The following is a 107,342-nucleotide window of genomic DNA, read 5'->3' on the forward strand; positions in this document are numbered from 1 at the left end:
ACCGGCCACTTCTATGTGACCAAGAAAAATGCACGCACCATGACCGAGAAAATGGTTGTGCGTAAGTATGACCCGGTTGTGCGCAAGCACGTCGAGTACAAAGAAGGCAAAATCAAGTAAGCCTTCCTTTCGAGATGATTTCCGGAAACGGGTCGCGCTGCGCGGCCCGTTTTCTTTTGGGGCATGTGGTCCGTATGCCTGCTGCCTTCAATTGTCGGAAAAAGCTGCGCGCATTGTCCTGCGCCCCGGCACCTTCTCGCCCCATTTCACGCCTAGCCTGATGCCCTGGGTGAACAAATGAACGGGTGGATGTGCAGTGCGGGTTTTCTTCTTGGCAGCGGTAATGTCAGTGGCCGGGGCACCGGTTTCCAGTTTCTTTGAGACCAAGGCGGCGGTGCCGCTGCCCCCGGCGGTCAGCGTTGAGCCTTTGCCCGCAGCTGGAACTGCCGGGGAGGGCGGGACAGCCCGTCAGGTGGTTGCCGAGCATAGCGTCGGCATCAACGGACGCAGGCTGGCCCTCAGTGTGATGCGCGAGGGCAGCGCCGGTATTGCGGTGCTGAGCGCAGCCGGAACCAGTGCGGTGCCTGTATTGCCTGAGATTGCCGAGGTGCAATTGCTGAACTTGATCCGCAGCGTCTCAGGCTGCCGCGTGTACGGCGGCCTCAGTGAGCTTGCGGGCCGCCAGGGCATTGTTGCCATCTCCGCCGGCCTCGACTGTTCCGGGGGCTGACTTCAGGCGCGCCACTCTGCCACGGTCAGCACAGGTTCCATCCCCATGCCCTGCATCAGCGCGGCGGAGGCGCTGTTGAACGGCGCATAGGTGGCCGCAACCACGGTCGCGCCTTCCGCCAGCGCCCGCGTCCTCATGACCTCCACCAGCGCCTTGCCAACACCCATCCGGCGCCAGGCTTCGGTGACGGAGATATGGTGCAGCATGGCGCGCTTCTCGGCCGCCCGGACCGGCAGGGCGGGGCGGTCCTGCAGTTCATAAATCAGGTAGCCCAGCAGCGCCCCCTGCGGGCTTTCAGCAGCCAGTGCGCAGACGTTGTCCTGCTTCAGCCAGTCCTGCAGCCAGGCGGTCAGATCGCCGCTGCCAGGGGCCGGTACATGCCTCTCCGGCTGATGTTTCGCGTGCAGTGCGTGCAGGTCCTGCAACAGCGGCAGCAAACGGCCTGCCTCGGACGCCGGGATCTCAATGATTTTCATGGGTGTTCCCCTTGTTATTGTTGTTCAAATGAAAAGGGGCGGATCGTTGAGATCCGCCCCTCGCTGTTTGGAATGTGGCCTGCGGTTATTCGCGGTTGCCAAGCAGCTGGAGCAGCATCATGAACATGTTGATGAAGTCCAGATAGAGGCTGAGGGCGCCCATGATCGCTGACTTTGCCAGCCACTCCTGGTCGCCGGCGTGGGCCATCTGCAGGTAGTCGTTCTTGATGCGCTGGGTGTCATATGCAGTCAGGCCCGCAAAGATCAGCACGCCGATCACCGAGATCGCAAATGCCATGGCGGAGGACGCCAGGAAAATGTTAACGATCGAGGCCACGATCAGGCCGATCAGGCCCATGATCAGGAAGGAACCCATGCCGCTGAGGTCCTTCTTGGTGGTGTAACCCACCAGCGACAGGCCCGCAAAGGCGATGGAGGTGATCAGGAACACCTGCACGATGCTTTCGCCGGTGAAGACCAGGAAGATCGAGCTGATCGACAGGCCCATCACGGTGGCAAAGACATAAAACAGCAGCTGCACGCCGGCCGCGGACATACGGTTGGCGGCGGCACCGATGCCGAAGATGAAGGCCAGCGGGGCAAACATGATCACCCACTTCAGCGGCGAGGCATAAAGCGCATAGCCGATGTTGGTCAGGTATTTGTCAGCGCTCAGCTGGGCCACGGCGTTGGCCGGGTCCGAGGTGACTGCCAGCCCGGCAATCGCCCAGGCGGCCAGGAAGGTGATGAACGTGCCTGCCGACATGGTGGCATAGACTTTGTTCATATGGGCGCGGAGGCCCTCATCAATCTGCTGGGCGCGGGCGCCGGCGGCAGAGCGGATGCTGTCGAATTGTGCCATTTGGAATGGTCTCCGTAATCTACTCCCTCGCTGCCGGCACACGAGTGGGACCGCGGGCCGCAGCTTTCCTGCCAAATATCGGGTGAAGCGGAGTTCGGTTCAAGTATTTCGGGCAAAGAAATACATGAAAAACAACCAAACGGGCCGCACTGCGGCGGCCCGTCCGTCAGGCTGGCGTCTGTGAGGGGGCCGCTTCCTCAGAAACTCCAATGATCCGGCGCTCTCCAGAACCCGCCGCGGGCCTCCGCGTCCGCCTGGGCGCGGGTCACGCCGATGTCCTCCAGCGCGCGGTCATCCAGCCGGGACAGCTGGCGGCGCTGGCGCCAGGCAGCCAGATGCAGCCGCAGGCGTGCGGTCAGGGAAAGCTGCGGTTTCACGCGGTGGCAAGAGGTGGTGCAGGCAGAGGTTGCGAGGGTCATGGGCTTGGTCCTTCAGTTGAGATTGTGATGCATCCCTTCTGGGTGATCAATTGTGTTGATGAATATGGGCCTCTGTGGCATATTTTTAAAACGAATGTTTTTGATCCAATGAATCAGGTTCTGTGATGGTAAGAAATCTCGATATCACCACGCTCCGCTCCTTTGTGGCGGTGGCGGAATACGGTGGGGTGACCCGCGCCGCCGGTTTCCTGCATCTGACCCAGTCCGCGGTCTCCATGCAGATGAAGCGGCTGGAGGAGCTCCTTGGGCTGGAACTGCTGGACCGGTCCGGGCGCACCATTGCGCTGACGGCCGAGGGCGAGCAGATGCTGGGTTATGCCCGCAAGATGGTGGCGCTGAACGATGAAGTGATCAGCCGGCTGACCGATCAGGCTTTTGAGGGCGAGGTGCTTTTGGGGGTGCCGCATGATGTGGTGCACCCGGTCATCCCGCAGGTGCTGAAGCGGTTCAGCCTCAGCTACCCGCGGGTCAATGTGAACCTCTGCACTTCCAACACCCGTGATCTGAAGACCGAGTTTTCACGCGGTGCCTTCGATCTGATCCTGACCACCGAAACCGGCGCGGGTGAGGGGGCAGAGACGATCCACAGCATGCCGCTGCGCTGGGCTGGCGCGCCGGACGGATCGGTCTGGCGGCAGCGGCCCCTGCGGCTTGGCTTCTGCCGCAACTGCAGCTTCCGCCCGGTCGCCACGGCGGCGCTGGATGAGGCAGGCATCGAATGGGAAATGGCGCTGGACAGCGATTCCGACCGCACGGTTGAGGCGACAATCAGCGCCGACCTGGCGGTTGGGGTACTGATGGAAGGCACCCAGCCGTCTTATCAGGAACTGATCGGCCCGGGCTGCGGCCTGCCGGAGCTGCCAATGCAGCATATCAATCTTTATGGGGCAGAACGCGTGCATGCGCCCTATGTCGAGGAACTGGCGGAGTTCATCCGGCAGGGGTTCCAGGGACTATGGTCCACGCCGCTGCGCGCCGCCAGCTGAGCCGCAAGCAAGGGAGAGCTCCCGCGCCCGCAGGCTGCCCTGGCTTCGCCAGTGCATCCTTGGCGGCCTTGGGCCAGGCTCAGCGCCGCAGGCGCTGAGCCTGGCCCAACCGCTGCGGTGCATTTTGCAGAAATGCTCTGTCTGCGGGCGGGAGCCCTGACTGCTGCCGCTGGGCCTGTCAGCTGCCGTCCATGGTGATCACCACCTTGCCGGTGGATTTGCGGCTGCGCAGCAGTTCCAGCCCTTCGGCGGCCTGCGCCAGCGGCAGCGTGTGGCTGATATGCGGCTTGATGCGGCCTTCGCCATGCCAGGCGAACAGTGTCTCAAACGACTTGCGCACCGCATCGGGCCGGAACTTCATGTAGCCGCCCAGATAGAAGCCGATCACCGTCAGGTTCTTCACCAGCAGGTGATTGGCCGGGATCTGCGGCACCTCTCCGCCGGCAAAGCCCACCGGCAGCAGCCGCGCACCGGGGTTGGCGGACCGGAAGGCGGCTTTCCACACATCGCCGCCCACCGCATCATAAACCACATCGGCGCCCCCAAGCGCCTTGACCGCATTGCGCAGGTCCTCACCGGCGTCGATCAAATGATCGGCGCCGGCAGCAGCGGCCACATCCAGCTTGTCCCGGCCGCGGGCCTGGGCAATCACCGTTGCCCCCATCAGCTTGCCGATTTCCACCGCCGTCAGCCCGACTCCGCCCGCGGCACCGGTTACCAGCAGGGTCTCGCCGGGTTGCAGGCGGGCACAGTGATCCAGCGCCATATGGCTGGTGCCATAGGCAATCTGCATCGCCGCGGCATGTTCGAAACTCATCGCATCCGGAATCCGGATCAGCCGGGCGGTATCAAAGACACCTGCCTCCGCCAGCCCGCCGGCGCCGCTGAACACTGCGACCCGGTCGCCAATTTCAAAGCCTTCCGTGCCATCACCAAGCGCCGTCACCACCCCGGCCGATTCCAGCCCCAGGGTAAAGGGAGGCGCAGGGGTGTCCTGATAGGTGCCCTTCATCATCAGAAGATCGGCAAAGTTCAGCCCGCAGGCACGCAGCGCAACAGCGGCCTCGCCTGGACCGGGTGCCGGGCATTGCGTTTCCGTCAGGGTTGCTGGTCTGTCAAAAGCGGAGACTTGGAAAGCCTGCATGTGTTCTCCTCACCTTTTGCGGGAATCGGCTTGATTCGCCGGGGCACACTGCCGGTGTGCCGCTGCAGCTTACACCTCGCTATTTCTGGGGAGGTACGCGATCCGCAGCCGCTTGGCAATAAAACGTTTGGAAAAATGCTGCGTGAAATCATGATCTTGGGTTGCAAGTCCCCGTCAAGGGCGACGGCAGCCTTGCAATCAACCGCAAGGGTTGTACACTTTTGCTCAGAGGTTGAAGACTGATCGTGCTGATGGGGATCGTGCTTCCGGCAGGCATACGAAGCTGCCAGAGCACTTTATTGGTAGAGCGGTCCGGAATTTGGCCAAATTGACAGTTAGGAGAAACGCATGGCTCATCCCGTAGACGTGCACGTGGGAAAGCGCATTCGCCACCGCCGGTGGCTGATCGGTATGACACAGCAGCAGCTTGCCGAGCAGGTCGGCATCAAGTTCCAGCAGATCCAGAAATATGAAACCGGTGCCAACCGGGTCAGCGCCTCCCGTCTTTGGGATATTTCCGATGCGCTGGAAGTTCCGGTGAGCTTCTTCTTCGAAGGCTTGCAGGAAGAGGGCAAGGCCCCGGCTGAGAAAGCCTCCGTGCCTGAGGACCTGATGGGGGACAAGGAAGCGCTGGACCTGGTGCGTTCCTATTATTCAATCCCGGAAAACCAGCGCCGCCGCCTGTTTGAACTGGCCCGCGTGCTGAGCGACGTTGCCTGAGACGGGGCAGGGCCCGGATCACAACCCGGGCCTGACAGGAATTTGCAGCGCAAAACCGGTGAGTGGCAGGGTTTGCGCTTGCAATGATAGCGTCTGGGTGGCACCCGTTCGGGTATGACACAGGCATCACTCACGGACCTAGACGTAGCGAACAGGATGGCAGACGCGGCTCGCGCTGCCATCCTGCCGCATTTCAGAGCCCCCTCCTTGAATGCCGAGAACAAGCTCGTCGGCGGATTTGATCCGGTGACCGTAGCCGACCGGGCCGCCGAGCAGGCGATGCGGGCGGTCTTGGCAGATCTGCGTCCCGAGGACGGTATCCTGGGTGAGGAGTTCGGTGCCGCGGCCGGCAGTTCAGGCCGCACCTGGGTGCTGGACCCGATCGACGGCACCCGCGGCTTCATTAGTGGCACGCCGACCTGGGGCGTGCTGATTGCGCTGTCGGATGACAACGGCCCCTTCCTCGGCGTGATCGACCAGCCCTACACCGGCGAGCGTTTCTGTGGCGGGGCGGAGATTGCCTCGATGACCGGTCCGCTGGGTGAAATGCCTTTGCGGACCCGCGGCACAGCGGCGCTGTCGGATGCAATCCTGTTCACCACTTTCCCTGAGGTCGGAACCGCGGAAGAGCGTGCAGGCTTTGAACGCGTGGCGGCGCAAGCCAAGCTGACCCGCTATGGCATGGATTGCTACGCCTATGCGCTGGTGGCGGCAGGGCAGGCGGATCTGGTGATCGAGGCGGGCCTCAACGCTTATGACATTCAGGCGCCGATTGCGGTGATCCAGGCGGCGGGCGGCGTTGTCACCGACTGGCAGGGCAACCCGGCGCACAATGGCGGCCGCGCCCTGGCAGCGGCCAATGCGGAAATCCACGCCGCCGCGCTGGAACTGCTGCGCCAGACGCAGACGGGTTGAAACCGGCGGCCCCGGTCTATAGTCTCCCGGCAGGCCGGTTCTTCGCCCGTTTTCCATCGGCCGATCACACATTCCCATGAAGCGGGCTGTCTATTGGAGTGTGTGGATATGACAGAGATCCTGATTCAAAACGCTGATACCGTCCTGACCATGGACGATTCCCGTCGTGTTCTGCACGGTGCTGATGTGCTGATCCGTGGCGGAGTGATTGCCGCAGTGGGGCAGGGGCTTCAGACCCGCGGAGAGGTGGTCTCCGGCCGCGGCTGCGTGGTCACCCCCGGGCTGGTGAACACCCACCACCACCTGTACCAGAACCTGACCCGCGCGGTGCCGGGCGGACAGGACGCGCTGCTGTTCGGCTGGCTGCAAACGCTGTACCCGATCTGGTCGCGCTTTGGCCCGGACGAAATGTTCATCTCCGCTCAGTTGGGCCTTGCCGAACTGGCGCTGTCTGGCTGCACCCTCAGCTCCGACCACCTGTACCTCTATCCCAATGGCGCCCGGCTGGAGGACACCATCCATGCCGCCCGCGACATCGGTGTGCGGTTCCATCCGACTCGCGGCGCCATGAGCATCGGTGAAAGCGACGGCGGACTGCCTCCGGACAGCCTGGTCGAGGAAGAGCGCGCCATCCTCGACGACATGATCCGGGTGGTGGATGCTTTTAATGATCCGTCCGAAGGCGCCATGTGCCGCGTCGGTCTGGCGCCGTGCTCGCCGTTTTCAGTTAGCCGCGAGCTGATGCGCGACGCCGCGCTGCTGGCCCGTGACAAGGGCGTTATGCTGCACACACATCTGGCCGAAAATGACGAGGACATCGCCTATTCCGAGGAGAAATTCGGCTGCCGCCCCGGCCAGTACGCAGAGGAGCTGGGCTGGACCGGCGATGATGTTTGGCATGCCCATTGCGTGAAACTTGACGTGCAAGAGATTGATCTCTTTGCCAGAACCCGCACCGGCGTGGCCCATTGCCCCTGTTCCAATTGCCGCCTTGGCAGCGGCATAGCGCCGGTGCGCGCGATGCGGGATGCAGGCGTGCCGGTAGGGCTGGGCGTGGACGGCTCCGCCAGCAACGACATGGCCAGCCTCTCAGCGGAGGCGCGCCAGGCCATGCTCTTGCAGCGGGTTGCAAACGGGGCTGACGCGATGAGCGCTTATGAAGCGCTGGAGATCGCCACCCGCGGCGGCGCTGACGTGCTGGGCCGCCCTGATTGCGGCCGCTTGGAGCCGGGCAAGCGCGCCGACATCGCTATTTGGGACACCAGGGGTGTGGCCTCCAGCGGAAGCTGGGACGCGGCGGCGCTGCTGCTGGCCGGCCCAGCTCAGGTCAAGCATCTGTTTGTCGAGGGCAAGCAGATTATCCGCAGCGGCGAGCTGACCACCCTGGACCTGCCGCAGTTGATCGAACGCCACGGCCAGCTGGCGCAACGGCTAATGCAGTGAGAGATCCGGCCTTCATCTGGCTGAAAATATCCCCGCAGCAGGCAGAGGCGCATCAGCGCCTCTCCTAAACCTGCCGGCCGCCGATCCAGACCTCGGCAATCGCCCGGTCATCGCCCATCATTATGGTCGGGAACACCGCTTCCCAAATGTCTTCGGCCCGCGCTGACCGCTGGGCGATGGCCGGAGTGGAGGCGAGGTCCAGCACCACCAAATCCGCTTCCATGCCTGCCGCGATGTTGCCGGTCTTGCCTTCCATCCGCAGCGCTGTGGCCGAGCCTTGCGTCGCCAGCCACAACAGCTGCGCTGCGTGCAGCGGGGTGCCGCGCAACTGGCCAATCTCATAGGCCGCTGCCATCGTGCGCAGCATCGAGAAACTCGACCCGCCGCCGGTGTCGGTGGCAAGGCCGATCCGCTGGCCTTCGGCCATCAGCCCGGCCATGTCAAAAAGGCCGGAGCCGATGAAGGTGTTCGACGTCGGGCAATGGATCAGCGCCGCGCCGTAGTCCCGCAGCCGGTGCCGCTCGCGTTCCTCCAGGTGGATGGCGTGGCCGTAAAGCCCCTTGGCGCCCAAGAGGCCGAACTCCTCATAGGTGTCCAGATAATCGCGGGCCTGCGGGAACAGCGATTTCACCCACTCGATCTCATCGGTCTGCTCGCTCAGATGCGTCTGCATCAGGCATTCCGGGTGCTTGGCCCAGAGCGCGCCCATTGCCTCCAGCTGTTCCGGGGTCGAGGTTGGGGAGAACCGTGGTGTGATGGCGTATTCCAGCCGGTCCACCCCGTGCCAGTGCCCGATCAGCGCGTCACTATCGTCATAGGCCGATTGCGCCGTGTCCCGCAGCCCTTCCGGCGCATTGCGGTCCATGCAGGTCTTGCCCGCAACCACTCGCTGCCCGCGCGCCTGCGCCGCAGCAAAGAATGCATCCACGCTCTCCGGGTGAATGGTGCAGTAGCTGCAGACCGTAGTGGTGCCGTGCGCCGCGGTCAGATTCAAATAGCGGTTTGCGATTTCATCCGCATAGGCGCGGTCGCCGAACCTCATTTCCTCCGGGAAGGTGTAGCTGTTCAGCCAGTCGATCAGCCGCTTGCCCCAGCTGGCGATGATTGCGGTCTGCGGGTAATGCACATGGGCATCGACGAACCCCGCCATGATCAGCTTGCCGGAATGATCCACGGTCTCCGCCTCCGGCAGCAGCGCCTGCATCTCTGCCAGCGTCCCGACCCCTGCAATCCGCCCGTCCTGCACTGCCACCGCGTCCAGCAGCCGGGCCGCGTCCTCTGGGCGCTCGCCTGCAAAGGGAGACGCGGAAAAGGCAAGAACCTGCCCCTTCAGGATGTAACCGTTGCCCATGCGCTGAACCCTTTCCTTGCAAAATGGCTCCGCGCAGGATACCCGCCGGAAGGGCGCGGGTAAATTGCAGCATTGCCATTGTTTTCCGGTGGCGGCCTCTTCTATTTTGCACGCAAAGACCAATAAATTCGGGGGGCATCAGATGAGCAGCGGCGACAACATCACCGGCGACCAGTCTCAGGAAGATGCCTATGACCTCGACCGCAAGATGGTCTCGCAGGTTCTGGAGGCGGTAGAGCAGGGCGATCAGAAGGCTCTGACGGAACTTCTGGAAGACCTTCACGCAGCCGACATCGCCGACCTTCTGGAACAGATCGATTCCGATGACCGGATCAGCCTGATCCGGCTTTATGACCGGGAATTCGACGGCGAGATCCTGTCGGAGCTGGACGAGAGCATCCGCGAAGAGGTGATCTCGATCCTGAACCCGATGGTTCTGGCGGATGCGGTGCGGGAACTGGACAGCGATGACGTTGTCGACCTGCTGGAAGACCTGGAGGTGCCGCAGCAGGAAGCCATCCTGGATGCGCTGGAAGACGCCGACCGGGTCGCCGTCGAACAGTCGATGAGCTTTCCGGAAAACTCCGCCGGCCGCCTGATGCAGCGCGAAGTGGTAATGGCGCCCGAGCACTGGAACGTCGGGCAGGCCATTGATTTCATGCGCAACTCCGACGATTTGCCAGAGCAATTCTACCATGTTGTTTTGGTCGATCCGCGCCTGCATCCGGTTGGCAACGTGACCCTGGGCCGGATCATGGGCGCCAAGCGCCATGTGACGCTGACCGACCTGGTCGAGGACACCTTTCAGGTCATTCCCGCCGATCAGGACGAGGAGGACGTGGCCTATGCCTTCAACCAGTACCACCTGATCTCGGCCCCTGTGGTCGATGACGAAGGGCGGCTGGTTGGCGTCATCACCATCGACGATGCGATGATCGTGCTGGACGAGGAACACGAGGAGGACATCCTGCGCCTCGCCGGTGTGGGCGAGGAAAGCTCGCTTGCCGACCGGGTGATCGAGACCACCAAGCGCCGCTTCCCCTGGCTGGCGGTGAACCTGGTGACAGCGGTGCTGGCCTCGCTGGTGATTGCCCAGTTTGAGGCGGCAATTGCCCAGATCGTGGCGCTGGCGGTGCTGATGCCGATTGTTGCCTCGATGGGCGGCAATGCGGGCACCCAGTCGCTGACGGTTGCCGTGCGCGCCATCGCCACCCGCGACCTCACCGGTTCCAACGTCTGGCGGGTGATCCGGCGGGAGGTGCTGGTGGGGCTGGTCAACGGGGTGATCTTTGCCATCGTCATGGGGCTGGTGGGCCTGGCCTGGTTCGGCTCGCCGATGCTGGGCGTGGTGATTGCCGTCGCTATGGTGGTCAATCTGGTCGTGGCGGGGCTGGCAGGAACGGTGATCCCGGTTCTATTGGAGAAAACCGGAATTGACCCGGCGCTGGCCTCTGGCGCTTTTGTGACCACGGTGACCGACGTGGTGGGCTTTTTCGCCTTCCTGGGCCTTGCGGCCGTTCTATTGCTCTAGGAGACCGCCATGACGGATCTGACTGAAATCAAGGCCGCCGCCCGCAAAGCCGCCTTTGCCCGCCGCAAGGAGGCGCACGCCCGCAATATCCCTGGCGCCGCAGGCCACCTGTCGGAGGTGCTGGCGGGCTACCGCGGCGTGCCGTTGTCGGGCTACATGCCGATCCGGACTGAGATCGACCCCGTACCCGCCATGTCTGAAGCCGCAGCCCATGGGCCAGTTGGCGTGCCGGTGATCCTGGGGCAGGGGCAGCCTTTGAAATTCAGCCGCTGGCAGCCCGAAGGTGCGCTGCGCGAGGGACCTTTCGGTGCCATGGTTCCTGAGGTGGATGACTTCTTTGAGCCGGAAATCCTGGTGGTGCCGCTGGTTGCCTTCGGTTCCAAGGGCGGGCGGCTCGGCTATGGCGGCGGTTTCTACGACCGCACGCTGGAACTGCTGCGCGGCAAGCGGGGCACCTTGGCGATCGGCTTTGCCTTCGATGCGCAGGAGGCCGAAGATCTGCCGCTGGAGCCCACCGACCAGCCGCTCGACATGATCGTAACCGAAAGCCGCATTCTGCAGTTCTAATCCGCTAGCCGGGCGCAGGTTCTGCGGATCGCGGCTTCGAAGAAGGCGAGGCGCGCCGGCGGCGCCTCCTGCTTCTGCCGGACCAGCCACAGGTCATCCTCCAGCGGCGCCTTCAGTGCCGCGGTGCGGAAGGTTCCTTGGCCCTGCTGCGCCAGAACAGCGCTTTGCGGCAGGATGGTGTAACCGGCCCCGGCAGATACCGGGCTCAGGATTTGGCCGATCTGGTTGAGGAAGGCGCGCCTGCGCAACCCGGCGGAGCCGCGATAGTCAGGATAGTTTGCCGCCAGCAGCCGGTCTGCCAGGGCGGCGGCGTCAGGGTGGTCCACCAGCCCCAGTTTCTGAAGCGTTTCAAACTCCGGCCTGTCTGCCGCACCTGACGGCAGGATCAGGTTCAGCCGGTCGCGCCCCAGCCGCTCCGCCATCAGCCGCGGCGCGTCCAGCTTACGGTGCAGGATGCCCAGATCCAGCTCCCCGGACAGCAGCTGTGCTTCGATAGACGCTTGCGGTGCCGCCTGCAGCGACAGCGTCAGTTCCGGCCAGCGCGCCAGATGCACCTCCACCTCGGCGTAGATCAGAACCGCCAGCCCGCCAGGGCAGGCGATGCGCACATGACCGCGGCCGGGATCATCCTGTCCCAGATCCTGGCGCAGCGCGTCTTCTTCAGCCTGACGCCTGCGGCCGAGCGCGGCCAGCGCAACGCCTGCGTCCGTCAGGCTGAAGCTTTTGCCGTGGCGGACCAGCAGCGGCCTGCCCACCTGCTGCTCCAGCTTCTTGACGTGCTGGGTGACCCCGGGCTGGGTCATGTTCAGCCGCGCTGCGGTGCGTGTGAAACTGTCCAGTCTGCTCAGCACAGTGAAGGTTTCCAGCCAGGTGGCATTCAGCATCTTTGGCTCACTTCGTTATGGATTGCATAATGAATGATAATTTTTCCTTCTTCTCCTGCAACCCTATCTCCGGGTGGCAACAAGCGAAACACCACCCAAGGAGACTATGATGCTGACCGCCCCGCGCAGTTTTTCCCACATCGGCCTGTCTGTTCCGGACCTGGACGCCGCAATGAAATTCTATGCAGAAGTCATGGGCTTCTACGTCATTATGAACCCAACCGAAGTGGTGGAGGACGACAGTGACATTGGCCGTATGTGCACGGATGTGTTTGGGGCCGGCTGGTCGCGGCTGCGCATCGCCCACCTGTCCACCGCCGACCGCGTCGGCATCGAATTGTTCGAATTCGATGGAAATTACGCGCCGTCCGACAATCTGGACTACCGCCGTCACGGCCTCTTCCATTTCTGTGTACAGGACCCCGACGTCGAGGGCCTGGCGCAAAAGATCGTCGCGGCCGGGGGCAAGCAGCGGATGCCGGTGCGGGAGTATTATCCGGGCGAAAAGCCCTATCGCATGGTCTATGTCGAAGACCCGTTCGGCAACGTGTTCGAAATTTATTCGCACGGCTACGAACTGACGTATTCGGCGGGCGCCTACAGCTGAGCCGGGCGCCACACCGATGCGAAAACGCACCGCGGGGCCTTGCTCTTTGGCGCCGCGTTGCCTACCAGCCGGGCATGCGTATTCTTTTCCTTGGCGATGTGATGGGCCGCGCCGGGCGCCGTGCCATCACCGAAACCCTGCCGCGGCTGCGTGACGAGTGGCGGCTCGATTTTGTTGTGGTGAACGGCGAAAACGCCTCCAACGGCATGGGGCTGAGCGGCGAGCACGCCAAGCTGCTGCTGGATGCGGGCGTCGACTGCCTGACGCTGGGAGATCATGCCTTCGACCAGAAAGACATGCTGCAGTTCATCGAGAAAGAGCAGCGCATCATCCGGCCTCTGAACTTTGCCAAAGGCGCGCCGGGCCGCGGCTACAGACTCTTCAACGCGCCGGGCGGACGCAAGGTGCTGGTGGTGCAGGCGCTAGGGCAGGTGTTCATGAAACGCGCCTTCGACGACCCCTTCGGCGCAGTAGAGGCGGTGCTGAAGTCGCACCCGCGCGGCGGGCTGGCGCAGGCGGTCATCGTCGACATGCACTGCGAGGCAACCTCGGAGAAGATGGCGATGGGCCACTTCTGCAACGGCCGCGCCTCGCTGGTGGTGGGCACCCATACCCATGTGCCGACAGCGGATGCGCAGATCCTTTCGGAAGGCACTGGCTATCTGACCGATGCAGGTATGTGCGGCGACTACAACTCGGTCATCGGCATGGACAAGGCCGAACCGATGCGCCGCTTCCTGACCGGCATGCCCAAGGCCCGCTTTACCCCGGCAAATGGCGAGGCGACGCTGTCCGGCGTGTTTGTCGAGACCGACGACCGCACCGGGGCCGCCAACAAGATTCGCATGGTTCGCAACGGCGGGCTGCTCGAGCCAGCGGCCCCCTGAACGGGACCCGCCGCCGCTGCAAGCACCAGCAGACGGGAGAATTGACGCTAAAGCCGCGGATTTCCGGGCAAAATGCCCTTTCCGCGCCGCTGGGCATCTGCTTTTCCGGAAATTCTTGCTCAGCCCTCTGGTTTCGGGGAAACTGCGCGATGGCGGCGCGTAAATCCCGCCTTTAACAACATGGGCAAAGTCACGGTTTATGCAGTACTTCCAACTTGGTGACACCGGCAGCGCATTTCTGGCGCTTGCAATTGTCCTGGCGATGTTCGTGGCGTTTCTGCGGGAAACCTATCCAACCGAAGTGGTGGCGCTGACCGGTGTTGCTGCGATGCTGGCCACTGGCGTTTTGCCCTATGGCGAGGCGCTGCCGGTTCTGTCCAACCCGGCGCCCTGGACCATCGCGGCGATGTTCATCATCATGGGTGCTCTGGTGCGCACTGGTGCACTCGACGCCTTCACCCAGATCGCCAAGAAGCAGGCAGAAGTAAACCCGAAACTGGCCGTCGCTCTGCTGATGGCGTTTGTCGTCACCGCCTCCGCCGTTGTGTCCAACACGCCGGTGGTGGTGGTGATGATCCCGGTCTTCATCCAGATCGCCCGCACCCTCAACGTCTCCGCTTCCAAGATGCTGATCCCGCTCAGCTATGCGGCGATCCTGGGCGGCACCCTGACGCTGATCGGCACCTCGACCAACCTGCTGGTGGACGGTGTGGCGCGGGCGCAGGGGCTGAAGCCCTTCACCATTTTTGAGGTCACCCCGCTGGGCCTGATCCTCGTCGCCTACGGCATGGTCTACCTGCGCTTCATCGCGCCGCGCCTGCTTCCTGCGCGCGACAGCATGGCAGAGCTGCTCAGCGACAAATCGAAGATGAAATTCTTCACCGAGGCGGTGATCCCGCCCGAAAGCAACCTCATTGGCCGCGAAGTCACCGGCGTGCAGCTGTTCAAGCGCCCCGGCGTGCGCCTCATCGACGTGATCCGCGGCGACGCCTCTCTGCGCCGCAATCTTCAGGGGGTGGAGCTGCAGGTCGGCGACCGGGTAGTGCTGCGGACCCGGATGACAGAGCTGCTGAGCCTGCAATCAAACAAGGAACTGAAACGGGTCGATCAGGTGTCCGCCATCGAGACCCAGACCGTCGAAGTGCTGATTACCCCGGGCTGCCGGATGGTGGGCCGCAGCCTGGGCGCCCTGCGCCTGCGCCGGCGCTATGGCGTCTATACGCTGGCGGTGCACCGGCGGAACCAGAACATCGGCGTGCAGCTGGACGATCTGGTCGTGCGGATCGGCGATACCCTTCTGCTGGAGGGCGCGCCTGCCGATATCCAGCGCCTGGCGGCTGACATGGACCTGGCCGATGTCTCGCAGCCGACCCAGCGGGCCTACCGCCGCAGCCACGCACCAATCGCTGTTGTTGCGCTCCTGGGCATCGTGCTGCTGGCCGCCTTTGGCGTCGCACCGATCCTGATGCTGTCGCTGCTGATGGTCTCGCTGGTCTTTATCACCCGCTGCATCGACGCGGATGAGGCATTTTCTTTTGTCGACGGGCGTCTGCTAGCACTGATCTTCTCGATGCTGGCCATCGGTGCCGCGCTGGAAAGCTCTGGCGCGGTGGCCCTGATTGTCAACGCCATTGCGCCAGCCTTGTCGATGCTGCCGCCGTTCCTGCTGGTTTGGGCCGTCTATCTCCTGACCTCAGTGCTGACGGAGCTGGTGTCCAACAATGCAGTTGCCGTGGTCGTCACCCCGATTGCAATTGGGCTGGCACAGGCCATGGGCGTCGATCCGCGCCCTCTGGTGGTGGCGGTGATGGTGGCGGCCTCGGCCTCTTTCGCAACCCCGATCGGCTATCAGACCAACACGCTGGTCTACGGCCCGGGCGGATACAAGTTCACCGATTTCCTGCGCGTCGGTATCCCGCTGAACCTGACCGTCGGTATGGTGGCCTCGCTGCTCATCCCGTTCTTCTGGCCGCTCTGAGCCCTTCTAAAACAGAAAAAGGCGGCGAAAAGCCGCCTTCTGTGACCCCGGTTACATGAAACTGTTAAACTATTGCCCATATGGAGAGGAGCAGTGTCTTCATAAGGTCCAAGACCATGAGTTTCAGAAAAGTGTTTTTGTTTGTCGTCCTCGCCGGCTCCACCGCAATTGCGCTGGTGTCACAAGCCCAGACCAGCGGCGCCGCCCGCGCGCATCCGGTTCAGCAAGAGCAACTGCAATAAGCGGCAGCCGGTGCGTGGTCCTCAAAGGGGCCAAAACACCAGAATGGCGGGAATGGACACGGCGATGACCAGCGCCTCCAGCGGCAGTCCCATCCGCCAGTAATCCCCGAAATGGTAGCCGCCAGGCCCCAGCACCAGCGTATTGTTCTTGTGCCCGATCGGGGTCAGGAAGGCGGCAGACGCGGCAACTGCCACAGCCATCAGAAACGGATCGGGCGAAACACCCAGCGTTTCCGCCATCTGGATGCCAACAGGCGCTGCCACAATCGCCGTGGCAGTGTTGTTCAGCACATCCGACAGGGTCATGGTGACCACCATCAGCACCGTCAGCACTGCCCAGGCGGGCAGGCCCGCGGTCAGCCCGGTCAGCGCATTGGCAATCAGCGCCGTGCCGCCGGATGTGTCCAGCGCCGCTCCCAGCGGGATCATCGACCCCAGCAGCACCACCACCGGCCATTCCACATGGTCATAAATCTCTGCCACCGGCAGGATCTTCAGCAGAACATAGCCGATGGCCACCAGCCCCAGCGCCACAGGCAGGTACAACAGCCCGACAGAGGCTGCGAGCACCGCTGCGGCAAACAGCCCGATGGCGGCCCAGGTCTTGTCGTTCGCTGTGACCGACAGGCCGCGCGCCGCCAATGGCAGGCAGCCCAGCCAGTCGGCCACATCGGCGCTGCGCCCCCGCGGGGACAGCAGCAGCAGAATATCGCCGGCCTGAACCTCTGTCTGACGGATATGGCGGGTGATCCGCGTGCCCTGGCGGGAAATCCCCAGCAGCACTGCGCTCTGCCGCCAGGCCAGCCCGACGGACTGCGCCGTTCGCCCCCGGATGCGGGCGGTCTCCGGCACCACCAGTTCCGTCAGCTCCAGCCCTTCACCCGCCGCCGTCAGCTTTTCGGACCGTGCGGCATCGGCAAACTCCAGCTTGAGCGCGCTGCGGAACTCATCCAGCGCCTCAGGCTCCGCCTCGATCACCAGCGTGTCGCCTTCGCGCAGCGTCGCCGCGGCGGAGCGCCCATAGCGCCGCTTGCCGTCCCGGATCAGGCCCAGGATCGCTACATCGGCCTTCTCGGCCTCTTCGTCCAGTTCCCCCAGCCGCTTGCCAATCAGCTCAGATCCGCCGCCCACCGTCAGCTCGGCGATATAGGGCGCCAGCTGCGCTTCGGACGCGCCGGCCGCATTCTCCCGCGCTGGGATCAGCCGCCAGCCGATCAGCGCGACAAAGGCAAGCCCCGCCAGCGCGGCAATGCCGCCGACCGGGGCGAAATCGAACATCTTGAACGGCTCCCCCAGCGTCTCGCCGCGGATCGCGGCAATGATGATGTTGGGGGGCGTGCCGATCAGCGTGACCATGCCGCCCAGGATGGTGGCAAAGGACAGTGGCATCAGGCTCAGTCCCGGCGCACGGCCTGCCTTGCGTGCGGTCTGAATGTCCACCGGCATCAGCAGCGCCAGCGCCGCCACATTGTTCATGAAGGCCGACAGCACGGCGCCAACCCCGCCCATCAGCGCGATGTGTCCGCCCAGGCCCCGCGCACTGTCTACCAGCGTCCGGGTGATCAGGAACACTGCGCCCGACCGCACCAGCCCGGCAGAGACGATCAGCACCAGCGCCACTACCAGCGTCGCAGGGTGCCCGAAGCCGGCAAAGGCGTCTTTGGCTGGCACAACCCCCAGCACCACGCCCGCCATCAGCGCGGCAAAGGCCACCAGATCGTAGCGGAAACGCCCCCACAACAGGAGGGCAAAGACAGCAGCAAATAACGCAAACAAAACGGCTTGATCATATGTCATGGCGCCAGCTTATCCCCGAAACCCCGCGGAACAAGGGCAAAGCGGGGCAGGGGCGCTTGAAAGCCGGCGCATCCCAAGGCTATATGAGCGCCAATTCAGATATACAGCAGCAAGGATGCACCATGGCAGGCCATTCAAAATGGGCTAACATTCAGCACCGCAAGGGCCGTCAGGACGCGGCGCGGTCGAAACTGTTTTCCAAGCTGGCCAAGGAGATCACCGTGGCCGCCAAGATGGGCGACCCCGATCCCGACAAGAATCCGCGCCTGCGCCTGGCCGTCAAGGAAGCCAAGTCGCAATCCGTCCCCAAGGACGTGATCGAACGTGCGATCAAGAAGGCCATCGGCGGTGACGCCGAGAACTATGACGAAATCCGCTACGAGGGCTATGGCCCCAATGGTGTTGCGGTGATCGTCGAGGCGATGACCGACAACAAAAACCGCACCGCCTCCAACGTGCGCTCCACCTTCTCCAAGAACGGCGGCAACCTGGGCGAAACCGGCTCTGTCGGCTTCATGTTCGAACGCAAGGGTGAAGTCACGTACCCGGCCTCCGTTGGCGACGCCGACACCGTGATGATGGCCGCGATCGAAGCCGGTGCAGAAGACGTCGAAAGCGCCGAGGACGGCCACATCATCTATTGCGCCGACAGCGACCTCAACGACGTCTCCAACGCGCTTGAGACCGAACTGGGCGAATCCGAGTCGACCAAGCTGGTCTGGAAGCCGACCACCACCACCGAGCTGGACCTGGAAGGCATGCAGAAGCTGATGAAGCTGGTCGATGCGCTGGAAGACGACGACGACGTTCAGCGCGTCACCACCAATTTTGAGGCCACCGACGAGGTCATGGCGCAGCTCTGAGCCAGCGCCTGGTACGAATTCAAAGGCCCGCCAATCCGGCGGGCCTTTTGCTTTTTCTGATGCAAAGCCCATGCGGGGCCCTCAAAAACTGCCGCGCTTCTTTCTGGGTGCAAGTACCCCGGGGGGAGGTCCAAGGGGCCGAGGGGGCAGCGCCCCCCCCCCCTCACTGCTGGTCTGGCCCAATCAACCCGGCACTGGTCAGCTCTGCCCTGCTGGGCCGCCACAGCTCCGTGCCCGGCACCGCAAAAATCCTGCCTGCAAATTCTGCGCTCACCCCCTGTTCCAGCAGAAAGGCGCGGTCTTTCTCCTGTTCCCTCTGCAAATCAATCTGCGGCAGCCCGCTTTCAAACAGCAGGGTATAGCTGTGAAAGCCAAGCTGCCCCTCCGGCCCAAGGGCGCGCCCGCGGCCCGCAGCAAACACAAGGGTGCAGGCAGAGGCGCACAGCCCGTCCGCACGGGTGTCCCATCCTTGCTGCCGGATCAGCCGGGCAACGCCGCGCGCCTCCGCAATCAGCCCGCCTGGCCCCGCCAGCGACACCTGAGCCACGCCGGGGTTTTCCCCAGCCATTTGCCGCATTCGTTTGGTCAGGCCAAAGGTGATCTCCCCGTCAAACACCAGCGTTGTCCCGTCACCGGAAACCGACAGGCTATAGAGCGCTTCACGCTCCAGCCGCCGCTGTTCGGCATAGGCAGGTTCCTCCACCGCCCGGGCAATCAGCAGCGCATCCCACCACTGGGTCAGCGCCGCAAACCCCGCAAACAGCAGCAGCAGATAACCGCCCCAGACCGGAGCCATTGCGCTGGTGCTTCGGACATGGGCATCGGCGCTGCGTAAAAACGCGCGCGCCTGCCAAAGCAAGAATACCCCGTCCGCCGCGATCAGCGCAAAGGCCAGCGGCACCGGCAGCCGGATCACATGGTTGAGCACCAGCCACACCAGCAGCACCACCCCCCGCGGCAGAACCACTTGCAGCAACAGGCTGCGGGGCAGGGAGGCCGGGCTGCCTGTCATCCGGCAGGCGGTTTCATTCAAACACCTGGCAGATTTGCTCCAGAGGTTTTTTCATCTTGGCAACCGACGGCACCATCGCATCGTCTGCCGGGTGGCCCACGGCGATGATCATCGTCGGTTTCTCTGACGCAGGGCGGCCCAAGGCGCCGTTCAGGAATTTCATCGGGTTCGGAGTATGGGTTAGCGTGCACAGACCCGCGGTATGCAGGGCCGTCAGCAGCACGCCGGTGGCGATGTTCACGCTTTCCGGCACGTAGTAGTTCTTGTACCGGGTGCCGTCCGCGAACTCGCCCCAGCGCTGGGCAAAGACCACGATCAGCCAGGGCGCGGTGGTCAGATGCGGTTTGTCTGCATTGGTGCCGATCGGCTCCAGTGCCTTGATCCATTCATCACCCGCGCCGCCTGCATAGAACCGGCGCTCTTCCTCTTCGGCCTCTTCGCGGATCTGCGCTTTCAGTGCGGGGGTTGAGATTGCGGCAAAGAACCAGGGCTGGTGATTGGCGCCCGAGGGCGCGGTGCCAGCAGCGCGGATGCAATCCTCAATAACCGCGCGCGGCACCGGCTGATCCGTAAAGTCCCGCACCGTATGCCGGCGCTGCATATGCGCAAGGAACGCGGCTGCCTTTTCCTGCATCTCCGCCTCGGAATACTCCGCCCGGTCGGGCAGGGGCAGCGGTTCATAGCTGAGCGTGTCTTTGGAGAACATGGGCGGTCTTTCCGGATTAGTTTTGCATCAAATACCGTTTCGCCGATTTCTGCACGGCGCGGGTCACCTCGGCAAGGGCCGGGGCCATCACCCGCGCCACTTGCCAGGTCAGGGGAACCGGCAGCGTGGTGTCCGGGATCAGCGGCACCAGGCGTTCGGACCGGATGTCTTGCTCAACCATTGCCAGCGGGTTCATGCCCCAGCCCAGGCCCGCAGCCGCCGCATCAATGAAGGCCTGGGTCGAGGGCAGGTAATGCGCGGGCGGCGCCAGCCCGGAGGCCACATTGCGTTCCAGCCACAGCCGCTGCAGGTTGTCCTTGGCGTTGAAGATCAGGCAGGGCGCCTTTGCGGCAGCCTCCGGCGTCACCCCGCCGGGAAACCAGCGTTCCATAAAACCCGGGCTTGTGGTTGCCACATACTCCGGCGCGCCCAGCGGGTAGGCGTCAAACCCGGTTACCGGCTTGGAACTGGCAGTGACCGCCGCGGAAACTTCGCCGCGTCTCAGCCACTCCGCGCTGTGGTCCTGATCATCGACCAGCAGGTCGAACAGCACGCCGTCCACCTCCGCCATCGCATCGATGAACCAGCTCGCCAGACTGTCGGCATTGACCGCAATCCGCAGCCGTACCGGGCCGTGATCCGCCTCCAGTGCCAGTTCCCGCGCCAGCTGCGCCTCCAGCAGGCCGATGTCCTCGGCGTGTTTGGCAATCCGAAGGCCCGCTGCCGTACCGGTGCAGGGCGACCCGCGCAGCACCAAAGCCGCGCCAATGCGGTCCTCCAGCGCCTTGATCCGCTGTGAAACGGCTGAGGGCGTCACGTTCAACGCATGTGCCGCCGCCTCGAATGTGCCGAGACGCAGCACAGCGCTCAGTGCCGCCAGCTGGCTGGGATCCATCTGCATTAGCAACTCTAATCTGACTTAAATCTCTTTAACTGGATTAATGGGTGGGCGAGCAGTAGTCAAATCCCAGCACAACGATGGAGACACACATGCCCCCCAGCCTGATTGCCGGATTTGCCCTAGGCCTCAGCCTGATCATGGCGATTGGCGCCCAAAACGCCTTTGTCCTGCGCCAGGGGCTGCGGCGCCAGCATGTGTTCTGGATCTGCCTCACCTGCGCGGGGTCCGACGCTCTGCTGATCACCGCGGGTGTTCTTGGCTTCGGCACCCTGGCAGTGGCCGTGCCCTGGTTCGAGCAGGCGATGCGCTGGGGCGGTGCGGCCTTCTTGATCTGGTACGGCGCCCGTGCCTTGCGCGCCGCCTTGCGGGGCGGCGAAACGCTGGAGGCAGCGCAGGAGGGTGCTGGCGCAGCCTTGTTGCCGGTGCTGGCCACCGTGCTGGCACTCACCTGGCTGAATCCGCATGTCTACCTGGACACGGTGGTTCTGCTCGGCTCAATCTCCGCCCAATATCCCGATCCGCTGATCTTTGCCGCTGGGGCCGCCATCGCCAGCTTCACCTTCTTCTTCACGCTGGGTTACGGCGCCAGCTTGCTGGCCCCGGTCTTTGCCCGCCCGCGGGCCTGGCAGGTGCTGGATGCCATTGTCGGCCTCACCATGTGGGCAATTGCAGCCAAGCTCCTTTTGATGTGACGAACAGCACTTGTGCGCAGGCGGGCCTAACGCCTGCGCAGAAATGTCCTACCTTTCCCCCATGACAGCAGACAGGAGGGAAGGATGAGCTGGAATCCGGCACTGGAACCGCAATGCCCCGACGCGGGCAGCCTTGATGCGATTGAGACGGTGATCATTCCGCGCGCCCGCGACATCGGCGGCTTTGAGGTCCGCCGCGCGCTGCCCGCGCCGCGCCGCCAGATGGTCGGGCCGTTCATCTTCTTCGATCAGGCCGGGCCGGCCGAATTCCTGACCGGCCAGGGCATCGACGTACGCCCGCACCCCCATATCGGCCTCGGGACCGTCACCTACCTCTATCAGGGCGAGTTCGAGCACCGGGACTCGCTGGGCACCCACCAGATGATCTATCCGGGCGAGGTGAACTGGATGGTGGCAGGCCAGGGCGTCACCCACTCCGAGCGCACCTCTGCCGCCACCCGTCAGGGAAAAAGCAGCCTGTTTGGCATCCAAACCTGGATTGCGCTGCCCGAAAGCCACGAGGATGTGCCTGCTGCTTTTGAACACCACGGCAAGGAGGCGCTGCCGGTGCTGGAGGGCGAGGGCAAGTCCGTGCGCCTGATCCTTGGCAATGCCTGGGGCGAGAAAGCCCCGGCAACCCTCTATTCCGAAACCTTTTATGCCGATGTGGTGCTGCACCCGGGCGCCAAGCTGCCGCTGCCCACCGACCACGAGGACCGCGGGCTTTATGTCACGCAAGGCTCGGTGGAAATTGCGGGTGACACCTTTGAGGCGGGCCGCATGATGGTGTTCCGCCCCGGCGATGAGATCACCGTGACCGCCGGTGCTGAGGGCGCCCGGCTGATGGCGCTGGGCGGTGCGACGCTGAACGGTCCGCGCTATATCTGGTGGAATTTCGTCGCCTCCTCCCGCGACCGGATCGAAGCGGCCAAAGTGTCCTGGGCCGCTGGCGACTGGCAGCATGGCCGCTTTAAGCTGCCGCCCGGAGACGATCAGGAGTTCATTCCGCTGCCCGAGAACCGGAAATAATTCACATGTGAAGTCTTGCGCCGCCGCCCGAACGGGTGTTCTGTCAGCCCATGAGCCAATCCGCCGCCCCTGTTCAGCACACACAGAACCCTCTCAGGGGCGTGTTCTGGATGGTTGTGACCGGTCTCTGCTTTGTGGCGGTGACAGCGCTGGTCAAATCGCTTGGCACCCGCATCCCGCCCGCCGAAAGCGCCTTCTTGCGGTATCTTCTGGGGCTGGTGTTTCTGATCCCGATGGCTGGCGCGCTGCGCAGGGCGCATCTGACACCGCGGCTCTGGGCGTTGTTTGCCGGCCGCGGCGTGGTGCATACGGCGGGGGTGATCCTGTGGTTCTACGCTATGACCCAGATCCCGCTGGCAGAGGTCACGGCAATGAACTACCTGTCGCCGGTCTATGTCACCCTTGGTGCGGCGCTGTTCCTGGGCGAGAAGCTGGCCTTCCGCCGCATCACCGCCATCGCCGTCGCCTTGATCGGCGCGATGATCATCCTGCGCCCCGGCTTCCGAGAGGTTTCCCCTGGCCATATCGCCATGCTGTTCACCGCGGTCTCCTTCGGTGCCTCCTACCTGATTGCCAAGTTCACCGTTGGCAGCAACAGTCCGGCGGTGGTGGTGGGGATGCTTTCGGTGTTCGTCACCCTTGGCCTTGCCCCCTTTGCTCTCGCGGTCTGGGTGACGCCGACACTGGCAGAGGTTGCAATCCTGTTTGGTGTCGCTTGCTTTGCCACCGCGGGCCACTACACCATGACGATGGCCTTTGCCGCGGCGCCAGTGGCGGTTACCCAGCCGGTCACCTTCCTGCAGCTGGTCTGGGCCACCCTGCTGGGCGCGCTGGCCTTCGGTGAGCCCGCTGATGTCTGGGTGCTCTCCGGCGGCGGCTTGATCCTGGGCGCGGTCAGCTTCATCTCCTGGCGTGAAGCCAGGATAAAAAAGAAGAGCCTTTCATCCTCCGGTAATGTTGCTGGCGTTTGATCGTCTTATGGATGTTACATGGCTGGGATAACATCCTGCATTTATGAACATTCGCCGGGGTCCGTGGACGATGAAATGCCTATGGCTGCCAGCCTTGCTGCTGGCAGCACTCCTTGATCTGACGGCCGCTCAGGCCGGGACCCGTTTCTGCAACGATACGGATGCCCTGCATCACCTGGCAGTGGTTTTGCGCGACGGCGGCAGCTGGGTGGCCCAGGGCTGGCAGCACCTGCAGCCGGGCGATTGCGCGGATCCGGTGCCGCGGGGGTATCCGGGCAAGTTTCTCTACTACCGCGCCGAAAGCCCCGGCCACCGCTTCCATGATGACAGCGTGCAGTTCTGTACCGCACCCGGCCAGTTCCGCATCCCGCGCGGGGGCGATTGCACCGGACAGGGGCAGGCATGGCGGCGGTTTGCCAAGGCGTCCCTGAACCAGCCCGTGCTCCTCAGCACCCGTTCACACAGCGGCGAAGGTGCCGCGGACAGCCTGCAGGATCAGCATCACATAGCAGAAGACGGGCTGCACTATACGGCTGAGGTGGTCTTTCAGGGCTGCAGGCTGAACACCGCGGAGGAAACCGTCACCTGCAAATTTGTCGGCCACGGCATGGAAATCGGGTCCGAAGGCCGCCTGCAGGTCGAAGACCCGGTCTTTACTTACTTGCTTGGGCTGCTGCGCGGAGCCCCCCTGGAAATCGACGGGGAGATGATCTCCAGCTTCGGCTCTTTCGGTGAGCTGGACCTGCACAGTGTGACACCGCGGGTGCCGGACCGCTACGATGGGCTGCTGCAGAAGATGCAAGGCGTGTGGCTGTCAGAGCGCAGCCCGCTGGACAGGTTTTCCATTTCAGGCGCGATGCGCCGGGTAAGCTACGGCGGACGCCGGATGACGCCGGAATTCCTCTCAGTGCAAGACAGCTGCCAGGGGGGCAAGGGGGCGGATTTCCTGCTGGCCTGGGACAGCCTGCGCGGCAGCAGCCTGTGCTACCGGATCGACGCGCTGACACAAGACCGGATGACGCTGACCTATATGCCGCGCGGCATCCGGCTGGACTACCGGCGGGTGCGCTAGGGCCGGCGATCACGAGGCCCGGTGCCCGGGTCAGGGGATCACCAGGTCCACCACCCGGTGCGCGGCGGCGCGGGCCTCATCCGGGTCCAGCGCCTCTTCCGATTGCGCTGCCTGCAGCCAGACCCCATCCATGTAGCACTGCAGCGCTTGACGGGCGGTCTCCACCCGGTCCGCAGGCAGCAGCGCCCGCAACTCGGCCAGGAAATGGCTCCGCACCCGGGCACGGTTGATTCGGTGCAACCGGCTCAGGCGCGGCGAATAGGGGGCATTTGCCCAGAACTGCATCCAGATGCTGCACTGGGGAACGGTGAACAGACCGTCGGCAAAGTTCGCATCCATCACTGCATAGAGCCGCTCGCGCGGGGTGCGCGCAGTTGCATACCCCTCGCTCATCGCACGGCGCAGCTTGCCCAGAAGATGCAGCATGGTGGCTTCCATCAGCCCTTCCTTGGAGCCGAAATAGTAGTTGATCGAGGCCGCCGATGCTCCGGCCTCGCGCGCGATTTCCGCCATCGTTACAACACCGTAGCCGCGCTTGTGCACGGCAACGATGGTGGCTTCGATCAGCTCTTCGTTGCGGATGTCCCGAATGCGTTTCCTGCTCATGATTAAGTTGTGCGGTAATTGGGCCAGCGTTTCAACTGTTGTTCGCGCGAATTCGAAACTTGAATGGTCATTTAAAAAACTGTTTGGCGCTTCAGCCGGCTGTGATATGTACCCGTTCCATGTCTGAGGGCGGAAACCGCCCGGAAATGGGAGGGACATATGACTTCAATCATCTCGTTCGGGATTCTGCTGGCCTTTGCGCTGGTGGCGTTCTGCGTGATCAAGTGGTGGAACGTCCGCAACGTCGGCGTGACCCCCGTTCACCTTTTCACCTTCATCGCCATCCTGTTCACCTCCGGTCTGGACGTGGGCCTGATCATGTTCCCGCTGGCCTGGGACTTCCCGCTTTACGCGGACACCGCGGCGGAACCGGCCTATGGCTTCACCAACCCGCTGGCGCTGGAGTTCGGCTTCTGGGGCTTCCTGATCTGGGGCTTTTACTTCCTGACGACCTTCTATTTCTGCGTGATCGAACCGCGGGTGAAGTTCTTTGAGATCCCGCTGGTGAAATGGATCAACAACATCGTGATCATCGGCACCTGCGCCTTCACCGGCGCGCTGTTCCTGATCTACCTGCCGTATTACGCCACCTTCATGGGCGACGGCGAAACCGTGATCCCGGCCTTCTATGTCATCACCTTCCTGGTGATCCTGTTTGCCGCCTTCTCCTCCACCGACATCAAATACGTGCGTATTCTGTCGGTCGGCTCCACCGCGCTGTTCTTGGCGCTGATCCTGGGCATGTGGGCCTATGCGGGCATGGGCCTGGGCGCCTTTGCCGACACCGCTTCGAACATCGGCGGCTACTTTGCCAACATCCACAAGTTTGTGCTGCCGCTGACCGACTATCATGAGTTCTACCTGTTCTGGTGGTTCGCATGGTCCATCATGATCGGCCAGTTCACTTCCCGCTTTGTCGGCGGCCTGCGCACCTGGCAGGTTCTGGCAGCGCTGCTGATCTTCCCGTCGATCCCGCTGGGGATCTGGTTCTCGGTGCTCTACTACTACCACCTGAACAGCATCGAAACGACGCTGCTGATCAACGTCTCCATGGTCGCCGTTGGCATCATCTTCGTGGTCAACTCGTTTGACTCGCTGATCCGCCTCTACACCGACAACCTGAACCTGTCGGCCAAGCGTTTCGGCACCATTCCTTATGTTGTCGGCAACGCTGTTGTGCTCTTCGGCCTGACCCTGGCCTTCCAGAGCCAGTGGCTGCAGATCCAGTGGATCGGCACCGTGGTCATCGGCATCTATGTGGCCTGCCTGGCTTACATCGTGCTGTTCAAGCGCAGCGAAGTGATGAGCATCGACGCCTCGCCTGAGGAAAACACGCTCGACTTCGAGAAGATCAAGACAGCCCACTAAGGGCGGTCTCCCGGCTGGCCCCCAAGTTTCCCCGAATGAGGGGACCAGCCTTTAACTGCCTGGCAGCGCTTTCGGGCCTGCCAGGCGCCTTTGCAAAGCATCGCCAAAACTTGGGAGGTCCGCGATGAGTGCCCCGAATATCCTGATCCTGATGGTTGACCAGTTGAATGGGACGCTTTTCCCGGACGGCCCCGCCGAATGGCTGCATGCGCCGAACCTGAAGAAACTGGCGGAACGCTCCACCCGCTTCAAAAACGCCTATACCGCGTCGCCGCTCTGCGCGCCGGGCCGCGCCTCCTTCATGTCCGGCCAGCTGCCCTCGCGCACTGGCGTCTATGACAACGCGGCGGAATTCCGCAGCGACATCCCGACCTACGCCCACCACCTGCGCCGCGCCGGGTATTACACCTGCCTCTCTGGCAAGATGCACTTTGTTGGCCCCGACCAGCTGCACGGGTTCGAGGACCGCCTGACCACCGACATCTACCCGGCCGACTTCGGCTGGACCCCGGACTACCGCAAACCGGGCGAGCGGATCGACTGGTGGTACCACAACATGGGCTCCGTCACCGGGGCAGGGGTGGCAGAGACCTCCAACCAGATGGAATACGACGACGAGGTCGCCTACAACGCCACCGCCAAGCTCTATGAGCTGTCGCGCGGGCTGGACGACCGCCCCTGGTGCGTGACCGTCTCCTTCACCCACCCGCACGACCCCTATGTGGCACGCCGCAAGTACTGGGATCTTTACGAGGACTGCGAGCACCTGCTGCCCGAAGTCCCCGCCATGGACTATGAGGACCACGACCCCCACGCCAAGCGGATCTTTGACGCCAACGACTGGCGCAGATTCGACATCACCGAGGAGAACATCAAACGCTCCCGCCGCGCGTACTTCGCCAATATCTCCTACCTGGACGACAAGATCGGCGAGATCCTGAACGTGCTGGAAACCACAAGGCAGGAGGCGATCATTCTGTTCGTCTCCGACCACGGCGACATGCTGGGCGAACGCGGCCTGTGGTTCAAGATGAGCTTCTACGAGGGCTCCTCCCGCGTGCCGCTGATGATCTCGGCGCCGGACCTGCCCGCGGGCCTCATTGAAACCCCGGTCTCAACACTGGACGTGACCCCGACGCTGGGCGCGCTGGCCGGTGTCGATATGGCGGAAATCGAACCCTGGACCGACGGCCAGAACCTGGTGCCGCTGGCCAATGGAACGGAACGCACTGAACCGGTCGCCGTGGAATACGCCGCGGAAGCGTCATATGCGCCGCTGGTGTCGCTCCGTTATGGCAAGTGGAAATACAACCGCTGCAGCCTCGACCCTGATCAGCTGTTTGATCTGGAATCCGACCCGCACGAGCTCAACAACCTTGCGGACGATCCGGCCCATGCTGGCACTCTGGAAACCCTGCGTGCCAAGTCGGAGGCGCGCTGGAACCTGGAAGCCTTCGACGCAGAGGTACGCGCCAGCCAGGCCCGCCGCTGGGTCGTCTACGAGGCCTTGCGCCAGGGCGGCTACTACCCCTGGGATTACCAGCCGCTGCAAAAGGCCTCCGAGCGCTACATGCGCAATCACATGAACCTCGACAACCTCGAGGAAAGCAAACGCTTTCCCCGCGGCGAATAACCATAGCAACCACTCAGCATCTCCCCTGCTGAAGACCCCCGCTGGAGACACACAAGATGACACATCCCGCACAGCCCAAGGCCAGCCACTTCATCAACGGCGAATACGTCGAAGACACCGCAGGCACCCCGATCCCGGTGATCTACGCCGCGACCGGCGAACAGATCGCCACCGTCTACGCCGCCACCCCGGCCATCGTGGAGCAGGCGCTGTCCACCGCCAAGGAAGCGCAAAAGGCATGGGCCAAGATGACCGGCACCGAACGCGGCCGCATCCTGCGCCGCGCCGCCGACATCATGCGCGAGCGCAACCACGAACTGTCGGTTCTGGAAACCTACGACACCGGCAAGCCGCTGCAGGAAACCCTGGTGGCCGACGCCACCTCCGGTGCCGACGCGCTGGAATACTTCGGCGGCCTGGCAGGCTCCCTGACCGGCGAGCACATCCCGATGGGCGAGGACTGGGTCTACACCGTGCGCGAAGCGCTGGGCTTGTGTGTGGGCATCGGCGCCTGGAACTACCCGACCCAGATCGCCTGCTGGAAAGGCGCACCGGCGCTGGCCTGCGGCAACTCTATGGTGTTCAAACCGTCCGAGACCACGCCGCTCTGCGCCCTGAAAGTGGCCGAGATCCTGCACGAAGCGGGCGCCCCCGCTGGTATCTACAACGTCATCCAGGGCATGGGCGAGGTCGGCGGCGCGCTGGTCACCGACCCGCGCGTGGACAAGGTCTCGCTGACCGGCTCGGTGCCGACCGGCAAGAAAGTCTATGCCGCCGCCGCCGAAGGCATGAAGCACGTCACCATGGAGCTGGGCGGCAAGTCGCCGCTGATCATCTTTGATGACGCCGACATCGACAACGCCGTCGGCGGCGCCATCAATGGCAACTTCTACTCCTCCGGCCAGGTCTGCTCCAACGGCACCCGCGTGTTCGTGCAGAAGGGCATCAAAGAGAAATTCCTGGCCCGCCTCGCGGAGCGCACCGGCAACGCCATCCTGGGCGACCCGATGGATGAGGCCACCAGCTTCGGCCCGATGGTCACTGAAAACCAGATGAACATCGTGCTGGGCTACATCGAAAAGGGCAAAGAAGAGGGCGCCCGCGTTGTCTGCGGCGGCGCGCGTGCGGACATGCCCGGCTATTACATCCAGCCCACCGTCTTTGCCGACGTCACCGACGACATGACCATCGCCCGCGAGGAAATCTTCGGCCCGGTGATGTCGGTCCTCGACTTCGAGACTGAGGAAGAAGTTGTGGCCCGCGCCAATGACACCGAGTTCGGCCTGTCCGCCGGCGTCTTCACCAACGACTTCAGCCGCGCCCACCGGGTGATCGGCCAGCTGGAGGCGGGCAGCTGCTTCATCAACTCCTACAACGACGCGCCGGTCGAGGCACCGTTCGGCGGCGTGAAGGCATCGGGTGTGGGCCGCGAAAACTCGAAAGAGGCGATCAAGCACTTCAGCCAGGTGAAGTCGGTCTACGTCCGCATGGGCGACGTCGAAGCGGCGTTCTGATCGGCGCTGCCTGAAAGCAACGGCCGGGCAGGGCGCCCCGCGCGCCCGCCCAATCTGAAGAAAACGGCAGCAGACCAGAACGTCCGGCTGCCGGATGGAGAATGGAAATGAACGCGGATTATGTGATTGTCGGGGCCGGCTCTGCCGGCTGTGCCATGGCCTACCGGCTCAGCGAGGCCGGCAAGAAGGTTCTGGTGATCGAACACGGCGGCACCGATGCCGGGCCGTTTATCCAGATGCCGGGCGCGCTCAGCTACCCGATGAACATGCCGCTGTATGACTGGGGCTATAAATCCCAGCCCGAACCGCATTTGGGCGGCCGCGAACTGGTCTGCCCGCGCGGCAAGGTGATTGGCGGCTCCTCCTCGATCAACGGCATGGTGTACGTGCGCGGCCACGCGGGCGACTACAACCACTGGGCCGAAAGCGGAGCGGCGGGCTGGTCCTATGCTGACGTGCTCCCGTACTTCAAACGCATGGAAACCTGGAACGACCGCGGCCACGGCGGCGACCCGGACTGGCGCGGCAAGGACGGCCCGCTGCATGTGACCCGCGGCCCCCGCGACAACCCGCTGCATGACGCCTTTGTCAAGGCGGGCGAGCAGGCGGGCTATCCGGTCACCTCCGACTACAACGGCGAGCAGCAGGAGGGCTTCGGCCCGATGGAAATGACGGTCTACAAAGGCCGCCGCTGGTCCGCCGCCAACGCCTACCTGAAGCCCGCGCTCAAGCGTGAAAACTGCGACCTTATCCGTGCCTTCGCCCGCAAGGTGGTGATCGAGGACGGCCGCGCCGTGGGTGTCGAGATCGAACGCGGCGGCAAGGTTGAGGTGATCCGAGCCAACGCCGAGGTGATCCTGGCCGCGTCCTCGCTGAACTCCCCCAAGATGCTGATGCTGTCCGGCATCGGCCCGGCCAAGCACCTGGCCGAACACGGCATCGACGTGGTTGCCGACCGCCCCGGCGTCGGCCAGAACCTGCAGGACCACCTGGAATTCTACTTCCAGTTCGCCTGCAAGCAACCGATCACCCTGTTCAAATACTGGAACCTGCTGGGCAAGGGCCTGGTCGGGGCCCAGTGGATGTTCACCAAGACCGGCCTGGGGGCCTCGAACCAGTTCGAAAGCGCCGCCTTCATCCGCTCCGACAAGGGCGTGGATTACCCGGACATCCAGTACCACTTCCTGCCGATCGCGGTCCGCTACGACGGCCAGGCGGCGGCAGAGGGGCACGGCTTCCAGGCCCACGTCGGCCCGATGCGCTCCCCCTCGCGCGGCGAGGTCACGCTGGCGTCGAGCGATCCCAAGGACGCGCCGAACATCCTGTTCAACTACATGTCGACCGAGCAGGACTGGATCGACTTCCGCAAATGCGTGCGCCTGACGCGGGAAATCTTTGCCCAGGACGCGATGAAACCGTTCCTCAAGCACGAGATCCAGCCGGGTGCCGACCTGCAGACCGACGACGAGATCGACGGCTTCCTGCGCGAGCACGTGGAAAGCGCCTACCACCCCTGCGGTACCTGCAAGATGGGCGCGGCGGATGATCCGATGTCGGTGGTCGACCCGGAATGCCGTGTCATCGGTGTCGATGGCCTGCGCGTTGCCGACAGCTCGATCTTCCCGCGGATCACCAACGGCAACCTCAACGGCCCCTCGATCATGACCGGTGAGAAGGCCTCTGACCACATCCTGGGCCGCCGCCTGCCGTCCTCGAACGCAGAGCCGTGGTTCAACCCGAACTGGCGCGAAGCGCAACGCTGATCCTGTTGCACTGCCAGCAAGCCGCCCGCCACCTCCCCTTTGTGCGGGCGGCTTTTTATTACCGGAATTTTCCCGAAAATCCGCGTGCCGCAGGCATCTTTTGATCCGCGTCAAAGTGAAGGGGCAGGGGAGGAAATAATCTGCAAGCGACCCTAGGAAGAAGGAGCGAGCAGGTGTCCAATACTCCCCATGAACTGGCCGAAGAATTCCCGGAAAAAGCGGCCCTGATGAGCCAGCTGAAACAGTCGGATGCGCATTTCGCCAAATTGTCCGATGAATACCACGAAGTGAACCGCGCCGTGCACCGGGCGGAAACCAACGTGGAGCCGGTCAGCGACCAGGCCGAAACCGATCTGCGCAAACAGCGCGCCGCGCTGAAGGACGAGATCTGGGGGATCTTGTCGAAGGCGCAAGCCGTCTGAATATTTACTGAAGGAAGGGGCGTCTGCAGCGCCCCTTTTTGCATCCCGGACCTGCCCGTCGGCCTTGTGCTATGCTTCCCCCGAAATAATGCGGAGGTGCGACTGATGGCTGATTTCTATTCCGCAGAGCAGCGCCAGCTGCAGGATGCCTTCGGCACGCGCGGGCTGGCGGACGCTCTGCACGGCAACGTCCTGCGGCGGGCGCTGGCCCCGATGGACCGGAAATTCATCGCCGCAAGCGATTTCTTTTTCCTCTCCACCGTGGATCACCGCGGCTATCCGACGGTGTCCTACAAGGGCGGCTTCCCGGGGTTCGTGCAAATGCCCGACGATCGCACCCTCTGCTTTCCGGTCTATGACGGCAACGGCATGTTCCTGTCGGCGGGCAATATCGCCGGCACCAGCAAGGTTGGTCTGCTGTTCATCGACTTCACTCAGCCCCGCCGCCTGCGGCTGCAGGGCACCGCCAGCCTTGTGACAGACGAGGCGCAGCTGGCAGACGTCCCGGAGGCCCTGATGCTGGTCCAGGTGGAGCTTGAGGCCATCTTCACCAACTGCCCCCGCTATATCCACGGCTACCAGCGCACCGGCAGCTCTGAATATGTGCCCGCTGACGGTGCCAACATGCCGGTGCCGGAGTGGAAGCGGGTGGATTACCTTCAGGAACAGCTGCCGCCCAAGGACCGCGAGGCCGCGCGGAAGGCAGGAGAGGTGATCACCGAGGCAGAGTACCGCAAGCACTTCTGGAAAGGGCTGGAGTAAGGCGTCGGCCCGTGCCGTTATTGCCAGAAGATTCGCAGCGGCTGGATTGATCCCTTACCGGAAACAGTGCCGCGCTGCCCGTGTTAGTGTTGAGTGTTTCTCTCCCGGTAAAGGTCAATTTAGATGAATTTAAGGCAAATTCGTCAAAATTGTGACCGGCTGCACTATCTTCAGACTGCAGCCGGAATGGGTCCGCGGGCCTGAGGCTGCAGTGTAGTGTGCAAGGGAGTAACCCAATGGGACAGGTCTATCAGCCGGGGGGCTGGCAGGAGATCGAGGGCGTGCCGGAAGAGGCGTCCGATGCGGAGATTCTCGCCAGGGTTCGCAATCTGGTCCAGGCGGAAACCGCGGTCCGTACGCAGCCGCAGGAGCCTGCGCCAAACCGCGTGAGCCAGTGGCAGCCAGCAGAAGCCGTTCAGCCCAAGCAACCGCCGCAAGCATCCGCCAGGGCAGAACGCGCACTGATGGCCCGCCTGCTGGACCGCCTGCGCGGCTGACCACACCGCGCTGCAAGCTGCCGTGCACCCAAGGATTTTCAAAATCCTTGGCAATTTTCTTCGAAGAAAATTGCCGCCGCACGCACCCTCTCAACTTACCTCATAAGGCAGAACACCGCGCTGGTCGGTGTTGATGGTCAGCCGCCGCTCCAGCGGTGGAACGGACCGCTGATGGCAGTCCTTCCTCTCGCAGATCCGGCAGGAGATGCCGATCGGCTCATAGGCGCTGTCCTGGCTCACATCCAGCCCGTCGGCATAGACCAGCGCATCTGCATGGCGCACCTCGCACCCCAGCGCGATTGCATAGCGGCGCACCGGCGCGCCGAACGAGCCGCCCGGCTTGGATACATCCCGCGCCAGCGAGATATAGCGCACCCCATCCGGCGTCTCCGCCAGCTGACGCAGGAACCGGCCCGGGGTTTCAAACGCCCGGTGCACGTTCCACAGGGGGCAAGCGCCGCCAAAGCGGGCAAATTGCAGCCGCGTGGCCGAGTGCCGCTTGGTGATGGTGCCCGCCTGATCCACCCGCACAAAGAAGAACGGCACGCCCTTGGCGCCGGGCCGCTGCATGGTCGAGAGCCGGTGCGCAATCTGCTCAATCGAAGCACCAAAGCGGATCGCCAGCAGCTCCAGGTCATGCCGGCAGGCCTGTGCAGCTTCCAGAAAGCGGCCATAGGGCATCAGCGCCGCGCCGGCGAAATAGTTGGCGAGGCCTATCTTGGCGATGGCGCGGGCCTCCTCGCTTTGAAACTTTGCAAAATCGAGGGTCGCCTCCAGCAGGGTGTTCTGCCGCAGGAGCGCCACCTGCAGCAGCATCTGGAACAGCTGCGTCTGCGGCGCGGAGCGGTTCGACAGATGCAGTACCTGCGCTTCGGCGTCGTAATGGCGCAAGCCCTCCATCTCGGTTTGGCGCACCTTGATGCCGCCGCGTTCCAGCTCGGCAATGGCCGCCGCGCGGATGTCGCTGGTGGCGGCAAACCGCTCCGCCGCGTGGTCCACCGCGTCGATGTAGTTGTCGCAATAGTGGAAGAAATCGCGCACCTCCTCCCAGGGGGACGCCTGAATGCGGGCGTCCTCCCGCCCCAGCGCCTCATCCAATGAGGCAAGCCGTTCATGGGTCTGCCGGTAAGCCCGGTGCAGCGCCAGAAAGGCCCGTGTCAGGGCAGGGGCGTTTGAGGCGGTCAGCCGCAGGTCCGCCAGCGGTGGCGCGTCATCGGCAAACACCGGATCCGCCATCGCCTCGCGCATGTCGCTGACCAGCCGCTCGCTGTCCCCAGCTGACAATTCGGTCACATCCATGCCGAATTCCTGCGCCAGTGCCAGCACCACCGTGGTCGACACCGGGCGGTTGTTGTTCTCCATCTGGTTCAGATAGGGCAGGGAGACGCCCAGTTTGGCGGCGAAATCCTTCTGCGTCAGCTCCAGCCGCTGCCGCATCTCGCGCAGCTTGGCGCCTGCGTAAAGTTTCTGGGTGGCCATGAGAGGAGCCTTTGCAAATTCAATTCTTGCGAATGGTATAATTGCAAACTCACCCCTGCAAGCCCGTGGCGGCTCTTATGCGCCGATCTGCCGCTCCCGCAGAACCACCAGCAGGATCGCAACCAGCCCGCACATGGCGGTGCCGAACATGATCGCCAGCAGCGGCACGGCGCTTGACCCCGGCACCAGAAGCATCCCTGCAAAGGCGCTGAGCGCCGCGCCCGCACCGATCATGATGGCGCCGCTGAGGCCCGAGGCGGTGCCCGCCAGATGCGGCCGCACAGAGATTGCACCGGCGGTGGCATTGGGGATCGACATGCCGTTGCCCAGCCCGACAAAGCACATGAGGCCAAAAAAGGTCCAAACAGTATCTGTGCCTGCCATTGCAATCAGTAGCGACAGCAGCACCCCGCCGCTGTTAACCACGCAGCCCCACAGCACCATCCGGTTCATCCCCAACCGGATTGAAAACCTCCCGGAAAGGTAGTTACCGGCGAAATACCCCACAGCAGGTGCAGCTGAATAGACCCCCAGTTCAGCCGTGCTGAGGCCGTAGATTTCGATCCCAACAAATGAAGCGCCGCCAAGGTAGGCAAAGAAAGCCCCCGACGCGAGACCGGACGACAGGGAATACCCCCAGAACCGCGGTGAGAGCAGCAACTCCGGATATTCGCGGAACTGCGCCGTTAGTGTCTTGCCGCTCTTGCTGGCAGTTTCGCCGAAATCGCTGAAGGTGATAGCCCACGTTGCGGCGCCCACCAAAAAGAGCAGCCAGAAATTGGCTTTCCAGCCCATCCATTGATCCAGAAAACCGCCGATCGCCGGGCCGATCATCGGCACCACCGCCATGCCCATGGTGACATAGCCGATCATGCTGGCGGCCTCGTTGGTGTCATACATGTCGCGCACCGCGGCGCGGCTCAGCACCATGGTGGCCGCCACCACTGTCTGCGCCACCCGGAACAACAGGAACAGCTCCGCCGTCGGCGCATAGATGCAGCCCAGTGTGGCCAGCAGGAACAGAACGATGCTGATCAGAATGACCGGACGCCGCCCCATCTGGTCGGAAATCGGCCCGACAAAGATCTGCACCACCGCATTGCCTGCCAGATACAGCGCCACCGACAGCTGCATTACCCGGTAATCCACCGCATAATACTCTGCCATTCCCGCCAGCGACGGCAGATGCAGGTTCATGCCAAGCGCCGACAGGCCTGCCAGCAGGATCAGGGTGAAAATGCGCGGGGGCGTCCGCTGGCCAGAGGCCCTGGTATCATATGTGGACATACCATCTGCCTTATAGCGGCCCGCGGCCCTTGTCTATCGCGCATTCCGGGAGACCTTTATGTGCACTGCGGGGCTGCGGTTGCGGCTGGTTGAGTTTGCTGATTTTCAACTTTGCGGCTCGCGTATGCAAACGGTTTGCAAATTTGCGATAATGTCCTTTGGCTTCGCCGCAGCGCAATATATGGTCGCGCTGAAACTGACAGGGGACATGAGCCATGAAAGACATTCTTTCCGAGCTGGAAGACCGCCGCCAGGACGCGCGGCTGGGCGGCGGCCAGCGCCGCATCGACGCACAGCACGGGCGCGGCAAGCTGACGGCCCGCGAACGGATCGAGCTGCTGCTGGACGAGGACAGCTTCGAAGAGTTCGACATGTTCATCGCCCACCGCTGCACCGATTTCGGCATGGAAAACAACAAGCCGGCCGGTGACGGCGTGGTCACGGGCTGGGGCACCATCAACGGCCGCCAGGTCTATGTGTTCTCCCAGGACTTCACCGTGCTGGGCGGCTCTGTCTCTGCCACCCACGCGCAGAAGATCTGCAAGATCATGGATATGGCGGTGCAGAACGGCGCGCCGGTCATTGGCATCAACGACTCAGGCGGTGCCCGCATCCAGGAAGGCGTCGACGCACTGGCCGGCTACGCCGAAATTTTCCAGCGCAACATCATGGCCTCCGGCGTGATCCCGCAGATCTCCGTCATCATGGGCCCCTGCGCCGGCGGTGCGGTCTACAGCCCCGCGATGACCGACTTCATCTTCATGGTCAAGGACACCTCCTACATGTTCGTGACCGGCCCCGACGTGGTGAAAACCGTGACCAACGAGGTGGTCACGGCTGAGGAACTGGGCGGCGCATCGACTCACACCAGGAAGTCCTCGGTCGCCGACGGCGCCTTTGAAAACGACGTCGAGGCGCTGGCCGAGGTCCGCCGCCTGGTCGACTTCCTGCCGCTGAACAACCGCGAAAAGCCCCCCGTCCGCCCATTCTTCGACCAGCCCGGCCGGATTGAGGAAAGCCTGGACACCCTGATCCCGGAAAACCCCAACAGCCCCTACGACATGAAGGAGCTGATCACCAAGGTCGCGGATGAGGGCGACTTCTACGAGATCCAGGAGGATTTCGCCAAGAACATCATCACCGGCTTCATCCGCCTTGAGGGCCAGACCGTGGGCGTCGTCGCCAACCAGCCGATGGTGCTGGCGGGCTGCCTCGACATCGACTCCTCCCGCAAGGCCGCCCGTTTCGTGCGCTTCTGCGACTGTTTCGAGATCCCGATCCTGACCTTTGTCGACGTGCCGGGCTTCCTGCCGGGCACCAGCCAGGAATACGGCGGCGTCATCAAGCACGGCGCCAAGCTGCTGTTTGCCTATGGCGAAGCCACCGTGCCGAAGGTCACCGTGATCACCCGCAAGGCCTATGGCGGCGCCTATGACGTGATGGCCTCCAAGCATCTGCGCGGCGACTTCAACTATGCCTGGCCGACGGCTGAGATCGCGGTGATGGGCGCCAAGGGCGCAACCGAGATCATCCACCGCGCCGACCTTGGCGATGCGGACAAGATCGCGGCCCACACGGCAGACTACGAAGACCGCTTTGCCAACCCCTTCGTGGCGGCGGAACGCGGCTTCATCGACGAAGTGATCATGCCCCAGTCCACCCGCAAACGGGTCAGCCGCGCCTTTGCCTCGCTGCGGGGCAAGCAGCTGAAAAACCCGTGGAAAAAGCACGACAACATTCCGCTGTAAGGACACGGCGGGAGTTTTTCAGCAAGGCCTCTCGCTGAGCCTGTTTGCTCTGCGAGAGGTCCGCGAAATCAAGGAGTCAGAATTGTTCGCAATTAAAAAAACACTTTTTGCCTCAGTTGTGGCTGCTGCCTCCATTTTGGGGTGGGTGTCTGAGGCGGATGCAGGGAAAGACGTCAAGATTTCCAAAAAAGACGTCTACCTAATGATGCTGTATAGCCGTCGTCAGGATGCCCCTTTTACCGGAGCCATATTTTGTCCGGTCAAGGAAGGTTCGGTTCAGGACTGCCGTAAGAAAACTGGAGGTTACCTTTTCGGAAATTATCGTTGGGACCTGAAATCCACCTGGTTTCCATTGAACCGGGAAGAGGGACTTCCCTACGCCCTGTTTGACAATGTGAAGCACAAGGCTGGCGGGCAATATGTTCTCACGTCCGGAACTTTTGGAATTGATGCACTGGACCACAATCCAGTTGTCCCTGAAGGCGTCACTTACGCATTAAATTCTGAACCCGGAACAGTTTTTGTGATCCCGGAAAAAGGGCAGTCTCAAAAACAAGCGATACAGACCGCAAGGACGCTCCTAAGGAGCAAATACGGGGACGCTGTAAACCAGCTCCAAATCAAGCTCATCAGTGCGGTCAAATACACCTGCACGGGATTGGGGAGTAGCAGAACGTGTACTCCTGGAAAGGCCGTAAATCCTTCTTCCATCGTTAAAGATTGGGATAGATGACCCGCACCCCCTGGCATATCACCCGCACGGACGGCGCCCTGACGCTGTCGCGCCGCGTGCCTGCGCGGTTCGACGTGGCGGCGGAAACGGTGCTGCCTGCCGCTGATCCCCTGCGGCTGGCGCACCAGATCCGCCAAGACATGTGGCGTAAGCTGCAGTCCCTGCGCGGTTTCTCCCCGGTGGTGAAAATCACCGTAGCAGGGCAGGGGCTGCGGGTGCGAGCAGGCGGCCAGGTGGCGGGCCGGGTGCCTGCCAATACTGCCGCGCAAATCACTGAAGTTCTGGAGAATCCGGCCCGCCGTGCCCGCTGGGTCCGGCATGCCAGACGGGGGCAGGGCACCTCGCTGCCCGATTCCCGTGCAGATGCGAAGGATTCGCATAGATTCGCGGCAAAAATTGACATGGAGGCCGAATCAGCGTCATGATCCGCCCCAGCCGATATCAGACAGCGCGCGCCACTTGCGCAGCGCCTGCAGCTCCGGCCGGAGGAGCCCGGGCAACCGGGGGCCGGGGCTGCGGATATCTGGCGGCAATCCCCTTTGCCTTCTGTGCCCTGACCGCCGCGGCGGCAGATGCCGTCTCCGTGCCCTCGGGCCAGCCTGTGACGCTGGCAGAAGTGCTCCTGGACGAGGCCCCTGGCCAGTCCGGCGAAACCTGGGCGCGGTTCCGCTTCCTCGCACCGCAGATCGCCCGTGAAAGCGGAACAGTCAGCTATGAGGCCGCCGCCCCCGACATGGACCACCTTTGCGGCAGCATCGCGCTGCCCTATCTGGCCGAACATGGCCTGACCGCGGCGCGGGTGGTGATTTCGCTCTCCGACCGGATGGTGCCCTTTGGCGCCCAGGACCCGGACGCGACCCAGTTCTTCGAGGCCTACCGCCCCGACGGCGCCGCCTGCATGTGGGAGGCTTTCTGATGGTTCCACAATATCTTGCGGGTCTTGGGCAGGATCGGCGGAATCTTGCGGCATTGCAGCCACAGCCCCGTCAATTGCCGCGATTTGCATGTGACTTGGCCGCAAACCCGGTTATCCTCGCCGCGGGCAGTCATAAGGCTGCCTTCGCATTGAGGTTGAGGCACGCGGACGGCACAGCCGCCGCAGGTTTCACACATTTTATCAGGAGACAGAAATGTCCAAGAGCATCAAGCTTTTCGCCCTGGCAGGCCTGCTGGCCGCCGTCACCGCCTGCGCCCAGCAGGAAGAAGAATTCGTCGTTGTTGAGCCGGTCACCGAAGAACCGGTTTTCACCGGCAAGTACAACTAAACACTACAGGGGTCCGGCCCTGCGGCCGGCCCCCGCCGCCCCGTGGGGTGCCGGACCGGAGGCACCCAAATGCTGAAACACCGCGGGTTCCCGGGCCGTATGCCCGGCACAGATTTCCAATTCACCATCCGCCGCCCCAACCCCAAAGGGGTCACGCCGCTGACCCGGCGCGAGCGCTTCCGCGACCGCAAGAACGTCGACAAACGCGTCGACCTGATGTTCATGCAGTCCCTGTGGGAGCATTTCGGCGACCAGCCGTTTGAGCGCGGCAACCTCGATGCAGGCCGTCTCAGCTGGCTGTTCGGCCGCGAGGTGATCCCGGCCGAAGATCCCTTTGATCCCGCAAGCTATGAGGCTCTGCTGGTTATCAATGAGGCGGTTGCGCGCGCGTCCTTCCCGGAGGCATTCGACTGATGGCGCGCACTCGGACGCATATCTCGGGCTTGGCGGCGCGGTCCCTTGCGCGCAGCCTGTCCCGGCGTCCGGGGCGCCGCAATTTCGGCGTGAATTTGCACACGGCCCTTCCAGTTCAGCAGGAATCTGCCAAATTCGGGGGTGTTGAATTTCAGGGGCTTACAGCTGCTGCCGCCCGGTGCATCGTGGGTCAAGCAGCGCAGCCACGCTGCTGTGCCGAGCATCTGTTCCGGCCCCTTCGCCTGAACGGGCAGGTACGCGCCCCCATCCGCGGCCTGCCCGTCTTTTATCCCCTTCAGGCATTGGCGGAAGCTTGCCGCATCTCCCCCCCGGTGCGGCAAGCCTCCGCCCATCAGACACCCCGGATCCGAGCAGCGTTGCGCCCGGCTTGCCAGCCTGCAAATTCCGCAGGGACACTGACGTCCCCGGAAGAAGGAACATGGACATGCGGGCAAAATCTCTCATCGCGGCGCTGTCGCTCTGCGGCCTTGTGGCGGCCTGTGGCGACACCACCGGCGAACGGATCATCTACGGCGGCGGCGCCGGCGCGCTTGGCGCTGCAGTGCTGGATGCCAACCTGGTCACCGGCGCAGCCGTCGGCGTGGCCGCAAACCTCGTTTACTGCGAGCAAAACCCCCGCAAATGCTGAGGGTGCTGCCGCAGCACTGAACAGCCGCCCCTCGCGGGCTGCTTTTGACATCGCGCAAACGCCGCGTCCGGGCTCTCCCCGGGCGCGGCGTTTTGCATTCCGGAATACCAAGGAACAAGGGACTGCCTATGTTTGATAAGATCCTGATCGCCAACCGGGGCGAGATCGCCTGCCGTGTGATCAAAACCGCGCGCAAGATGGGTATCAAGACCGTTGCCATCTACTCTGACGCCGACAAGCAGGCCCTGCATGTGCAAATGGCCGACGAGGCCGTCCACATCGGCCCGCCGCCGGCCAACCAGTCCTATATCGTCATCGACAAGGTGATGGAGGCAATCCGCGCAACCGGCGCGCAGGCGGTGCATCCGGGCTATGGCTTCCTCTCCGAGAACTCCAAGTTCGCCGAGGCGCTCGAGGCCGAAGGCGTTGCCTTTGTCGGCCCCCCGAAAGGCGCGATCGAGGCGATGGGCGACAAGATCACCTCCAAGAAAATCGCCCAGGAGGCCGGCGTGTCCACCGTGCCCGGCTACATGGGCCTGATTGCCGATGCCGACGAGGCGGTGAAGATCTCGAATGAGATCGGCTACCCGGTGATGATCAAGGCCTCCGCCGGCGGCGGCGGCAAGGGCATGCGGATCGCCTGGAACGACGAGGAAGCCCGCGAAGGCTTCCAGTCCTCCAAGAACGAGGCCGCGAACTCCTTCGGCGATGACCGGATCTTCATCGAAAAATTCGTCACCCAGCCGCGCCACATCGAAATCCAGGTGCTCTGCGACAAGCACGGCAACGGCATCTACCTGGGGGAGCGCGAATGCTCGATCCAGCGCCGCAACCAGAAAGTGGTGGAAGAAGCCCCGTCGCCCTTCCTTGATGAGGAAACCCGCAAGGCGATGGGCGAGCAGGCCGTGGCACTGGCCAAAGCCGTTGGTTACTCCTCTGCCGGCACCGTGGAATTCATCGTCGACGGCGACAAGAACTTCTACTTCCTGGAAATGAACACCCGCCTGCAGGTGGAACATCCGGTGACTGAGCTGATCACCGGCGTCGACCTGGTGGAGCAGATGATCCGCGTCGCCGACGGGGCCGAACTGCCGATGCGCCAGGAGGATGTGAAACTCACCGGCTGGGCGATTGAAAACCGTCTTTATGCCGAGGATCCCTACCGCGGCTTCCTGCCCTCCATCGGCCGCTTGACCCGCTACCGCCCGCCGGCGGAAACCGCGGCTGGCCCGATGCTGGTCAACGGCAAATGGCAGGGTGATGCGCCTGCTGGCGAGACCGCCGTGCGCAACGACACCGGCGTCTATGAGGGCGGCGAGATCTCGATGTACTACGACCCGATGATCGCCAAGCTCTGCACCTGGGCGCCGACCCGCGAGGAGGCCATCGGCGCGATGCGCACCGCGCTCGACAGCTTCGAGGTGGAGGGCATCGGCCACAACCTGCCGTTCCTCAGCGCGGTGATGGACCACCCGATCTTCATCGACGGCTCCATGACCACCGCTTTCATCGAGGAACAGTATCCCGATGGCTTTGAGGGCGTGGAGCTGCACAGCGACGACCTGCGCAAGATCGCTGCCGCCTGCGCCGCCATGCACCGGGTTGCCGAAATCCGCCGCACCCGCGTGTCGGGCCGGATGGACAACCACGAGCGCAAGGTCGGCACCGACTGGGTCGTCAGCCTGCAGGGCCAGTCCTTCAACGTGGTGATCGACGCCGACCGCGACGGTGCCACCGTCAATTTTGAGGGCGGCGGCAGCTACCGTGTGACCTCTGACTGGACCCCGGGCGACCAGCTGGCCACCCTGCAGGTGAACGGCGAAACCCTGGTTCTGAAAACCGGCAAGGTAACCCAAGGCTTCCGCGTCCGTTCCCGCGGCGCTGACCTGGCCGTCAAGGTGCGCACGCCCCGTCAGGCCGAATTGGCAGAACTGATGCCGGAAAAGGTCGCGCCCGATACCTCCAAGATGCTGCTCTGCCCGATGCCCGGCCTTATCGTGAAGGTCGACGTCGAAGTGGGGCAGGAGGTCCAGGAGGGCCAGGCGCTCTGCACTGTCGAAGCCATGAAGATGGAAAACATCCTGCGCGCCGAGCGTAAGGGGGTGGTGTCCAAGATCAACGCATCCGCTGGCGACAGCCTGGCGGTTGATGATGTGATCATGGAATTCGAATAATGCACCTTGGGGCAGGCACATATGCACGCGGGCAGGCGGGTTTTCCCGCCCCCGCAGGTGTGCCTGCCCCGCAAAATACGGTGCCATGCACCAAATCTTCAGTTTTTTCTGCGACACTGCGGGCGTTTGACCACTCCAAGGTGCCGCATGACCCGTCTCCTGACCTGTCTTTTGACCGTTCTGGCCGTCCTGTCCGCCTGCGCGCTGGACAAGGAGGAGGCGCTGCGCGCCCAGCTGTCGACCTGGGTGGAGCTGGGGGAGACGTTCTTTTTCCAAAGCTCGATGAGCTGCACCGCAGCGGTGTTTCACACTGCGGAAAACCCGCGCATCACCTCGCTGGTGGACCGCGCCCGCTCCCTCAACACCGGCATGAAGATGCTGGAGGCCGGCAAGCCGGTGATGTTTGCGGTCTCGGGCAAATCCCCCAACGCGGTGACCGAGGACATCATGTCCCGCGACCTGCCGCAGGGGCTGGGGGTGCTGAACTCCGGGCTGGCCGGGGTCAGCTGCATGACCGATCTGGTCAAATCCGTCTACTATCAGGCGATCCGCAATCCGGGCTCCAGCCTGGTCTTCGTGCCGGAAACCGGCGCGATGGTGGTCCTGGACAAACAGGCGATGGCGCTGATCTACGTCCGCGGCAACGGCTGACCGGAACCGCCCGGCGGGCTCACCCGCCGCGCCGCTCTTCCACTTCGCGCAGGCGTTCCGGGAACTTGTCGATGGTGCGGGACAGCTCGCGCACCGTCCAGGGATGCGGCTTCCTCAGCTTGACGCCGCCGTCCTTGCCCACCAGCACCAGCATGAACCCGCGCGGCCGCAGCTTCTTGCGCAGGGCCGACTTGGCAGCCGGATCGGTATCGGTCAGCACCACCACATCGCGCGTCTTCAGCGCCTCGATGCCCTCCATCAGCCGCTCCATCTGCTCATGGAACCGCGGGTCCTCGGGGCTGTCGGCAAACACCACCACCGGGCGGTGCGTCCACTGGAATTCCTCCAGCTCCACATCATACCCGGGCTGTATCAATTCAGGCGCACTGCCATCCGCCGCCGCAGCCGCCAGCGGCAGGAACCCTGCCAAAACAACGCTAAGGATTGCTCTCATAATCTCTCCTGTTGTGTTGAATATATGTGTGCCGGCGGCAAATGCGACTGTGAAATCCGCAGCTTGGCGAAAAAACATAAACGTTAACGGGATAATGAGGGGTTGCCGGCCATGATCGTGCCATTCCCCTTGACCGGGCTGCGGCCTGCGGCCCTCCATCAGAGGCCCCGTAACGCTATGAAAGTGATCCTGCACACCGGCGCGCACCGCTGCGCAACCACCTCGTTCCAGGAATACATGCGCCACAATGCGCAAGCCCTCGAAAAACAGGGTATCGGTTTCTGGGGGCCGTACCGCACCCGCAACGGGCTGTTCCACGGCATCCAGCCGGGGCCCGCGCCGGTGTCCGGCCGCAACCTGGTGCAGCGCGCCCAGGGCCGTCTGAAAATCCAGATGGCAGACAGCAGCGGCAAGGGCACCCGCCAGCTGCTGGTGAGCGAGGAAAACATGATCGGCTCGGTGCGCCAGAACCTGCGGCTCGGCGATCTCTACGGCGGTGTGGGCGAACGTATGGCACGCTTCTCCCAGGCATTCGGCGGCGCAGTCACCGATGTGGCGCTCTCGATCCGCAGCCTCGACAGCTACTGGACTTCGGCGCTGGCCTACGCAGTGGCCCGCGGCCACAAGCTGCCCTCCGCGGCCACGCTGGAGCGGCTGGCGCAGTCGCCGCGCAGCTGGCGCGACGTGATCACAGACATTGCTGCCGCGATGCCGGATGTAAACCTGCATGTGCTGCCGTTTGAAACCTTCGGCACCCGGCCTGAGGCCGCACTGCAAGCGCTCACCGGCATCGACGCGCCGCGCACCCACGCGCGGGTGCGCCTCAATGCCTCGCTCTGCCTGCAGGACCTGCGCGCCAGCCTGCCGTCCCGGGTGGCGGCCGGCCTGCCTGATGGCGCAGGCCGCTGGCGCCCCTTCGACGACGCGCAGGCCGCATATCTGCGCGAGGCTTACGCCGACGACATCATGTGGCTGGCGGGCGGGGCGGACGGCCTCGCATCACTGGCACAGGACCCGGAAAAACAGGCGGCGGGCACGAACCCGCCCCGTATCGCACTGACAAGAGGAAGACCTGATGACAAACAAAGACGAATGGCGGGCTCTGGCTGAGAAAGAGCTGCGCGGACGGGCGGTCGACGACCTCAACTGGCAGACGCTGGAAGGCATCGAGGTCAAGCCGCTCTATACCGAAGACGATACCAGGGATCTGCCCCACATGGGCACGCTTCCCGGTTTCGGCCCCTTCACCCGCGGGGTGAAGGCCACCATGTATGCAGGCCGCCCCTGGACCATCCGCCAGTACGCGGGCTTCTCCACCGCCGAAGAATCCAACGCCTTCTACCGCCGCAACCTGGCCGCGGGCCAGCAGGGCGTCTCGGTCGCCTTCGACCTCGCCACCCACCGAGGCTATGACAGCGACCACCCCCGCGTGGTCGGCGATGTCGGCAAGGCCGGCGTGGCCATCGATTCAGTCGAGGACATGAAAATCCTGTTCGACGGCATCCCGCTCGACAAGGTCTCGGTCTCGATGACCATGAACGGCGCGGTGATCCCGGTGCTGGCGTCCTTCATCGTCGCGGGTGAGGAGCAGGGCCACGACAGATCCCTGCTGGCGGGCACCATCCAGAACGACATCCTCAAGGAGTTCATGGTCCGTAACACCTATATCTATCCGCCGAAACCCTCGATGCGGATCATCTCGGACATCATCGAATACACCTCCAACGAGATGCCCAAGTTCAACTCCATCTCGATCTCCGGCTACCACATGCAGGAGGCCGGCGCGAACCTGGTGCAGGAGCTGGCCTATACCATCGCCGACGGCCGCGAATACGTGCGCGCCGCACTGGATGCCGGCATGGACGTGGACAAATTCGCAGGCCGCCTGTCGTTCTTCTTTGCGATCGGCATGAACTTCTTCATGGAAATCGCCAAGCTGCGCGCCGCCCGCACCCTGTGGCACAGGGTGATGACCGAGTTCGGCGCCAAGTCCGAACGCTCCAAGATGCTGCGCACCCACTGCCAGACCTCGGGCGTGTCGCTGCAGGAGCAGGACCCCTACAACAACGTGATCCGCACCGCCTATGAGGCGATGTCGGCGGTTCTCGGCGGCACCCAGTCGCTGCACACCAACGCGCTGGACGAAGCCATCGCGCTGCCCACCGATTTCTCCGCCCGCATCGCCCGCAACACCCAGCTGGTGCTGCAGGAGGAAACCGGCGTCACAAATGTGGTCGATCCGCTGGCCGGCTCCTACTACATCGAGAGCCTCACGGCGGAACTGGTGGAGAAGGCCTGGGCGCTGATGGAAGAGGTCGAGGAGATGGGCGGCATGACCAAGGCCGTCGAGAGCGGCATGCCCAAGCTGCGCATCGAAGAGTCGGCGGCCCGCCGCCAGGCGATGATCGACCGCGGTGACGAGGTTGTGGTTGGCGTCAACAAGTACCGCAAGGACAAGGAAGACCCGATCGACATTCTGGATGTCGACAACCACGCGGTGCGCGACGCCCAGATCGCCCGCCTGCAAAAGATGCGCGACACCCGTGACGAGGCCGCCTGCCAGGCTGCCCTCGATGAACTGACCCGCCGCGCCGCATCAGGCGAGGGCAACCTGCTGGAAGCCGCAGTCGAAGCCGCCCGCGCGCGGGCCTCAGTCGGAGAGATCTCCATGGCAATGGAAAAGGAATTCGGCCGCCACCGCGCGGAAGTCAAAACCCTGGCCGGCGTCTATGGCGCCGCTTACGAGGGCGACGAGGGCTTTGCCGCGATTCAGAAGTCGATCGAGGAGTTCGCCGAGGAAGAAGGCCGCCGTCCGCGCCTTCTGGTGGTGAAGATGGGCCAGGACGGCCACGACCGCGGCGCCAAGGTGATCGCCACCGCCTTTGCCGATATCGGCTTTGACGTCGACGTGGGCCCGCTGTTCCAGACCCCGGAGGAAGCCGCCCAGGACGCCATCGACAACGACGTCCACGTGATCGGCATCTCCTCCCAGGCGGCAGGCCACAAGACGCTGGCACCGCAGCTGGTCGAGGCGCTGAAAGCCGAAGGCGCAGGCGACATCATCGTGATCTGCGGCGGCGTCATTCCGCAGCAGGATTACGAGTTCCTGTACTCCAAAGGCGTCAAGGCGATCTTCGGCCCCGGCACCAACATCCCCGAGGCCGCCCAGGACATCCTGCGCCTGATCCGCGAGGCCCGCGCGTAAGCAAACACTGCATCTGCGGGGCAGGGGAGGTCCGCCCGCACCCGCAGGTGCCCGCCCTTCGGGCCGCCCCCTTGGCGGCTTTGGGTCCGGCAGCCCGCCCCGATGGGGCGGGCTGTCTGCATCGCGCACAGGCGCGATGCCGCGCCCAACCGGCGCGGATGGGCCTTTGGCTCAGTCAAGCGCCGGGCGGGAGTGCCCGTTGCTTTAGAAACATGGTGCCGCTTGCCGCAGCTTTCCGCCGGGTCTGATACGCCATGCCTTGGCAAACCGTAGCGGCGGTGATTGAGTGGCGCCATGCAGCGCTCCAAACGTCCTCAGATCCTCACCGGCATGGCCATCGGCGCCCTTTGGGGCCTGCTGGTTGTTGGATTGCCGCGATGGCTGGGCCTGCCCTATATCCCGGCCCCCATCGCATTGCCCGGCGCCTTCCTCGCGCCGGGGCTGGTGCTGGTGCTGATCATCGGCCGCCTGGCGCAGCGGCGGTTCTTCGATGACGCCATCATCGACGGAGAGCCCTTCGCCCCCGGCTCCCCGGCCGAGATCGACCAGCGCGTGCTGACCAACAGCATCGAGCAGCTGGTGCTGGCACTGGCCATCTGGCCCTTTGCCGCTGTCACCCTGGGCGGGGCGGTGGCCATCGCCCTTGGCCTGTCCTTTGCATTGATGCGTGTGCTGTTCTGGGCGGGCTACCACCTGTCGCCGCCAATGCGGGGGCTGGGCTTTGCCGGGACGTTCTACCCGACGGTGATTGCCGGGATCTGGGCGCTGGCGGTCTGGATGTGAAGGGCGGGCCGGAACAGTCCGCAGGGCGTTAGCCGGTACCAGCCTGCCCAAGCATCGCCGCCACAATGGCCTCCGGGCAGTCTTCTTGAAGCAGGTGCCCGGCGCGAGGAACCGCCTGGCACGGCGTGCCGGCGATCAAACCGGCCAGTTCATGCCCCTTGGCAATCGGGATCCATTGATCCTCCTCCCCCCACAGCACCTTGACCGGGCAGTCCAGCAACCGGTACTGCGGCTCGATCTCGTCAGTAAACGCCTGATCCATCTGCGCAATCTGCCGGTAAAAGGCCGCCTGACCGGTCTCTCCCGTCCAGGGCGACGCATAGATGTCCAGCGCCTCTTCGCTGAGCGTCTGATGGGCCGCTGTTTGCAGATAGGCGCGCAGAAGGGCCTGATGCATATAGTCCGGCATCCCGGCAAAGGCAGCCTCGTGTTTCTTCACATGCTGCACAAGGGGAGAGCCCCAGGGCTGCAGCGCCACCGCGTCGAAAATCGTCAGCGAGGCATAGCGCAGCCCGTTCAGGAAATACCCCCGCAGCGCAGTTGCTCCGCCGAAATCATGGGCCAGCACATGCGGCCGCTCCAGCCCCCACTCCTTGAACAGCGCCGCGAGTATCCGGTTTTGCACGCCTAGCGATACATCCTGTCCCCCCCGCATTTCAGATTGCCCGTAACCGGCCATGTCAAAGAAATAGACCGTCCAGCAGTGTTTCAGATGCGGCACGATCCTGCGCCAGACCTGCGAGGAAAACGGGGTGCCATGCAGGGCAACAAGCGCCGGCCCGGTGCCTTCCTTGCCCCAGCGGATGGTGTTCCCCTCAATTTCGCTCGTTTGATTCAATTGCAGCATGGCGATTCTCACATTGTAAATTAGCTAAATGACGATATGAATGGATGCATGGACAGGTCAACACAAATCAAGGCGCTGGCAAGCAGCACCAGAATGGAGGTTCTGCGCCTGCTTGCGGAGCCGGGCAAGCACTTCGGCAGCCAATGGTCCGCTGACCCGGTGGAGTTCGGGGTTTGCATGACGCTGATTGCTGAGGCCTTGGAAGTGTCGCAGCCCACGGCAAGCCGGCATTTGGATATTCTGCGGCAGGCGGGGTTCATCACCGTTCGCAAACACCAGAAATGGTCATACTGCCAGCGGGATGAGGCTGTGATCCGCGACTATCTTCAATGGCTGGGGCAGGAACTGGCAGTGGCCGGATAGCATACCAAACCGCGGCATTCCCCCAGGTCCCGCCTTGCACCCCGCCGCAACCCGGCTAGTCTCACGCGCAAAAGGGGAGGGCAGACATGATACTCGATCACCTGGCAGTGGCCGGCGCAACGCTGGAAGAGGCCGTTGCCCATACCGAAGAGGCGCTCGGCATCGCCCTCGGCCCCGGTGGCTCTCATGCCCGCTATGGCACCCATAACCGGCTGACCGGGCTGGAGGACGGGCTCTATCTGGAGGCCATCGCCATCGACCCGGATACCCAGCCGCTGGAGCAGCCGCGCTGGTTCAACCTGGACCGCTTCGCAGGCCCCGCGCGGCTCAATAACTGGATCCTGCGCAGCGAAGACCTGGAAGCGGAGAAACCCCTGCTGCCGCCCCATGCGCAGCGGCATGTACAGATGCAGCGCGGGGACTTGCGCTGGCTGATGACGGTGCCCGCGGACGGGCTGCTGCCCTATGACAACCTGTTCCCGGCGGTCCTGCAATGGCAGGCGGAACCGCCTGCAGCAAAATTGCCGCAATCGAACTGCCGCCTGACCCGCCTGATCCTCAGCCACCCGGAGGCCTCTGATTTACAGACCGCGCTTGACCGCATCCTCAACGACCCGCGCCTGAAGGTCGAACAGGGCGCGCCGGCAATGATGGCGGAATTTGACACGCCGCATGGGCCGAGGGTGCTGCGATGATCATCCGCTCCGCAACCGCAGCTGATGCCGAAGCCGTCTGCGCCATCGCCAACTGGGTGATCCGCGACACGCTGGCGACGTTCAACTCCATTGAAAAGACCCCGGAACAGGTGCGCCAGCAGATCACGGCGAGCAACGGCGCCTATCTGGTGGCGGAACAGGACGGGGAAATCCTCGGCCACGCGCATTTCTTCCCATTCCGGCCTGGTCCAGGCTACCGCTTCACGGCTGAGCACACCATCCACCTGCTGCCCGCGGCGCAAGGCAGGGGTGCCGGTCGCCGCCTCATGCAAGCGCTGGAGAATAAGGCCAAGGAAGCGCAGATCCACGTCCTGATCGCCAGCGTCAGCAGCGCCAACCCTGCTGCCATCGCCTTTCACGCCGCATTGGGCTACGTGGAAACCGCCCGGATGCCGGAGCTTGGCTGCAAGAACAACCTCTGGCTCGACACTGTTTTCATGCAGAAAATCCTGACACCGGGTATTCCCGCCCCTGACAGTGCCGCCAATCCCGGATAGGCTCGCCCCATGTCACTCTGGACCCGCATATCCGACGCGCTGGCTGCGCTTGCCGCAGGTGAAAGCCTCACCGACGTCTTTGACAAGCTGCGCGCGCCGCCTGAACGCACGGTCGCCTTTGCCATTGCCGTCATCGCGCTTGGCGCCAAGATGGCCAAGGCCGACGGCCAAGTCACCCGCGATGAGGTCACCGCCTTCCGCGAGGTGTTCCAGATCGCACGGGATGACGAGGCCGGCGCGGCCCGTGTCTTCAACATGGCGCGCACCGATGTGGCCGGTTACCAGGAATACGCCCGCCGCATCCAGCGGATGTTCGGAAACGACCCCACCACGCTGTGTGATCTGATGGAGGGGCTGTTTCACATCGCCATGGCGGATGGTTTCTACCACCCCGGCGAAAACGAGTTCCTGGAGGAGGTGAGCCGCATCTTCGGCCAAAGCCCGCAGCAGTTCCAGGCCCTGCGCGCGCGCTTTGTGCCGGATGCCCCCAAGGACCCCTACACTGTGCTGGGCGTCTCCCCCGACATGACCCGCGAAGAGATCCGCAAGCACTGGCGCCAGCTGGTGCGCGACACCCACCCGGATGCGATGATCGCCCGCGGCGTGCCGGAGGAGGCGGTGCGGCTGGCGGAAAAGCGGATGATCGACATCAACCGCGCCTGGGATGAAATCAGCGGATGCGGCGGCAATGCGGCTGGCCACGTATAACATCGAATGGTTCGCCTATCTGTTCGATAAGGACGACAAGCTGATGCTGGACGCCAAGCCCTCTGGCGTGCATGGCGTCGACCGCTACACCCAAGGCCGCGCCATCGCCCATGTGCTGCAGCGCATCGACGCCGATGCCATCATGGTGGTCGAGGCGCCCAACACCGGCCGCAGCCAGCGCACCACCCGCGCCCTGGAAAACTTCGCCGCTGAGGCCGGTCTCCGGGCGCGCGAGGCGGTCAGCGGCTTTCCGAATGACACCCATCAGGAAATCGCGCTGCTTTATGATCCGGATGTGCTGGACGCGGTGCATGATGCGCGCTCCAGCCCCGCCGCACCGCGGTTTGACGGGGTGTTCGAGATCGACCTCGACGTGGATGAGCGGCTGGACCAGGTGGCGTTCTCCAAACCGCCGCTGGAACTGGCGGTGACTACCAAGGGCAGAACTGTCTTGCGGCTGATCGGCGCCCACCTGAAATCCAAGGCGCCGCATGGGGCCAGAACGCCGGAGGCTATCACTGCCGCCGCCATCGCCAACCGCCGCAAGCAGCTGGCGCAGGCGATCTGGCTGCACCGCCGGGTCGAGGAGCACGCCGCCGCAGGTGAGCATGTGATGGTTCTGGGAGACCTCAACGACGGCCCTGGTCTCGACCAGTACGAACAGCTGTTCGGCCAGTCCTCGGTGGAGATCGTGATGGGCGATCTGCTGCACGACCCTCACGCGCAATGCCTGCTGCAGCCGCGCCCGGACATCCCGCCCAGCACCTCGCGGTTCTACAATGCCGAGACCAAGCGCTTCACCCGGGCGCTCTTGGACTATGTGATGATCTCGCAAAGCCTGATGGGCCTGCGCCCCCAATGGCGCATCTGGCACCCGTTTGAGGACGGCGAATGCTACGGCGACGCAGAGATGCGACAGGCGCTGCTGGATGCCTCGGACCATTTCCCGGTGACGCTGGATATCGAGCTGGGGTGAGGCGGCACAGAGTATGCCCGCAGGTCATGGCCTTGACAGTTTGCAGACCGCTGCTTAAATGGCCCTTGCACGAGGGGCGTGATGCCTCTTGCAATGGAGATTTTATGAAAGAGCCCCGGGCCTAACGCCCGTTCCTGGCGAAACTCACAGGAACACCCGCAAAGATAGGCACACTCACGCGCTGACGCTGAGTGATCCTGTTTCTGTGCTTTCATAAAATCGAGACATCCCCATGAATATCTCAAAGCACGAGCAACGTGTTTTGCATGAACTCGCCCTGGGCGGCGAGATTAAATACGCACGCGGCGACAACGGCAAAGTGCACTCCGTCCAGTGTTATACACGCGACGGCTTTGTCTTCTCAGCCTGCACGATGGACGTGTTCAAGCGCCTCAAGGACAAGCGCTTCATCAAGTCGAAGAACGGCCACCCCTATCGCATCACGCATTTAGGGAACCAATCCGTGCGCGCCCAAATGAACCAGCGATAGGACAGAAGAAGATGACAGATAACACGTTCTCTATCCGCCCCTATCATGCCGATGACACGGATGCGGTGATTGCCGTCTGGCAAAGGGCCAACGCGCTCGCGCATCCGTTCCTCAGCCCGGACTTCGTGGCAGAGGTGCAGCAGGCCATGCGCAGCATCTATCTGCCAAACGCGGAAACCTGGGTGCTGGAGGAAGCAGGCACCGTCATCGGTTTCATTGCCCTCATTGGCAATGAAATCGGCGGCCTGTTTCTGGAGCCGTCCAGACACGGCCGGGGATACGGCAGGGCGCTGGTTGATCATGCGGTGGCTCTGAAAGGGCCGCTGAAGGTCGAGGTCTTTCGCGACAACACCATCGGGCGGCCGTTCTACGAACGCTACGGCTTCGAATTTGCCGGGGACGCGCTTCACGAACCCTCCGGACAGGTGAGCCGGAAGATGGCGATGCCCGGTGCCTGACCACCCTTCAACAGGCCGTCCCCCGCGCGGGGCGGCCACACCATTCATCCAAAGGAGACCAGAAATGGACAACATGGAAAAAGAAAACATCATCGACGTTCACCGCCGTGCTTTCGGCCCGGACGAAGGGCCGGAGATCGCAAAGCTTGCCGAAAGCTTCCTTGATCACCCGGACACCATCTCAATCAGTGTCAGCCGCGATGGCAGGATCGCGGGCAACGTGCTGTTCACGCCCTTCGTTTTTGAGGACCACCCGGACGCAAAATGCTGCCTGCTCGCGCCCTGCGGCGTGTTGCCGGAGTTTCAGGGCCATGGCGTCGGCAAGGAGCTGATGGAAAACAGCATCGCGCACCTAAAGTCCGCGGGCTTTGACGCAGTGTTCGTGCTGGGCGTCCCCGCATTCTATCCCCGCTACGGCTTTGTCCCGACGGACAAGCAGACACCGTACCCGGATCTGCTGACCATGCCGGAATCCTGGATGGCGCTGGAGCTGACCGCCGGAACAGTCGCAAAGCTGAGCGGCAGGACAAAAGCGATCCCTGAGTTCATGCAGCCGGCGATGTGGGACACCTCCGCGTACGGCTAAGCGCAGAAGCCCTGCATCCGAACGCTGCGGGGCCTCATCCGCCGCCAATCGGCGGAGTGCCCCAACTGCGTTCCACAGAAGGCCGGTGCCAAATGCGCGCCGGCCTTACTTCTCCAGCTTGAAGCGGCTTGGGTCGGGGTTGATCTTGTTGACCAGCTTCTTCGCCCGTTTTTCCAGATCCGCGTCCAGCTTCTTGGTTGCTTCATCGGTCTTGGCCTTAATGGCCTTCTTGTCGGGTTTCTTGTCCTTGGCTTCGGCCTTGGCGTCCTTTTCGGCCTGCTCCTTGGCCTTCTTGCGTTCTTCATCGACCTTGGCCTTGGCCGCCTTGAACTTCTTGTCGAACAGGGATTTGTAGTTCGACTCGATTTCAGAGTTCCGCTTCAGCTTCTTGCCCTTGGCCAGGCCCTCTGTCAGGGCGACGTAGTTCGCGTAATTCTCCACGCAGGCCTTGACCTCTGTATCGCTGCGCCCGGGCCGGGTTTTCTTGACGACGTCGCCCTTGCCGACGCCCCCCTTCACTGCCTTGCGGGGCAATTCCACATGCCAGGGATCATCCGGCGCCAGGTTCGGCTTGGTTCCGGCCCAGTTTGCCAGTTTGGCGCTTTTGACCGCATCGGCCCATTCCTTGGCAAAGTCCGAATAGGACATGATCCCCCAGACCTCCTTCTTCTCGTCGAGATGATCGGCGTGGGAATATTTCGCGGGGAAAAATTTGAGCAGGTTGGTCTTCTTGTGCGGGACGGTTTTCGACTTCCCGGCCCGTGTCGCAGTGACCGGAACATGGATCGCAGCGCGCCGCATATGGGCGGAGGAGCAGGTGCTGGACCAGCCCTTGATCGCGTAATAGGCCTGTTCATTGGCGGTTCTGAGCCCGCTGCTTTCGACATTGTCGCTGATCGCCGCGCTGAAGCTGGGAATGCGCTTTTCCAGCTCGGCTTTCTTCTTGGCCAGTTCCTTGGCGTCCGGCTTGCCGCCTTTGGCCTCCTTCTTGGCCTTCTTTTCCAGCTCGGCCTTGGCCTGTTTCACCGCTTCCTTCCGGGCTTTGGTGAAGGCTGCGTTCAGTTTCGGAACCAGTTTGCCGGCCCGTTCACGCACGGTTTTGGCCAGCTCATCGGTCAGCTTCTTGGTATCGTCTTTCTTGTCCGCGGCCTTGTCTTCGGTTTTTGGAGCTCCCATCGTTACTTGCCTCCTGATCTGACGATCCCCGGCAGAGGTTTGCGTCAAACAGGGTAGTTGCCACCCCGGCCGGCAGGCAACAGTTAAGTTGCCGCCAATCCTGCAGTCTTCCCCTGTTACACCCCGCATCAGGCCCCTATATTAACCCCATGAAACACCTCATCCTGCCTGCCGCCCTCCTTGCCCTGATGTCCGCGCCGCTTTCCGCCCAGGAAGCGGAAGAGGAGGGGACCGGCCCCTCGCTGATGGAGCGCGGGGCGGAGCTGTTCTGGGAAGGGCTGCGCCAGGAAATGGCGCCGGCGCTTGAGGACCTGCAGGGCATGATGGAGGAGATCGGCCCCTCGATGGGTGCCTTCCTGGCAGAGATGGGGCCTGCGCTGGCGGAGATCGCCAAGGAGGTGGAGGACTGGAGCGCCTATGAGCTGCCGGAAATCCTGCCCAACGGCGACATCATCATCCGCAAAAAGCCCAAGGACAACGCGCCCGCCAAGGAAGACAAGGGTGAAGACGAGGGCGTCACCGAAATCTGACGCCCGCGCTCATTATTCTTGCGCCTGTTCCGGCTCGGGTTCCGGTGCGGGTTTGACAAAGCGCAGGTCAATCTCCGCATCCAGCGCCTTGGCCAGCGACTTCAGCCGCGACTCCGCCACCTCGCCGTACAGCGGCCGTGCGGTGTCCGGCAGATCCACATGCAGCACCCGCTTGCGCGGCTGCCAGCGCAAAGACCCGATGTCGCCGTTGCCGGTCACCATCAGCATGGCGCCGAACCGCATCGCCTTGCCCAGCACCTCCGCCTCGTGCTGGCCCTTTTCGTCCAACAGATCATAGAGATACTCGAAAGAGCTGCCGTGCCGCTTGTTGCTGTAGCGATGCAAGAGCGCCAGGCCCAGGAACACCCGTTCGGAATGTTTGAGCCCGCCCAGGTTGGCGCGGGTGGCGTTGTCGAAACAGACCTCGGCGCGGTAGTCGGGATGCGCCCGCCAGCTGACGTCATGCAGCAGGCAGGCCGCCTTGACCAGCCGCCGCTTGCTGTGCCTCGCGCCGCTGAAGATCGGGCTTACGAAATCATAAAGCGTCTTGCCGAAGCCAGGGACGCGCGCGTCCTTCATCTCGGCAAAGCGCGACGCCTCGACCAGCGGGTCGCGGGCGCGCAGCCGCTGCGGCATCTGTTCGTACAGCAGGCCCTCGCGGATGCCATAACTGGAGACTGCAATATCCTTGGGTTTGAAGGTCTTCACGAGCCGGGTCAGCACGTCGATCGCATAGGGCACCAGCGACATCCGGCTGGAGGAAACCCCGCAGGCGCCGCGCAGCTTGTCCAGATCGCTGGTCTCGATAAAGCGGGCGGTTTCGCGCACATCCTTGGCGGACATCCGGTATTCATGCAGCACCTTCAAGGGGTAGCCGCGCCGGTGCATGTCGATGCGGGCAATCGCCCGCCAGCTGCCGCCGACCAGGAACAGACGGTCGCGCTGCGGGCCCATTTCGCCCTTCAGCCGTTCGATCACTTCCTTGATGTGTTCCTTGCGGCCCCTGCGCCCGCCCTTGACGTCGCGCAGTTTCAAGGGCCCCAGCGAGGACGTCACCCGGCGGCCGACGGAGTTCTCCTGGATCTCAGCCAGCTCCATTGACGACCCGCCGATGTCGCAGACCAGCCCATAGGCGCCGGGCCAGCCCAGAAGCACGCCCTGTGCCGACAGACGCGCCTCTTCGCGGCCGTCAATGATGTGGATTTTCAGCCCGGTCTCGCGCAGCACCTCGTCGCAGAACTCCGGCCCGTCTTCCGCTTCGCGCACCGCCGCTGTGGCAATGGCTGACAGCGGCGGCAGCCCCATGCCCTGGGCCAGATGCTGGAACCGGCGCAGCGCTGACAGGGCGCGGGCGCGGCCCTCGGGGTTCAGCCGGCCGCTTTCGGACAGGCCGGCCCCCAGCGCGCACATGATCTTCTCGTTGTAGAAATAGGCCGGGCTGCGGGCGGCGCCGTCAAACACCACCAGCCGGACCGAGTTGGAGCCGACATCGACCACTCCCACCCGGGACAGCGCCCGGGCCTTGGGGTCATCAAAGATCGGACGCCCGAAGGGGCCCCAATCAGTTGCGGCGGCGGTGGCAGCGGCGGCGGGGTCCTGGGACAGGTTCATGAGGGCTCCGTCTTGCGATCCGCGGTCAGGATGGGGCATGGGCGGGCAGCGGTCAACCGCTTGCGGATGCGTCATTTTCTGCGGCCTCTTCGCGCACTTCAGACAGCGCCCGCACCGCCAGGGGCCGGGTCAGGCTGCGTTTTTCCGCCAGCGACAGCTGGTCCAGCCGCCGCACGATCTGCGCCGCGGCGGCAAAGGAGCGGTCCATATGCGCCACCAGATAGGGAATCACATCCGGTTTCGGGGTGATCTGGCGGTCGTTGAACAGCTTGGCCAGCACCACTGCCAGCAGCTGGTCGTCGGGCGGCTGCAGTTCGGCATGGGTGGCGGCCTGCACCCGGCTTTGCAGGTCGGGCAGCGTCAGCCCCCAGAGGTTCGGCGCGCCGCGCCCGGTCAACACCAGCGAATGGCCCTGCGCCAGCACCAGATTATGCAGATGGAACAGGGCGTTCTGCTGCTCTGGATCATCCGCGATCTGCGGCACGTCCTCGACCACCACCGGGCCTTGCGCCAGCTCCGGCACCATCTGTTCGCTCAGGCCTGCGGCGGGGAGGATGCGGGCGCCGGTCTGGCTGGCCCAGACATGCGCCAGATGGGTCTTGCCCGCGCCCTTGGGGCCGGTCAGCACCAGCTTGCCGCTGGGCCAGGCGAACTGCGGGTCCAGCAGGGCGACGGCCATCGCGTTGGAAGGCGCGACAAAGAAATCCTCCCGCCCCAGCGCCGGTTTCGCCGGGAGATCAAAGCTCAGCTGCTGTGCCATCGGTTTACTCCGCGCCCGCGTCCCGCTTGACAGCAGTGGGATGGCTCTGGCCCTGATACAGGCGGCTGTCCAGGTACTGTTCGGTCAGGAAGCGGGCGATCACCCCCAGCGCCGCGGCGACAGGCACGGCAACCAGCATGCCGACAAAGCCGAACAGCGCCCCAAAGACCGACAATGCCAGCAGCAGCCACACCGGATGCAGGCCGACAGAGCCGCCCACCAGCTTGGGGGTCAGGAAGTTGCCCTCTGCCACCTGGCCGATGGCAAAGACCGCGGCAACCAGCCCGATCGACACCCAGTCGCCCCAGAACTGGAACAGCGCCAGGCCAATGGCCAGCGCGCCGCCAATGAGGGCGCCGAGATAGGGGATAAAGGTGACCAGCCCGGCGATGAAGCCGACCGCGAGGCCAAAGTTCAGCCCCACCAGCATCAGCGCCACCGCGTAATAGGTGCCAAGGATCAGGCAGACGGTGCCCATGCCGCGGATGAAGGACGCCAGCACCGCGTCGATCTCGCCGGCGATGCGGCGGATCACCGGCTGGTGGTCACGCGGCAGCAGCTCATCAATGCGGGCGACCATCCGGTCCCAGTCCAAGAGCAGATAGACCGCCACTACCGGCACGATCACCAGCAGGATCACGATGTTGAGGAAGGACGCCGCCCCGCCCAGCACCGATTGCAGCACCTCCACCGCGCGTGATTGCAGCGTCTGCGCAAAGGAGGTCACCGCTTGGTGAATGCGGCTGTTCTCCTCGAAGATCGAGGGGAAATGCTCAATCGCAAAGGTGCGTGCGTCGCGCACCAGCTGCGGCAGCACCTGGGCCAGGTCGATCATCTGCGCAATCAGCGTCGGCACCACGACCACCAGCAGCAGCAGGAAGATCAGCAGCGTGCCCACCGTGATCGTGGCGGTGGCGCCAGTGCGGCTCATGCCCCAGGCCTCCAGCCGGTCGGCAACCGGGTCAATCATATAGGCGATGGCGGCGCCGAGGATGAAGGGCATCAGCACATTGCCAAGCGCCCACATCACCACCGCAAAGACGATGGCGGCAATGCCCCAGTATTTCAGCTGCTGTTTTGCCGGTAAGGCCATGGTCCGCGTGCCGCCTCTGGTCCGTTTGCATCAGGTTCCTGGCGCCAGTCTTTCCTGATGGGGCAGGGGCTTGCAAGGGGGCAGGGCGATTCCCCTGTGGGCAAGGCGGGGATAAGGCGGAAAAGGCCGGGGGCAAGTTAAGGAAATGTTGCGCCCGGCCGCAGGCTGGGCAGCGCCCGCCCTCTCAGTGTGGGCGGGCGCTCCGCCCCCTGTGGGGCGGGGCGTTCCTTCAGCTGTGGATCGTGCCCAGCTCAGGCGTGTCTTCGCCCGCGTTCTCATCCGGCCAGTTGGTGCGCCAGATCTCCGCCGACCAATGGCCGCAATGCACCGAAGGCCGGTCGAAGCCTTCAACCGGCGGCAGCAGCGGCTGCACCACCACGTCATGGCGCGGCACCGCGAAATAGGGGAAGGAGTAGCGCTCCCGCCCGGATTTGTTCACCACCCGGTGCGGGGTGGAGACCAGCCGCCCGCCGGACCACAGCTCCAGCATGTCGCCGATGTTCACCACAAAGCCGCCGGGCGGGCAGTCGGGGGTGATCCAGCCGCCGTCCCTTGTCTGTACCTCCAGACCGCCCACCGGGTCCGGCGCAATGATGGTCAGCGCGTCGGTGTCCTTATGCGGGTGGATGCCGAACCCTTCCTCCTCCGGCGCCTGCGGCGGGTAGTGCAGCAGGGACATGTTGGTCAGCGGCGCATCAAACGGGTCCTGAAACGCCGCCGGGTCCAGCCCCAGCCCCTCTGCCAGTGCGCCCAGCAGCAGGTGAAAGACACCGTCCAGCTGGGACCAGTAGCCCAGGATCACCTCGCGCGCTTCCGGCACCTCAAGCGGCCAGCGGTTGGGGCCGTAAAGCACGCAGGCCTCACGGATGGGATCATCCGCCGCCACCTCATGGTGCAGCTTGTAGCCCTCGTATTTGTCCGCCGTCCCCGAGCCGTCATTCGGTGTGAAGAACCCCAAGGGGATGTAGCCGCGGTAATTCTCCCGCGTAATTGCCTGATCCCACTTGGATTTCTCCTCCACGGCAAAGATTGCCTGCACCGCATCGCGCACCCTCTCCACTGTCTCCTGCGCCACGCCGGTGCCGGTGATCGACAGAAAGCCGATGTCCTCAGCCGCGGCCAGAATGGCGGCAACGGTCTGCTGGTGCTGCGGATGGCCATCCACCCGCAGCGGCGTGATGTCGATGGTGGGGATGGCTTGCGTCAATGGATCCGCACCCCCTGGCGCTTCAGCTCTGCCTGCACCGCGGAGATATCCACCGCGTCAAATTCGCAGCCCGATTTGACCGACAGCGCGGCGGCAATGCCCGCGCCCTGACCGGCGACAGCGCAGCAGGCCATGTTGCGGGTGGCGGCATGGGCGATCTTGTCGCCGCCGATGGCGCGGCCGGTCACCAGAAGGCCCTGAACCCCCTTGGGCAGCATCGAGCGGTAGGGGATCTGCATGTATCGCCCGGTGGTGGGCAGGATCAGCACCCCGTAGCCGTCGATGAATTCCGGGTAGATGCCGATAGTGTCCTCAAAGCGGCCCTGGTTGCGGGTCTCATCCTCGGTGATGTTGTGAAATGCGTCGATCTTGCGGGTGTCGCGGATGCCGATGGTCATGCCGAAGTTCCGCAGACGCGCGCCCTCGCAGCCGGGCGTATAGGTGCGCAGGGCGTCGATGGCGTGCATCGCCTGCTTGCGGCCCTCGATCTCGCCCTTTGTCATGCTGTCAGGGTCGGTGCCGTCGATGCCCGCCAGATGCACCAGGTTCATATAGGTCATCTCGCCTGAGTCATGCACCGCGCCCCAGGTGCCGCCGATGGTGTTCAGATGCGCCGGGATCACTCCGTCGCGGATGGCCTGTGAAAACGGTTTGGCCAGGAAGGGGGAGAACATCTCATCCTCTTTCCCTGAGGTCTCCACTTGCCATTCGCCGGTCGACCAATTGGCATAGGTCTGCGGATCGGCCTTTACACCTTCCATGAACTTCTGTTTGTCGACGCCGGCGATGTTGAACATCACGCTGGCCGCCTGCATCTGCTCCACCGGGGTCTTGAGGGTCGGCGCGCCCATCATGTGGGCAATGTCGGCGTCGCCGGTGGCGTCGATCACCCGTTTTGCCAGCACAGCCTCGCGGCCTGCCTTGCTTTCGACGATCACGCCGGTGATCCGGCGGCCCTCGCGGATCGGGGCCACAAAGACCCGGTGCAGCATCGGGTGGATGCCGGCCTCTTCGACCAGCTTGTCCGCCACCAGCTTGAAGCCCTCGCTGTCCAGCTCATAAGACAGCGACTGGCTTTCCGGCACCGCCGCGCCCATTGCCTTGGCGCGTTCCTCGAATTCCCAGCCGATGCCGCCGGCCTCCACCGTTTCCTCGTGCCGGTACCAGGCAAAGCCCTCGACCCCCACGGTGGTGATATTGCCGCCGAAGCAGCCGAAGCGGTCCATCAGCGTGACCTCAGCGCCTGCGCGCGCTGCGGCCAGCGCTGCCGCCAGCCCGCCGGGGCCGGAGCCCACGACCAGCACCTCTGTTTCATGGATCACCGGTATCTCGCGGGCCGGTTCGGTAATTGTTTTGGCCACGTCTCTCTCCCTAAGTCGTGCCGCCGTGTTTGGCGTTTCCGCTAACACTTTCGAATCTTGAACGGCGATTCAAGTTCCTTTGCGCCAGAATGCGGCAAAAGCGACATCATGCTGAGAGCAGGGCGCATACCGGCCCCAGGGAGGGTTTGCGGCGCAAATTAGGAGATTTCCGAATTTAATGCGACACTTGCAGGAGAGTTAACGAGTACAAGGGGAGGCGTCATGCCTGAAACAAAGAAAATGCTCGATCCCGACCCGAGGGTCTGGGACTTCGAGACAGAGTATGAGCTGGGACAGGACAACATCCGGCCGTTCGGCCTGGACATCCATAATCCTGTCTTCCTGATTTCCAGTATCCTGATCGCGGCATTTGTGCTGATTGCGCTTGCCAACCAGGAGGCGGCAGCGGCCTTCTTCGGCTGGCTGCGGCCCTGGCTGACCAGCACCTTTGACTGGTTCCTGGTCCTGTCGGTGGACGCCATCACCCTGTTCTGCCTGGCGCTGATCGTCCTGCCGGTCGGCTCTGTCCGCATTGGCGGCAAGGATGCCAAGCCGGATTATTCCTATGCCGGGTGGATTGCGATGATGTTCGCGGCCGGCATTGGTATCGGCCTCTTGTTCTTCGGCGTGCTTGAGCCGGTCTACTACAACTTCTCAGAAGGCGGCGCGGCGCGGCCGCTGGGGATCGACATCAACGAGCCGGGCAATGAGTACATCGGCATTGTCGGCACCATACACCACTGGGGGCTGGAGGGCTGGGCGGTTTATGCCGCTGTCGGCCTGTCGCTGGCGATCTTCTGCTACAACCTCGATCTGCCGCTGACCCTGCGCTCGGCGTTTTACCCGATCCTGGGCGAGCGGGTCTGGGGCTGGTGGGGCCACGCCATTGATACGCTGGCGGTCTTTGCCACGCTGTTCGGGCTGACCACCTCCTTAGGCCTTGGCGCGCAGCAGGTTGCGGCCGGCCTTTATGAGGTGTTCGGGATCGAACCCAGCCCGACGGTTGTCGTGCTCTTGATCATCGGCATCACCGCGATTGCGCTGGGCTCGGTGCTGATGGGCATGGATGCCGGTGTCAAACGGCTGTCGGAAATCAACATGGTGATGGCGGTGGCGCTGTTCATCTTTGTGATCCTTGTGACCGGCATCGGCACCGCAATTGCCCGTTATTTCAGTGTGATGGTGGACTATGTTCAGCTGCTTCCGGCGCTCTCCAACCCGTTCGGGCGCGAGGATACCAGCTACTTCCACGGCTGGACGACCTTCTATTGGGCCTGGTGGATTGCCTGGTCGCCTTTTGTCGGCATGTTCATCGCCCGCATTTCCAAGGGCCGCACGGTGCGCGAGTTTGTGCTCTGCGCGCTGATCGCCCCCACTGCCGTTTGCGCGCTGTGGATGTCGACCTTTGGCGGCGGCGCCATCGACATGCTGAACGCCGGCGGCGCCGAGGGCGTCAAGGCGACAGTGATCGACAGCTACAAGCCCGAGGGCGCGCTGTTCGGCTTCCTGAAGGAGCTGCCTTTGTACTCGATCGTCGCACCCATCTCTCTGGTGCTGATCGTGATCTTCTTTGTGACCTCATCGGACTCGGGCTCACTGGTGATCGACACCATCACCGCAGGCGGCAAGATGGACGCCCCGGTGATCCAGCGGGTGTTCTGGTGCACGCTGGAGGGTCTGGTGGCCATTGCACTGCTGCTCGGCGGCGGTTTGTCAGCGCTGCAGGGCGCAGCGGTCTCGACCGGCATCCCGTTCACGCTGGTGGTGCTGATGATGTGCTACTGCCTGTGGCTGGCCCTGCGGGCCGAGCGGGCGAAGATGTAGGCTAAGCCAAAGCCTAGGTGAAACTTCTGCGGGCGTTCCGGCGCCCGTGGTTTCTTTTGGGACGTGAGGCGTCAGCCGCACGGCCTGCGCCTGACCTTCCCCCCGGTCTGGCGCATTCGCGCCCGCCCAAGGTCAGGCCCGGGCCATTTGCAGTATTAGCTACTTGGTTTTGGTCTGGCGTTCTCGAGGATGAACCGGGCTGATCTTGCAACGTGTTTCGGTCTCTCATAGCCTGCCGGCCATGTACAAACTCCTTTCACATGAGCCTGATTTTAAGGCCGAAATCTCCATTCTGACCGCAGAACAGGGCGGGAGCTCTGTCCCTGCCTTCAACAAACTTCGATGGGACTTCAGATATGGGGAAGATAGCCCAACTGATGAAATCTACATGATCCATCCGATTTTTTTGGATGAAGATGGAGTTCCGTTCCCTGATACCGAACCCCTCTCAGGAATAAAGGACGCGCTCATGACTATCGTTGTCAGGGAGATGGTTAGCTACCACCGTCAGCGCATTTCAGTTGGGACAAATTTCTACTGCGTCGCGGGCCGCAAAGTTTATGCGACCGGTGTAGTAACAGAACTATTGGGTATTCAAGACTGAGCCCTGCCGGAATGCCGCAAGTTCTTTATTGCGGGCATTCTCTCCACCCTTGCCCGCACCCCCATCACCCACTAAACCGGGCGGGAACTCGAACCCATATCACCGATGGAGCCAAGATGCGCCTGTCCCGCTATTTTCTGCCGGTTCTGAAAGAGAACCCCTCGGAAGCCCAGATCGTCAGCCACCGGCTGATGCTGCGCGCCGGGATGATCAAGCAATCCGCCGCCGGGATCTATTCCTGGCTGCCCTTGGGCTTCAAGGTGCTGAAGAAGATCGAAAGCATCGTGCATGACGAGCAGATCCGCGCGGGCCACATCCCGATGCAGATGCCGACCATGCAGTCCGCCGACCTGTGGCGCGAGTCGGGCCGCTATGAGGCCTATGGCCAGGAAATGCTGCGGGTGAAGGACCGGCATGACCGCGACATGCTGTTCACCCCCACCGCCGAAGAGCTGATCACCGACATCTTCCGCGCCCATGTCAGCAGCTACAAGGATCTGCCGCTGACCATGTACCAGATCCAGTGGAAATTCCGCGACGAGATCCGCCCGCGCTTCGGCGTGATGCGCGGCCGCGAATTCTACATGAAGGACGGCTACAACTTCGACCTGACCAAGGAAGACGCGCTGCACGCCTACAACCGCCACCTGGTCAGCTACCTGCGCACCTATGAGCGGATGGGGCTTCAGGCGATCCCGATGCGTGCTGACTCTGGCCCCATCGGCGGTGATGACACCCATGAATTCCTGGTGCTGGCCGACACCGGCGAGTCCGAGGTGTTCTATGACAGCGCCGTCACCGATCTGACCTTCGGCGACCGCGAGATCGACTATGACAGCGTCGAGCAGTGCCAGAGCGTGCTGGAGGAGTTCACCTCCAAATACGCCCGCACCGACGAGACCCATGACGAGGCGCTGTTCAACCAGATCCCCGAGGAGCGCCGCCGGGTCGCCCGCGGTATCGAGGTCGGCCAGATTTTCTATTTCGGCACCAAGTATTCCGATGCGATGGGTGCCACCGTGCAGGGCCCCGACGGCAAGAACGTGCCGGTCCACATGGGCTCCCACGGTATTGGCGTTTCCCGCCTGCTGGGCGCGATCATCGAGGCCAGCCACGACGACAAGGGCATTATCTGGCCCGAGGGCGTGACCCCGTTCCACTGCGGTATCGTCAACCTCAAGCAGGGCGACGACGAGGCGGACGCCGCCTGCAACCAGCTTTATGCGGCGCTGACGGCTGCCGGTTTGGACCCGCTCTATGATGACCGTAATGAGCGCGCGGGCGGCAAGTTCGCCACCATGGACCTGATCGGTCTGCCCTGGCGCATCACCGTCGGCCCGCGCGGGCTGAAGAATGGCGTGGTGGAACTGACCTCGCGGCGCACCGGTGAAAGCGAGGAGCTGTCCCCGGAAGAGGCGGTCAAGAAAGTGGTCGAGGTCTACAAGGCGCACCCCACAGGGCGCGGCTTCTGAGCCAGGCCGCAAGTTTGAAGCGAACAGCCCCGCCGGCACCTGCTGGCGGGGTTTTCCTTTGCCGTGCAGGGCGCTGACAGAGCGCGCCCCGGCTGCTAGCCTTGCCCTGAACAGCAGCGGGGGCGGGGCAAGCATGGCCAATTTCAGCGGTATCGCAGCAGACAGCGGGCTGACCCATGTGCTGTCCTCCTTTCCGCAGAACTCCGAACAGCTGCTGCGCCTGCTGGACCGCATCATGTGCAGCGGCGGAGCGCTGACACGGGGCGAGCGCGAGGCGATTGCCGCGCATGTCTCCGGCCTGAACGGCGTGGCCTATTGCGTCCATTTCCACAGCTTGTTTTCTGAGGTGTTCTGCGGCCCGGTTGCGGCGACGCAGGAACGGATCCGGCCGCTGCTGGACTATGCCGGTGCTTTGCACACAGGAGAGGCGGAGCGCATCACGCAGGCCTTTGCCGCGGCCACCGGCGCGGGCTGGAGCGAGGCGGCGCTTTATGAGGTGGTGGAGGTCTGCGGCATGTTCAGCTTCATCAACACCATTGTCAGGGCAGCCGGACTGGCGGCACCGGACCAGGTGCCGGACCCGAGGCCCGCGGCAGCGGAGCTGGAAGGCTCCTATGCTGCAATGGCAGAGGCGGTGCGCGGCAACTAGCCCCGGCGCGCGGGGGGCTGTCATTTCCCTTGCCCGAACCCGCCGTCCGCCGCAGGGTGCCGGAAACGGGAGGATACGGCATGAAACAGATCCTGGCTTTTGGCGACAGCCTGACCTGGGGCAGCGACCCGCACACCGGCGGGCGGCACCCCTATGACGACCGCTGGCCGGTGGCGCTGGGCGAAGGGCTGACGAAAGCCGCCGTCTTTGCCGAAGGCTTGCGCGGGCGCACCACGGTTCACGCGCGCAACTCGGCCTGTGCGGAGATGCGCGGCGATGCGGTGCTGCCGATGCTGCTGCACAGCCACGCGCCGCTGGATCTGGTGGTGATCATGCTGGGCACCAACGAGATCTACGAGACCCGTCCCAACCATCTGATCCGCGACGGGCTGGAGCGGCTGGTGGAGATCATTCGCCACCACCCCTGGCGGATGCCGGAACCGGTAGCGCCGCAGGTGCTGCTGGTCTCGCCGCCTCCGGTGACGCTGTGCGAAACCTCGGACGTGACCCCGGCGATGGTCGAACAGTCAGAGATGCTGGCAGACGTGATCGAGGCGCTGGCAGACCGGCTTGGCTGCGGCTTTTTTGATGCAGGCCAGGTGGCGCGGGCCTCTGCCGCCGATGGCTACCATCTGGAGGCGGCGGACTCGCGCGCCCTTGGCCAGGCGCTGCGGCTGCCGGTGGCGGCGATGCTGGCGCTCTGACGCAAGTTCCGATCAGCCTTGTTTCAGCGGGTATTCGTGGCCTGAGAACCGGTGGAACAGGGCGGCAATCGCCACCAGCGCCACGGCCCCGGTCAGCACCGGGAACAGCAGGAAGGAGACACCGGGATCGGTGGCAAAGACCACCAGCGGGTCGGCGCCTGCGGGCGGATGGGTCAGGCGCAGTGCTGCCATCAGGGCAATAGAAAGGCCAACGGCCAGCGCCAGCGCCCACCAGGTGTCGGGCAGCAGCGCGTTCAGCGCCAATGCCACGGCGGTGGCCAGCACATGGCCGCCGACCACATGCGCGGGCTGCGACAGGGGGCTGGCAGGAACCGAGAACAACAGCACGCAGCTGGCACCGAAGGGGGCGATCAGCAGCAGCAGGTTGGCGTGGGTGGTCATCAGCGACAGCGCCGCAATGGCCAGAAACGCGCCGAGCCCGGCCATGATCACCGTGCGCAGCGAAGGATGCGGCAGCGCGCGTTTGAAGTATCTGTCCATCGTTCTCACCCATTAAAACCGGAACCCGCCTGATAAAGCCCTAGCACCGGGCAAATGCAAGGCAATGGGCATATGCGGCAGGTCACGATGCGGTGACGCCGTGCGGAACGGGTGCGCAAGAGTTTTGAAGGAAAACTCTTGGCAAATCTTTTCCTCAAAAGATTTGCGCCTTCGATCCGCTTGCCTGAACGCGGCGTTTGGCGTTTGATTGAAAGAAAACAGGCAGCGGAAAAAGAGAGCAGCAATGCTGGCGAGGTTCATCACCCTGGCAAGCGGCACCTTCGGGGCGGCGGCCAGTTCCCAATTCCCTGAGTTTTCGCAGCAGTACCTGCAGCGGCTGGGCGGTGCGGTGGATGAGCTGCGGCGGGTCGCGGCCGGGTTCGATGCCGATGCGGCAGCGCTTGGCCTGACCCGGCAGGAGGCATTGGTACAGCTGGCTGAAGGCGGCGCGATGGGGGCGCAGCGGGCCGAAACCATGGCGGGTGTTCTGTCCCGGTTCCAGCAGCTGCAGACGGATCTGGCCGCGCTGCAGGATCTGACGCCGCTGCAGCGGGTGCTGAGCGCCGCACGGTTCTCCGATCCGGAGGTTGCGTCGGCCGCCTGGGCCAGCTTCCAGCCTGCCATTCCGGTCAGCGCGGACGGGATGATGTTTGCCGGCGGCGGCGTGCTGGCAGGTATTTTGGCGGCCGGACTGCTGTTATCGGTTCTCCGCCTGCCGTTCCGGGCACTTGGCCTGGCTGCTTGACCCTGTCCCGCCGCCCTCCTAGGGTCGCGCAAAATTTCCGGGCAGGACCCCTTACATGGCCACCACACCACCGCCGTTTTCGCGTTTCGAATGGATCATCGCCTGGCGCTACCTTCGCGCCCGCAAGGCCGAGGGCGGAGTCAGCGTGATGACCTGGATCAGCCTCATCGGCATCACCCTTGCAGTGTTTGCGCTGATTGCCACGCTGGCGGTGCGCTCCGGCTTCCGTTCAGAGTTTGTCGGCACCATCCTGGGCGCCAATGCCCATGTCACCGTCTATTCCTATGGCGAGGTGAATGAGGCCGGGGTGCTGGACCGCTCTCTCAAGGATTATGAGGCGCTGGCCGAGACCGTCGCGGCGGTGCCCGGCGTCACCCGCGCCGCACCGCTGGTTAAGGGGCAGGTGATGGCCAACCTGCGCGACCGCAATGCAGGCGTCGAGGTATTCGGCATCTCTGCCGCGGACATCCAGGGCATCCCCGGCGTCGCCCAAAGCGAAGAGGCCATCGGCGACCTCGCGCGGTTTGAGGAGGGGATCGCCATCGGCTCCGGCGTGGCGCGGGAGCTGGGGGTCACTGTGGGGGACAAGATCAAGCTGATCTCCCCCAATGGCGTCAAGACCGCCTTTGGCACCAGCCCGCGGGTGAATGCCTATGAGGTGGTCTATGTCTTTACCGCCGGGCGCTGGGACATCGACCGCACCCGGGTCTATCTGCCCTTTGGTGAGGCGCAGGGGTTCTTCAACCGCGAGGGCGTCGCGGATGAGATTGAGGTCATGGTGGAAGACCCTGAAAACGTGGATCAAATCGCCCTGCCGATCCTGACCGCGGCGGGCGGCGTTGCTGGCGTCTGGACCTGGCGCGATGCCTCCGGCGGCTTCCTGCGGGCGCTGGAGGTCGAGGACAACGTGATGTTCATCATCCTGTCGATCCTGGTGCTGATCGCGGCAATGAACATCGTCTCGGGCCTGATCATGCTGGTCAAGAACAAGGGCCGCGATATCGGCATCCTGCGCACCATCGGCCTCAGCGAAGGCTCCGTCATGCGGGTGTTCTTCATCTGCGGTGCCTTCACCGGCGTCCTCGGCACCCTTTGCGGCGTGGTGCTGGGCTGCCTGTTTGCGCTTTATATCGACCCGATCTTCTCCTTCGTGAACTACATCATGGGCGGCGGCGTCTGGGACCCGTCGATCCGCGGCATCTATGCGCTGCCCGCTGAGCTGCGGCTGGCGGATGTGCTCTCGGCCACCGCGCTGTCCTTGGGGCTGTCGTTCTTTGTGACCATTTTCCCGGCCCGCCGCGCGGCGCGCCTCAACCCGGTGGAGGCGCTGCGCTATGAGTGAGATCACGCTGGAGCTGAAGGGGATCACCAAATCCTATCTGAGTGGCACGCCGGGGCAGGTGGACGTGCTGCGCGGCGCCGACCTGACCCTGCAGGCGGGTGAAGTTGTGGCGCTGGTGGCGCCCTCAGGCGCGGGCAAGTCGACGCTCTTGCACATTGCGGGGCTTCTGGACACGCCGGATGCGGGCGAGGTGCGGGTGGCCGGTGAGGATGTGACCCGCAAGGGCGACCGCCGCCGCACCCGCGTGCGCCGTCAAGAAGTCGGCTTTGTCTACCAGTTCCACCACCTGCTGCCGGAGTTCTCGGCGCTGGAAAACATCGTGCTGCCGCAGCTGGCCAATGGTGCCTCGCAAAAGGCAGCAGTGGCGCGGGCGGCGGATCTGCTGGGCACCGTGGGTCTGGCAGGCCGCGCCGATCACCGCCCGGCGGCGCTGTCGGGGGGCGAGCAGCAGCGGGTCGCCTTTTGCCGGGCGCTGGCCAACGCGCCGCGGGTGCTGCTGGCGGATGAGCCGACCGGAAACCTCGACCCCGGCACCTCTGACCAGGTGTTTGCGGCGCTGATGGAGCTGGTGCGCGGCACCGGCCTGTCGGCGCTGATCGCCACCCACAACCTGGAACTGGCAGCGCGGATGGACCGGCAGGTGAAGCTGCAGGACGGGCTGCTGGTGCCGGTTTAGGCGGGGCAGTTGTCGTGAAAGGAGTGTGTTTTGGCCCGGATAGAAATTGAGGTGGAGCAGGCAGCCCTGGATTTTCTAAATGGTTTGCCCGCGGACCGTTTCTCAAAAGGCGGGTATACGAAGCCTGGCCTACTTGGGAAATTTCATGCCAAACTGTCCAAGGGCCGCGCCAAAGCAAAGGGTGAGTTCAGCCCTGAGGAGCTGGATTTCCTACTGGATGCACTCAGCGATGAGCTCGTTGCGGAGGGCATTGGCAGCGATGGCGAACTCAATGGGTTAGGGTACGTTATCGAAGGGATCATCGACCAATTATTGCATTGCAAGAATTGAACCAAGATATCTGATTTACTTCAGCCCGGAACAAGGCGCGCAGCGCCGCCGGGCGAGCGCCTGCCTCTCGGCGATTGCTTGCAATCGCCTGCCGGCAGCGCATTGCAGTGCAATGCGCGAGAGGCCGCCCCACCGGGCTGGCGCCTTTGCAGGTGCAGTGAACCTAAGATAGCTTGTACGGACGTTGCTGGGATAAACAGCCCCTCACAAGCGTTGCTGCGCCACCCCGCGGGCAGGCGCTCGCCCGGCTGATTGACCCGATCCCCCGCGTTAGGCCACTCTGTCCCAGTACGGTTCCAGTGACGGCGGGTTCAGATGCAGAAGACGGTCTCACTCCTGAAAGACCTCGTGGTGCTGTTGCGCGATGCTACGGTGATTGCGCTGTTTGCGGTCTTTCTGCTGTTTCCGCAGAAGCTGAACGGCATTCTGGTCAGCGCCGGGTTCGAGGAAGGCAGCTTTGCCGGCTTCAAGTGGAAGTCTAAGCTGGTCGAATACGACGCCACCGTGGCGGAACTGCAGACCGCGCTGGCGGAGGCGCAGAAGGTGAATGCCCGGCTGACCCAGGCGCTGCAGGCGGCAGAGGCAGGGCCTGCGGAGGACGGTACAGCGGAGCTGCAGCGCGCCGCGGAACTGGTGCAGCAGGACGCAGCCTCGGCGCTGGAGGCAGCCAGCAAGACGGTGGCCGGCAATCAGCAGCTGGTCGAACAGGCCCGCGCCCAGCTGCAGGAGGAGATGATCCGCTATTGCTATCAGGAAGACAGCGGCAAGACCGGGCCGCAAGCCTATCTGGCGGCCTGCCACACCACGCCGGAGCGCTGCGAGCGGGCCAAGGAGAACCCGGCCACAAGATCCTCAGCTTGCGTGGCGCTGGACATGAACACCGCACCCTGGCAGCCCAGTCCGGGTGGATTCTGGGGGTCGCTGTTCCAGTACGGCGCCGCACCTTTGCCGGCACCGTTCCCGCAGGTGGAATAGGCGGGCAGGCGGAACCTTGCCACCCGGACAGCTGCGGCTTTTGCCCCGGGGCGGCTGTTTGCTAACAACTGTTCAAATTTGACCGGGCGGGCTAGGCTGTCCGGGGATGCGCAGAAAGGGCTGAGACGTGGTGAATTCGGTAATCGAGAAAGACGTGACGGTTGAAGGCAATGTCACCTCCAGCAAAGGCAGCGTCGAGGTCCGCGGCCGGGTTGTCGGCGACGTGTCGGCGCAGGCGGTGACAGTGCTGGAAGGCGGCACCGTGGATGGCGCGCTGAGCGCGAAATCGGTCACGGTCGAAGGCGCCTACAGCGGCAAGATTCAATGCGAGGACCTGCGGCTGGCGGCCAGTTCACGGGTGCAGGCGGATGTCTCGGCGCAGACCATGTCGACTGAGAACGGCGCCCAGCTGCAGGGCAATATCAAGGTCAGCGGCAAAACGGATTAAGCCTCGCAGAGAAAACTCCAGGTCAGCATGCGGCGCTCGCGCAGGGCGCGCAGCTGGTTCTGCACCATCTCCCTGAACCCGTCGCCGAACAGCAGCCGGGTGGTGATCGGCACTGGCGGCGGCGGTCCGGTGCTGGCGGTGCGCTCCTCCAGCCAGCGCAGGCTTTCGGCGGTGGATTCAATGCTGTCCAGCAGCTTGAAACCGGCGCCGCGCAGCAGGGTCTCCATCTCCTGCGGGGTGGCCAGATGGCTGATTGATGGTTCGGCTGCCCAAGGCGCCGGGAAGATCATTTCGCCGCCCTCACCCTGAAGAATGTCATAGACGGCAAACACCCCGCCGGGCTGCAGCACGCGGCGGGCTTCGGCATACATCCGGTGTTTGGCGGGGATGTTCATTGCCACATGCACGGTGATTGCGGCGTCAAAGCTGTTGTCCGCATAGGGCAGCTCTGTGGCATCACCTTGCTGGAAGTCTGTTTTGCCCGCGAGGCCCAGCCAGGCGGAAATCTCTGCCGCCGCGGCGCACAGCTCCGGCGTCAGGTCGAGGCCGGTGACATGGCAACCCGCGGTCTCCGCAAGGGTGCGGGAGACACCGCCAAGGCCTGAGCCGATGTCGAGCACCTTGGATTGCGCAGTCAGCCGCATCTGCGCGGCCAGCTCCAGCGTTGCGGCGCGGCCGCGGAAGTGGAATTCATCCAGCGCCTCGAAATCGGCGGGGGTGAGCTCCGCGGGCTCCAGCCCCTTGGCGCGCAGGTCATTGGCGATCTGCTCTGCCAGATTGCTGCTGCCGCCGTAGTGTGTTTCCACCTTGCCGGTCATGATCCCGCCTTTCGCTGGTGCAAAGAAGTATAGCACAATGGGAGCCGGGCGGCGGATCTGTCTCTGGTGTTGCGCGGGGTTCCCGGCTATTGGCGGTGTATGACTGATACCCTGCCGCCGTGCCCCGAATGCGCCTCTGCCTACACCTATCAGGTGGATGCTCTGCTGATCTGCCCCGAATGCGCCCATGAATGGATTGCGGGGGAGGCCGCGGGCGACGCCAAGGAGGTGCGCGACAGTGTCGGCAACGTCTTGCAGGACGGCGACACGGTGACGGTGATCAAGGACCTGAAGCTGAAGGGCACGTCCTCGGTTATCAAGGTCGGCACCAAGGTGCGCGGCATCCGGCTGGTGGACGGCGATCACGACATCGATTGCAAGGTGCCCGGCGTCGGGCCGATCGGGTTGAAGTCGCAGTTTGTGAAGAAAGTTTCCGGTTAAGCCATCTGGGTGATCCAGACTCCCAGCGCCATCACCGAAATGCCGGCCGCGCGGGTCAGGGTCAGCGGGCTGACCTGGGCGCCGAACAAGCCGAAATGGTCGATGGCGGCGGCAGAGATCAGCTGGCCGATCAGCACGAAGAACACCGCGTTGCCGACGCCGAAATGCGGCGCGACATAGGTGATCGACAGGACATAGAAGGCGACCAGAACGCCGGCCAGCAGCAGGTGCTTGGGGGCCGATGGAATGCGCGCCAGCGCCTGCGGGCCGGCGATCAGCGCGTAGAGGCTGGTGGCAATCAGCGCGATCAGGAACAGCACCACGGCGGCAGAGGCGGGGGAGCCGATCAGCTTGCCGAGTGCCGCGTTCAGAGCCGCCAGCACCGGAATGCCAAGGCCTGCGGCCAGCATGATGAGGGCGTATTGGGTCATGGCGCGGCTCCTGCAGTTTGCTTGGCGGATTTGTGGCCGGAAACTCTCTGCGAAGACAACCCCTACGTTGCGGCGCAGCATCGGAATCCGGCGCGATTTCCGGCCCTGAAAAATCGATCTATCACCGCGGTTCAGCAGGTCAGTCGCAGATGCCGTTCAGTTCGGCGTCCTTCCAAGGCAGGTAGACCGCGCTTTCGCGGCTTTGCGGCAGCGGGCTGACCGGCATTGCGGCGGCCAGCATGTCGTGCAGCCGCTTGGTGCGGGCGGCCTGCGGGGCGAGGGCGCGGCAGCAGACGTATTCCTCGACGATGGCGCCCTGCTGTTCGAACCCGTAGGTGCCGAAGTCCGGGTCGCCCTCCAGGTCGAACAGATAGGGGTCGCGGTCCTGGCCGTGCTCTGCCGCGGCGCGCAAGGGGGAATAGCCGGTCTGGCGGCGATTCTGCCATTGCCACACATGGGTGACCTCATGTGCCAGCAGCATCGCCTCCACCAGGTGCAGCCGCTCCGGGTATTCCGGCAGGTAGTTATCCACGTACCAGTCGCGGGTAAAGAAGATGCGGTTGAACAGCGCCACGGCGGCGGGTTTGGAGGTGACGATCTCTTCCTTCACCGGCGGCAGGATGCGCTCGCGGCAGGTGACGCGCGGGCGCGGCATGCGGCGGAAGGTGACGGCACCGAGCGGTGCGCCCTCGACGATGCGGACCTTGTTTGCGTTGAGGCTGGTGCCGTGCAGGGTGTCCAGATAGGCGCGTTCGGTTTCCGTCAGCGGGCGGCCGCAGGCAGAGAGAAACAGCAGGGCGAGGAGCAGGCAGCGGATCATATGCGGCTTTGCCTCAGCAGCTCATCGCCAGCACGCGGCTGATTTCGGTGAGGGAGCGGCCGGATTGATCCATCCATTCATTGAACGCGGCCTGCACCGCTTTCAGAGCGGTCTTGGAGGTTGCGGGTTTGTCGATCACGCCTTCTGCCATCAGGCGCGCGGTGACGTCCTGGCTGAGGATGAAACTGTCGCGGCCGGCAAAGCGCATGGCGTATTGGCCGGTGTTGCCGCCGAGGCGGGCGCCGCGTTTCTTGAGCATCTCCAGCAGCCCGATGTAGTCGGATGAGGGCCAGCCGCCCAGCACCTTGCCCGCGCCGCCCTCGTCGCGCAGCTCCATCAGGAAGGCGGCGTTGGCGCGCACTGTCGCCAGTTTGGCGCCGTTCCGGACCACGCGGGTGTCGCTGAGGATCCGGTCGAATTCATCCTCCGGCATAAAGGCGCAGGGGCCGGGGTCGAAGCCGTGGAAGACCTCCTCGAAACCCTGCCATTTCGCCTCGATCACTTTCCAGTTGAAGCCCGCCTGGAAGATGCATTTGGTCATGGTGGCGAGCCAGCGGTCTTCCGGCAGCTCCGTGACCTTGGGGTCGGGTCTGGTGAGTTTTTCCTCCAGCGCCGCGGGGCCGCCGTGGCGGTCTGCGGAAATGGCGTAGATCTCGTCAAAGCTGCGCATGGGCGGGTCCTGTTGGAGTCTGGTCAGGTTAGCGGCGCGCGCGCAGCTCGACAATGGATTTGCCGAGGCGGAAGGGGGCGGCGAAGCTGACGAGGCAGAGTGCGATGATCTGCAGCACCAGGATATGGGCGTTTGCCTGCAGGTATTCCCATTCCTCTTTCAGTTTCGACACATGGTCGATGAGATCGTCATAGGCGCGGGCGATGATCAGGAAATCGCCGGCAATGGCAGGCACCTTGCGGCGCATGGTGTCGACGGCGGCCTGTGTTGGGGTGTCAAGCGCGGTAAAGACCAGGAAAGCCTCCGGGTCGAAGGCGCTGGCCTTGGCCTCCATGTCCTTCATCTCGTCCATCTCAGCGCGGCCTCCGCCGAACAGGAAGCTGAGGCCCTGCAGCGGCGCGACCTCATCCGTCACCGCGATGAACAGCGGCAGCTCGGCGTTGCCCGCTGTAGACGCGGAGAGGAATTCGACCTTTTCACACAGGACCGCGATGTCGGCGTCATAGGCGGGGTCGCAAAAGCGCAGGCGGAAGCGGGCGGCGTCGCGGTCGAAGGCCGCGGTGGCGGCATAGGCGATGTCGATCTGGCGTTCGAGCCGGGAGGAGTCAGCGGCGTAGATGCCGGAGATCACCGCAACCAGCGCGCCAAAGCCGCCGAGAACGACCCAGACCAGGTCCGCCAGTTTCCAGGCGCGGTGGCCTGCCGGCTTGCGGAACAGGAAGGCAGTGCCGATGAGGCCCGCAAAGAAGAACAGCAGGAGCAGCGGCAGCTGGTTGTCCGCGATGAAGGCCATGGCTGTCCCCGTTCTGTGATTGGCTGGCCTAACCATAAGAAGGGAAAGCGGTTTCAGGCAACAGCCCTCACGAAGCTGTCACCGGATGCGCGGGTTTGGCCGGGCGGGAGGGGGTCCCTGTCCGGTGGCTGTCTGTCTGTCTGGCCGTCTGCTTGTCTGGGGCCGTTGGGCCGTTTTGCTTGTGTGGCCGTTTCATGCTGGCCGGGTAAGAGGTGGCGGCGCCGCCAAGAGGCCCGGAGGGGCCGGAGGCGGAGGGCCGGGCAGGGGATCGCAAGCCCCCATGTCCGCTCGAAAGCTTCCGTTGTGCGGAGAACCCCTGCACCCGGTGAAGAGGTGGTCTTGGGGGTTCCCGTATCTCCTGGTGGTGCGGGGTGTCAGTCCGCACCGTTTGTCGCGACGGATTGGAGTATGGCAGAGCGGGGTTAAGGGGGCGCAAGCGGGGCGTGCGGTGGATTGGGGGTTGGCGCAACACTTGCAACCCGTGCGGTAGCGAGGGAGAAAGAAGGTCATTTATTGGAGAACATCGACGATGACCGACTTGAACAATGCTTACGCTGACGCGCAACAAGCCATGGCTCTCTTGAAATCCGCGGTTCGCACTGTTTTGGAAATGGCACCTGAGGGTGGCTTAAAGAATGCAGAGATTGGCCGCGCCCTCGGCATTTATGGTGGTCATGTTGAGCATGTAGGCCACATTTCCAGAACCTTGCTGGAAATGCTGAAAGAAGAAGGCGTAGCCGTGCAGGATTCGGAGACGAAGATGTGGAAGTTGTGCGGTCAACGCATTGAAGCGTGAATACTTCGCAATGACCCTTGGGACGTGGCGCGCAGCGGCACGGCCTGCGCCTGATTGGGCTCCGCCCGTTTCGACCTGAAACTGTCCCCCGGACAGTTTCCTAGACGGTCTCAACTCCCCCCGGGAGGTCGAACCGGACCGCGCAGCGGCAAACGCTCCGGGGGAGCGTTTGAGGTTCGGACGGGCGGAGCCCTGCGCAACCAACAGTGCAAATCAAGGAGCGGCGCTGGCAGGATGTCTCTTGGGACGTGGCGCGCAGCGGCACGGCCCGCGCCTGACCTTCCCCCCGGGAAGGCGCTTCACGCCTCCCCAAGGTCAGTCGTGGGCCTTGTGGTGTAAGTTGTGTTGAAAACTCTTACTTTGCCTTTTGAAAAGAAATGTACTCTTCGAAAGCCTCAAAAATCAGGTCCATCTGATTGTTGAGCCATTTAAGTTGTTCGTGCTCTTCCTCTACAAGCTTTGAACGTTCATCTCCGACAGGCAGATCTTTGTATTGAGCCGCCTTAAGCCGCATCTTAAGTGCGGCTGATCGAATTTCGATCAGGTAGTCGTGCAACTTCTTTCCGAAGAGAAAGCGGGCTCGTTGGCAAGCATCTGTGTAATCCCAAAGCGCCTGATCATCGAAAGTGGCTTCCCGCAAAATACCAGAGAGAAATTTCTGAGTGTCTTTGAAGACTTGCCACCTTCGATCGAAAAGTTTTTCGCGAAGTGTAGAACGATTGACGTTCCACTGCTGGAACGCCACGTACGCCACAAAGGAAGCAATTACTACTGGCCCAAGGGCCCTGAAATACTCAAGCCAATGAGGACCTTCACTCAAACATCCAGCTCCTCCACGAACTTCGCGTTCTCCTGGATATACTGGAAGCGGAGCTCGGGTTTCTTGCCCATCAGGCGCTCGACCAGGTCGCCGGTCTCGCCGGGTTCGTCCTCGTCGATGGTGACGCGGATCAGCTTGCGGGTGGCCGGGTCCATCGTGGTCTCCTTCAGGTCCTTGGCGTCCATTTCGCCAAGACCCTTGAAGCGGGAGACGTCGATCTTGCCCTTGCCGCCCAGGCCCTTCTCCAGCCATTTGTCGCGCTCAGCCTCATCGAGGCAGTAGACGCGGCGCGCGCCTTGGGTCAGGCGGAACAGCGGCGGGCAGGCGAGGTAGAGGTGGCCGCCGTCAATGAGCGGGCGCATCTGGGTGAAGAAGAAGGTCATCAGCAGCGAGGCGATATGGGCGCCGTCGACGTCCGCGTCGGTCATGATGATGATCTTGTCATAGCGCAGATCGTCGAGGTTGAACTTGGTGCCAAGGCCGACACCCAGCGCCTCGCAGAGGTCGTTGATTTCGGCGTTGGAGCCGAGCTTGTTGGAGGCGGCGCCCAGGACGTTGAGGATTTTACCTTTGAGCGGCAGCAGTGCCTGGTTCACGCGGTTGCGGGCACCCTTGCCGGAGCCGCCCGCCGAGTCGCCCTCGACGATGAACAGCTCGGTGCCGGAGCGGTCTTTCGACGTGCAGTCGGTGAGCTTGCCGGGCAGGCGCAGCTTCTTGGTGGCGGATTTGCGCTGGGTCTCTTTCTCCTGCTTGCGGCGCAGGCGTTCCTCGGCGCGCAGGATCAGGAAGTCGAGGATGGCGCCGGCGGATTTGGTGTCGGCGGCGAGCCAGTTGTCGAAATGGTCGCGGACCGAGTTTTCCACCATTTTGCTGGCGGCCTCGGTCGACAGGCGGTCCTTGGTCTGGCCGACAAAGGCCGGGTCGGCAATGAAGCAGGAGACCAGCGCGCAGCCGCCCGCCATCAGGTCGTCGCGGGTGATCTGGGCGGCCTTCTTGTTGCTGACCAGTTCGCCGTAGGCCTTGATGCCCTTGAGGATCGCGGCCCAGAAGCCGGTGACATGGGTGCCGCCCTCCGGCGTCGGGACGGTGTTACAGTAGGACTGGGTGAAGCCGTCGCGCGAAGGCGTCCAGTTGATCGCCCATTCGACGTAGCCCGGCTCGCCGAACTTCTCGCGGAACTCGACCTTGCCGGCAAAGGGCTGGTCTGCGTAGACGGAGGATTTGCCGAGGACTTCGGTCAGGTAGTCCTTGAGACCGCCGGGGAAGTGGAAGGTGGCCTCGGTGGGGGTTTCGCCGTCGTCGATCTCAGACTTCCAGCGGATTTCGACGCCGGAGAACAGATAGGCCTTGGAGCGCACCAGGGTGAACAGGCGCTTGGGCTTGAAGCGGTGGTGGCCGAAGATTTCCTCATCGGCGTGGAAGGTCACGAAGGTGCCGCGCTTGTTGGGGGCGGCGCCGATTTTCTCAACCGGGCCCAGGGGCAGGCCGCGGGAGAAGCGCTGCTCGAACAGTTCCTTGTTCTTGGCCACTTGCACGACCATGGAATCTGAGAGCGCGTTCACCACCGAGGAGCCGACGCCGTGCAACCCGCCGGAGGTCTGATAGGCCTTGCCTGAAAATTTGCCGCCTGCGTGCAGGGTGCAGAGGATCACCTCCAGCGCGGATTTGTCAGGGAACTTGGGGTGCGGGTCGATCGGGATGCCGCGGCCGTTGTCGGAGATGGTGACGGCGTAGTCGGAATGGAGCGTCACCTCGATCCGGTTGGCGTGGCCGGCGACGGCCTCGTCCATCGAGTTGTCGAGGATTTCCGCCACCATATGGTGCAGCGCGCGTTCATCGGTGCCGCCGATATACATGCCGGGGCGCTGGCGGACCGGCTCAAGCCCTTCCAGAACCTCGATGGAGGACGCGTCATAGGTTTCCGATGCAGGCGTGCTGAGGAGGTCGTCGGCCATGTGCGGGAGCTGCTCTTCCTTGGTGTTGATTGGCAGCCATTATGGCAGGTGTTGGGGCCGGGTGGAAGAGGGACGCAAGGGGCTGTGGATAAGGCGGCCCTGCCGTGGCAGGGCGGGAAGTTATCAATCCATCGAAGATAAGTTCCGGTTATCCGGGTGCGGCGATATTTTCCGTGCGGCGCAAGGACCTGCGGGCTACACCTCCTCCAGCGGCAGGCAGGAGGAGGGCGCGCGGTGGCTGAGAAGGGGATCAAGACGCAGGACTGGGCGGCGTTCCGGGCCGAGGCGCAGCGGATGCTGGAGGCGGCGCTGGACCAGATGCAAGAGGCGGCGGAGCGCCCGTGGCAGCCAGTGCCGGAGGACATTGATGCGCGCTATGCGGTGACGGCGGAGGCGCGCGGGCCGCAGGAGACCGTGGACCGGATCATCGGGGACGTGCTGCCCTATCACGGCGGCAATATTCATCCGCGGTTCTGGGGCTGGGTGCAGGGATCGGGGCTGGCCTCCGACCTGATCAGCTCCCTCGCGGTGGCGGCGGTCAATGCCAATATGGGCGGGCGCGATCACGGCGCGAACTATATGGAGCGCGCGGTGGTGGACTGGACGCGGGCCAGGATGGGGATGCCGGAGAGCGCCAGCGGCATTCTGGTCACCGGCACCTCGCAGGCGACGGTGATTGCCTTTCAAGCGGCGCGGCTGCGGGTGCTGAAGGACCTGCGCAAATCCGGGCAGGGCGCGGTGCGGCTGACTGCCTATGCAGGCGAGGGCGTGCACAATGCGACGCTGAAGGCGGTGGAACTGCTGGGCATCGGCTCGGACAACCTGCGCAAGGTGCCGTTGGCAGATGGCAAGCTGGACTGCGCGGCCCTAGCCCGGATGGTGGCAGAGGACAAAGCCGCGGGCGCGGTGCCTTTTCTGGTGGTCGGCAACGCGGGCACCGTGGATCTGGGGCTGTTCGACGACCTGAATGCCTTGGCGGATGCGGCTGCGGAGCTGGGGCTGTGGCTGCATGTGGACGGGGCCTTTGGTGCCTGGACGCGGATTGCGGCGGAGCCTTACCGGTCTTTGAGCGATGGGATCGGGCGGGCAGACAGCATTGCTCTGGATTTTCACAAGTGGATGTATGTGGGCTATGACTGCGGCATTGCGCTGCTCCGCAATGAGGATGAGCACCGGGCGGCCTTTGCGGCGCGACCGGCGTATCTGGAAGGGGCCGAGCGCGGGCTGGCGGGCGGCGAGCCGTGGTTCTGCGACTACGGCATTGACCTCAGCCGCGGCAACCGGGCGCTGAAAGTCTGGACGGCGCTGGAGACCTATGGCGAGGCGGCGTTCTCCGAGGCGATCACCGGCAATTGCGAGCTGGCGGGTTTCATGGCGGCGGAGGTTGAGGCGCAGCCCCATATGGCGCTGGGGGCGCCGGTGGTGTCGAACGTCTGCGTGTTCACCGCGCGCAGCGATCTGGAACCGGACGCGCAGTCGGCGCTGAACGCGCATATCGCCCAGGCCCTGCAGGAAAGCGGCGAGGCGGTGTTCTCGACCACCCGTGCGGAGGGCCGCGTGATGCTGCGCGCCGCGATCACCAATCACCGAAGCCGCGAGGCAGATGTTCGGGCAGCGATTGCAGCGGTGGCGCGGGAGGCGGCGAAGTAGAGCAGGGCGGTGGTGCCGCCAGGCTGAGAATCTGTGACGTTCGGTTTCGTCTTTCCGTATGATCTGAACCCGCTACTCTCCGGGCCAGACAGTCAGGGAGAGAGACATGGCCTGGATCAGGACCGTTCCGTTTGAAGAGGCAACCGGCAAGCTGAAGAAGCTCTATGAGCGGGTGACCGGGCCGGGGGGCAATGTCGACAACATCATGATGGTGCACTCCCTGCGGCCGCATTCGATGGAAGGCCATATGGCGCTCTACAAGAATGTGCTGCACCACACCGGCAACAAGATCCCCAAGTGGTTCCTGGAGGTGCTGGGGGTCTGGGTATCGTCGCTGAATGATTGCGCCTATTGCGTTGAACACCACTTTGCCGGGCTGCAGCGGCTCTTGGGCGATACGGAACGCGGTCTGGCGATCCGGGCCGCGATCGAGGCGCGGGAGCCGGAAGCGGCCCCGCTGGAGCCTGCACAAGTGCTGGCAATGGGTTATGCGCGGATGCTGACGGAGGAGCCGTCCAGCGTGACAGAGGCGGATATCGAAGCCCTGCGGGAAGCCGGGTTCGAGGATGGCCAGATTCTGGAGATCAATCAGGTAACCGCCTATTTCTCCTATGCCAACCGGACGGTGCTGGGGCTGGGGTGCTCTACCAAGGGGGATGTGCTGGGGCTGAGCCCGAACAATTCGGAGAACCCGGACGATTGGGGGCATAAATAGGGGCGCTGCCCCTCGGCCCCTTTGGGCCTCACCCCGGAGTATTTGAGACCAGAAAGAAGCAGGCGGCCCGTTGCGGCCGTCTTTTTTGTTGTGCAGACGGCTAATCTTTTGATGCAGGTCAGGGCGGGGGAACGGTCGCGGTATTAAGGTTGCGGCGCAGATTGAAAGAGGGAGTTTTTGATGGACGCCGCAGTGAAAAAGAGTGCCGGTAAAACCGCAAGCCCAGTGCCGGTTCAGCCCCCCGCCAGCGCCTCGGCCGAGGCCCGGGGGCCCAGTGCCGAGGACATCCGCCGGGCGTTTGAGAGCGGCAAGTACCCGTATCCCAAGAAGATGCAGCGCAAGGCCTATGAGGCGGAAAAAGCACGTCTGCAGGCAGAGTTGCTGAAGGTGCAGCTGTGGGCGCAGGAGACCGGTGAGAAGTTTGTTCTGCTGTTCGAGGGCCGCGATGCCGCGGGCAAGGGCGGCACCATCAAGCGGTTTACCGAGCATTTGAACCCGCGCTCTGCCCGGGTGGTCGCCTTGAACAAGCCCTCGGATGAGGAGCGCGGCCAGTGGTATTTCCAGCGCTACGTGCGGCATCTGCCGACCAGCGGCGAGATCGTGTTCTATGACCGGTCCTGGTACAACCGCGCGGGCGTCGAGCGGGTAATGAGTTTCTGCGAGCCGAACGAATACCTGGAGTTCATGCGTCAGGCGCCGGAGTTTGAGCGGATGCTGGCGCGGTCGGGTATCCGGCTGTACAAATACTGGTTCTCGGTCACCCAGGCCGAACAGAAGCGGCGGTTCAATTCGCGTGAGACCGATCCGCTGAAGCAGTGGAAGCTGTCGCCGATCGACAAGGCGTCCTTGGGCAAGTGGGATGATTACACCGAGGCCAAGGAGGCGATGTTCTTTTATACGGACACCGCGGATGCGCCCTGGACGGTGATCAAGTCGAACTGCAAGAAGCGCGCGCGGATCAACTGCATGCGGCATTTCCTGGCCTCGTTGGACTATCCGGGCAAGGATCCGGAGATCGCGCGGGCACCGGATCCGCTGATTGTCGGCCAGGCGCATCATGTGATCCACCAGTCCGATCACATCCTGGGCAAGGCGCTGCATCCTGAATCACGGACGCGCTGATCCCCGCTTGCGGTGCGGCCCGGCGCTTGCGGGGCCGCGGAACTGGGCTTAAGTCTTTGGGCATGAAACATCTTGCTCCACTTCTGGCACTTGCGCTGCTGGCCCCTGCGGGTGCCGGGGCGCATCCGCATATCTTTGTCGACACCGGAATGAAGCTGGTGGTCTCGGATGATGGGCAGTTGCAGGCGGTGGAGATCACCTGGGCCTATGATGAGTTCTATTCGCTGCTGATCTTTGAGGACCGGGGGTTGGACAGTGATTTCGACGGCAGCCTGACGGCAGAGGAACTGGCGCAGCTGCAAGGGTTTGACCTGGCCTGGAGCGAGGGGTTTCAGGGCGACACCTATCTGACCCTTGGCGGCGAGGCGCTGGGTCTGGGCGCGCCTGAGCATTTGTCGACCGAGGTGAAGGACGGGCGGATCACCACCCGGCACCGGCGGGTTCTGACACAGCCCCAGGAAGCGGACGGGGTGGTGATCAAGGCTTATGATCCGACCTACTACACCGCCTATACGGTAAACCAGGGGCTGGACGTGACGGGTGGCTGCCAGGGCAGCATCACGCCGCCCAACCTCGATCAGGCTTATACTCTGGTGGAAGAGCTGCTCTATGCGATGCCGGCAAATCAGGCAGAGGAGGCTTACCCGGAGGTGGGTGAAGCCTTTGCCGATACCGTGCGCTTGAGCTGTGGCGCGTAAGGTGAAGATTTTCTTAACAATTGCGGCGCTGGGCGTGGCGGCGCTGGCTGTGTGGCTTTGGGGCTTTGGCGGTGCCGGGGCGGTGTCCGTTTGGGCGGCCGAGGGCCAGCGCGAGGCGCAGAATGCGATGGCGCGGGGGCTGCGGGCGTTGCGCGCCGGGGAGCCGGGGGCGCTGATGGCGCTGTTGTCCTTATGCTTTGCTTACGGGTTCTTTCATGCCGCCGGGCCGGGCCATGGCAAGCTGGTCATTGGCGGCTATGGCATGGGCAAGCCGGTGCCGCTCATGCGGCTGGCGGGGCTGGCGCTGGCGTCCTCGCTGGCGCAGGCGGGTACTGCGGTCTTGCTGGTGGCGGGCGGGCTGATGCTGCTGGACTGGGGGCGCGAGCAGCTGACCAGCGCGGCGGAGGATGTTCTGGCGCCGCTGTCATACGGGCTGATTGCGCTGGTGGGCCTGTGGCTGCTGGTGCGGGGTGTGCGGCGGCTGCTGGCGAGCGGCCCGGTTCAGGTGGCAGGCCATGCAGGGCACCATCACCACGGGCACAGCCATGAGCATCACCATCATGATCATGATCATGATCATACTGACGGGGTCTGCGCCTCCTGCGGGCACCGGCACGGGCCGACGGTGGAGGAAGCCGCCAATGTGCACTCGCTGCGCGATGCGCTGGCGATCATCGGTGCGGTGGCGCTTAGGCCCTGTACCGGTGCGGTATTCCTGCTGCTCTTGACCTGGCGGATGGGGGTGCTGTGGGCCGGGATTGCCGGTGCCTTTGCCATGGGGCTGGGCACCGCCACGGTGACGGTCGCAGTGGCGGTTGCAGCCGTCACAATGCGCAAGGGGGCGCTGGCGCAGATGCAGGGGACCGGCGCGCTGCGGGCGGCGGCGGTGCTGGAGATCCTTGCAGGTGCTGTGGTGGCAGTGCTGGCCAGCCAGATCATGCTGCGGGCGTTGTAGGCCTCAATCAGCCAAAGCACTGTCCAGCAGGGCAAACATCGGTTCCTGCGTCAGGTAGGCCGACATCAGCGCACCCATCGGGGCGGCTTGCTCGCGGGCTGACATTTCGTGCCAGAAGGTCAGCGACTTGCGCTGCAGCAGTGCGCCGTGGGGATGGGCCTTGCCATAAGGGGCGGGGACGCGTTTCAGCTCCGGGTCCCTGGCTGCAAACCCTTTGAGCGCGAGGATGTCCACCAGTGCCGCGGTTTCATCGCCGAAGGCGCCGTCGATGGCCTGCCGCCAGCGCGGCATCTGCGCCTTGCTGAAGCCCATGATGCCGCCGCCAGCGGTGCAATAGTCCGGTGCGATGCCGAAGAACAGCGCGCAGCCTGCGCCGTTCAGGGTCCACATCATGTGCAGGTGAGTGTTGTACGGCGTCTTGTCCTTGGAAAACCGCACGTCGCGCTGCGGGCGGAATAGCTTGGCGGTGACTTGCGCGCCGCTGCGGCGGCTGATCGCCTGCGCCACCTCGTCCATCAGCAGGAGCGCGGGGGATTTCAGCTGCGCCTCGTACCGGTCCTTGTGCGCAGTGAACCAATCCCGGCTGTTGTTCTGCGCAAGCTCCGCCAGAAAGGCACGGGCGTCAGGGATCAGCTGGGCAAAGGCGTCGGTCATTCAAAAAGGCTCCTGCAAAGGGTTGCATGTGCAGAATACCACCATGAGCCTGTGCGCAGGCAAGGAAACTCTTCCCTTGCCGGGGCGTTCGGGGGCGCCTAAGGCTGGCAGGATGAGCACGTTAGCGACCAAACATTCCGAGATGCCCCTGCGCGGACACGCGCGGGCGATTGCCGTTCTGGGCCTGCCGCTGATCGGCGGCCATGTGGCGCAGTTTGCCATCGGCCTGACTGATACCGTCATGCTGGGGTGGTACGGGGTGGAGGAACTGGCGGCGGTGACGCTGGGCTCGTCCTATTTCTTCTCAATCTTCTTGCTGGGTTCCGGCTTTGCCTTTGCGGTGATGCCGATGGTGGCAGCGGCGGCTGGTGCCGGGGAGGAGCGGCAGATCCGCCGTTCGACCCGGATGGGGCTGTGGCTGTCGCTGGCGTACGGCGTGGCGGCGATGCCGCTCTTGTGGTGGTCGGAGGCGATCCTGCTGGCGCTGGGGCAGGAGCCTAAGGTGGCGCATGACGCGGCGGAGTACCTGCGGATTGCCGGCTGGGCGCTGTTTCCGGCGCTGTTGTATATGGTGGCGAAATCCTATCTGGCGGCGCTGGAGCGCACTCAGATCGTGCTGTGGCTGTCGGTTTTTGCCGCGGTGATCAATGCGCTGGTGAACTATGCGCTGATCTTTGGCAACTGGGGGGCGCCGGAACTGGGGATTGCCGGGGCGGCGATTGCTTCCTTGGTGACAAATGGCGTGTCCTTTGTGCTGGTGCTGGCTTATGCGCTGAAGGTGCTGCCGCAGCATGAACTGCTGAAGAACTTCCACCGGCCGGACTGGGAGATGCTGGGCAAGGTGTTCCGCATGGGCACCCCGATCGGGCTGACGACCCTGGCGGAAGCCAGCCTGTTTGCGGCCTCAGCCATGATGATGGGCTGGCTGGGCACGGTGCCGCTGGCCGCACACGGCATTGCGATCTCGCTCGGCGGGCTGACGTTCATGGTGCATCTGGGCCTGTCCAATGCCGCGACCATCCGGGCCGGCAATGCCTTTGGCCGCGGCGACCGGGAGCATCTGGCGCGCGGCGGCAAGGTGGTGACGGTGATGTCGCTGCTGGTCTCGGCAGTGGCGATTGTGCTGTTCCTGACCATTCCGGATGCTCTGATGTCGCTGTTCCTGGATGCCGAGGATCCACAGAAGGATCAGATTCTGCTGATTGGCGGCGTGCTGCTGGCGGCGGCGGCGCTTTTTCAGCTGATGGACGGGATGCAGGCGGTGGCGCTGGGCCTGCTGCGCGGGGTGCAGGACACCGGCGTGCCGATGGTGATTGCAGCGCTCAGCTATTGGGCGGTGGGCATCCCGGCCTCCTACGTCTTCGGCTTCCTGCTGGGCTGGGATGGCTTGGGGGTCTGGATGGGGCTGGTTGCAGGCCTGACCACGGCGGGGCTGTTCCTGATGCTGCGGTTCTGGCGCCGCTCGATCCTGACGGTGGGGGCCGCGGCCTGAGATATGCGCCTGCCCCATGGAGGGGCAGGCGCCGTATGGCTCAGTTCACCGGCTGGGACAGGACCGTTGCTCCGAGATAAGTGAAGGCCGTCAGATGTGCCTTGTTGAACTGGCCCACCTGTTCCAGCACGCCGGGATTGGCGGCGCGGAAGGCCTCGGCCTCTGCGCCAGAGCTGTAGTAGAGGAAAGTGATGTCATCCGGGCGCAGAGTGCCCAGGGCTGTGGCCGGGGTCAGCACAGCCTCTGTCTGCCAGACGTTTTCGAGATCTGAGATGACGCTGCCAAGGGTGGTGAGATCGGCAGCGCGCTGTTCCGTGTCCAGATTGTTGTAGTGTGAAAGCTTCACGATATATTCGGCCTCCGCATCTGGTGCATCAGCTGGAAAGAGCGTCAGGCTGCCCTCGAACAGCACCGGCTGCTGGCCGTGGCGGGCCAGCAGCGCGCTGGCGCCAGAGGCAGAGAGCGCACCCAGGACCGGGCTGGCGCAGCGGTAAAGGCGGAAGCCCTTCATTTGCGGCCAGTCCAGCGGGCCGAGGCTGCCGGAGATCGTGCCGGAGCGGTGCAGGCTGCACCCTGCGTCCTGGAGGAGCGGGGCGGCAGCCGGATCCCAATGGGTGAGAGCTGCTGCGGGCTGTGCGGGCCAGGCAAGGAACAGGCCGGTCTCGGCCAGTGCAGGCGTTGCTGTGGAAAGGGCGGCGGCGAAAGCGAGGGGCTTCATATGCGTCTCCTCAAACTTCAAAGCTGACAGGCCCGCGGCCGAAGACGCTGGCGGCAGGTTCATCCGGGGCGGCCTTGGCGGCGTTAAGTGCATCCATGGCGCCTTTGACAAATGCCAAGGGATGCGCAGGCACCGGCATCCCCGGCGCGAAGCCGTTGAAGCGGGCGGTGAAATGCTCCTGGGTCCAGGTGACGTCGATGCTGGCGGCCTCCGCGTTCTGATACTGGATGCCAAGGCTGAGGCTGCCGGTCATCACCTCCGGCACATCGGCGGATTTCAGGGTGAGCTGATAGGTCATTTCGGTGTCTCCGTTGCTGTGATGGGGAATTGCTATCGCGGACGGAGGCGTTAGAATATCTACCAGATTGGAACCGCTTTGGAACAAATTTGTACCAATGGAGAATTGGGACGATATCCGCATCTTTCTGGCGCTGGCCGAGGGCGGCACAATCCGTGGCGCAGCGGAGCAGCTGGGCGTAACCCATGTGACGGTGACCCGGCGCATCCGGGCGCTGGAGGCGCGGATCGGGGCCACATTGTTCGAGCGCAGCCCGGCCGGCCATCAGCTGAGCGAGGCGGGGCGGGCGGTGCTGCCCAAGGCGCTGGAGGCGCAGAGCAGCATCCGGGATCTGGAGCGGCAAGTGCTGTCGATAGATGCCAAGCTGAGCGGCCCGGTAAGCCTGGCGCTGCCGGAGGCGGTGGCAACGGTGCTGATTGCGCCGCTGTTGCCGGAGCTGCGGGTGCTCTACCCAAAGATCACGCTGCGGCTCTTGCTGTCGGACCGTTTGGTGAACCTGGCGGGGCGGGAGAGCGATCTGGCGCTGCGGCTGACTGCCAGCCCGCCGGAGACCGCCTATGGGCGCCGCGTTGCCCATAGCCCGCTGTGTGTCTATGCGGCGCCTGCCTATCTGGAGGTGCGGCCGGTGCCGGACCGCTGGATCGGGCTGGACTACGGGCCCGCGCGGACCCTTGAAGGCACTGCAGACACGCACATCCAGGCCAACAGTATCCTGGCGATGGCGGAACTGCTGAAGGCGGGGCTGGGGGTTGGGGTGCTTCCGTGTTTTCTGGGGGACAGCCACGAAGGGCTGCAGCGGCTGCCGGGCGCAGAGGTGAAGCCGGACCTGGATCTGTGGCTGCTGGTGCACAAGGATCTGCGGCAGATGGCGCGGGTGCGGGCGGTGGCGGATTTCATTGCCGAACGCCTGAAGCCGCTGCGGCCGGTGATCGAAGGTGCATCGGTAGCGTCTTGACCGCCCCTGTGCGGGCTGGGAGGCTGGGCGGAAACACGAAAAACAATCGGAAAGGGCAGTTTCAAAATGATGACAGATGACGACAAGCGCCTGCTGCGCATCGCCTATGAGGAAGCCAAGGCGGGATTCGAAGAGGGCGGCTGCCCGATCGGCTCAGTGCTGGCGCGGGGCGGCCAGGTGGTGGCGCAGGGGCGCAATCAGCGGGTGCAGAAGGGCGACCCCATTGCCCATGGCGAAATGGATGCGCTGCGCAAGGCCGGGCGGCAAAAGACCTACCGGGACACGGTGCTTTATACCTCGCTGTCGCCCTGCATGATGTGCAGCGGCACCATCGTGCAGTTCGGCATTCCGCGGGTGGTGATCGGTGATACGCAGAACTTTGGCGGCAACGAGGACTTCCTGCGCTCCAAGGGCGTTGAGGTGATGATTGCCGAGGACCCGGACTGCATCGCGCTGATGGAGCGGTTCATTCGCGAAAAGCCGGAGCTGTGGTCCGAGGATATCGCCGAATAGGCCTGCCCCCGTCTGTCAGCTGGTGAAAAACTCCAGCGTGCCGATGTTCTTGGCACGGACGGCGAATTTGCTTCCGTAGTGCTTCTGGTCGATCCCGCCCAGTGCATTGCGTAGCTCCGCGCTGATGCGGACCGGCCCGATTTGCCCGCCCTCCATCACGTCTTCCTGATGCGCCTGTTCCAGCCGGGCGGCCTTGTTCACCTCCGGGCCGATCAGGGTGAACTGGTGGCGGGTGGCGGAGCCGAAATCGCCGCTGAGAACGTAACCGGCGTGCAGGCCGATGCGCAGGCCGAGTGCCTGCTTGCCGATGGTGATGCCCGCCACGGCGGCCACCGCTTCCTCGGCGGCGCGCAGCGCGGAGGTGCAGATGCTGCGGGCGGAGCCGTCAGCGGTTCCGAGCACCCAGAAGGCCATCAGCCCGTCGCCGATGAACTTGTCGATATGGCCGCCATGCTGCTGGATCGGCTGGGTCTGGGCATTGAAGAACCGCTGCACGATGTCGGCGATCCGCTCCGGCGGCGTTCTGGTGGTGTAGCCGCTGAAGTTGACAACGTCCGAGAACCAGATCACCGCCCGGTCCACAGCATAGCCGGTCTGCTGGCCCGCGCCGGCCTGCATCCGGCGGCTGAGCGCGTATTCGTTGGTGTAGGCGTGCAGGATGCGGGTGTCATCGGCCAGCTGCTGGCTGAGCGAGGCTGTGCGGCGGCTGGCGCTTCGCAGCTTGATCGAGATGATCTTGGCGATGTTGCGCCAGATCTTCCCGGCTTCCGGATGCTGTTCAATCTTGGCCTTGTCGACCACCAGCACCTCGACGCTGGTCTCATTGGCCGCCAGGTCATAGATCCGCTGGTAGCCGTTGCCGACCAGATGCTGCTCTCCGACCACCTCGTTGCGGCGGCGGACAAACAGCGTGTGGCCGTCTTCCCGGATCGCAACGGAGCCCTCAACCACGATCCAGAGGCAGGTCGCCGGATCGCCGCGGGAGCAGAGATGCTCGCCTTCTGCAAAGCGGAAGGGGCGGGCGTCCAGCAGGTCGGGATCGAGCAGATCATCGGCCAGGCCGCACATCGCCATGGCCTCCGCATAGCGGGACCCCAGCGTGTTCAGTTTCTCGATTTTCGGTTTCATGGCAGTACCGCAACGGCGGCTCACGGGAAGATGAGGCTAGGTGCGGAGTCTAGCAATAATCCTGCGAGCTGGCCTTAACCTCGGTTGCGTTGCGGCAAAACGCGAATTGCTGAGTGCGGTTTGGTTCCCGGCTCCGGTGCATTTTCCGCGGGGCGGGCGGAAAGCCGCAGGAACGCCTGCCGGGCCTGCGCGGACAAAGGCCGACCCGGCTGTGAGGGCGGTAACCTGCTTATTTGAAACGGGAAAAACGGCGCTGTTGCGCCGGGGTTTTGGCCGGATGCGGTTGGGGGATGGTGCCGCGACCGGGCACGTCCTAGCTGTTTGCCACGGCTCGCGGGACACACCGCGGGCTGCAACAAACCAAATGATGACTGGAGTGTCTCACATGAAAAAGTTTGCCCTGACCGCCGCCGCTGTTGCTGCTCTGACCGCTTCGCCGCTGGCTGCAAAGGACCTGGCTGCAGAGCTGGACGCAGATGGCAACGGTACTTTCTCGCTGGAAGAGCTTCAGCTTGCGTTCCCGGAGCTGACCGCGGAAACCTTTGCCACCATTGATGCCAATGCGGATGGCGAAGCCGACGCGGAAGAGGTCACAGCGGCGATGGAAGCCGGCGTTCTGGCCAACGCGGGCTGATCCCGGGCTGAACCGCCAGTGTGCCGTCACTTGCACCCCTCTTGCCTTTCGGGGGGAGGCGCATAGTCCCTTCCAGCCGCGCAGGTGGCGGCACAGCGCAGGAAAGGCCCCGCGGATTGCGGGGCCTTTCTTTGAATCCGGCGGGGTGGCGGATGCGGTGCATTTCCCGTCGGGTTTCGGGGGCAGCCGCCGGCGGCTTGCCTGTAGGGTCTGCGCAGATTTGAAACCGCAGCGCCGGGCAGCCACGCGCCCGCGCCCTCAGGAGGCCCCCCCGATGTCCAAACCGATCGTTCTTATCACCTCGGCCACCGGCCGCATCGGCCGCGAGTTGGTGGCGCGGCTGGCGCAAGGGCAGCAGTTCACCGTGCGCGCCTGCTACTTCAGCGAAGCCAAGGCGGAACAGCTGAAGGCGCTGGGAGCCGATGAGGTCGTGAAATTCGACCTGTCGGATCCGGCCACCTGGGACGCGGCGCTGGAGGGCGTATCGGCGGTTTATTCCGCCTCGCTGGATCCGATGCTGGAGGGGCATCTGAACTTCTGCAAGGCGCTGGGGGCGCGCAAGGACCAGATCAGCCATGTGGTGCGCGTCAGCTGCATGGGGGCGGATACCAATACCGCTGATTATGATGCGGATACCCATGCGTCACGCGCGGGCGCTGGCATACCGCTGATGCTGCAGCACTACTGGTGGGGCGAGAAGGCGCTGATTGATGCGGGCCTGCCTGTCACCGCGCTACGCAACAACTTCTTCATGAATCACCTGTTGAAGACCGACTGCGAAACCATTGAAAACGAAGGCTGGTTCTCCAACCCGCTGGGAGCCATGCGCAATTCCTTTGTCGCCACTCGCGACATTGCCGAGGCGGCGGCAGTGGTTCTGGCCGAAGGGCCGGAGCGGCACGGCAACAAGTTCTACGACATCACCGGCCCGGCGCCGCAGTCGATGGCGGAAATTGCCGCCGATCTGGGCCGCGCGATGGGCCGGGAGATCGAATACCGCCCGCAATCCATGGAGCAGTTCGAAGCTGATTTCGGCGCCACGCGGGCGGAATTCTTTGAGTATCTGACCAATGGCTTCTACACCCGCTGCAGCCCGGATTTCTACAACATCACCGGGCACAAGCCGACGTCTTACTACGATTACCTGACCACCAAGGGGGCCAGCGGCGAGACCGGCCTGGAAGAGCTGTGGCAGGGCAACCTGTGGAAGAAGGGTGTCGATGCGATGAAGGAGGCCGCCGCCGCCAAGGCGTCCTGATATCCTAGGCGGGCCGTCAGTCCAGGCTGACGATCCGCCATTCGCCGCCCTCGCGGCAGGCCAGGCCGCGGCGCCAGGAACCGCCGTCAAACCGGGCATCGAAGCTGCGGCAGAGCGTGCCGTTTTGGCTGCTGCTCGACAGCGGGCGCAGTGCATAGGCGAGGCCGGTCTGGGGGCTGCTGAAGTCGAAGACCTGGCTGTTGCCTGCGTATTCCAGCGCTGAGCCGATGCAGCGGCGGTCGTCCGCGCCCAGGCGGCGGCCGATTTCACCGCCCAGCAGGGCGCCCAGCACGGTTCCGGCCGCAATCGTGACGGGGTCGCCGTCGCCGGCCCGGGACCCTGCCGCTGCCCCAGCCGCGCCGCCCAGCAAGCGGCCCAGGGCTTGCGAGTTGCAGGACGGCCAGGACGCGGGCTGCGGTGCCGGACGGCTGCTGCCGCGCGCATAGGCAGCGGGCGGCGCAAATTGCGGGAAATGGGCAATATGGGAGCAGTCGCCCTTGGAAGAGGTCTTGGCGTCTCCCTTGCCGTATTTCAGGTGGTATTTGAACTGGCAGCGATGATCCTTGTACTCGTATTTGTACTGGTTGCCCTTGTCCTGAACCTTGATCGAGGGCCCGCCGGCCAGAGCGGGATGCGGTAGGGCCAAGGCGCAGAGAAGCGGTAAGCTGCGGAGAAGGAAAGCGGGGCGCATGAGCTGTCTCGTATTCTGCCAGGGGCCGGGCAGAGACCCGGCGGAAACAGCACAACCTCAACCATGGAGCGGCGCCTGGGTCCAGCGGCGGCGGTGCAGCCCTGCCGGTAGCGGCAAAGCTTTGCCAATGCAGCGGCGGGGGTGCTGTTCCGCTTACAGAAAGGCCGTCAGGCCGTTCCGGCTGCGGCTGCAGGCTGCTCTTCCTCTGGCCGGGTCTGGCTGGCCTGGTCCGGCAGCGCGCGGGTCAGACGCTTGATTGCGGCCAATCGGCGTGCGCGGGTCATGGGGCCGTAGCTGCCCTCGCAGCCGTGCAGCGAATCCAGGTCCGCGGGGGCCTCGAAATCGAAGGGCACATCCGATAGCTGCGGGGCAAAGCGTTCAATGATGTCGAAGACCGGCACCGACTCTACCCGGTGCTTGTCCGCAAAGCTGAGCGACAAGGCGATCAGGTTGCGGCTGTTGAAGGGCGACATGTAGAAGTGCTGCCACAGGCCCGGAAACACGGCACCGATGGTGGAGCTGTAGTAGACCTCAAGAAACAGGAAATCGACTGCTTTGCTGCGGGCGGGTGTGTTCAGCGACCGCTGCCAGGCAGTGAAATCGTCCCGGAACAGCGCGGCCGTTTCAGGCCCGAACATATTGCTGGGCACAATCAGCAGCTTTCTGATCTGCCAGTTGATCACATCCCACAGCCCTTGCGGCCTCGTCACAAAGACGGCACGCAAAAGGTCGGTTTGATGGCCGCGCAGAATGACGGTGTTTTCGGGCAGGCCGTTGGCAGTGCCGTTCAGATGCTCAAGCGGCGGCGGCATCGGGGCGCCGGTTGTCAGGTGATAGATGCTGCGCCGCTTTTCGACTTCGGCTTCCGGCAGGGAAAAATCGCGTTTGTCCAGCGGTTCATGGCGCAGGTTCAGGCGCTGGCACAGGATGCCGCCGATGGCGGCGTCGCGCCGTGTTGCGTAGTTGTTGATATGGGAGAAATAATGCCGGATGCGGCCCGCATGGGGCTTGGCAAACGTCATGAGCAGGCGGCTGTCCTGGCCGCCGGTCACCGGCAGCGCCGTTGGGTGGGCAGCAGCAATGGCACCGATGTTGAAACTGGCCTGCGCATAGATCCGGTCGTAGATCTCTACCGGGTCTGCCGGGGCGTCCAGGCTGTCGTTCTCGCGGGGCCAGAAGCGGTGCTCGCGGAAGGTGCGCAGATCCAGGTAACAATTCGGATTGAGGCGCCGGACATGCTTGTCAGCTGTATGGAACAGGGAAATCTTGCCGCCGTGGTTTTCGACGGTATCCAGGTCGACTTTGGGATTGGGCACCACCGGACGGTCCAGCGCCAGCAGCGGAGAGGCGGCAACGCCGCGTGCCAGCGGGTCATAGACGGCGCCGATCATGGCGACCGGATCGGTGTAAAACCGTGCCTGGCCGCCGCTTTCGGCGATGATGGCAAAACGGCCTGCGGTGTCCGTGATGAAGGCTTCAAGATGGTTCCAGAAATCCGCAGCTGTGCTGTCCAGCGGCAGGTGCTGCTGCGGTCCGGACAGGAGGCCCGCCGGGCCGACTGCGATGCCTAGGAGGACGCCGAATTGGCGGCCCTGTGCATCATGCAGGGTGCAGGCGGGCAAGTCCTTGCCGGAATGAATGTGCCATTGGCCACAGGTGCGGCGGGCAAAGGAATGGATCTGTTCCACTTGCCGCGACACCACGTACTGGTAGCGGAACGCCTTGGCGAACAGCCGCGGGCGGTAGGGCCAAAGTCTTTGCGCTTCAAGCATCTGCTCTGCCGGAGCGGGTGGTGCTCCGGCCCTCATCTTTTGTTGTTATGCTGTGATTTTGACCGGGATCTTGAGCGCCGGCCAGCAGTATCGGGGTTTCTGCCTGTGATTGAAACCGGGCCGTAGCATTCACATCACGCCAGGCGCCGCGGCCCGGGCTTTTGCCTGGGAAGGGCGCCTTGTGTTTGGGAAGGCCTGCAGCTGTGCTAGGCTTACGCTGTCTGTGACAGGCGGGAGCAGAAGGCCATGGTGCAGGACTTCGCAGGGCTGGCCTGGCGCCGGCTGGCGGCTGGGGTACTGGCCGGACTGTTTCTGTGCCTGCCCGCGGCGCTGGCAGAACAGGCGGACCGGCAGGCGGCTCCCCGCGCCGGGCTGATGTGGAACCGCACGGGGCTGCCCGCAGTGTTTCCCCTGCAAGTCAAATCGCCTGCAGGCGCTGATTACTATCTGGTGCTGTCCGGCAGCGGCGGTGACGCACTGGCGGCCTATTTTCGGGGCGGTGCCTTCTTTAAGGTGCTGGTGCCGCCGGGGCGCTTTAAGCTGCGCTTTGCCAGCGGCAGCGAATGGCAGGATGAAGAGCGGCTGTTCGGGCCGAACACCGTGGTGTTTGATCTGCCGCAGGTGCTGGAGTTTGCAGTCCGCGGTGCGGGTCTTAAGGCCGGTCATCTGGTGACGCTGACACGGGAGTCTTTGAGCGGCGGGTTGCGGGCCGAGGTCAAAGGGCAATTCGTTTGCCAGATTGCCAGCTTGGAGGGGGCGGAGCCGTCCCGGATTCAGGCGGAGCCGCCCCGCGGGTTCATCCTGGGCGGCAATATGCATGCAAGGGCTGTTCTGCATCTGAGGTGGCGCCTGGGCCTGACCGGAGTGGAGCCGGGCACGCCGGACGCGCTGTGGCAGCGCAGCCTGTTTGTGCTGGGAAACCCGAGCCTGCCGAGGCATTTGCCGCAATTTTTCAGCCCGACCCAGTTGCCGCTTCAAGGCGGGTTCCGGTCATATTCCGTGCGGTCGCTGTACTGCGGCTGACGCGGCTGGCTTATTCCCCGCTGCGCTCTTTCATTAGCCGGTCGGCCTTTTTGCGCACCAGCACGCTGCGCAGGTCGTGCATCGCCAGCAAGAGCGCGTCGGTCACGTCCTCCAGCTGCTCTTCCGTTGCGCGGCTGTTGGCCCACTGAGCGGTCAGGTTCAAATGGTCGATGGCGCGGTGGATGTCGTCCACGTCGCGGGCTGCCAGGGTGGCGGCACGGGCCGCCATCCAGGATTTGATCTCGGCGAGGTCCTGACCGGTCAGCTGGCGCTGGCCGTGCGGTTTGATCTCGCCGTTGCGGATGTTCACAACGGCGATCTGGTCCATCTCGATCCGCCGGTTGCGGTTCTCGGTATCGACACGGAAGACAAAGGCGCCGTTCTCACGGACGCGGAAGTAATACTCCGGCAGATCGGCGCTCATGCTCGTGTCTCCTGTCAGGTCAGCGCGGCGCAGAAGGTCTGGATGCGGCGGCAGGCCTCTTCCAGCGCGGTATCGGAGGTCGCGTAGCTGACGCGGAAGTTCGGCGACAGGCCGAAGGCGGCACCAAAGACCACAGCGACGTCTGCCTCCTCCAGCAGGGCGGTGGCGAAATCCTCATCGGTTTCAATCACTTTTCCTGACGGGGTCGTCTTGCCGATCAGCCCGGCGATGGACGGGTAGACGTAGAAAGCGCCTTCGGGCACGGGGCAGGAGATGCCCTCGATCTCTGACAGCATGGAGACCACCAGGTCGCGGCGGCGGACGAATTTTTCGTTGTTGGGCGCCAGGAAGGCTTGCGTGCCGTTCAGAGCCTCCACCGCGGCCCATTGGCTGACCGAGCAGGGGTTGGAGGTGGACTGCGACTGCACCTTGCGCATGGCGGCGATCAGCTTTTCGGGGCCTGCGGCATAGCCGATGCGCCAGCCGGTCATCGCATAGGCCTTGGAGACACCGTTGCAGGTGAGGGTGCGCTCATACAGGCCGGGCTCCACCTGCGCCGGGGTGCAGAATTCGAACCCGTCATAGGCGAGGTGTTCATACATGTCGTCGGTCATCACCCAAACGTGGGGGTGGCGCATCAGCACGTCGGTCAGCTCTTTCAGCTCTGCCCGGCTGTAGCCCGCGCCCGTGGGGTTGGAGGGCGAGTTGAAGATGAACCATTTGGTCTTGGGGGTGATCGCGGCCTCGAGCTGATCCGCGGTCAGCTTGAAATTGGTTTGCAGCGAGGTTTCGGCAATCACCGGGGTGCCGCCGGCCAGCAGCACCATATCGGGGTAGCTGACCCAATAGGGGGCGGGAATCACCACCTCATCGCCCTCGTTCAGTGTGGCCATCAGGGCATTGTACAGCGTCTGCTTGCCGCCGGTGCCGACAGAGACCTGCGCGGGCGTGTAGTCGAGACCATGGTCGCGCTTCATCTTGGCGCAGACGGCCTGTTTCAGCTCCGGGATGCCGTCGGGAGCGGTGTATTTGGTCTTGCCCGCGGCAATGGCGGCAACCGCCGCATCCTTGATGTTCTGCGGCGTGTCGAAATCCGGCTCGCCCGCCGACAGGCCAATGACGTCACGTCCCGCCGCCTTCAGCTCTGCCGCTTTTGCGGTCATCGCTATGGTCGGCGACGGTTTGACGCGGGATAAGGTCTCAGACAGGAAAGACATTGGCGGTGCCCCGGTTTGTATGTTGTGCGGAACTGTCATAGGTTGCCGCCAAACAGCGATCAAGCTGCATTGGCACTTTGAGTTAGGAGAACTGACAATGACTGAGCAGAACACAGACTGGTATGGCCCGGATGCAGCAACTTTCGGCGACCGCGTTGCAGCGGCGCGCGAAGCGGGCGGGATGACCCAGGGCCAGCTGGCACGCCGTATCGGCGTCAAGAAATCGACCCTCAGCGCCTGGGAGCGGGACCTGTCCGAGCCGCGCGCCAACAAGCTGACCATGCTGGCGGGCCTGTTGAACGTGTCGATGTCCTGGCTGCTGACCGGCGAGGGTGAAGGCATGTCCGAACCGGCGCCGCTGGAACTGGAAGCAGGCGATTTTGCTAGCGTCCTGAACGAGTTGCGCTCGCTGCGCAGCGAAATGCGCCAGAACGCGGAGCGTGCTGCGCGGCTGGAGAAGAAATTGCGGAGCCTGTTGCAGGTGAACGAGGCGCCGGCAGCGGAAACTGCCTGAGGCCTGATGATGCAAGAAGACCGTGCCACCCGCCTGAAGCGGCTGCAGATGCGCTCGATGCGCCGGGGTATCAAGGAAATGGATATCTTGCTGTCAGCCTATGCAGCAGCCAACCTGGAAGACATGAATGATGCGCAGCTGGATCTGTACGATCAACTGCTGCACGAAAACGACCAGGATCTGTACCAGTGGGTGACCGGTCAGGCGGAACCGCAGGAGCGGTTCCGCGCCCTCGTGGCGGACATAGCACAAACCCATCAAAAATAATAAAATTCCGGCTTAACTGATTTTTCGGGAATTGTTGGCATCTTGTCTTAGAAGCAAATTCGAGTCGGAGATGCGAATGAGTATGGAATTGCCAATTGGCCAGACGGACCGCAAAGGTTTCATGACTGGCTATCTGGAGGCGCTGGGTCTGCTTGAGCGCCTTCACCGCCTGCTGCTGGATGTCATCAAGGATGAGTTTGAGCGCGTCGGCGTGCTGGAGATCAATGCGGTCCAGGCGCTTTTGCTGTTCAACATCGGTGACAATGAGGTGACTGCCGGGGAACTGAAAACCCGCGGCTACTATCAGGGCAGCAACGTCAGCTACAACCTCAAGAAGCTGGTCGAAATGGGCTATATGCACCATCAGCGTTGCGAGATCGACCGCCGTTCCGTCCGGGTGCGTCTGACCCCGCGCGGCCGCGAGATCCGCGACATCGTGTCAGCGCTGTTCTCCCGCCATGCCGAAGGGCTGGAAGGCAAGAACGTGATTTCCTCTGAAGGGATCGAGGATATTACCGCCTCGCTGAAGCGGATGGAGCGCTACTGGTCGGATCAGATCCGCTACATTTACTGAAGCCAGACTGGGAAACAGACCAGCAGGCAAGAGGCCGCAGAGCCGGGGAACACCGGCAGGCCGCTGACAGGGCATGAGGGGAAACCATGCTCTGACCGAAAGCAAAGGGAAAGCGCCGGGCCCCGGACGGGGTCACGGCAGAAGGCCGCAGAAGCGCCGCCCTTTTTCCGGGATCGAAGTCTGTAAGAGACGATCAGACGGCACCGGCAGCCCCCATTGGGGGCTGCGCCGGTTTTTGGAGTTGCAAAAGGCTCTTATCCTGGCCGGGTGGCAAGCTGGCCTTGGCCGTTCGGCCTTTGGCGCCTGTTTCGGCCGGGGGGGCTTGCTGGCCTTGCAGCCTGGTTTTCACGGCGGCTCAGCGCTGCTGTTGGCCGCGGTTAAGCCTGCGCCTGACTTCCGGGCGCGCTGCGTGCCGCTTCCCGCTGTATCTGATGCCAGGCTCTGCGGCCCGCCACCGGCAGGCCAGGCAGCCTTTCCAATGGCATGAGCCGCCGTTTGTCCCGTCGCCAAAGGCCTGCCTTACCAGTGGCCGGTATTTTCCATGCTGGCCCAAGGCTCTGCCGGGGGCAGGGACCCGCCATTTTGCAGCAGTTCGATGGAAATATTGTCGGGCGAGCGCACAAAAGCCATGTGCCCGTCGCGCGGCGGACGGTTGATGGTGACGCCGTTGTCCATCAGGTGCTGACAAACGGCATAAATGTCGTCCACCCCATAGGCAAGGTGGCCGAAATGGCGGCTGTCGCTGGGCAGCGCGTCGTCCCCGTCCCAGTTCCAAGTGAGCTCGACCGGGGCGTCCTCCTGACCCGGGGGCGCCATGAACACCAGGGTGAACCGGCCCTGCTCGTTGTCCCAGCGGCGGGTCTCCTTGAGGCCCAGCAGCTCAAAGAAGGCCATGGATTTCTCCAGGTCTTTCACCCGGACCATGGTGTGCAGATAGGTGAGGGGCATTGGCGGTCTCCTGTTTGGGTTTGCGGCCCCGGTGCATTCACCGTGCAGGCCCGTGCTGAACAGATACGGGGTCAGAACTTTGATTCAATGCCCAGAGAAACGGAAAATTCCGAACTGTCAAAGCGGCTGTGATTGGAACTGCGCTTGCCCGCGCGGACCCGCAGCATGGGGGCAAACCCTGCGTAATCATAATCTTCAAAGAATACGTTCAAATCCGCATACAGCGACTGATCCTGGCGGCCGCCGGGTATGGTTTGCCAGCCAAAACCGTTGTGGAAAATGTGATCGGGATAGTCGGCGGCTCCCAAAATCAGTCCTGTGCTGACTTTGGCCGGGCCGATGGCCTCTGCAATAGCGTAGCCGATGCGCAGGGTTGCCGTAGTTCCTGCGGAGTTGACATTGCTGGTGTGGGTGTCGCGCAATCCAAGGGAGAAGCTGAGGCTGTTGCCGTTTTCCAGCTTTCGCGACAGCGAGGCGCCGAGGCCGAACACGTCGGCCCTCAGCAAGCTCAGGCGCGGATCAATCCGGTGTTCGGCGCTGCCGTTGATGGTGAGCCGGTTCTGGCTGGAGAGGGCCCAGCTGCGGGCGCCTGACAGCTTTACCAGATTGTAGTTGCGCCTGCCGCCATACCAGGAGGTTGCACCGGTCAGGGCGACACGGGCACTGCCGGCGCTTTCCTTGGGGCCTGCGGCAAAGGCGTGACTCAGAGTGATTTCGCCGTAGGTGGAGCCGAATTCGGAATTGCGGGGCACGCTGGTGTGAATTAATTGGGCCAATGCTGCGGCTTCTTCCTTGGCGCTGGACGACAGGGCGACGCGCTGGACGTAGAGGCGCCCGCTGAGAGACGTCAGGCTGGTTTCGCTTTGCCGCAGGCGGCGGCCGAGGCTGCTGTCCAGGGTTCCGATAAGACCGGAAAGGGCAATGGCGCGCGGGCCGAATCTGTTCTGGTGAGAGCTGAGCCCGTCGATTTCCTGGGTTGCCGCGTCAGAGCCGTTGTTCACGTTGTTCGACGGTTTCACCCCGCCGCTGAGCCGGAAGGACCAGGGGCTGATCCGGCGCAGGGCCTGGTAATCCTTGGCGATCAGCGCGTCGGCTTTGCTGTCCGGGGAATGAACTGCCGTCCGGCGCAGCCAATATTGCGACAGCACCGGGCTGCCGCTCTGAAAGGCCAGGCGCGAGGCAAGCTGGCCAATCTGAAACTTGGCGGCGCTGTCGGGAGCAAAGCGAAAAGCACGGGCGGCGGCCTTGCGGCCTTTGGCGTGCTGACCGGCTTGGGCATAGGCCACCGCTTGCAGCTGCCAGGCAACGTGGTTCTTGCGATTGGCTTGCAGCAGCGCGTCAGACACCCGCAAGGCCAGCTGCGGATTGCCAGACTTGAGCGCATGGGTGGCGAGCACATGCCCTTGGTTCAGGGACAGGTGTACCTTGGGCTGCACCTGTTCCTGAGCGTGCGGCTGGGCTGTCGCTAGGCCCAGCGCCAGCGCTGCCGCGGCGGCCATGCGCATGGCTTACGGGCAGACCGGATCGGCGTTGGCGCTGTCACAAGAGTCCAGCACGAAGACGCCGTATTCTTCAATCGGGTTTGTGCCGCCACTAAGTGCGTCTATATGGCTTGTCGCATGCACACCTCCGGCTACCACCTCTGCATCAGTGCCAGCGAAGGTGCCACCGTAGGTGCCGACGCCGGTGCCATCGACATTTAGGGTGCCGTCAAAAGTGCCATCAGCGGCAATCTCTGTCGGAACAAGTATCAGGTTTTCAACCGAAGTCCCGGGGGCATCGGTAATTTCGCGGTTGTAGATCGTGCCCTTGATCGCCCGGTCTGAGAAGTCGGCATTGATGAAGACGTCTCCGGTGACCTCAGCAGCCTGCCCGGGCAGAAGGATAGTTTCGGGGCTGCCAGACGGAATAATCAGATCGCCTGTGTCGCCATTGACATTCAGGAGACCCACATAATTGCCGGCATAGCTGACAATGCCGCCAGGACCAGATTCTGTGTCCGGTTCGGTAAAGGAGCCGGTTCTGGCATATGTGGCACCACCCTGAAAATATCCAAATTGCCCGCCAGTAACGACCACGGCAGCATAGCCGCGTCCGGATTGGCGCACGTAGGCCGTGGAGTGTTCAGTTAGCTCGTTGTCCTGAACCGTATAAGCTTCATACCCGGCACGGTCGAGCGCAGGCTTGCGTACATATGTCGAGGTGAAGGGGGTCTCGTCCAGCCCGACACCGGTTACGGTTAGCGTCTGATTAGTCGGGTCATAGCTTACGCTGTCAAGATCGTTAGCAATCGACGCAGGAATCGCCGACTCGGTATCCGTGCCGGTGTCCGTATCGTCATCAGTCGTTGTGGTGAAGGGATTCCCCCCGCCGCATGCGGACACCACGGACGCTGCCGCGAGCCCTAGCCAAAAGCGCCTCATCTGCCTCTACCTCAATATGTTTTATCGTTTTGCGCTACCTTCGGCCGCAGCGCTGCGCTTGTCAATTGAACAGCGCGGTTTTGGGCGCAACCGTGGCGGATGCGCTACCTGCATGTAGTTTCCTGTATCGCGTTGAGTGGCAGATATGGTAGGTTGACGGGGTGCCAAAGGGGGTATTTTCTGACTTGGCGTGCGGCGTGCCATTGAGTATGCCGGGGTGATATTCCGGGCAGCGGCAGGGGGCGGAAATGCAGCAGTATCACGATCAGCTACAATACATTCTGGATCACGGGGTGCCGTCGGACGACCGGACCGGCACCGGAACGCTGTCCTGTTTCGGGATGCAGGCGCGCTATTCCCTGGCGGAGGGCTTTCCGCTGGTGACCACCAAGAAGCTGCATCTGCGCTCCATCATTCATGAGCTGCTGTGGTTCTTGTCCGGCGACACCAACATCCGCTACTTGAAGGAAAACGGGGTGTCGATCTGGGACGAGTGGGCGGATGAGAACGGCGACTTGGGACCGGTTTACGGCCACCAGTGGCGCCGTTTTCCCAAGCTGGAGCTGGCTGAAGGAACCCTGGGGGATGAGCCGCTGTACCGTGCGGGCAGTGTCGACCAGATTTCGGATCTGGTGGAGATGATCCGCAAAAGCCCGGACAGCCGCCGCCTGATCGTGTCGGCCTGGAACCCCGCGGATGTGCCGGACATGGCGCTGCCGCCCTGCCATACGCTGTGGCAGGTGCGGGTTGCAGGCGGCAAGATGCACATGCAGCTCTATCAGCGATCCGCCGACATGTTCCTGGGCGTGCCGTTCAATATTGCCTCCTATTCGCTGCTGCTGGCCATGCTGGCGCATGTGACCGGCTACGAGGCCGGGGACTTCGTGCACACGATGGGGGATGCGCATATCTATTCGAACCATGTGGAGCAGGTGCAGCTGCAGCTCTCGCGCAGCCCCAAGCCGCTGCCGCAGCTGCAGATCAAGCGGCAGGTGAATTCGATTTTCGATTTCAAGTTCGAGGACTTCGAGATCCTGAACTATGACCCCGACCCGGCGATCAAGGCGCCGGTGGCGGTCTAAGACACAAGGACAATAGGCATGATTACCCTGATCGCTGCGCGGGCGCGCAACGGTGCCATCGGCAAGGACAATGATATCCCCTGGTTTGCGCCGGAGGACATGAAGGCGTTTCAGCGCGAGACCCTGGGCGGCGCCATCATCATGGGCCGCAACACCTGGGACAGCCTGCCGGTGAAGCCGCTGAAGAACCGGCTCAATCTGGTGGTGTCCTCCAACCCGCAGGCGGCAGAGATCGTGCTGCCGTCGATCGAGGCAGCTGTGCAGGAGGCCTATGATCAAGGCTACCGGCGCGTCTATGGCATCGGCGGCGAGGGGATCTATCGCGGCATGCTGGACATGGCGGACAGGCTGCTGGTCACCGAGGTGGATCTGACCATCGAGGATGCAGATGCCTATTTCCCGGAGTTTCAGGCAGACAAGTGGTTCAAGGCCGGAGAAACAGTGCTTCGCGACAGCGATCCGGCCTGTGTGATGGTGGAATATCTGCGGCGATCCTGAGGCCGCTGGCAGTGCCTGCGCCCAGTCAGCACCCGGGCGCAGTGCAGAATTGATAGGCTATACAGCCTTGAGCTCTGCTGCCATTTGCCGGCCATCACGGCCTTCGGACAGCTCATAGGCGATTTTCATATTGTCGGCGAGGCCGGTCATGCCCGACCGCTCCACCGCTGAAATGTGCACAAACACATCTTTGCCGCCTTCATCGGGTTCAATAAACCCGTACCCTTTGGTGGTGTTGAACCACTTCACGGTGCCGCTTGGCATTTCCCGTGTCTCCTTCTACTTTGCGCGTCGCCCAGGGGCATCCCGGGGCATCCGGCCTGTACCCTGACCGCGAGGGGCAAGGTGAAGCTGGACAACCTAGAGTTTTACACGGGTTGGCCGAAAATCAAGAGAAACCGGATAATTCCACCATAAATTGTGTGAATTCCGGCTGGGGAGAGTGAAGGCAACATGAAAATCTATGGACTCAAGAACTGCGATACCTGCCGTAAGGCGTTGAAAGCGCTTCCGGATTCGAGTCTGGTTGATATCCGCACGGACGGGATGCCGGACGGCCTGCTGGAAGCAGCCCATGCTCAGTTCGGGGTCAAGCTGGTCAATACCCGCTCCACCACTTGGCGGGGGTTAAGCGAAGAAGAACGTGCGGGGGAGCCGCTGGACCTGCTGCGCGCGCATCCGGCACTGATGAAGCGGCCACTGATTGAGCGCAACGGGGAATTATTCCTGGGATGGGATCAGAACACGAAGGCGGCCCTTGGCGCGGCCTAAGGCGGCGCATATGTCGTTACGGCAGATTTCAGGAGACGTATAATGCGGAATGCAGCCCTTGTTCTGGGGATCATCGCCGGGATTTTCGGCATGGTGGTGGGGTTCTTCGGCTATGGCTATACCGCCGCGGTGGAGCATTTTGGCGAGGTCGAGGGGCTGGCCGAACAGGTCGAGAACGTCGAGAAATTGCGGCTGCTGGCTGTGCTGTCGCCGCTGCTGGCGATTGCCGGCGGCGCGATGGCGCGGGCGCGGGCCTTGTGGGGTGGTATCCTGCTGTTGGGATCGGCGGCGGGGATGTATGCGGGCTTTGGCCTCAATGTCTTCACCATCTTCCCGCTCAGCTTTGCTGCGGTGGGCGGCTTGATGGCGCTTGCGGCGGGCAAGCCGGATGAGCCCAAGGCGCATTTCTGATCCTTAGCGGAACCGCATGAAAAAGGCGCCGCTGCCGGGGGCAGGGCGCCTTTTGTTTTTGCCAATTGTTCAGTGTCAGGCGATGGCCGGTTCCATCCGGTTGCGCAGCAGGGCGTCCACAGAGAGCGCTCCGGCGCCTTTGACCACCAGGACCGCCAGCAAGAAGACCCAGAACAGCCGCTGGTCCAGGATCACCGCGTCAGGGAAGCGGTCGAACAGCGCGCCAAGGGTTTTGTCGTCGGTTGCACCGTGGCCGTAGATGTCGGTCAGCGATTGCACGATGACAAAGCCGATCATGCCAAGCGAAGCGAGGCGGGTCAGAAGGCCGATCACGATCAGCAGCGGCAAGATGAACTCGGCGTAGGTGCCGGCCAGCACAACCAGTTTCTGGAATAGCCCGAACTGGGAGACGTCATAGCCGACCGCCTCCAGCTGTTTCGGGAAGATTTGGCTGTAGGCGCCGATCGAAGGGCTGAACAGGCCGAGGATGCCGTCGCCCAGCTTGGTCAGGCCGGAGTTCCAGAAGTAGAGCAGCAGGGTGGAGGCGAAAACAAAGCGCGCTGCCAGCGGCAGCAGCCAGTTGCCGCCCCTTTCCACCTGGCGGAAGACGGCGTCGTGAATGGAGACAAGTGCGTGCATGGATTTACCCTTTGCTGTCCAATCCGGTGATCGCGTGGCCCTGCAACAGCAGGGCCAGCGTGGCACCCAGGTCGAAGGTTTCGTCTGCGGCGGCGGCCTGTTCCAGCGCTTCGCCGATGGTGGCGCCCTTCATCAGGGCGCGGATCCAGAGGGCCCCGCCGAGGGGCAGAGCCTGGGGAATGGGGTCGAATTCAGGACGGGTGACCAGCACGTCCTGGGCCTGCGGCTCAGGCTTGGGCGCGCCGTCTTCGGTGTTGTAGCGCCAGATGGCGTGGACGGGCCAAGGCGAACAGATGACCTGCACTGCGGGCGCAAGCGTCAGCCAAGTGTTCATCAGCTGGTCTGGCGGAAGGGCTCCAAGCGCGTCAGGGGTAATGGGCGCGGCATCGGCAGCATGGTAGGCGCGGCGCAGGGCCAATTCCAGCCGGGCGACATCGCCAAGGTAGCCGAGGTGCTTGAGCTGCTGCATGCCTTCGAGGAAGGCAGGGAAATGTTCGCCGTAGAACATCATTAGCGGTGAGGAAGGGGGATGCTGGCGCAGGTAGATGCCTGCCAGCCCGTCCATGTTCTGCTTTCCCAGAAGCTTGGCAATCACCGGAAAGGCGCTGTGCATGGCATCGGTCAGGGAGACTGCCACATTGTTGCGGTACACGCTGAAGCGGCGCCCGGCGGGCTGGGCCTGATGGTCGATCAGACCGTCCGGCACCGGCTGGCCCGCATCCATCATGGCGCGGGTGAATTCTGTCTGGGTCACACTCATGCCGGAACGCGCTCCAACGCGGTTGCGGCGCGGGCGGCCTCGGCTTCCAGCACGGGCCAGTCCGGTACGTCGTTGTCCCATTCGATCAGCACCGGCTTGGGGCCGGATTTTGCCAGCGTATAATCCAAGAGCGCCCAGACCGGATCCACCACTTCGCGCCCGTGGCTGTCGATCAGCAAGGGGTGGCCGTGGTCGTCCTCATCCTCGTCGTGGCCGCCAAGGTGGATCTCGCCGACCTTGTCCAGCGGGAAGGCGTCGATGTAGCCCTGGGGCGAGAAATCGAGGTTGGTGGCGGACACAAAGACGTTGTTCACGTCCAGAAGCAGCCCGCAGCCGGTGCGGCGGGAGATTTCGGCCAGGAATTCAGGCTCGGACCAGGTGCTCTCGGCAAAGGCGAGGTAGCTGGAAGGGTTTTCCAGCAGCATCCTGCGGCCAATAGTGTCCTGCAGTTCGTCGATATGATCACAGATCCGCTGCAGGCTGGCATCCGTGTAAGGCAGCGGCAGCAGGTCGTTGTAGAAATGACTGTCGTGGGTGGACCAGGCCAGATGCTCGGAGAAGCTGGCAGGGTTCAGCCAGCCAACCAGATGCTTGAGCCGGGCGAGGTGGTCCGCATCCAGGGCGCCCTCGCCGCCGATCGACAGGCCGACGCCGTGAACTGACATAGCAAAGCGTTCGGACAGGTGGCGCAGCTGCGCAATTGGACGTCCGCCGTCGCCCATGTAGTTCTCGGCGTGTATTTCCAGCCATTTGACGCTGCCCGGTTCGGCGGTGATCTGGGCGAAATGCTGCGGCTTGTAGCCAACGCCGGGGGCGGCGGGCAGCCTGTCATGTGCAGCAGTGTCAAGCATGGCGGGTCCTGTGGTCCGGGTGCAAAAGGGGCGGGAATTGACACTCCCGCCCCTGAATTCAAGCCGGTCTTATGCCGGAAGGTCGCGCTCCAGCGGCTCCAGCGAGCCCTTGCGCTCAGTGCCGTCTGCCATCGCGGGCAGTTCCATGCCCTCGCAGGTGCCTGCGTCCACCAGAGTCCAGGCATTGCCCTGGTAGTCGGTGGTCGAGGTGCCGGCGCAGGTGGTGCCGGGGCCGGCGGCGCAGTCGTTCTGGCCTGCCAGCGAAACGCCGTAGCATTTTT

General features: G+C 63.6%; 122 protein-coding genes (2 of these 122 running past the window's edge). 76 read left to right on the forward strand and 46 right to left on the reverse strand.

Annotated features, from left to right (window positions below; genetic code table 11):
* Together rpmG and RA24_RS06535 are read left to right on the forward strand one after the other, a co-directional pair.
* On the forward strand, positions 1-120 hold the 3' portion of the coding sequence (gene rpmG / locus RA24_RS06530; protein ID WP_008554190.1) for a 50S ribosomal protein L33. 48 nt of this gene lie to the left of the window's left edge; 120 of the gene's 168 nt are visible here — the last part of the coding sequence; its start codon lies off the left edge, out of view; it ends in the stop codon at positions 118-120.
* Between the two features lie 223 nt (positions 121-343).
* On the forward strand, positions 344-730 hold the full coding sequence (locus RA24_RS06535) for a hypothetical protein (protein ID WP_019295729.1): 387 nt from the start codon (positions 344-346) through the stop codon (positions 728-730).
* A 2-nt stretch (positions 731-732) separates the two neighbouring features.
* Here the strand turns inward: RA24_RS06535 and RA24_RS06540 are convergent, their stop codons facing one another.
* The 3 genes from RA24_RS06540 to RA24_RS06550 form a co-directional block, all read right to left on the reverse strand.
* A complete protein-coding gene (locus RA24_RS06540; RefSeq protein ID WP_039190597.1) occupies positions 733-1,206 on the reverse strand; it encodes a GNAT family N-acetyltransferase in 474 nt (157 codons plus the stop codon).
* Positions 1,207-1,291: 85 nt separating this feature from the next.
* Complete coding sequence (locus RA24_RS06545; protein WP_039190599.1) at positions 1,292-2,068, reverse strand: Bax inhibitor-1/YccA family protein; 777 nt, start codon at positions 2,066-2,068, stop codon at positions 1,292-1,294.
* 197 nt (positions 2,069-2,265) lie between these two features.
* Positions 2,266-2,487: a DUF1127 domain-containing protein gene (locus RA24_RS06550; RefSeq protein ID WP_039190600.1), complete on the reverse strand. Its 222-nt coding sequence runs from the start codon at positions 2,485-2,487 to the stop codon at positions 2,266-2,268.
* A 125-nt stretch (positions 2,488-2,612) separates the two neighbouring features.
* Between RA24_RS06550 and RA24_RS06555 the strand changes: the two genes are divergently transcribed.
* Positions 2,613-3,494 (forward strand): LysR family transcriptional regulator, encoded by an 882-nt coding sequence (locus RA24_RS06555; RefSeq protein ID WP_039190602.1) that lies wholly within the window; start codon positions 2,613-2,615, stop codon positions 3,492-3,494.
* Positions 3,495-3,672: 178 nt separating this feature from the next.
* Here the strand turns inward: RA24_RS06555 and RA24_RS06560 are convergent, their stop codons facing one another.
* Positions 3,673-4,638 carry an NADPH:quinone oxidoreductase family protein gene (locus RA24_RS06560; protein WP_039190604.1) on the reverse strand — a complete coding sequence of 322 codons (966 nt, stop codon included), beginning with the start codon at positions 4,636-4,638 and terminating at the stop codon, positions 3,673-3,675.
* Between the two features lie 348 nt (positions 4,639-4,986).
* On the opposite strand from RA24_RS06560, the gene RA24_RS06565 reads away from it, so the two are divergent.
* From RA24_RS06565 to RA24_RS06575, 3 genes are all read left to right on the forward strand, one after another.
* On the forward strand, positions 4,987-5,358 hold the full coding sequence (locus RA24_RS06565) for a helix-turn-helix domain-containing protein (RefSeq protein ID WP_019295723.1): 372 nt from the start codon (positions 4,987-4,989) through the stop codon (positions 5,356-5,358).
* Between the two features lie 114 nt (positions 5,359-5,472).
* Positions 5,473-6,273 (forward strand): histidinol-phosphatase, encoded by an 801-nt coding sequence (gene hisN, locus RA24_RS06570; RefSeq protein ID WP_029204765.1) that lies wholly within the window; start codon positions 5,473-5,475, stop codon positions 6,271-6,273.
* A 108-nt stretch (positions 6,274-6,381) separates the two neighbouring features.
* Positions 6,382-7,716, forward strand: coding sequence for an 8-oxoguanine deaminase (locus tag RA24_RS06575; RefSeq protein ID WP_019295721.1), 1,335 nt, complete (start codon positions 6,382-6,384; stop codon positions 7,714-7,716).
* 64 nt (positions 7,717-7,780) lie between these two features.
* On the opposite strand, the gene guaD is transcribed toward RA24_RS06575, so the two are convergent.
* Entirely contained in the window at positions 7,781-9,067 is a 1,287-nt protein-coding gene (guaD, locus tag RA24_RS06580; protein WP_039190606.1) for a guanine deaminase, read from the reverse strand.
* 142 nt (positions 9,068-9,209) lie between these two features.
* Here guaD and mgtE point away from each other — a divergent pair, with 142 nt between their 5' ends.
* Positions 9,210-10,598, forward strand: a complete 1,389-nt coding sequence (gene mgtE / locus RA24_RS06585; RefSeq protein ID WP_039169511.1) for a magnesium transporter — start codon at positions 9,210-9,212, stop codon at positions 10,596-10,598.
* Between the two features lie 9 nt (positions 10,599-10,607).
* A complete protein-coding gene (locus RA24_RS06590; protein ID WP_039190608.1) occupies positions 10,608-11,165 on the forward strand; it encodes a 5-formyltetrahydrofolate cyclo-ligase in 558 nt (185 codons plus the stop codon).
* On the opposite strand, the gene RA24_RS06595 is transcribed toward RA24_RS06590, so the two are convergent.
* Positions 11,162-12,049, reverse strand: a complete 888-nt coding sequence (locus RA24_RS06595) for a LysR family transcriptional regulator (protein ID WP_039190609.1) — start codon at positions 12,047-12,049, stop codon at positions 11,162-11,164. The genes RA24_RS06590 and RA24_RS06595 overlap by 4 nt on opposite strands.
* A gap of 109 nt (positions 12,050-12,158) precedes the next feature.
* Between RA24_RS06595 and RA24_RS06600 the strand changes: the two genes are divergently transcribed.
* The 4 genes from RA24_RS06600 (at position 12,159) to RA24_RS22895 (ending at position 15,763) form a co-directional block, all read left to right on the forward strand.
* A complete protein-coding gene (locus RA24_RS06600) occupies positions 12,159-12,656 on the forward strand; it encodes a lactoylglutathione lyase family protein (protein WP_039190833.1) in 498 nt (165 codons plus the stop codon).
* Between the two features lie 74 nt (positions 12,657-12,730).
* Positions 12,731-13,543, forward strand: coding sequence for a TIGR00282 family metallophosphoesterase (locus RA24_RS06605; protein ID WP_039190611.1), 813 nt, complete (start codon positions 12,731-12,733; stop codon positions 13,541-13,543).
* Positions 13,544-13,742: 199 nt separating this feature from the next.
* Entirely contained in the window at positions 13,743-15,521 is a 1,779-nt protein-coding gene (locus RA24_RS06610) for an SLC13 family permease (RefSeq protein ID WP_019295714.1), read from the forward strand.
* A 116-nt stretch (positions 15,522-15,637) separates the two neighbouring features.
* Positions 15,638-15,763 (forward strand): hypothetical protein, encoded by a 126-nt coding sequence (locus tag RA24_RS22895; RefSeq protein ID WP_275041211.1) that lies wholly within the window; start codon positions 15,638-15,640, stop codon positions 15,761-15,763.
* Between the two features lie 21 nt (positions 15,764-15,784).
* On the opposite strand, the gene RA24_RS06615 is transcribed toward RA24_RS22895, so the two are convergent.
* The gene (locus tag RA24_RS06615) at positions 15,785-17,560 is read right to left on the reverse strand and encodes an SLC13 family permease (RefSeq protein ID WP_039190612.1); all 1,776 of its coding nucleotides are present in this window, start codon (positions 17,558-17,560) and stop codon (positions 15,785-15,787) included.
* 122 nt (positions 17,561-17,682) lie between these two features.
* Here RA24_RS06615 and RA24_RS06620 point away from each other — a divergent pair, with 122 nt between their 5' ends.
* Positions 17,683-18,423 carry a YebC/PmpR family DNA-binding transcriptional regulator gene (locus RA24_RS06620; protein ID WP_019295711.1) on the forward strand — a complete coding sequence of 247 codons (741 nt, stop codon included), beginning with the start codon at positions 17,683-17,685 and terminating at the stop codon, positions 18,421-18,423.
* A 163-nt stretch (positions 18,424-18,586) separates the two neighbouring features.
* Here RA24_RS06620 and RA24_RS06625 read toward each other — a convergent pair whose 3' ends face one another.
* The 3 genes from RA24_RS06625 to RA24_RS06635 are packed head-to-tail and all read right to left on the reverse strand — an operon-like array spanning position 18,587 to position 21,042.
* Positions 18,587-19,435, reverse strand: coding sequence for a COG3904 family protein (locus tag RA24_RS06625; RefSeq protein WP_039190834.1), 849 nt, complete (start codon positions 19,433-19,435; stop codon positions 18,587-18,589).
* A gap of 13 nt (positions 19,436-19,448) precedes the next feature.
* Positions 19,449-20,141 carry a nitroreductase family protein gene (locus tag RA24_RS06630; protein WP_039190614.1) on the reverse strand — a complete coding sequence of 231 codons (693 nt, stop codon included), beginning with the start codon at positions 20,139-20,141 and terminating at the stop codon, positions 19,449-19,451.
* A 16-nt stretch (positions 20,142-20,157) separates the two neighbouring features.
* Positions 20,158-21,042, reverse strand: a complete 885-nt coding sequence (locus tag RA24_RS06635; RefSeq protein ID WP_039190616.1) for a LysR family transcriptional regulator ArgP — start codon at positions 21,040-21,042, stop codon at positions 20,158-20,160.
* An 89-nt stretch (positions 21,043-21,131) separates the two neighbouring features.
* Here RA24_RS06635 and RA24_RS06640 point away from each other — a divergent pair, with 89 nt between their 5' ends.
* From RA24_RS06640 to RA24_RS06655, 4 genes are all read left to right on the forward strand, one after another.
* On the forward strand, positions 21,132-21,734 hold the full coding sequence (locus RA24_RS06640) for a LysE/ArgO family amino acid transporter (RefSeq protein ID WP_039190618.1): 603 nt from the start codon (positions 21,132-21,134) through the stop codon (positions 21,732-21,734).
* Between the two features lie 84 nt (positions 21,735-21,818).
* The gene (locus tag RA24_RS06645) at positions 21,819-22,763 is read left to right on the forward strand and encodes a pirin family protein (protein WP_039190620.1); all 945 of its coding nucleotides are present in this window, start codon (positions 21,819-21,821) and stop codon (positions 22,761-22,763) included.
* 50 nt (positions 22,764-22,813) lie between these two features.
* A complete protein-coding gene (locus tag RA24_RS06650; protein WP_052254132.1) occupies positions 22,814-23,734 on the forward strand; it encodes a DMT family transporter in 921 nt (306 codons plus the stop codon).
* A gap of 70 nt (positions 23,735-23,804) precedes the next feature.
* Positions 23,805-24,806, forward strand: coding sequence for a DUF1036 domain-containing protein (locus RA24_RS06655; protein WP_039190621.1), 1,002 nt, complete (start codon positions 23,805-23,807; stop codon positions 24,804-24,806).
* Between the two features lie 30 nt (positions 24,807-24,836).
* On the opposite strand, the gene betI is transcribed toward RA24_RS06655, so the two are convergent.
* Positions 24,837-25,412 carry a choline-binding transcriptional repressor BetI gene (gene betI / locus RA24_RS06660; protein WP_019295703.1) on the reverse strand — a complete coding sequence of 192 codons (576 nt, stop codon included), beginning with the start codon at positions 25,410-25,412 and terminating at the stop codon, positions 24,837-24,839.
* Positions 25,413-25,571: 159 nt separating this feature from the next.
* Between betI and RA24_RS06665 the strand changes: the two genes are divergently transcribed.
* The 7 genes from RA24_RS06665 to RA24_RS06695 all read left to right on the forward strand — a co-directional run bounded on the left by RA24_RS06665 (position 25,572) and on the right by RA24_RS06695 (position 33,371).
* A complete protein-coding gene (locus RA24_RS06665) occupies positions 25,572-26,780 on the forward strand; it encodes a choline transporter (RefSeq protein ID WP_039190623.1) in 1,209 nt (402 codons plus the stop codon).
* Between the two features lie 124 nt (positions 26,781-26,904).
* Positions 26,905-28,413: a choline-sulfatase gene (gene betC / locus RA24_RS06670; protein WP_039190624.1), complete on the forward strand. Its 1,509-nt coding sequence runs from the start codon at positions 26,905-26,907 to the stop codon at positions 28,411-28,413.
* A 56-nt stretch (positions 28,414-28,469) separates the two neighbouring features.
* On the forward strand, positions 28,470-29,927 hold the full coding sequence (betB, locus tag RA24_RS06675; protein ID WP_039190626.1) for a betaine-aldehyde dehydrogenase: 1,458 nt from the start codon (positions 28,470-28,472) through the stop codon (positions 29,925-29,927).
* A gap of 107 nt (positions 29,928-30,034) precedes the next feature.
* Positions 30,035-31,690: a choline dehydrogenase gene (betA, locus tag RA24_RS06680; protein WP_039190628.1), complete on the forward strand. Its 1,656-nt coding sequence runs from the start codon at positions 30,035-30,037 to the stop codon at positions 31,688-31,690.
* Positions 31,691-31,863: 173 nt separating this feature from the next.
* Positions 31,864-32,112 (forward strand): YdcH family protein, encoded by a 249-nt coding sequence (locus RA24_RS06685; RefSeq protein WP_039190630.1) that lies wholly within the window; start codon positions 31,864-31,866, stop codon positions 32,110-32,112.
* Positions 32,113-32,217: 105 nt separating this feature from the next.
* Positions 32,218-32,874 (forward strand): pyridoxamine 5'-phosphate oxidase family protein, encoded by a 657-nt coding sequence (locus RA24_RS06690; protein ID WP_039190631.1) that lies wholly within the window; start codon positions 32,218-32,220, stop codon positions 32,872-32,874.
* A 236-nt stretch (positions 32,875-33,110) separates the two neighbouring features.
* Positions 33,111-33,371 (forward strand): hypothetical protein, encoded by a 261-nt coding sequence (locus RA24_RS06695; protein ID WP_019295695.1) that lies wholly within the window; start codon positions 33,111-33,113, stop codon positions 33,369-33,371.
* A gap of 90 nt (positions 33,372-33,461) precedes the next feature.
* On the opposite strand, the gene RA24_RS06700 is transcribed toward RA24_RS06695, so the two are convergent.
* Positions 33,462-34,850: a helix-turn-helix domain-containing protein gene (locus RA24_RS06700; protein ID WP_039190634.1), complete on the reverse strand. Its 1,389-nt coding sequence runs from the start codon at positions 34,848-34,850 to the stop codon at positions 33,462-33,464.
* A gap of 75 nt (positions 34,851-34,925) precedes the next feature.
* Positions 34,926-36,137 (reverse strand): multidrug effflux MFS transporter, encoded by a 1,212-nt coding sequence (locus RA24_RS06705; protein WP_039169534.1) that lies wholly within the window; start codon positions 36,135-36,137, stop codon positions 34,926-34,928.
* A gap of 215 nt (positions 36,138-36,352) precedes the next feature.
* Here RA24_RS06705 and RA24_RS06710 point away from each other — a divergent pair, with 215 nt between their 5' ends.
* The 9 genes from RA24_RS06710 (at position 36,353) to RA24_RS06740 (ending at position 43,771) form a co-directional block, all read left to right on the forward strand.
* Positions 36,353-37,885 carry an acyl-CoA carboxylase subunit beta gene (locus RA24_RS06710; protein WP_039148956.1) on the forward strand — a complete coding sequence of 511 codons (1,533 nt, stop codon included), beginning with the start codon at positions 36,353-36,355 and terminating at the stop codon, positions 37,883-37,885.
* A gap of 82 nt (positions 37,886-37,967) precedes the next feature.
* A complete protein-coding gene (locus RA24_RS22210) occupies positions 37,968-38,618 on the forward strand; it encodes a hypothetical protein (RefSeq protein WP_152610536.1) in 651 nt (216 codons plus the stop codon).
* Positions 38,615-39,043 (forward strand): hypothetical protein, encoded by a 429-nt coding sequence (locus RA24_RS06715; protein WP_039190636.1) that lies wholly within the window; start codon positions 38,615-38,617, stop codon positions 39,041-39,043. The genes RA24_RS22210 and RA24_RS06715 overlap by 4 nt, the downstream gene beginning before the upstream one ends.
* Positions 39,044-39,171: 128 nt before the next feature.
* Positions 39,172-39,534, forward strand: a complete 363-nt coding sequence (locus RA24_RS22770; protein WP_275041212.1) for a DUF6497 family protein — start codon at positions 39,172-39,174, stop codon at positions 39,532-39,534.
* 214 nt (positions 39,535-39,748) lie between these two features.
* Positions 39,749-39,883, forward strand: a complete 135-nt coding sequence (locus tag RA24_RS22900; protein ID WP_019295689.1) for a hypothetical protein — start codon at positions 39,749-39,751, stop codon at positions 39,881-39,883.
* Positions 39,884-39,952: 69 nt separating this feature from the next.
* The gene (locus RA24_RS06725; RefSeq protein WP_039148948.1) at positions 39,953-40,297 is read left to right on the forward strand and encodes a hypothetical protein; all 345 of its coding nucleotides are present in this window, start codon (positions 39,953-39,955) and stop codon (positions 40,295-40,297) included.
* A gap of 445 nt (positions 40,298-40,742) precedes the next feature.
* Complete coding sequence (locus tag RA24_RS06730; RefSeq protein ID WP_029204763.1) at positions 40,743-40,946, forward strand: hypothetical protein; 204 nt, start codon at positions 40,743-40,745, stop codon at positions 40,944-40,946.
* Positions 40,947-41,074: 128 nt separating this feature from the next.
* Positions 41,075-43,120: an acetyl-CoA carboxylase biotin carboxylase subunit gene (locus tag RA24_RS06735; RefSeq protein WP_039190639.1), complete on the forward strand. Its 2,046-nt coding sequence runs from the start codon at positions 41,075-41,077 to the stop codon at positions 43,118-43,120.
* A 147-nt stretch (positions 43,121-43,267) separates the two neighbouring features.
* Entirely contained in the window at positions 43,268-43,771 is a 504-nt protein-coding gene (locus RA24_RS06740; protein ID WP_019295685.1) for a hypothetical protein, read from the forward strand.
* 19 nt (positions 43,772-43,790) lie between these two features.
* Here the strand turns inward: RA24_RS06740 and RA24_RS06745 are convergent, their stop codons facing one another.
* On the reverse strand, positions 43,791-44,225 hold the full coding sequence (locus RA24_RS06745) for a DUF4174 domain-containing protein (protein WP_039148939.1): 435 nt from the start codon (positions 44,223-44,225) through the stop codon (positions 43,791-43,793).
* A 177-nt stretch (positions 44,226-44,402) separates the two neighbouring features.
* Between RA24_RS06745 and RA24_RS06750 the strand changes: the two genes are divergently transcribed.
* The 3 genes from RA24_RS06750 to RA24_RS06760 all read left to right on the forward strand — a co-directional run bounded on the left by RA24_RS06750 (position 44,403) and on the right by RA24_RS06760 (position 48,213).
* On the forward strand, positions 44,403-45,335 hold the full coding sequence (locus RA24_RS06750) for a hypothetical protein (protein WP_039190641.1): 933 nt from the start codon (positions 44,403-44,405) through the stop codon (positions 45,333-45,335).
* Positions 45,301-47,430 (forward strand): methylmalonyl-CoA mutase, encoded by a 2,130-nt coding sequence (scpA, locus tag RA24_RS06755; RefSeq protein ID WP_039190643.1) that lies wholly within the window; start codon positions 45,301-45,303, stop codon positions 47,428-47,430. Before RA24_RS06750 ends, scpA begins: the two co-directional genes overlap by 35 nt.
* A gap of 294 nt (positions 47,431-47,724) precedes the next feature.
* Positions 47,725-48,213, forward strand: a complete 489-nt coding sequence (locus RA24_RS06760) for an MAPEG family protein (RefSeq protein WP_039190645.1) — start codon at positions 47,725-47,727, stop codon at positions 48,211-48,213.
* Between the two features lie 28 nt (positions 48,214-48,241).
* On the opposite strand, the gene RA24_RS06765 is transcribed toward RA24_RS06760, so the two are convergent.
* Positions 48,242-49,060 carry an alpha/beta fold hydrolase gene (locus RA24_RS06765; protein WP_039190647.1) on the reverse strand — a complete coding sequence of 273 codons (819 nt, stop codon included), beginning with the start codon at positions 49,058-49,060 and terminating at the stop codon, positions 48,242-48,244.
* A gap of 48 nt (positions 49,061-49,108) precedes the next feature.
* Here RA24_RS06765 and RA24_RS06770 point away from each other — a divergent pair, with 48 nt between their 5' ends.
* From RA24_RS06770 to RA24_RS06805, 8 genes are all read left to right on the forward strand, one after another.
* Entirely contained in the window at positions 49,109-49,423 is a 315-nt protein-coding gene (locus RA24_RS06770) for an ArsR/SmtB family transcription factor (RefSeq protein WP_029204761.1), read from the forward strand.
* Positions 49,424-49,509: 86 nt separating this feature from the next.
* Entirely contained in the window at positions 49,510-50,118 is a 609-nt protein-coding gene (locus RA24_RS06775) for a VOC family protein (RefSeq protein WP_039190649.1), read from the forward strand.
* On the forward strand, positions 50,115-50,636 hold the full coding sequence (locus tag RA24_RS06780) for a GNAT family N-acetyltransferase (RefSeq protein WP_039190651.1): 522 nt from the start codon (positions 50,115-50,117) through the stop codon (positions 50,634-50,636). Before RA24_RS06775 ends, RA24_RS06780 begins: the two co-directional genes overlap by 4 nt.
* Positions 50,637-50,645: 9 nt before the next feature.
* Entirely contained in the window at positions 50,646-51,344 is a 699-nt protein-coding gene (locus RA24_RS06785) for a molecular chaperone DjiA (protein ID WP_039190652.1), read from the forward strand.
* Positions 51,325-52,320, forward strand: coding sequence for an endonuclease/exonuclease/phosphatase family protein (locus RA24_RS06790; protein WP_039190836.1), 996 nt, complete (start codon positions 51,325-51,327; stop codon positions 52,318-52,320). The genes RA24_RS06785 and RA24_RS06790 overlap by 20 nt, the downstream gene beginning before the upstream one ends.
* Before the next feature lie 232 nt (positions 52,321-52,552).
* Complete coding sequence (locus RA24_RS06795) at positions 52,553-52,810, forward strand: YjhX family toxin (RefSeq protein ID WP_019295674.1); 258 nt, start codon at positions 52,553-52,555, stop codon at positions 52,808-52,810.
* Between the two features lie 11 nt (positions 52,811-52,821).
* Positions 52,822-53,268, forward strand: a complete 447-nt coding sequence (locus RA24_RS06800; protein WP_039190654.1) for a GNAT family N-acetyltransferase — start codon at positions 52,822-52,824, stop codon at positions 53,266-53,268.
* Positions 53,269-53,332: 64 nt separating this feature from the next.
* Positions 53,333-53,854 (forward strand): GNAT family N-acetyltransferase, encoded by a 522-nt coding sequence (locus RA24_RS06805; RefSeq protein WP_052269550.1) that lies wholly within the window; start codon positions 53,333-53,335, stop codon positions 53,852-53,854.
* A 105-nt stretch (positions 53,855-53,959) separates the two neighbouring features.
* Here RA24_RS06805 and RA24_RS06810 read toward each other — a convergent pair whose 3' ends face one another.
* Positions 53,960-55,030 (reverse strand): hypothetical protein, encoded by a 1,071-nt coding sequence (locus RA24_RS06810; protein ID WP_019295671.1) that lies wholly within the window; start codon positions 55,028-55,030, stop codon positions 53,960-53,962.
* Between the two features lie 149 nt (positions 55,031-55,179).
* Here RA24_RS06810 and RA24_RS06815 point away from each other — a divergent pair, with 149 nt between their 5' ends.
* Positions 55,180-55,560 (forward strand): hypothetical protein, encoded by a 381-nt coding sequence (locus RA24_RS06815; RefSeq protein ID WP_019295670.1) that lies wholly within the window; start codon positions 55,180-55,182, stop codon positions 55,558-55,560.
* 12 nt (positions 55,561-55,572) lie between these two features.
* Here RA24_RS06815 and RA24_RS06820 read toward each other — a convergent pair whose 3' ends face one another.
* From RA24_RS06820 to RA24_RS06840, 5 genes are all read right to left on the reverse strand, one after another.
* On the reverse strand, positions 55,573-57,171 hold the full coding sequence (locus RA24_RS06820; RefSeq protein WP_019295669.1) for a Ppx/GppA family phosphatase: 1,599 nt from the start codon (positions 57,169-57,171) through the stop codon (positions 55,573-55,575).
* 52 nt (positions 57,172-57,223) lie between these two features.
* Positions 57,224-57,931: an HdaA/DnaA family protein gene (locus tag RA24_RS06825; protein ID WP_039190656.1), complete on the reverse strand. Its 708-nt coding sequence runs from the start codon at positions 57,929-57,931 to the stop codon at positions 57,224-57,226.
* A 4-nt stretch (positions 57,932-57,935) separates the two neighbouring features.
* Positions 57,936-59,024, reverse strand: a complete 1,089-nt coding sequence (locus RA24_RS06830; protein WP_019295667.1) for an AI-2E family transporter — start codon at positions 59,022-59,024, stop codon at positions 57,936-57,938.
* 229 nt (positions 59,025-59,253) lie between these two features.
* Positions 59,254-60,231 carry an isopenicillin N synthase family dioxygenase gene (locus tag RA24_RS06835; protein ID WP_039190657.1) on the reverse strand — a complete coding sequence of 326 codons (978 nt, stop codon included), beginning with the start codon at positions 60,229-60,231 and terminating at the stop codon, positions 59,254-59,256.
* Positions 60,228-61,592: an FAD-dependent oxidoreductase gene (locus tag RA24_RS06840; protein ID WP_039190659.1), complete on the reverse strand. Its 1,365-nt coding sequence runs from the start codon at positions 61,590-61,592 to the stop codon at positions 60,228-60,230. Before RA24_RS06840 ends, RA24_RS06835 begins: the two co-directional genes overlap by 4 nt.
* Positions 61,593-61,814: 222 nt before the next feature.
* On the opposite strand from RA24_RS06840, the gene RA24_RS06845 reads away from it, so the two are divergent.
* From RA24_RS06845 to RA24_RS06865, 5 genes are all read left to right on the forward strand, one after another.
* A complete protein-coding gene (locus RA24_RS06845; RefSeq protein ID WP_019295664.1) occupies positions 61,815-63,416 on the forward strand; it encodes a BCCT family transporter in 1,602 nt (533 codons plus the stop codon).
* 241 nt (positions 63,417-63,657) lie between these two features.
* The gene (locus RA24_RS06850) at positions 63,658-64,020 is read left to right on the forward strand and encodes a hypothetical protein (protein ID WP_019295663.1); all 363 of its coding nucleotides are present in this window, start codon (positions 63,658-63,660) and stop codon (positions 64,018-64,020) included.
* Between the two features lie 116 nt (positions 64,021-64,136).
* On the forward strand, positions 64,137-65,492 hold the full coding sequence (gene proS / locus RA24_RS06855) for a proline--tRNA ligase (RefSeq protein WP_039148897.1): 1,356 nt from the start codon (positions 64,137-64,139) through the stop codon (positions 65,490-65,492).
* A gap of 133 nt (positions 65,493-65,625) precedes the next feature.
* Positions 65,626-66,141, forward strand: coding sequence for a carboxymuconolactone decarboxylase family protein (locus tag RA24_RS06860; RefSeq protein WP_052269551.1), 516 nt, complete (start codon positions 65,626-65,628; stop codon positions 66,139-66,141).
* Between the two features lie 80 nt (positions 66,142-66,221).
* Complete coding sequence (locus tag RA24_RS06865; protein WP_039190661.1) at positions 66,222-66,845, forward strand: GDSL-type esterase/lipase family protein; 624 nt, start codon at positions 66,222-66,224, stop codon at positions 66,843-66,845.
* 12 nt (positions 66,846-66,857) lie between these two features.
* On the opposite strand, the gene RA24_RS06870 is transcribed toward RA24_RS06865, so the two are convergent.
* Both RA24_RS06870 and RA24_RS22215 read right to left on the reverse strand, forming a co-directional pair.
* Complete coding sequence (locus tag RA24_RS06870; protein WP_039190662.1) at positions 66,858-67,346, reverse strand: HPP family protein; 489 nt, start codon at positions 67,344-67,346, stop codon at positions 66,858-66,860.
* 12 nt (positions 67,347-67,358) lie between these two features.
* A complete protein-coding gene (locus RA24_RS22215; RefSeq protein WP_152612819.1) occupies positions 67,359-67,607 on the reverse strand; it encodes a hypothetical protein in 249 nt (82 codons plus the stop codon).
* Between RA24_RS22215 and RA24_RS06875 the strand changes: the two genes are divergently transcribed.
* The 6 genes from RA24_RS06875 to RA24_RS06900 all read left to right on the forward strand — a co-directional run bounded on the left by RA24_RS06875 (position 67,591) and on the right by RA24_RS06900 (position 71,862).
* Positions 67,591-68,091 carry a DUF2937 family protein gene (locus RA24_RS06875; protein WP_039190664.1) on the forward strand — a complete coding sequence of 167 codons (501 nt, stop codon included), beginning with the start codon at positions 67,591-67,593 and terminating at the stop codon, positions 68,089-68,091. The two genes, RA24_RS22215 and RA24_RS06875, sit on opposite strands and share 17 nt — an antisense overlap.
* A gap of 55 nt (positions 68,092-68,146) precedes the next feature.
* Positions 68,147-69,433 carry a lipoprotein-releasing ABC transporter permease subunit gene (locus RA24_RS06880; RefSeq protein ID WP_039190666.1) on the forward strand — a complete coding sequence of 429 codons (1,287 nt, stop codon included), beginning with the start codon at positions 68,147-68,149 and terminating at the stop codon, positions 69,431-69,433.
* Positions 69,426-70,109 (forward strand): ABC transporter ATP-binding protein, encoded by a 684-nt coding sequence (locus tag RA24_RS06885; protein ID WP_039190668.1) that lies wholly within the window; start codon positions 69,426-69,428, stop codon positions 70,107-70,109. Before RA24_RS06880 ends, RA24_RS06885 begins: the two co-directional genes overlap by 8 nt.
* Before the next feature lie 30 nt (positions 70,110-70,139).
* Entirely contained in the window at positions 70,140-70,439 is a 300-nt protein-coding gene (locus RA24_RS06890; protein ID WP_027244267.1) for a hypothetical protein, read from the forward strand.
* A 315-nt stretch (positions 70,440-70,754) separates the two neighbouring features.
* Positions 70,755-71,414, forward strand: a complete 660-nt coding sequence (locus RA24_RS06895; protein WP_039190671.1) for a hypothetical protein — start codon at positions 70,755-70,757, stop codon at positions 71,412-71,414.
* 127 nt (positions 71,415-71,541) lie between these two features.
* Positions 71,542-71,862 (forward strand): bactofilin family protein, encoded by a 321-nt coding sequence (locus RA24_RS06900; RefSeq protein ID WP_019295654.1) that lies wholly within the window; start codon positions 71,542-71,544, stop codon positions 71,860-71,862.
* Here RA24_RS06900 and RA24_RS06905 read toward each other — a convergent pair.
* Complete coding sequence (locus RA24_RS06905) at positions 71,859-72,680, reverse strand: class I SAM-dependent methyltransferase (protein ID WP_039190673.1); 822 nt, start codon at positions 72,678-72,680, stop codon at positions 71,859-71,861. The genes RA24_RS06900 and RA24_RS06905 overlap by 4 nt on opposite strands.
* Before the next feature lie 99 nt (positions 72,681-72,779).
* Here RA24_RS06905 and RA24_RS06910 point away from each other — a divergent pair, with 99 nt between their 5' ends.
* Positions 72,780-73,121, forward strand: a complete 342-nt coding sequence (locus tag RA24_RS06910; RefSeq protein ID WP_039169569.1) for a zinc ribbon domain-containing protein YjdM — start codon at positions 72,780-72,782, stop codon at positions 73,119-73,121.
* On the opposite strand, the gene RA24_RS06915 is transcribed toward RA24_RS06910, so the two are convergent.
* The 4 genes from RA24_RS06915 to RA24_RS06930 all read right to left on the reverse strand — a co-directional run bounded on the left by RA24_RS06915 (position 73,118) and on the right by RA24_RS06930 (position 75,835).
* The gene (locus tag RA24_RS06915) at positions 73,118-73,552 is read right to left on the reverse strand and encodes a DMT family transporter (RefSeq protein WP_019295651.1); all 435 of its coding nucleotides are present in this window, start codon (positions 73,550-73,552) and stop codon (positions 73,118-73,120) included. The genes RA24_RS06910 and RA24_RS06915 overlap by 4 nt on opposite strands.
* A 139-nt stretch (positions 73,553-73,691) precedes the next feature.
* The gene (locus tag RA24_RS06920) at positions 73,692-74,372 is read right to left on the reverse strand and encodes a hypothetical protein (RefSeq protein ID WP_019295650.1); all 681 of its coding nucleotides are present in this window, start codon (positions 74,370-74,372) and stop codon (positions 73,692-73,694) included.
* 13 nt (positions 74,373-74,385) lie between these two features.
* Positions 74,386-75,042 carry a DNA-3-methyladenine glycosylase I gene (locus tag RA24_RS06925; protein WP_039190674.1) on the reverse strand — a complete coding sequence of 219 codons (657 nt, stop codon included), beginning with the start codon at positions 75,040-75,042 and terminating at the stop codon, positions 74,386-74,388.
* A 28-nt stretch (positions 75,043-75,070) separates the two neighbouring features.
* Positions 75,071-75,835, reverse strand: coding sequence for a hypothetical protein (locus RA24_RS06930; RefSeq protein WP_039190676.1), 765 nt, complete (start codon positions 75,833-75,835; stop codon positions 75,071-75,073).
* 529 nt (positions 75,836-76,364) lie between these two features.
* On the opposite strand from RA24_RS06930, the gene RA24_RS06935 reads away from it, so the two are divergent.
* Positions 76,365-76,631 carry a hypothetical protein gene (locus RA24_RS06935; RefSeq protein ID WP_039190677.1) on the forward strand — a complete coding sequence of 89 codons (267 nt, stop codon included), beginning with the start codon at positions 76,365-76,367 and terminating at the stop codon, positions 76,629-76,631.
* A 355-nt stretch (positions 76,632-76,986) separates the two neighbouring features.
* Here RA24_RS06935 and RA24_RS06940 read toward each other — a convergent pair whose 3' ends face one another.
* Together RA24_RS06940 and parE are read right to left on the reverse strand one after the other, a co-directional pair.
* The gene (locus RA24_RS06940) at positions 76,987-77,451 is read right to left on the reverse strand and encodes a hypothetical protein (protein ID WP_039190679.1); all 465 of its coding nucleotides are present in this window, start codon (positions 77,449-77,451) and stop codon (positions 76,987-76,989) included.
* A complete protein-coding gene (gene parE / locus RA24_RS06945) occupies positions 77,448-79,406 on the reverse strand; it encodes a DNA topoisomerase IV subunit B (RefSeq protein WP_019295645.1) in 1,959 nt (652 codons plus the stop codon). The genes RA24_RS06940 and parE overlap by 4 nt, the downstream gene beginning before the upstream one ends.
* 234 nt (positions 79,407-79,640) lie before the next feature.
* On the opposite strand from parE, the gene RA24_RS06950 reads away from it, so the two are divergent.
* The 5 genes from RA24_RS06950 (at position 79,641) to RA24_RS06970 (ending at position 84,546) form a co-directional block, all read left to right on the forward strand.
* Entirely contained in the window at positions 79,641-81,056 is a 1,416-nt protein-coding gene (locus RA24_RS06950; RefSeq protein ID WP_039190681.1) for a pyridoxal phosphate-dependent decarboxylase family protein, read from the forward strand.
* Between the two features lie 106 nt (positions 81,057-81,162).
* Complete coding sequence (locus RA24_RS06955) at positions 81,163-81,771, forward strand: carboxymuconolactone decarboxylase family protein (RefSeq protein ID WP_039148851.1); 609 nt, start codon at positions 81,163-81,165, stop codon at positions 81,769-81,771.
* Positions 81,772-81,951: 180 nt separating this feature from the next.
* Positions 81,952-82,893 (forward strand): polyphosphate kinase 2, encoded by a 942-nt coding sequence (gene ppk2, locus RA24_RS06960; RefSeq protein WP_039148848.1) that lies wholly within the window; start codon positions 81,952-81,954, stop codon positions 82,891-82,893.
* A gap of 62 nt (positions 82,894-82,955) precedes the next feature.
* Positions 82,956-83,591, forward strand: a complete 636-nt coding sequence (locus RA24_RS06965) for a DUF1007 family protein (protein WP_039148845.1) — start codon at positions 82,956-82,958, stop codon at positions 83,589-83,591.
* 1 nt (position 83,592) lies between these two features.
* The gene (locus RA24_RS06970) at positions 83,593-84,546 is read left to right on the forward strand and encodes a nickel/cobalt transporter (RefSeq protein WP_039190841.1); all 954 of its coding nucleotides are present in this window, start codon (positions 83,593-83,595) and stop codon (positions 84,544-84,546) included.
* A gap of 3 nt (positions 84,547-84,549) precedes the next feature.
* On the opposite strand, the gene RA24_RS06975 is transcribed toward RA24_RS06970, so the two are convergent.
* Positions 84,550-85,200, reverse strand: coding sequence for a TIGR02453 family protein (locus RA24_RS06975; RefSeq protein ID WP_039190682.1), 651 nt, complete (start codon positions 85,198-85,200; stop codon positions 84,550-84,552).
* Between the two features lie 112 nt (positions 85,201-85,312).
* Between RA24_RS06975 and RA24_RS06980 the strand changes: the two genes are divergently transcribed.
* Positions 85,313-86,692 (forward strand): MATE family efflux transporter, encoded by a 1,380-nt coding sequence (locus RA24_RS06980; protein WP_052269552.1) that lies wholly within the window; start codon positions 85,313-85,315, stop codon positions 86,690-86,692.
* A gap of 40 nt (positions 86,693-86,732) precedes the next feature.
* On the opposite strand, the gene RA24_RS06985 is transcribed toward RA24_RS06980, so the two are convergent.
* The gene (locus RA24_RS06985) at positions 86,733-87,410 is read right to left on the reverse strand and encodes a hypothetical protein (protein ID WP_039190686.1); all 678 of its coding nucleotides are present in this window, start codon (positions 87,408-87,410) and stop codon (positions 86,733-86,735) included.
* Positions 87,411-87,420: 10 nt separating this feature from the next.
* Complete coding sequence (locus tag RA24_RS06990; protein WP_039190688.1) at positions 87,421-87,708, reverse strand: hypothetical protein; 288 nt, start codon at positions 87,706-87,708, stop codon at positions 87,421-87,423.
* A gap of 97 nt (positions 87,709-87,805) precedes the next feature.
* Here RA24_RS06990 and RA24_RS06995 point away from each other — a divergent pair, with 97 nt between their 5' ends.
* Both RA24_RS06995 and RA24_RS07000 read left to right on the forward strand, forming a co-directional pair.
* Entirely contained in the window at positions 87,806-88,663 is an 858-nt protein-coding gene (locus tag RA24_RS06995) for a LysR family transcriptional regulator (protein WP_039190843.1), read from the forward strand.
* A 66-nt stretch (positions 88,664-88,729) separates the two neighbouring features.
* Positions 88,730-89,176 carry a nucleoside deaminase gene (locus RA24_RS07000; protein WP_082020330.1) on the forward strand — a complete coding sequence of 149 codons (447 nt, stop codon included), beginning with the start codon at positions 88,730-88,732 and terminating at the stop codon, positions 89,174-89,176.
* A gap of 15 nt (positions 89,177-89,191) precedes the next feature.
* Here RA24_RS07000 and RA24_RS21715 read toward each other — a convergent pair whose 3' ends face one another.
* Positions 89,192-90,304 (reverse strand): adenylate/guanylate cyclase domain-containing protein, encoded by a 1,113-nt coding sequence (locus RA24_RS21715; RefSeq protein WP_052269553.1) that lies wholly within the window; start codon positions 90,302-90,304, stop codon positions 89,192-89,194.
* A gap of 385 nt (positions 90,305-90,689) precedes the next feature.
* On the opposite strand from RA24_RS21715, the gene RA24_RS07010 reads away from it, so the two are divergent.
* Together RA24_RS07010 and RA24_RS07015 are read left to right on the forward strand one after the other, a co-directional pair.
* On the forward strand, positions 90,690-90,938 hold the full coding sequence (locus RA24_RS07010) for a calcium-binding protein (protein WP_019295632.1): 249 nt from the start codon (positions 90,690-90,692) through the stop codon (positions 90,936-90,938).
* A 274-nt stretch (positions 90,939-91,212) separates the two neighbouring features.
* A complete protein-coding gene (locus tag RA24_RS07015; RefSeq protein WP_039190690.1) occupies positions 91,213-92,196 on the forward strand; it encodes an NAD(P)H-binding protein in 984 nt (327 codons plus the stop codon).
* 16 nt (positions 92,197-92,212) lie between these two features.
* On the opposite strand, the gene RA24_RS21720 is transcribed toward RA24_RS07015, so the two are convergent.
* Both RA24_RS21720 and RA24_RS07025 read right to left on the reverse strand, forming a co-directional pair.
* On the reverse strand, positions 92,213-92,842 hold the full coding sequence (locus tag RA24_RS21720) for an RT0821/Lpp0805 family surface protein (RefSeq protein WP_193747113.1): 630 nt from the start codon (positions 92,840-92,842) through the stop codon (positions 92,213-92,215).
* A gap of 212 nt (positions 92,843-93,054) precedes the next feature.
* Positions 93,055-94,659 (reverse strand): hypothetical protein, encoded by a 1,605-nt coding sequence (locus tag RA24_RS07025; protein ID WP_039190692.1) that lies wholly within the window; start codon positions 94,657-94,659, stop codon positions 93,055-93,057.
* Positions 94,660-94,905: 246 nt separating this feature from the next.
* On the opposite strand from RA24_RS07025, the gene RA24_RS07030 reads away from it, so the two are divergent.
* On the forward strand, positions 94,906-95,682 hold the full coding sequence (locus RA24_RS07030; RefSeq protein WP_039190694.1) for a hypothetical protein: 777 nt from the start codon (positions 94,906-94,908) through the stop codon (positions 95,680-95,682).
* A 10-nt stretch (positions 95,683-95,692) separates the two neighbouring features.
* On the opposite strand, the gene RA24_RS07035 is transcribed toward RA24_RS07030, so the two are convergent.
* The gene (locus tag RA24_RS07035; RefSeq protein ID WP_019295627.1) at positions 95,693-96,106 is read right to left on the reverse strand and encodes a hypothetical protein; all 414 of its coding nucleotides are present in this window, start codon (positions 96,104-96,106) and stop codon (positions 95,693-95,695) included.
* A 14-nt stretch (positions 96,107-96,120) separates the two neighbouring features.
* Positions 96,121-97,323, reverse strand: coding sequence for a pyridoxal phosphate-dependent aminotransferase (locus RA24_RS07040; protein WP_039190696.1), 1,203 nt, complete (start codon positions 97,321-97,323; stop codon positions 96,121-96,123).
* 97 nt (positions 97,324-97,420) lie between these two features.
* Here RA24_RS07040 and RA24_RS07045 point away from each other — a divergent pair, with 97 nt between their 5' ends.
* The 3 genes from RA24_RS07045 to RA24_RS07055 all read left to right on the forward strand — a co-directional run bounded on the left by RA24_RS07045 (position 97,421) and on the right by RA24_RS07055 (position 98,678).
* Positions 97,421-97,837, forward strand: coding sequence for a helix-turn-helix domain-containing protein (locus tag RA24_RS07045; RefSeq protein WP_039148823.1), 417 nt, complete (start codon positions 97,421-97,423; stop codon positions 97,835-97,837).
* A 9-nt stretch (positions 97,838-97,846) separates the two neighbouring features.
* Positions 97,847-98,104 (forward strand): succinate dehydrogenase assembly factor 2, encoded by a 258-nt coding sequence (locus tag RA24_RS07050; protein WP_039190849.1) that lies wholly within the window; start codon positions 97,847-97,849, stop codon positions 98,102-98,104.
* Between the two features lie 76 nt (positions 98,105-98,180).
* Positions 98,181-98,678 (forward strand): MarR family winged helix-turn-helix transcriptional regulator, encoded by a 498-nt coding sequence (locus RA24_RS07055; protein WP_193386808.1) that lies wholly within the window; start codon positions 98,181-98,183, stop codon positions 98,676-98,678.
* A gap of 519 nt (positions 98,679-99,197) precedes the next feature.
* On the opposite strand, the gene RA24_RS07060 is transcribed toward RA24_RS07055, so the two are convergent.
* From RA24_RS07060 to RA24_RS07070, 3 genes are all read right to left on the reverse strand, one after another.
* Entirely contained in the window at positions 99,198-99,626 is a 429-nt protein-coding gene (locus RA24_RS07060) for a VOC family protein (protein ID WP_039148820.1), read from the reverse strand.
* Positions 99,627-99,697: 71 nt separating this feature from the next.
* Entirely contained in the window at positions 99,698-101,131 is a 1,434-nt protein-coding gene (locus RA24_RS07065; protein WP_039190697.1) for a hypothetical protein, read from the reverse strand.
* A gap of 3 nt (positions 101,132-101,134) precedes the next feature.
* Complete coding sequence (locus RA24_RS07070; RefSeq protein WP_342586279.1) at positions 101,135-102,013, reverse strand: thymidylate synthase; 879 nt, start codon at positions 102,011-102,013, stop codon at positions 101,135-101,137.
* A gap of 284 nt (positions 102,014-102,297) precedes the next feature.
* On the opposite strand from RA24_RS07070, the gene RA24_RS07075 reads away from it, so the two are divergent.
* Together RA24_RS07075 and RA24_RS07080 are read left to right on the forward strand one after the other, a co-directional pair.
* The gene (locus RA24_RS07075; protein WP_039190699.1) at positions 102,298-103,131 is read left to right on the forward strand and encodes a thymidylate synthase; all 834 of its coding nucleotides are present in this window, start codon (positions 102,298-102,300) and stop codon (positions 103,129-103,131) included.
* 18 nt (positions 103,132-103,149) lie between these two features.
* Positions 103,150-103,629: a dihydrofolate reductase gene (locus RA24_RS07080; protein WP_039190701.1), complete on the forward strand. Its 480-nt coding sequence runs from the start codon at positions 103,150-103,152 to the stop codon at positions 103,627-103,629.
* A gap of 57 nt (positions 103,630-103,686) precedes the next feature.
* Here RA24_RS07080 and RA24_RS07085 read toward each other — a convergent pair whose 3' ends face one another.
* Entirely contained in the window at positions 103,687-103,893 is a 207-nt protein-coding gene (locus tag RA24_RS07085; protein ID WP_019295617.1) for a cold-shock protein, read from the reverse strand.
* A 189-nt stretch (positions 103,894-104,082) separates the two neighbouring features.
* Between RA24_RS07085 and RA24_RS07090 the strand changes: the two genes are divergently transcribed.
* Both RA24_RS07090 and RA24_RS07095 read left to right on the forward strand, forming a co-directional pair.
* Positions 104,083-104,400 carry an arsenate reductase family protein gene (locus RA24_RS07090; protein ID WP_019295616.1) on the forward strand — a complete coding sequence of 106 codons (318 nt, stop codon included), beginning with the start codon at positions 104,083-104,085 and terminating at the stop codon, positions 104,398-104,400.
* A gap of 42 nt (positions 104,401-104,442) precedes the next feature.
* Complete coding sequence (locus tag RA24_RS07095; protein WP_019295615.1) at positions 104,443-104,811, forward strand: hypothetical protein; 369 nt, start codon at positions 104,443-104,445, stop codon at positions 104,809-104,811.
* A 75-nt stretch (positions 104,812-104,886) separates the two neighbouring features.
* Here the strand turns inward: RA24_RS07095 and RA24_RS07100 are convergent, their stop codons facing one another.
* From RA24_RS07100 to RA24_RS07115, 4 genes are all read right to left on the reverse strand, one after another.
* Positions 104,887-105,450, reverse strand: coding sequence for a DoxX family protein (locus RA24_RS07100; protein WP_019295614.1), 564 nt, complete (start codon positions 105,448-105,450; stop codon positions 104,887-104,889).
* Between the two features lie 4 nt (positions 105,451-105,454).
* Complete coding sequence (locus RA24_RS07105; RefSeq protein ID WP_039190702.1) at positions 105,455-106,210, reverse strand: HvfC/BufC N-terminal domain-containing protein; 756 nt, start codon at positions 106,208-106,210, stop codon at positions 105,455-105,457.
* Complete coding sequence (gene bufB, locus RA24_RS07110) at positions 106,207-107,061, reverse strand: MNIO family bufferin maturase (protein ID WP_039190704.1); 855 nt, start codon at positions 107,059-107,061, stop codon at positions 106,207-106,209. Before bufB ends, RA24_RS07105 begins: the two co-directional genes overlap by 4 nt.
* A gap of 69 nt (positions 107,062-107,130) precedes the next feature.
* Positions 107,131-107,342, reverse strand: partial view of a BufA1 family periplasmic bufferin-type metallophore gene (locus tag RA24_RS07115; protein ID WP_019295611.1) — the 3' portion only. The gene runs 94 nt beyond the window's last position; the window shows 212 of its 306 coding nt (coding positions 95-306); its start codon lies beyond the right edge, outside the window; the stop codon is at positions 107,131-107,133.

The sequence above is a fragment of the Leisingera sp. ANG-M6 genome, assembly GCF_000813905.1.
Taxonomy (GTDB): domain Bacteria; phylum Pseudomonadota; class Alphaproteobacteria; order Rhodobacterales; family Rhodobacteraceae; genus Leisingera.

Bases quoted from the DNA above. Each gene is read 5' to 3' on its own strand.
- RA24_RS06920 (WP_019295650.1), bottom strand. From the start codon at position 74,372: ATGATCCGCTGCCTGCTCCTCGCCCTGCTGTTTCTCTCTGCCTGCGGC.
- RA24_RS06625 (WP_039190834.1), bottom strand. From the start codon at position 19,435: ATGACAGGCAGCCCGGCCTCCCTGCCCCGCAGCCTGTTGCTGCAAGTG.
- RA24_RS06770 (WP_029204761.1), top strand. From the start codon at position 49,109: ATGGACAGGTCAACACAAATCAAGGCGCTGGCAAGCAGCACCAGAATG.
- RA24_RS06885 (WP_039190668.1), top strand. From the start codon at position 69,426: ATGAGTGAGATCACGCTGGAGCTGAAGGGGATCACCAAATCCTATCTG.
- RA24_RS06775 (WP_039190649.1), top strand. From the start codon at position 49,510: ATGATACTCGATCACCTGGCAGTGGCCGGCGCAACGCTGGAAGAGGCC.
- RA24_RS06810 (WP_019295671.1), bottom strand. From the start codon at position 55,030: ATGGGAGCTCCAAAAACCGAAGACAAGGCCGCGGACAAGAAAGACGAT.
- RA24_RS06790 (WP_039190836.1), top strand. From the start codon at position 51,325: ATGCGGCTGGCCACGTATAACATCGAATGGTTCGCCTATCTGTTCGAT.
- RA24_RS06985 (WP_039190686.1), bottom strand. From the start codon at position 87,410: ATGAAGCCCCTCGCTTTCGCCGCCGCCCTTTCCACAGCAACGCCTGCA.
- scpA (WP_039190643.1), top strand. From the start codon at position 45,301: ATGACAAACAAAGACGAATGGCGGGCTCTGGCTGAGAAAGAGCTGCGC.
- RA24_RS07015 (WP_039190690.1), top strand. From the start codon at position 91,213: ATGTCCAAACCGATCGTTCTTATCACCTCGGCCACCGGCCGCATCGGC.
- RA24_RS06915 (WP_019295651.1), bottom strand. From the start codon at position 73,552: ATGACCCAATACGCCCTCATCATGCTGGCCGCAGGCCTTGGCATTCCG.
- RA24_RS06880 (WP_039190666.1), top strand. From the start codon at position 68,147: ATGGCCACCACACCACCGCCGTTTTCGCGTTTCGAATGGATCATCGCC.
- RA24_RS06740 (WP_019295685.1), top strand. From the start codon at position 43,268: ATGACCCGTCTCCTGACCTGTCTTTTGACCGTTCTGGCCGTCCTGTCC.
- RA24_RS06910 (WP_039169569.1), top strand. From the start codon at position 72,780: ATGACTGATACCCTGCCGCCGTGCCCCGAATGCGCCTCTGCCTACACC.
- RA24_RS06825 (WP_039190656.1), bottom strand. From the start codon at position 57,931: ATGGCACAGCAGCTGAGCTTTGATCTCCCGGCGAAACCGGCGCTGGGG.
- RA24_RS07075 (WP_039190699.1), top strand. From the start codon at position 102,298: ATGCAGCAGTATCACGATCAGCTACAATACATTCTGGATCACGGGGTG.
- RA24_RS06650 (WP_052254132.1), top strand. From the start codon at position 22,814: ATGAGCCAATCCGCCGCCCCTGTTCAGCACACACAGAACCCTCTCAGG.
- RA24_RS07010 (WP_019295632.1), top strand. From the start codon at position 90,690: ATGAAAAAGTTTGCCCTGACCGCCGCCGCTGTTGCTGCTCTGACCGCT.
- RA24_RS06560 (WP_039190604.1), bottom strand. From the start codon at position 4,638: ATGCAGGCTTTCCAAGTCTCCGCTTTTGACAGACCAGCAACCCTGACG.
- RA24_RS06700 (WP_039190634.1), bottom strand. From the start codon at position 34,850: ATGGCCACCCAGAAACTTTACGCAGGCGCCAAGCTGCGCGAGATGCGG.
- RA24_RS07040 (WP_039190696.1), bottom strand. From the start codon at position 97,323: ATGTCTTTCCTGTCTGAGACCTTATCCCGCGTCAAACCGTCGCCGACC.
- RA24_RS06640 (WP_039190618.1), top strand. From the start codon at position 21,132: ATGCCCCCCAGCCTGATTGCCGGATTTGCCCTAGGCCTCAGCCTGATC.
- RA24_RS06850 (WP_019295663.1), top strand. From the start codon at position 63,658: ATGTACAAACTCCTTTCACATGAGCCTGATTTTAAGGCCGAAATCTCC.
- RA24_RS06990 (WP_039190688.1), bottom strand. From the start codon at position 87,708: ATGACCTATCAGCTCACCCTGAAATCCGCCGATGTGCCGGAGGTGATG.
- betC (WP_039190624.1), top strand. From the start codon at position 26,905: ATGAGTGCCCCGAATATCCTGATCCTGATGGTTGACCAGTTGAATGGG.
- ppk2 (WP_039148848.1), top strand. From the start codon at position 81,952: ATGGACGCCGCAGTGAAAAAGAGTGCCGGTAAAACCGCAAGCCCAGTG.
- RA24_RS07000 (WP_082020330.1), top strand. From the start codon at position 88,730: ATGATGACAGATGACGACAAGCGCCTGCTGCGCATCGCCTATGAGGAA.
- RA24_RS06710 (WP_039148956.1), top strand. From the start codon at position 36,353: ATGAAAGACATTCTTTCCGAGCTGGAAGACCGCCGCCAGGACGCGCGG.
- RA24_RS06765 (WP_039190647.1), bottom strand. From the start codon at position 49,060: ATGCTGCAATTGAATCAAACGAGCGAAATTGAGGGGAACACCATCCGC.
- RA24_RS06615 (WP_039190612.1), bottom strand. From the start codon at position 17,560: ATGACATATGATCAAGCCGTTTTGTTTGCGTTATTTGCTGCTGTCTTT.
- RA24_RS06610 (WP_019295714.1), top strand. From the start codon at position 13,743: ATGCAGTACTTCCAACTTGGTGACACCGGCAGCGCATTTCTGGCGCTT.
- RA24_RS06805 (WP_052269550.1), top strand. From the start codon at position 53,333: ATGGACAACATGGAAAAAGAAAACATCATCGACGTTCACCGCCGTGCT.
- RA24_RS07095 (WP_019295615.1), top strand. From the start codon at position 104,443: ATGCGGAATGCAGCCCTTGTTCTGGGGATCATCGCCGGGATTTTCGGC.
- RA24_RS06590 (WP_039190608.1), top strand. From the start codon at position 10,608: ATGACGGATCTGACTGAAATCAAGGCCGCCGCCCGCAAAGCCGCCTTT.
- RA24_RS07080 (WP_039190701.1), top strand. From the start codon at position 103,150: ATGATTACCCTGATCGCTGCGCGGGCGCGCAACGGTGCCATCGGCAAG.
- RA24_RS06925 (WP_039190674.1), bottom strand. From the start codon at position 75,042: ATGCGCAGCTTTGACGAGATCTACGCCATTTCCGCAGACCGCCACGGC.
- RA24_RS06715 (WP_039190636.1), top strand. From the start codon at position 38,615: ATGACCCGCACCCCCTGGCATATCACCCGCACGGACGGCGCCCTGACG.
- RA24_RS06895 (WP_039190671.1), top strand. From the start codon at position 70,755: ATGCAGAAGACGGTCTCACTCCTGAAAGACCTCGTGGTGCTGTTGCGC.
- RA24_RS06845 (WP_019295664.1), top strand. From the start codon at position 61,815: ATGCCTGAAACAAAGAAAATGCTCGATCCCGACCCGAGGGTCTGGGAC.
- RA24_RS06930 (WP_039190676.1), bottom strand. From the start codon at position 75,835: ATGGCCTTCATCGCGGACAACCAGCTGCCGCTGCTCCTGCTGTTCTTC.
- RA24_RS06745 (WP_039148939.1), bottom strand. From the start codon at position 44,225: ATGAGAGCAATCCTTAGCGTTGTTTTGGCAGGGTTCCTGCCGCTGGCG.
- RA24_RS06975 (WP_039190682.1), bottom strand. From the start codon at position 85,200: ATGACCGACGCCTTTGCCCAGCTGATCCCTGACGCCCGTGCCTTTCTG.
- RA24_RS06750 (WP_039190641.1), top strand. From the start codon at position 44,403: ATGAAAGTGATCCTGCACACCGGCGCGCACCGCTGCGCAACCACCTCG.
- RA24_RS06860 (WP_052269551.1), top strand. From the start codon at position 65,626: ATGGCCAATTTCAGCGGTATCGCAGCAGACAGCGGGCTGACCCATGTG.
- RA24_RS06980 (WP_052269552.1), top strand. From the start codon at position 85,313: ATGAGCACGTTAGCGACCAAACATTCCGAGATGCCCCTGCGCGGACAC.
- RA24_RS06780 (WP_039190651.1), top strand. From the start codon at position 50,115: ATGATCATCCGCTCCGCAACCGCAGCTGATGCCGAAGCCGTCTGCGCC.
- RA24_RS06595 (WP_039190609.1), bottom strand. From the start codon at position 12,049: ATGCTGAATGCCACCTGGCTGGAAACCTTCACTGTGCTGAGCAGACTG.
- RA24_RS06695 (WP_019295695.1), top strand. From the start codon at position 33,111: ATGGGACAGGTCTATCAGCCGGGGGGCTGGCAGGAGATCGAGGGCGTG.
- RA24_RS06550 (WP_039190600.1), bottom strand. From the start codon at position 2,487: ATGACCCTCGCAACCTCTGCCTGCACCACCTCTTGCCACCGCGTGAAA.
- RA24_RS06565 (WP_019295723.1), top strand. From the start codon at position 4,987: ATGGCTCATCCCGTAGACGTGCACGTGGGAAAGCGCATTCGCCACCGC.
- RA24_RS06630 (WP_039190614.1), bottom strand. From the start codon at position 20,141: ATGTTCTCCAAAGACACGCTCAGCTATGAACCGCTGCCCCTGCCCGAC.
- RA24_RS06730 (WP_029204763.1), top strand. From the start codon at position 40,743: ATGCGGGCAAAATCTCTCATCGCGGCGCTGTCGCTCTGCGGCCTTGTG.
- RA24_RS06655 (WP_039190621.1), top strand. From the start codon at position 23,805: ATGAAATGCCTATGGCTGCCAGCCTTGCTGCTGGCAGCACTCCTTGAT.
- RA24_RS22895 (WP_275041211.1), top strand. From the start codon at position 15,638: ATGAGTTTCAGAAAAGTGTTTTTGTTTGTCGTCCTCGCCGGCTCCACC.
- RA24_RS06795 (WP_019295674.1), top strand. From the start codon at position 52,553: ATGAATATCTCAAAGCACGAGCAACGTGTTTTGCATGAACTCGCCCTG.
- RA24_RS06605 (WP_039190611.1), top strand. From the start codon at position 12,731: ATGCGTATTCTTTTCCTTGGCGATGTGATGGGCCGCGCCGGGCGCCGT.
- RA24_RS06995 (WP_039190843.1), top strand. From the start codon at position 87,806: ATGGAGAATTGGGACGATATCCGCATCTTTCTGGCGCTGGCCGAGGGC.
- RA24_RS06865 (WP_039190661.1), top strand. From the start codon at position 66,222: ATGAAACAGATCCTGGCTTTTGGCGACAGCCTGACCTGGGGCAGCGAC.
- RA24_RS06635 (WP_039190616.1), bottom strand. From the start codon at position 21,042: ATGCAGATGGATCCCAGCCAGCTGGCGGCACTGAGCGCTGTGCTGCGT.
- RA24_RS06955 (WP_039148851.1), top strand. From the start codon at position 81,163: ATGGCCTGGATCAGGACCGTTCCGTTTGAAGAGGCAACCGGCAAGCTG.
- RA24_RS21715 (WP_052269553.1), bottom strand. From the start codon at position 90,304: ATGAAACCGAAAATCGAGAAACTGAACACGCTGGGGTCCCGCTATGCG.
- RA24_RS06875 (WP_039190664.1), top strand. From the start codon at position 67,591: ATGCTGGCGAGGTTCATCACCCTGGCAAGCGGCACCTTCGGGGCGGCG.
- RA24_RS06905 (WP_039190673.1), bottom strand. From the start codon at position 72,680: ATGACCGGCAAGGTGGAAACACACTACGGCGGCAGCAGCAATCTGGCA.
- hisN (WP_029204765.1), top strand. From the start codon at position 5,473: ATGACACAGGCATCACTCACGGACCTAGACGTAGCGAACAGGATGGCA.
- RA24_RS06545 (WP_039190599.1), bottom strand. From the start codon at position 2,068: ATGGCACAATTCGACAGCATCCGCTCTGCCGCCGGCGCCCGCGCCCAG.
- parE (WP_019295645.1), bottom strand. From the start codon at position 79,406: ATGGCCGACGACCTCCTCAGCACGCCTGCATCGGAAACCTATGACGCG.
- RA24_RS06645 (WP_039190620.1), top strand. From the start codon at position 21,819: ATGAGCTGGAATCCGGCACTGGAACCGCAATGCCCCGACGCGGGCAGC.
- RA24_RS07085 (WP_019295617.1), bottom strand. From the start codon at position 103,893: ATGCCAAGCGGCACCGTGAAGTGGTTCAACACCACCAAAGGGTACGGG.
- betA (WP_039190628.1), top strand. From the start codon at position 30,035: ATGAACGCGGATTATGTGATTGTCGGGGCCGGCTCTGCCGGCTGTGCC.
- RA24_RS06620 (WP_019295711.1), top strand. From the start codon at position 17,683: ATGGCAGGCCATTCAAAATGGGCTAACATTCAGCACCGCAAGGGCCGT.
- RA24_RS07060 (WP_039148820.1), bottom strand. From the start codon at position 99,626: ATGCCCCTCACCTATCTGCACACCATGGTCCGGGTGAAAGACCTGGAG.
- RA24_RS06705 (WP_039169534.1), bottom strand. From the start codon at position 36,137: ATGTCCACATATGATACCAGGGCCTCTGGCCAGCGGACGCCCCCGCGC.
- RA24_RS06820 (WP_019295669.1), bottom strand. From the start codon at position 57,171: ATGAACCTGTCCCAGGACCCCGCCGCCGCTGCCACCGCCGCCGCAACT.
- RA24_RS06540 (WP_039190597.1), bottom strand. From the start codon at position 1,206: ATGAAAATCATTGAGATCCCGGCGTCCGAGGCAGGCCGTTTGCTGCCG.
- RA24_RS07025 (WP_039190692.1), bottom strand. From the start codon at position 94,659: ATGCTTGAAGCGCAAAGACTTTGGCCCTACCGCCCGCGGCTGTTCGCC.
- RA24_RS06690 (WP_039190631.1), top strand. From the start codon at position 32,218: ATGGCTGATTTCTATTCCGCAGAGCAGCGCCAGCTGCAGGATGCCTTC.
- RA24_RS06735 (WP_039190639.1), top strand. From the start codon at position 41,075: ATGTTTGATAAGATCCTGATCGCCAACCGGGGCGAGATCGCCTGCCGT.
- RA24_RS22900 (WP_019295689.1), top strand. From the start codon at position 39,749: ATGTCCAAGAGCATCAAGCTTTTCGCCCTGGCAGGCCTGCTGGCCGCC.
- bufB (WP_039190704.1), bottom strand. From the start codon at position 107,061: ATGCTTGACACTGCTGCACATGACAGGCTGCCCGCCGCCCCCGGCGTT.
- RA24_RS07050 (WP_039190849.1), top strand. From the start codon at position 97,847: ATGCAAGAAGACCGTGCCACCCGCCTGAAGCGGCTGCAGATGCGCTCG.
- RA24_RS22215 (WP_152612819.1), bottom strand. From the start codon at position 67,607: ATGAACCTCGCCAGCATTGCTGCTCTCTTTTTCCGCTGCCTGTTTTCT.
- RA24_RS07065 (WP_039190697.1), bottom strand. From the start codon at position 101,131: ATGCGCATGGCCGCCGCGGCAGCGCTGGCGCTGGGCCTAGCGACAGCC.
- betB (WP_039190626.1), top strand. From the start codon at position 28,470: ATGACACATCCCGCACAGCCCAAGGCCAGCCACTTCATCAACGGCGAA.
- RA24_RS06815 (WP_019295670.1), top strand. From the start codon at position 55,180: ATGAAACACCTCATCCTGCCTGCCGCCCTCCTTGCCCTGATGTCCGCG.
- RA24_RS06785 (WP_039190652.1), top strand. From the start codon at position 50,646: ATGTCACTCTGGACCCGCATATCCGACGCGCTGGCTGCGCTTGCCGCA.
- RA24_RS06600 (WP_039190833.1), top strand. From the start codon at position 12,159: ATGCTGACCGCCCCGCGCAGTTTTTCCCACATCGGCCTGTCTGTTCCG.
- RA24_RS06575 (WP_019295721.1), top strand. From the start codon at position 6,382: ATGACAGAGATCCTGATTCAAAACGCTGATACCGTCCTGACCATGGAC.
- proS (WP_039148897.1), top strand. From the start codon at position 64,137: ATGCGCCTGTCCCGCTATTTTCTGCCGGTTCTGAAAGAGAACCCCTCG.
- RA24_RS07030 (WP_039190694.1), top strand. From the start codon at position 94,906: ATGGTGCAGGACTTCGCAGGGCTGGCCTGGCGCCGGCTGGCGGCTGGG.
- RA24_RS07100 (WP_019295614.1), bottom strand. From the start codon at position 105,450: ATGCACGCACTTGTCTCCATTCACGACGCCGTCTTCCGCCAGGTGGAA.
- RA24_RS07045 (WP_039148823.1), top strand. From the start codon at position 97,421: ATGACTGAGCAGAACACAGACTGGTATGGCCCGGATGCAGCAACTTTC.
- RA24_RS07055 (WP_193386808.1), top strand. From the start codon at position 98,181: ATGAGTATGGAATTGCCAATTGGCCAGACGGACCGCAAAGGTTTCATG.
- RA24_RS06830 (WP_019295667.1), bottom strand. From the start codon at position 59,024: ATGGCCTTACCGGCAAAACAGCAGCTGAAATACTGGGGCATTGCCGCC.
- mgtE (WP_039169511.1), top strand. From the start codon at position 9,210: ATGAGCAGCGGCGACAACATCACCGGCGACCAGTCTCAGGAAGATGCC.
- RA24_RS06870 (WP_039190662.1), bottom strand. From the start codon at position 67,346: ATGGACAGATACTTCAAACGCGCGCTGCCGCATCCTTCGCTGCGCACG.
- RA24_RS06800 (WP_039190654.1), top strand. From the start codon at position 52,822: ATGACAGATAACACGTTCTCTATCCGCCCCTATCATGCCGATGACACG.
- RA24_RS07090 (WP_019295616.1), top strand. From the start codon at position 104,083: ATGAAAATCTATGGACTCAAGAACTGCGATACCTGCCGTAAGGCGTTG.
- RA24_RS06935 (WP_039190677.1), top strand. From the start codon at position 76,365: ATGACCGACTTGAACAATGCTTACGCTGACGCGCAACAAGCCATGGCT.
- RA24_RS06535 (WP_019295729.1), top strand. From the start codon at position 344: ATGTCAGTGGCCGGGGCACCGGTTTCCAGTTTCTTTGAGACCAAGGCG.
- RA24_RS06665 (WP_039190623.1), top strand. From the start codon at position 25,572: ATGACTTCAATCATCTCGTTCGGGATTCTGCTGGCCTTTGCGCTGGTG.
- RA24_RS06965 (WP_039148845.1), top strand. From the start codon at position 82,956: ATGAAACATCTTGCTCCACTTCTGGCACTTGCGCTGCTGGCCCCTGCG.
- guaD (WP_039190606.1), bottom strand. From the start codon at position 9,067: ATGGGCAACGGTTACATCCTGAAGGGGCAGGTTCTTGCCTTTTCCGCG.
- RA24_RS07105 (WP_039190702.1), bottom strand. From the start codon at position 106,210: ATGAGTGTGACCCAGACAGAATTCACCCGCGCCATGATGGATGCGGGC.
- RA24_RS06555 (WP_039190602.1), top strand. From the start codon at position 2,613: ATGGTAAGAAATCTCGATATCACCACGCTCCGCTCCTTTGTGGCGGTG.
- betI (WP_019295703.1), bottom strand. From the start codon at position 25,412: ATGAGCAGGAAACGCATTCGGGACATCCGCAACGAAGAGCTGATCGAA.
- RA24_RS07035 (WP_019295627.1), bottom strand. From the start codon at position 96,106: ATGAGCGCCGATCTGCCGGAGTATTACTTCCGCGTCCGTGAGAACGGC.
- RA24_RS06725 (WP_039148948.1), top strand. From the start codon at position 39,953: ATGCTGAAACACCGCGGGTTCCCGGGCCGTATGCCCGGCACAGATTTC.
- RA24_RS06760 (WP_039190645.1), top strand. From the start codon at position 47,725: ATGCAGCGCTCCAAACGTCCTCAGATCCTCACCGGCATGGCCATCGGC.